Here is a 91,967-nt window from a genome sequence, read left to right on the forward strand (position 1 = left end):
GCCGCGTCGGAGGCCTGCTCCATGATCGTCGACGAGGCAGTGGTCCATGTGTTCCGCAGCGGTGGAGAGCCTGCCGTGCAGGAGTTCCTGGCAGACCTTGAGGCCCGCGCCGAGGAGTGAGGCCCCGTGCCGGCCGGGCAGACGCCACACGTGCGTTCGGGACCTTCTGAGGCACCGGCCGAGCCGGCAGGACCCCCAAAGCCGTTCCCAGCGGGTGCTAGCACGAACGGCACTGCCGCCTCCACCTATACCGGCGGCAGTGCCCTACGCCGTCGCGATGCCGCGAACTCGCCCCTCCCGGCGCAGAGCTAGAGGGCCACCAGGGTCCCGGCGCCACTGGAGAAATCGGTAGCCATAGGCACATCCGCCCGCGCCGCGGGACGGACCGTCCCGTGCCGGTGCCGAGCCCCTGGCGGCTCGGCACCGGCGCCGGTTGACGTGGTCGCTGGTCAGCGGACCTGGAGCGAGTCGCGGATCTGGGTCAGCAGCAGGACCTCCTCCGTGGGTGCCTCGGTGGCCGGCTCTGCGCCGCGGGCGCGGCGTTCGGCCAGCTTGTTCATCGGCAGCACGACCATGAAGTACACCGCGGCGGCGACGATCAGGAAGCTGATGAGCACCGTGATGAAGGCGCCGACGTGGACCCCGCCGGGGACCCAGTTGGAGAAATCCGGGGTGCCCCCGAGCTTGCCGACCAGGTCCATGATGATCGTCACGAACGCCTCGATGACCTTGCCGAAGGCGATGCCGATGACGATGGCGACGGCCAGGTCGATGACGTTGCCGCGCAAGATGAAGTCTTTGAAGCCTTTGAGCATGGTTCTCTCGTTCCTCTTGAAAGAGTGCTGAGCCTCAGCGTGAACACGCCGAGCGTTGCGTCACCGCCGAACGTCCAGGCCCCGCTTGCAGGGTGTGGGGCGGTAGCACGAAAAGGGAGAGGCCACTCGCTCCTGGTCTACTCGGCCAGCTTCGCGATCGCCTGCGCCCAGAGGAAGTGCTTGTTCGTGCCCAGGTCCCGAACCGTCTTGATGTTGAAGGCGGCCTTGAGGTGCTCCGCGTCGCCGGCGCTCACACCCTGCAACGCATCCACCGGCGCGTCAGCCAGCTCGCTGAGAGAGACGGTCTCGTAAGCCTTGTCGACCTTGGCGGCGATATCGCCCATGATCACTCCTGAGGAGTCGGTGCCCGCCGGTGCGGCGAGCGGTATCCCAAGATGTACCACCGTTAAACCCCTCCGCACCTGGTTCGCGGTCTACCGGCTCGAACCCCTGCCCAGGGGCTCTCGCAAGGCAACAAGAGGTAGTCGTCAAACGCGCCTGGCGCACGGAAGGGCCTGGCATGGCGCCGCGGCTCCCCCGAGGAGAGCCGCGGCCTAGAAACACCGGAAAGCGCACCCGTCAGCAACACCGAAAGCGAATAGGGGTCAAGACGCTGGGGATCCACATGCGGCATGTCCGGTTACGCCACGCTCGGGTCGCCTGAGCGTGTCATCCCCGTGTCGTTCCTGTATGCCTTGCACCGGCGGCATCGTCGTCCTCCAGCAAGCAAGGGGCGGAGATGGCGTCGATTCTGGGTGGCCCGGGGGAGGCGTCGCCGGCGGGCGCGAACCGCGACACGTTCCCTTCGGTCGGCGTACCGGTCCCAAGTACATCTGTGTACCCCACGCAGATCGCTTCCGCCACGTTCGCGATGCCCAGTGCTCCCGGCTTCGAGACTGCCTCGATCCGTGGCCCGTTTGTCCCTTGTCCATCCTGAGCGCCAAGGAACACACTGCGAACGTGCCCAGGCACCGCGTCTGGCACCAGGAAGGTCGCCATGTACACGCGCCACACCACGTTCCCGCTGAAGCCCGATAGCGCAAGTAAGGCCGAGCAGATCGGACGGAAGTACGGCAAGCTCTTGCATGACCTGCCGGGCCACGTCAGCACCGTCATGGTCGTCGACGACACGACCTTCACCTCGGTGTCCACCTGGGACACGAGAGAGCACGCTGAGGCCGTGAGGCAGACGCGAGATGATGCGCAGAACGAACTCGGCGACCTGCTCAGCGCAGCTCCGTCGACGGTCATCTCGGCCACCCTCGTCCACGACGTCGACTGACCCTGACTGACCTCGCCCGGTACTGGGAAGCACCGGGGCCCTGAGGTGCATGATCCGCGGTTCAGGGCCCGTCGAGTGACCTGATGGGCAGCGCTCCATGCGGACTCGGCCGGGCCACAGACCTGCGCGTCGTCCCCGGGCGCAACAGTCGTGTTGGGTTTCAGCCCTTGTGCAGCATGGCTCTGGACGGACCATCGTGCACGCGCCGCTGGAGCCGACTCACATGGCCGGCGCCGCAGACGGGAATGGGGATCCTGAGTTCGTCGTCGAGGTGATGGGCGAGGCTCCATTCGCCGGAAGAACGTCTCGAGGCGCCGAGGCGGATAGGAAACGAAGTCCGTTCGAGTGGAGTCGGTGCGTTCGGGTCGGGCGGTGGTGACCGTCGCACGATGGCGACGGGTGTTGGCGATGGTGGTGGCGGCGCTGGCATGCGAGAGGCTACAGGTATGGTTACGCGCACGTTCAGAGCTGTCATGGAGAACGGCGACGCCTACGACGACCCGTCCGAGGACGTCCTCCTGTTGCTCCTCGAGGACCTCGCCGCGGGTGAGGGCTCGTGGGTCATCGTCGAGAAAGTCGCGGACGCGTCAGGTCAGACGTACGCGCAGGCGCTCCGGCTGTCCGACGGGTCGTTCCAGGTCGAGCGGCGGCGCGGAAGCTCGGACACGCACGAGGTCGTTCCCGCGCAGTCTCTACGAGAAGCGCACGCGCTGCTGACCCGGTGGGCGTTCGCGTTGTAGACGACTGGTGGGACCTCACCGACGCTACGTGTCCCCGTCGGCCGGCTGGTCCGCTGTCGCTCGCGCCCACCGCTGCTGGTCGCGGGAGGACCGCTCGGCGGCACCTGAGGACGCTTTCGTTGGGTCTTGGCGTGGCTGCGCTTGACGGCCACGAGCTCGCGGGCACCCCGCGCGTCACATGCGATCCCATCGCGACGCTCGTCCTGGTTGCGGACGCCCCACGGCTGCGGCCGGCTCGGCGTCGAGACGTCGGCCACCCGGCCCTGGTCGGGCTGAGCTAGGCGCTGGCGGACTGATCCAGCAGCGCGTGCACTTGGGCGGCGTGGAACCGCCGGTGCCCGCCGAGCGTGCGGACCGCCTCGAGGCGACCCGCCCGAGCCCAGCGGGTGACCGTCTTCGGGTCGACCCGGAAGAGCGCAGCCACCTCAGCCGGAGTCAGCAGCACGTCCGCGGCCGCGAGTGGCGTCGTCGATGTCGTCATGTCGAACCCCAATGCAACGTAGTCCCTGACTACACCTGCAGGCGCGCGAACGTCGCGGTGTGCCCTCCACGGTAGAGCGCCACGGCTCGCGGCAGGCGGGATTGCACCGTTTCCTCAATCGTGGTCCCACTCCTGCATGGAGTAGGTATCGCTGCCTCTGAGGCGATCTCTGCTGCGTCTGCCCGTCCTAGGTCGGCAGCGCCGCGACCTCATCCACCGCCTGGTCGCCGAACCCGGCGCCTGGGTCGAACGCTCAGTTTGTCTGAACTGGGGAGCACGCCAGCATCACCTACGCGGACGCTTTGAGAGCACCTTCGAGTGCGCCCCGTCGCCTCCCACGATGTCATTCGCCATCCCGCCTGTGTCGCTGCGCGCCCGCCCCGCCGGGAGAGTGCCCCGACGCCCTGGCGTGCGCTGGGGCCGCCGGTGCTTCAGGCCGTGGCAGAGCCGGCCTGACCCACGGTCGAATGTCGCGCCCTCGGTGGGCCACGAGCAGTAGCGGCCGGCCACGCCACGGCTAGGCTCGGCATCGAGTCGTTTGCGGGCTCGGACGTTGAGGAGGTCGACCTGATGGCTACAGAGTCACCCGACGCGGAACGCCAGTGGGCAGCTGAGAAGCGCGACTTCGTTGGCGACCGACGTGACGACCTGGCTGGCGAGCGAGACCTGGCCGGGGACCTGCGGGACCTGACGGCCGACGCGCGAGAACAAGCGCTGGACAAGCGGGAACGTGAGCTGGACGCCCGGGAAGCTCAGCTCGGTCTGGCGCGTCAGGCCGAGGCAACCGCGCACCGGCTCGATGCGCTCGCCATTCGTGGGCAGGCACGGCAGACCCGTGAGCGTTCAGGCGCCGAACGCGTGGCCGCCGCCCGGGCCCGCGACGATGCGACACAGCGACGGCTGGAGGCGGCACCGATCATGGGACTCGCATCGGCGTTCGCCACCATCGCCGCGAACCTCTACGCCGCGGATTCCTACGACGCCGTCCTCCAGCGCATCGCCGAGGCCGCGGTCAGCACCGTCGCCGGGTGTGAGATGGCAAGCGTCACCCTCAGCGAGCACGGGGGCTATCGCACGGCCTCGACAACGGACGTGGCCGCATCGGCGGTCGACCAGGCCCAGTACGACGCCCGGGAGGGCCCCTGCCTCGATGCGGTCGAGACCACGCTGGTCTATGCGAAGTCGCTCCCCGACAACCGCTGGCCCACGCTCGCATCCCGTCCGGTCGATCTGGGCGCGCACTCCGTGGCCTCCTACCGCCTGGCAGCGGCGAGCGAGGGGAGCGCCGGCACGAGCGGCTCGCTCAACACCTACGGCATCAAGCCGGACGCATTCAGCGACGAGGCGCAGCAGATCGGGTTGCTCCTAGCCGCGCACGCCTCGATGGCCGCCGGGGCAGTCCGCGAACGGGACGCCCTGCAGGATGTGGCAGAGCATCTGCACCAGGCCCTGTTGACCCGAGATGTCATCGGCCAGGCCAAAGGGATCCTGATGGAACGGCTCAAGCTCACCCCGGAGGCCGCCTTCAACATCCTGCGTCACGCCTCGAACGCGTTGAACGAGAAGCTTCATGATGTGGCGCTCAATCTCGCGGAGACTGGCGACTTGGACACGCCCGCCCAGCGCCGCGCAGACAGACACTCCTGACTGACGGTCACTCGTCGGCACTACCGATCGGCGGCATATGAGGGCGTTCTCAGAAGGTGACGTCCGGCGGCGCACCTTCACCCACGGCGACCAATCTCAGGAGAGCTCCCCGGGGTCGAGGTCTGGCCTGGTGCGGTGCAGCCGCGCTGCGTGGCGCAGCACGCCCGGTGCGGCGGAGGCGTCGGCGTCGACCTCGACGACGAACGGTGCGACGACCATCACCCGACTTGGCGCAGCTGAACCCCAGGCGAAGGTGCGCTCGAACGTCTCGCCGGTCGGGTGCAGCAGGGGCGCCAGCGATCGGCCGACCGCCTTCGACAGGGCTGTTGTCGAGCCGGCGGTGACCGGGCCACCGTCGTCGTCGACGTTCCCGGGGAACGCGAGGACCAGAGAGGTGGGTGCGGCCGCGTCCCCGGTGAACCCAATCGCGAGCATGTCGAATGTCTCCGTGGCCTTGACCTTCCACCAGGCCCGTTGCTGGGGTGTGGTGGGGTAGGTGCCGCTCGCGTCCTTGATGACGAGGCCTTCGATGCCGCCGGCTGTCAGGGTGTCGAACCACTCGCGGGCGAGGCTGGGGTCGTCGGTCTGCTGGCACAGCACGATAGGGGAGGCGATCCCGGCCAGTGTCCGCTCGAGCAGGGCCCGGCGCTCTCGCAGTGGTCGGCCTCGGAGGTCCTCAGTGCCGGCGGCGAGAACGTCGAAGACGACGAACTGCGCTGGCCGGCGGGCGGCGACGGCGCGGATCCGTCGCCCGGCGGTCATGCGGGCCTGCAGGCCCTCGAAGTCCAGCCGTCCCGTGGCGGGATCCCAGGCGATGACCTCGCCGTCCAGCACTAGGTCCTTGGGCAGTCGTGCGCTCAGGACCGGGGCTACGTCGGGGAACAGCGGCGTGAGGTTGGTGCCGTTGCGCGAGTAGATGCGGCCACCACCGACGAGGGCGCGGTAGCCGTCCCACTTCGGCTCCCACACCAGATCCGCGGTCTTGGAAGGGACGAGCTCATCGACGCGCCGCGCCAAGGCGACCGGCGCCTGCAACGACACGACAGCCATGTGCTCACCATGCACCCCTGCCGGCCGGCATGCGTGTTCCAGCGTGGCGGGTCATGGACCACTGAGGCTCGTGGCGCCGGGAAGCGCCACGGTCCAAGGCTGGGAGGGCGGCTCCACGCCCGTGGAGAGCCGCTCCGGGATGAGCCAGTCCCATCCGCCGTCCTCGGTCGGCACCTCGCGGGTGGCGAGCCACCGGCCGTCGTACCAGCCGTGGTATTCACTCCAGGCCCAGGCGCGAGCTTCGGACAACTGCTGTTGCAGGGACTCGATGCGCTGGTCCTGGTCGTCGTGCGTCATGGACCTAGGTCTCCGCGGCGACGGTTCACGCGTCCGGACTGGTGCAGGATCGGTCAGGTCGACCGCCGTCGCTGCGTCTCGCCGATGAGCCCCGCTGTGGAGGCGGGTAGAGGGCGTCGATGCGGCTGGGCAGCCACCACCGGCGTCCCCGGTGGACGCCGTCCGGGCGGAGAGAGGTTTGGGCGAGGCGGCGGACCGTCTCCCGCGACACACCGAGCCGTTGCGCCAGATCCGACGTCCACAACACGTCCCCTGGCTGCTGTCGCTCGTACTGCTCCACGGCGGCGCGGTCCCACCAGAACGCCCCGCGGCCACCGTGCCGCCCGCCGGCCGGCAGGGCCCGGGTTCTGCGCCAGCCGGTGAACCTGGCTGGTGCTCACCCCGAGCCGCGCTGCCACCTCGGTAACGACCAGCGCGTCGGCGGATGGACGGTGTAGGCCCCACCCGGCGACGGTTGCCGGCCACCACCAGCTGCGTCCGCTCGTGCGCCCGTCAGGCCGGTGCTGCCCTCGCGCGATGCGCCGGGTGAGCGAGGCGGTGGTGATGCCGAGCATCGCCGCGACCTGGCCCGCGACGAGGGCGCCGTCGGGTATCCGTTCCCTCTGCTCCTCCGGGGTTGCGGCTCTCCAGAGCCGGTAGTGCGTCCAGCAACGGCCCCGAGCCCGGGCGGGCTCGACGCACTCGACACAGACACCTCGCACACGGCGCGGACTCATGCCAGGCCGGCATCGTCAGGCGCCGGCTGCGTCGCGTGCGCGCGCGGACCAGCGTTCGGCGAAGCGCGGCGCCGGTTGTAACGGCTGGCGCACGAGCGGGAGCAGAACCGGCGCTTCGATGCCCCGCACAGCGGGCAGAACTCGACGCTGCACTCCTGACAGACGACGACGATGCCGCGGCGCCGCGAGCCGCCGCGCCGGAGCCCGGCGGCTGCTGAGGCGGCGGCGCCGGCGGGGGAGAGCGGCTGCCCTGCGGCGAGCCGGGCTGCGGTCGCCTTGCGGGTGTCCCGGTTGGCCAGGAACGCCGACCTGCGGGTCAACTGGGCAGCCGAGCGCACCGCGAGCTTCTCGCGCACCGCCGAGGCCACCAGACCCTTCGAGCGACGCAAGCCGTGCTCGATCTTGTAGCTCTGTGCCTGCATCCCATGACTCTTGAAAACGTGAAGCCCGAGATGTACAAAGCGCCTGCCGCACTCGTGGCAGAGCAGCCCGTCCTCGTCCTCATCCAGGACCCCGAAGTGTCCGTGTCCGTCCGGCCGTCCGACCTGGGCAGCAGGGCCGGGGGAGACCCCGGGCTCGGTCTCCGGAGGCGGGAGGAGGTCCCCGGTGGAAGAGGTCGGAGTCGTCACGGCCACATGATGCCCGTGAGCGGGCCATCACGCCCGCCGGACGCCCTGCGGGCGAGGCGGGTCTAGCCGTCAGGGAGAGACCTCGCTAGACCTTCACGGGCTTGGCTGAACAAGTGCGGCACCACCGCGTGGGGCTCCGTGCCCACCCAGCGAGGCGCCTTGTCTCAGCGCTGGGCTGGCGTCACGAACTCCGACGGGAGCCACTGCTGGATCAGGGCATGGTCGCCCTCGAGGAAGTAGGCAACAAGCGCGAACCAGGTCGCGTCCCGCTTCTCCCAGGCGAGCACGATCCCGGCGTGCGGACCGGGTGCGTCCCCAGCCCCGCGCACCCAGCAGTGCCGCCGAGGACGCGGAGGCTCCGGGATCGGGTGCTCATGCCCCCGTCCTGAACCGCCCGCCATCTCTCCAGTGTGCCAAAGGATCGAACTGGTGTACGAATGTGGTTGGGTCGGCGAAGGGCAGCCAGGGCTCCTGTGGTGGTGCCGGCGGTGCCTCAGGCGAGGTCGAGAGGGCTGTGCTCGGACGTTGGCAGAAGACGCATGACCTCGGGGCGGTGGAGCCGTTCTGCTAGCTGAGGCGCCGCTAGCAGCAAGCCGCACAGACCACGCCGGAAGGGACGCTCTATGCCTGAAACAGGCATTTCGCAGCGGCCGGCGTGCTTGACACGTAGCCTCAGGTCACACAGGGAAGCGGGGGTCACGAGAACCTGCGGCATGCGAGGCAGCGGGCGTGCCGAGGTCGACTGGTCGCCCTCGTCCATGGGGACTGCACGGCAGCTCAATGCAGCGCCGCTGTTGATGGCAGTGCTGTCCCCGGTGAAGAGACATGCCCACGCCACATTAACCACAGAAAGATGCCGCTCTGACCGCGACCGGTCGGGACCGGTGACATAGCGCTGAGAAGACGGGCCAAGGTGCCTGCGGCAACACGAGGATCACTGAGTTCGAATGCCTGTCGAGTTCCACGCACCACAAGGATGGCCCGCGCCTCCGACCGGCTGGGTGCCGCCGCCCGGCTGGCTGCCCGACCCGGTATGGCCGCCAGCTCCGGACGGCTGGCAGTTCTGGACGACCGCGCCGGAGTCCCCGGGCGCCGTGTCCCCGGCCTCTTCATCGCTGGCGTCGCCCCCAGCCCAGCCGGCGCGCGCCTCGTACGGGAGTGCAGCACCCCTGCAGCCACCGACGCCGTGGTCTCCGCAGCACGGCGGCGCGGGTAACCGGCCGCCCGCCGCTGCGGTTTCTGCCTTCGTCGCCGACTCCGCGCCTCAGGGTGGCAGCCCCGACCGCGGCCGCATGCTCGCGGTAGCCGGTTGGGGTGGCCTGGCCGTCACCACGCTCGCGGGTCTGATCTCTGGCATCGGCGGTGCGCTGCTCTTCGCGGGGATGTTCGCCTTCTTCGTCGCCATCGTGGCCCTCATCCGCGGGCAGGTCCGGTGGGCTCACCTACCGAGCCGTGCCGCCGCTGCGGTCGCCTTGGTCGGTGCGCTGGTGGCCGTGTCGGTCGGCGGGGCGCTGTCCCCGTCGCCGGCGTCCGTCCCCACCTCGCAGACGGTTCTGCCAGCCGCACCAGCGCCCGCAACCCCGTTGCCGGCGACGGACTCCGCAACGACCGAGCCGGCCACCGCTTCCCCGACCTCGACCATCGCAACCGCTAGCCCGTCGCCGACCGACCCGGTCACCGCCGCCATCGGGCAGGCCCGACCCGGCACGGCGCTCGCGGGGTTGGGCACGTTGACGGTCAAGGGTCGCGGCCCGATGACCGGCTACACCCGCGAGGCGTTCGGTGCCGTGTGGAGCGACACCGACCGCAACGGCTGCGACCAGCGCAACGACACCCTCCGACGCGATCTTCGCTCGCTGACGCTCAAGGCGGGCACGAACGGGTGCGCCGTCATGACGGGCGCCCTGGTGGACCCGTACACCGGGGCGCGGGTGGCCTTCACCAGCGGCGCCTCCTCCAGCTCGGCTGTGCAGATCGATCATGTCGTCGCACTGGCTGACGCGTGGGTCAAGGGCGCCGCCGGGTGGCCACAGGCGAAGCGGACCGCGTTCGCCAACGACACTCTGAACCTGACGGCGGTGTCCGCGTCGGTCAACGCCTCCAAGGGCAGCGGTGACGCGGCGACCTGGCTGCCGCCCGCGATGTCGTACCGGTGCATGTACGTGGCTCGCCAGATCGCCGTCAAGGCCCGGTACGAGTTGGCCGTGACGGCCGCGGAGCGCGTCGCCGTGGCCCGCGTCCTCACGACTTGCCCGGACACGCCAGTCCCGGCGGTGTCGGTGGCCAAGCTCGGCGGCTTCCCGATCTACGCGCCGCCCGCGCCGAAGCCGACCGTCGCGCCCGCCCCGCACCCGACCGTCACGCCGGCTCCCAGGCCGGCACCGCAGCCCAGCCCCTCGCCCTCGCCGGCCGCGCCGTCGCCCCGTCAGGGGGTGCACCCTGGTGCGTTCTGCTCGCCGGCGGGCGCGCTCGGCTACACGAGCGCGGGCACGCTGATGCGCTGCTCATACAAGTCCGGCGACACCCGCGCACGCTGGCGCGCCGCCTGACCAGCCCGTCCATGGCAACCACAACATCAGACGTACCGCCGGGTGCGGTACAGGGAAGGCAGGGCCGGTAGATGGGCCTCGGTGTCAGCTTCAAGCTCGCCCCCGGGGTGCGCGTGCGCGCCTCCAGCAGGGGCGTGCGTACCAGCATCGGCCCCCGCGCCGCCCGGGTCCAGGTCGGCGCAGGAAGGACCCGCATCTCCAGCGGGGCCGGGCCCTTCACCGTCTCCACCGCCGTCGGAGGCGGCTCACGCAGCAGCCGGGCCCGCACCTCCACGCGAGCCTCGTCCGGCTCTTGGCCCCAGTCGTCGGGCGCCTCGACCCGGACGGCGGGTGCTTCGCCGCGCCCGCGGCAGCCCACCGTCGCGCAGCATCAGGCCCAAGCCCGGGCAGCCGAACGCGCCCAGGAGGTCGCGGCCGTCGCCGCGGTGGAACGCTCCCTCACTACGCTGCACCACGAGGACTTCCCCGAATCGACACGCCGCGTCGTGGCCGTCCCCGCCGCCCCGGGGCCAGCCGAGGTCAAGGCGGTCCGCCGCGAGCTGCACCGGATCGCCATCGCCGCGGTGCCCTTCTGGAAGCGGTCTGAGCGCCGGGAGGCGAAGGCCTGGGCGGCGCAGCAGGCCACCGCCGAAGCGCAGCGCCGGCACACCGGCGCGCTCGTCGAGGCGCAGCTCGAGCAGTGCCGACTCGACCAGCAGTGGCAGGCGCTGGTCGACCACGACCCGCAAACGGTGATCGAGGCCGTCGAGGACGCGTTCGCGGACAACGCCAGCGACTCCACCTGCGTCGACGCCGAGGCCGACACCGGCGTCCGGTACGTCACGGCGGTCGTCACCTATGGCGGCATCGACCTGGTCCCGGACGTTCGTCCGGACACGACCCCCGGCGGGAAGCCGACGCTGCGCAAGCGCACCAAGACCGACCGCAGCTCCCTGTACGCCACTGCTATCGCCTCGACGGTGTTGGCGACCGCCAAGGAGGCCCTGGCCGTAGCGGTCACCGCCACAGAGGTCCGCGTCCTGGTCATTCGCAGTGGGATCGGTGGCAGCACCGGTGGCGTCGAGCCGGTTTACGCGGGCATGCTGCGACGCGACCATCTCGCGCACCTGGACTGGCGAAACCTGGACCCGCTGACGGTGGCCATGTCCGCCGAGGACGCACAGATGGCGCGCAAGGGCAGCGCCCGCGAGGTCGTCGCCCTGCCCGTCGAGCCCGGCTCACCGGCACAGGAGCTGCTGGACGCCTGGTCGGCAGCGCTCGACGACCGGACCGAGGCTCAGCCCGCACCCTTCCCTCCCGCCACACCGACAACCTGAGGCATCCTCGAGCAGGACCGATCCAGGGTGTCTCCCGACGCGTGGTTACGCGTCCTTCTCCATCGCCCTGACCAGTTTCATGGAGGAGAACCAGATCTGGGCGAGCACGTCCCTCCTGGTTGTACGTCTGACGACCCCACCTGCTGCTGGTGCGGACGTCACGGTCGGCGTGGGCGGGGCAGTAGTTGCCTGCCGCCCGGGCCAGCACGTCGGGTGTCAGCTCCTCGGCGAACCACACGAAGTAGGGCTCGAACTGGGTGGGGCGGAAGTGGTCGGGCTGTGGCTCGTCAGGATCAATCTCCCAAAGGCCGTAGGTGCCCAAGCTGAGCCGCCACGGCGGTTCTTGTCTGTCGTCATGCACGATCTGCACGCCGGAGTAGCGCTTCTCCGCTCGCCTGTCACGGCCGCGCAGAGGGAGTTCCTCCTCCACAGGGAGGAGAAACGTCACCGACCTGTCCGGGGCCGGTCGCCGGGTCAGTCGCACGGTCGGCGCGACCAGTTCCACGTCAACGCCGAGCGCGTTCGCGACCTGCTGCACGCACCAGCGACGACGCGCCGCATCCGCCTCGTCCCATGCGGGACGGGAGGTCTCCACGAGCTGGTGCAGGGCCGACGAGAGGTGGCGAGCCGTTGTGGAGTGCGGGCCGTCCAGGCGCGGAGAGTTGCGCCGGTCCTCGCTGCGCGGACGCGATGTCATGGACCGCACCCTACGGGCCAACGGTGGCGCGAGCACTTCGGCCTGACGGCGGCCTTCCCGGCCCTCAGCTGAGGGCCGGGGGACGGCCTTCCGTCGTTGCGCGGCTACGAAAACCGCCACGGTTTCGCCCCGTGTCACTGGCTGGCCGTCCCAGGAGCACAGACCGCGAACCAGGGTGGATGCACTGATGCGGATTCGGAGCGAGCGGGCGGTCATCCCAGCCACGTCCCGGAAGCGGGACACCCTCAGCCAGCGCCAGGCCAACCGGTCACCGACCCCGCGGACCCCGTCGCGCAATCGGGCGCCCTCGGCCAGCCGGAATACCTCGAGCCGCCCGACCTCACTGGCCGTCGGAGTACCTCCGGTGCTGCTCCCTGAGCTCGGCGCGGACCTGGTTCAGCATCGCGGTGTCCGAGGCCAGGTCAGGGTGCTGCACCGCCCGGTCGAGCTCCACCACCTGTTCCAGCTCGCGGATCGCCTGCTCGAGTCCGCCACGACCTCGAAGGACCATGGCGACATTGAACCGCGTCACCGCCTCACCAGCGCGGTCGCCGACCTCCCGCAAGATCGGCAGGGCCTGCTCGAGGTGGCGCAGAGCGCTCTCGCCGTCGCCGCGTCCGTGGTGGACGGCGCCGATGTTCGTCAGGGTGGTGGCCGCGCCGGCGCGATCGCCAACCTCCCGCAGGATCGGCAGGGCCTGCTCGTAGTAGCGCAGCGCGGTGTCGAGATCGCTCCGGCGGAGGTGGACCAGCCCGATGTTGCTCACCGTCGCGGGCGCCAACCTCCCGCAGGATCGGCAAGGCCTGCTCGAAGTAGCGCAGGGCGATGTCACCGTCATCGCGGCTGTCGTGGACGCTGGCGATGTTGTTCAAGGTCGCGGCTTCGCCGCCGCGGTAGCCGACCTCCCGCAGGATCGGGAGGGCCTGCTCGTAGTAGCGCAGAGCAGTGTCGCCGTCGCCGCGGCGGTCGTGGACGGGGCGCCGATGTTGCTCAACGTGGCGGCCTCACCGGCGCGGTCGCCGAACTTCCGCCGAATCGACAGCGCCTGCTCGTAGTGGCGCAGGGCGGTGTCGAGGTCGACCAAGGTCGCGCTGGCCCTACCGGCGTACACCAGGGTGCGCGGACTGGTCTGGATGCGGAGCGAGCGGGCCGTCAGCCCGGCCACGTCCCGGAACCTGGACACCCCCAGCCAGCGCCCGGCCAGTCGCTCACCCACCCCGCGCACCACGTCGCCCAATCGGGCGGTTTCGGCCAGCCGGAACACCTCGAGCAGCTCCACCTCACTGGCCACCGGGGCGCCCCCTCTGCTGCTCCGTGAGCTCCGTGAGCTCGGCGAGCTCAGCGCGGACCTGGTCCAGCATCGCGGTGTCCGAGGCCAGGCCAGGGTGCTGCACCGCCCGGTCCAGCCCCACCACCTCCACCAGCTCGCGGATCGCCTGCTCGAGTCGGCCACGGTCCCGAAGAACCATGGCGATGTTGTACCGCGTCGCGGCCTCYCCGSCGCGGTCGCCGACCTCCCGCGCGATGGCTAGCGCCTGCTCGTAGTGGCGCAGGGCGGTGTCGAGATCGCCGCGGCTGTGGTGGACGCCGCCGATGTTGCTCAACGTGGTGGCCTCTCCGGCGCGGTCGCCGACCTCCCGCKSGATSGSWAGSGCCTGCTCGTAGTGGCGCAGGGCGGTGTCGAGATCGCCGCGCCGGTCGTTCACGCCGCCGATGTTGCCCATGGTGGTGGCCTCTCCGCCGCGGTCGCCGACCTCCCGCGCGATGGCTAGGCCCTGCTCGAAGTGGCGCAGGGCGGTGTCGAGATCGCCGCGGCTGCCGTGGACCAGCGCGATGTTGTTCAAGGTGGCGGCTTCGCTGGCGCGGTCGCCGACCTCCCGCGCGATGGCTAGCGCCTGTTCGTAGTGCCACAGCGCCGCGAACCCGTCCCCGCGGCGGTCGTGGACGCCGCCGATGTTGCTCAACGTGGTGGCCTCGCCGGCGCGGTCGCCGACCTCCCGCCGGATCGGCAGGGCCTGCTCGTAGTAGCGCAGGGCCGTGTCGAGATCGCCGCCGCGGTGGTGGACGCTGCCGATGTTGCTCAAGGTGGTGGCCTCGCCGGCGCGGTCGCCGACGTCTTGCTGAATCGGCAGGGCCTGCTCGTAGTGGCGCAGGGCGGTGTCGAGGTTGCCGCGCCCGTGATGGACCAACCCAATGTTGCTCAAGGTGGTGGCTTCGCCGGCGCGGTCGCCGACCTCCCGGAGGATCGGCAGGGCCTGCCCGAAGTGGCGCAGGGCGGCGTCGCCGTCACCGCGGCGGTGGTGGACCAGCCCGATGTTGTTCAAGGTGGCGGCCTCGCCGGCGCGGTAGACGACCTCCCGCTGGACCGGCAGGGCCTGCTCGAAGTAGTGCAGGGCGGTGTCGCCGTCACCGCGGCGGTCGTGGACCAGCCCGATGTTGCTCAAGGTGGCGGCTTCGCCGGCGCGGTCGCCGACCTCCCGTTGGATCGGCAGGGCCTGCTCGTAGTAGCGCAGGGCGGTGTCGCCGTCGCCGCGGCGGTGGTAGAGGCTGCCGATGTTGCTCAAGGTGGTGGCCTCACCGGCGCGGTCGCCGACCTCCCGCTGGAGCGGGAGCGCCTGCTCGAAGTGCCCCAGGGCCGCGGTCAGGTCTCCCAGGGTCGTGCTGGCCATGCCCGCCTGCACCAGGGTGCGCGCACTGGTCTGGATCCGGAGCGAGCGGGCGGTCAGCCCGGCCACGTCCCGGAACCTGGACACGGACAGCCAGCGCCCGGCCAACCGGTCACCGGCCCCGCGCACCACGTCCCCGACGCGGGCGGCCTCGGCCAGCCGGAACACCTCGAGCAGCTCCACCTCACCAGCCACCGGTGCGCCCCCGCTGCTGCTCCGCGAGCTCCGCGCGAACCCGCTCCAGCGTGGCCATGTCAGGCGCCAGGTCAGGGTGCTGCATCGCCCGGTCGAGCTCCACCACCTGCTCCAGCTCGCCGATCGCCTGCTCGAGTCGGCCACGATCATGAAGAACCATGGCGATGTTGTACCGCGTCACCGCCTCACCGGCGCGGTCGCCGACCTCCCGCAGGATCGGCAGGGCCTGCTCGTAGTAGCGCAGGGCGGTGTCGCCGTCGCCGCGGCGGTCGTGGACGCCGCCGATGTTGTTCAAGGTGGTGGCCTCGCCTGCGCGGTCGCCGACCTCCCGCTGGATGGCCAGCGCCTGCTCGTAGTGGCGCAGGGCGGTCTCGCCCTCGCCGCGACGGTCATGAACGCCGCCGATGTTGTTCAAGGTGGTGGCCTCCCCGGCGCGGTCGCCGACCTCCCGCCGGATCGGCAAGGCCTGCTCGAAGTAGCGCAAGGCGGTCTCGCCGTCATCGCGACGGTCATGAACGCCGCCGATGTTGTTCAAGGTGGTGGCCTCCCCGGCGCGGTCGCCGACCTCCCGCCGGATCGGCAGGGCCTGCTCGAAGTAGTGCAGGGCGGTGTCGGGGTCGCCGCGGCGGTGGTGGACGCTGCCGATGTTGCTCAAGGTGGTGGCCTCGCCGGCGCGGTCGCCGACCTCCCGCTGGATCGGCAGGGCCTGCTCGTAGTGGCGCAGGGCGGTGTCGGGGTCGCCGCGGCGGTGGTGGACGCTGCCGATGTTGCTCAACGTGATGCCCTCCCCGGCGCGGTCGCCGACCTCCCGCTGGATCGGCAGGGCCTGCTCGTAGTGGCGCAGGGCGGTGTCGCGGTCGCCGCGGCGGTCCTGGACGCCGCCGATGTTGTTCAAGGTGGCGGCCTCGCCGGCACGGTCGCCGACCTCCCGCGAGGTGGCGAGCGCCTGCTCGTAGTAGCGCAAGGCGGTGTCGCCGTCACCGCGGCGGTTGTGGACCAGCCCGATGTTGCTCAAGGTGGCGGCTTCGCCGGCGCGGTCGCCAACCTCCCGCTGGACCGGCAGGGCTTGCTCGAAGTAGTGCAGGGCGGTGTCGCCCTCGCCGCGGCGGTCGTGGACCAGCCCGATGTTGTTCAAGGTCGCGGCTTCGCTGGCGCGGTCGCCGGCCTCCCGCTGGATCGGCAGGGCCCGCTCGTAGTGCCGCAGCGCTGTAGCCAGGTCCCCCAGGGTCATGCTGGCCCTGCCCGCCTGATTGAGGGTCCGCGCACTGGTCTGGATTCGCAGCGAGCGGGCGGTCAGCCCGGCCACGTCCCGGAACCTGGACACGGACAGCCAGCGCCCGGCCAGCCGGTCACCGACCGCGCGGACCACGTCCCTCGTGCGGGCGGCCTCGGCGAGCCGGAACACCTCGAGCAGCTCCACCTCACTGCCCACCGGCGGGCCCCCGCTGCTGCTCGGTGAGATTGGCGAGCTTGGTGAGCTCGGCCCGGACCTTGATCAGCATCGCGGTGTCAGAGGCCAGGTCAGGGTGCTGCATCGCCCGGTCGAGCTCCACGACCTGCTCCAGCTCGCCGATCGCCTGCTCGAGTCGGCCACGATCATGAAGAACCATGGCGATGTTGTACCGCGTCACCGCCTCACCGGCGCGGTCGGCGACCTCGCGCCGGATCGACAGCGCCTTCTCGTAGAAGCGCAGGGCGGTGTCGCCGTCGCCGCGCCGGTGGTGGACGCCACCGATGTTGCTTAAGGTGGTGGCCTCGCCTGCGCGGTCGCCGACCTCCCGCTGGATCGGCAGCGCCTGCTCGAAGTAGCGCAGGGCGGTGTCCCCTTCGCCGCGGCGGTGGTGGACGCCGCCGATGTTGGTCAAGGTGGTGGCCTCGCCGGTGCGGTCGCCGACCTCCCGCCGGATCGGCAGCGCCTGCTCGTAGTAGTGCAGGGCGGTGTCGCCGTCGCCGCCGCGGTCGTGGACGAGCCCGATGTTGTTCAAGGTGGCGGCCTCGCCGGCGCGGTCGCCGACCTCCCGCCGGATCGGCAGGGCCTGCTCGAAGTGGCGCAGGGCGGTGTCGCCGTCACCGCGGATGTCGTGGGCGCCGCCGATGTTGTTCAAGGTGGCCGCCTCGCCGGCGCGGTCGCCGACCTCCCGCTGGATCGGCAGGGCCTGCTCGAAGTAGCGCAGGGCGGTGTCGAGGTCGCCGCGGCTGTGGTGGACCATGCCGATGTTGTTCAAGGTGGTGGCTTCGCCGGGGCGGTCGCCGAGCCCCTGCTGGATCGGCATGGCCCGCTCGAAGTAGTGCAGGGCGGTCTCGAGGTCGCCGCGGCTGTGGTGGACCATGCCGATGTTGCTCAAGGTGGTGGCCTCCCCGGCGCGGTCGCCGACCTCCCGCGCGATGGCTAGCGCCTGCTCGAAGTAGCGCAGGGCGGCGTCGCCGTCGCCGCGGCGGCGGTGGATGTCGCCGATGTTGTTCAACATGGCGGCCTCGCCGGCGCGGTCGCCGACCTCCCGCCGGATCGACAGCGCCTGCTCGTAGTGCCGCAGCGCCGCGGCCAGGTCCCCCAAGGTCGCGCTGGCCCTGCCCGCCTGATTGAGGGTCCGCGCACTGGTCTGGATTCGCAGCGAGCGGGCGGTCAGCCCGGCCACGTCCCGGAACCTGGACACAGACAGCCAGCGCCCAGCCAGTCGGTCACCGACCCCGCGCACCACGTCCCCCACGCGGGCGGCCTCGGCGAGCCGGAACACCTCGAGCAGCTCCACCTCACTGGCCACCGGTGTGCCCCCGCCGCTGCTGTTGCGCGAACTCGGCGCGGACCTCGTTCAGCATCGCGGTGTCAGAGGCCAGGTCAGGGTGCTGCATCGCCCGGTCGAGCTCCACCACCTGCTCCAGCTCGCCGATCGCCTGCTCGAGTCGGCCACGACCGCGAAGAACCATGGCGATGTTGAATCGTGTCACCGCCTCACCGGCGCGGTCGCTGACCTCCCGCTGGATCGGCAGCGCCTGCTCGTAGTAGTGCAGGGCGGTGTCCCCTTCGCCGCGGTGGTCGTGGACGCTGCCGATGTTGTTCAAGGTGGTGGCCTCGCCGGCGCGGTCGCCGACCTCCCCTCGGATCGGCAGCGCCTGCTCGTAGTAGTGCAGGGCGGTGTCGCCGTCGCCGCCGCGGTCGTGGACGAGCCCGATGTTGTTCAAGGTGGCGGCCTCGCCGGCGCGGTCGCCGACCTCCCGCTGGATCGGCAGCGCCTGCTCGCAGTGGCGCAGGGCGGTGTCCCCTTCGCCGCGGATGTCGTGGACGCTGCCGATGTTGTTCAAGGTGGTGGCCTCCCCGGGGCGGTCGCCGACCTCCCCTCGGATCGGCAGCGCCTGCTCGAAGTGGCGCAGGGCGGTGTCGAGGTCGCCGCGGCTGTGGTGGACGCTGCCGATACCGTTCAACGTGGCGGCTTCGCCGGCGCGGTCGCCGACCTCCCGCTGGAGCGGCAGGGCCTGCTCGTAGGAGTGCAGGGCGGTGTCGCCGTCGCCGCCGCGGTCGTGGACGAGCCCGATGTTGTTCAAGGTGGCGGCTTCGCCGGCGCGGTCGCCGACCTCCCGCTGGAGCGGCAGGGCCTGCTCGAAGCGGCGCAGCGCCGCGGACAGCTCCCCCAGGATCGTGCCGGCCCTGCCCGCCTGCACCAGCGTGAGCGCACTGGTCTGGATTCGGAGCGAGCGGCCGGTCAGCCCGGCCACGTCCCGGAACCTGGAGACGGACAGCCAGCGCCCGGCCAGCCGGTCGCCGACCCCGCGGACCACGTCCCCCACACGGGCGGCCTCGGCGAGCCGGAACACCTCGAGCATCTCGACCTCGCTGGCCATGGTCCTACGCGCTTTCGGGTTCGACCCACAGCTCGTAGAGGAACCGGGCTCCACGTTCCTGGGCCTGCAGGAGCTCGTCATCGGTGAGCCGTTCGAGCGTCTTCGCCAGCAGTGGCCGTACCAGCGGGGAGACGAGGTAACGCAGTTCGCCGGTGCTCGGGTGTAGGCCGGCCTGAAGCAGACCGACAGAGACCGCGGACTCGATCTCGGCCTTGATCGGTTCGTCGGGGCTGAGCGCGAGGATCGCATCCAGGGGGACCGCGATCTCGTACACAGCGGCCAGGGAGATGGCGTGCCGCACCTCTTCGGACTGCTCGTCGAGCAGTCGGTGCAGGAGCAGCTCTTCGCGGTACTCGACCTCTTTCGCCTCGATGGAGGTGAACAGCGCTTCCAGGCCGCCCGGGTCAGTGCTGAGCAGGCTGTCGAGTCGCTCGAGCAGCCGGGGGATGCCCGCTGCGGCTGTGATCGCCCGATCCTTGACTGCGGCTTCCAACGGACTGGTGGGTGCGAGTTGCTCGAGCGTACGCAGTTTCTTGTCGAGGTCGTTGCCTTGCAGCTGGAGGACGGGCAGCCGCATGGCCTTGACTTCGGTCGGGAGGGGGAAGTCGTATCGGCTGGTCACCACGACGCGGCTGGCGCTGCCGGTGCGAGCGATAGCTGTGGCGAAGCCGCGCAGCACCTCGAGGGCCTCGGCGCGGCAGCGGTAGGCGCCGTGCCCGTCGGACTCCAGGTTGCCGTCCTCGAAGTCGTCGAACACGAACACGCAGGGGGTGTCCGCCAGTGGCCCGTCCAGGACGTACCGCAGCCGGTCCGCCAGGGTGACGTTCTCCCGGCCGAGCAGCTCGTTGACCCGCTGGTCGATGTCGGGGTCGCCCAAGTTGAGGCGCCGCGTCAGCGACACGACCTCTTGCTCGTCGATGCGTCCGACCCAGACGGCGCTCTGGTCGTGGCTGGTCCGCATCCGCTCCAGCAGCCGTGCGGCGAGGGTGCTCTTGCCCAGCCCGCCCATACCGTGCAACAGCGCGAGCTGGGGACCCTCGGTCGGATCGTCGGGCCGAAGCTCCCTCAGCAGCTTCTGCAGCTCGCGCCGGCGGCCCACGAAGCTGGCGCGGTCGGCGACCTTGACCTGCCCTTCGGCGTCCAGGAACAGGGTGCTGCTGGCACGCGTTCGCAGGCGGACTCGTCCCTTGGTGCCGGGGGCCGTCACGAGTGACCCGAGCGGGGTGCGGTCCGCGCACAGTCGCAGCAGGTGCCAGTCCTGACTGTTGGCATCGAACAAGGCCCGTCGGGCCAGCGTCACAGCGTGGTCGATCGGGCCGCCGTCGGCGAGCCGACCGTACAGGGACGCGGCGAGATCGCTTGCGGCCGAGTCTCCCACGGGTAGGGCCCACCCTAGGACGGAGGGGGCGCCGGCGTCGACGAGCGACTCAGCCATCGAGGCCACGACGCCGTCCTTCTGCGCTGCGGCCGTGTAACAGCCAGACACGAACAGCAACCCCGGCCAGCGGCCCTCGATGGCCGCGCCGATCTGTTCCGCGCTGTGGTCGGACTGGCTGCCGTCGGCGGCCTCCATGACAAATCGGGGCCCGGCCGGGGTGATGTATCCGTGACCGCTGAGGTGGAGCACGTCGAAGTAGTCAGGACCGAACCAGGACAGCATCGCGCCAAGCCCGGCGAGGGAGCCGCTCTCCTCCACGACCACCTCGACGCGCCCGGCAGCGGCGGCCAGGATGACGCCCTCCTCCTGCTCGAAGTCCAGGACCGGCTCGACACCCACGGGGGAGGCCGCCATGAACAGGACCCGGAGGGCGCGGTTTGCTGGGTCCGGCCGGGTTGCCTGCCTAGCCGAGACGGCACGAACCGGCGCAACGGGTCGCGTCGGGTGGATCGTCAAGAAGGAGTCGTCGAACATCAGCTCCCACGGCAGTTCCCGGAGGCGTTCCTGCGCGTCAATGTGGAGCGTCATCGGTTTGTGGTCGGATAGCGCTTTTTGCAGCCACCGCTCGGTCGGTCCGTCCAGCCAGTTGTACAAGTCCGCACCGAGCTGCGTCAGCACGGGCGAGTAGGCGGAGTACTCGTTCGCGACACGATCTACGAACTCGTCGATGTCCTTGCGGGTCAGGCGCCGTTCAGCCATCTCGCCCTCGGGCGGAAACCAGCGCAGTCGCGGGTTCGTCCCCTCCGCGTCGAACAACTCGATCCGGTAGCCGTCCGTCATGGGTCACGCCTCCCCTGAACTCGGATCCCGAGGACTGCCGTCAGCGTGCAGACCTGATCCCGACATTGCACCATGCGGGCGGCAGGCGCGGGCGGGTGTTGGGTGGGTTCCTCGGGGTTCGGACCTGTGCGACGGCTGAGGGCTATGCCTGAACCTGCAGAGCCGCGCCTTTCGCTTCGGCCCTAGCCAGCCGTTCAGCAGGTGCCATCCGACGCGGTGGGTTTCGCGTTCCGCGCTCGGTGAGGTCGCGTTCTCAACTACGTCCGGTGGGGGAGCGCACTTGTCCGATGGTGGCAGGTCAGAACTAATGTCCCGACCCCCCAGAGGCCCGGGGGGTGGGGAGTTTGAATGCAACTTCCCTCGCAACTTTGGTCGGAACAACAGTGGTGTAGTACCGACCGATGCGACCCCACGCGTCAGTATGCCGCACCCGGCCAGAGCTCAGGGCGCCCCTTGAGCTGACGGCCCGGCGCGCGCGCAGCGGAGATGTCCACGGCCGAGTACCAGCCGTCGTCCTTCGAGCCGCCGAATCGAACTCGGCCGGGCCCGGTGCGACCGCCCTACGGCGGGGGCTGGGCGTCGGCGATCACGCGCAGAGCGTCGAGTTGCTCCTTGGCGTGGGCCCTCTTGCCGTTCCCTGCTTGGACCGTGAACCTGAAGTGCGAGGGCCACGAGGACCAGGGTCGCAGACCAGCGCGGAGCCTGGCGTCGTAGTCGCGCGCGGCTGGCAGAGCGTCCACGTACCAACTGTCGCTGGCGTGCGCCTCGAGGCGGTGAGGCAGCGCGGGCCCATGAGCGCCCCTGACGATCACGGCCGGCCGGCGCGACCCGTAGGGTGTCAGGGCGAACGACTCGATGGTGACGGCGGCGCGTCCGGCGTTGACCACCGCCAGGCGCACCGGCGCGCCTGACGGGAACGGGATCTCAGGGGAGCGGCTGGAAGCGCGCTCCATCCTCAGGCTCAGACGGGGCCCACCCGCCCGGAAGGCGAGGGTGGAGACGACCAAGGACAGGGCTGACATCACGAGGGCGGCGTAGGGCACCAAAGCCGGGGCGTCAGGCACTCCCCGAGGGTAGGACGCGGACCAGCCGGCGGCCTGAAGGCGCGCGCATGGGCTCACGCAACCTCAGGCGAGCCGGGCTGTTGGGGCACTCTGGTATGACTTGTCTGGGCGAGACCGGTCATAGGGGGAGGGGTGGGATGGACCCGCAGCAAGTGGTGCAGTCGATCACGATGGGGTCGCGCATCGCGGAGGACGAGCGAGACGATCTCTCGACCTACTTCGTGGAGACCGAGAACTGGCGCAAGGTGTACCAGGGCGAAGCGGACGTGATCTTCGCGCCCAAGGGCGGCGGCAAGAGCGCGATCTACTCGATGCTGATGTCGCGAGAGAGCGACTTCTTCGACCGCGGCATTCTCCTCGCGACGGCCGAGAACCCAAGCGGTGGAACCGCGTTCGCCGAGGTCGAGACGGCTCCACCGACGACAGAGGCCGAGTTCGTCGGCCTTTGGAAGATCTACTTCCTGACGATCATCGCCCAGAGCCTGGCGGAGTATGACCTCAAGGGCGACGCAGCGAACCGCCTCCTCGCGAAACTGGCTGACGCGAACCTGCTCCCCCCGAGCGCGGCACCCCGTCGCCAACTCGTGCGCCTGGCGATGGACTACGTGAAGCGACTCTTCCGCCCCGCCTCGGTCGAGGCGGCGATGACGGTCGACCCGGCAACCGGCTACCCCATGGTGGTCCCGAAGATCACGTTCGCCGAGCCCACCGCCGAGGAGCGGCAGTCCGGCGCGCTCTTCGTTGACGAACTCTTCGATCTCGCCCAGCAGGCGCTGGGCGACGCTGGCACCTCCATGTGGATCCTGCTGGACCGGCTGGACATCGCGTTCGCCGAATCTCCCGATCTCGAGGCCAACGCGCTCCGGGCGCTGTTTCGCGTCTACCGCGACTTGGAGCCACGGAACAAGGTCCACCTGAAGATCTTCCTCCGGTCGGACATCTGGGAGGCGATCACAAGGAAAGGCTTCCGCGAGGCTAGCCACATCACTCGCGACCTGGCCATCGACTGGAACGAAAACACCTTGTTGCGCCTCGCGGTGCAACGCCTCCTCCGGAGTGCCGCACTGCGGGAGCACTACGGGGTGGACGAGGCGGAGGTTCTGTCGCACATAGACCGCCAGCGGGAGTTCTTCTACCGAGTGTTTCCGCCGCAGGTCGACCGGGGCAGCAAGAAGCTCGCGACGATCGACTGGTGTCTCTCGCGGACCAAGGACGGGACCGGGCAGAACGCGCCTCGCGAACTCATCCACCTCCTGTCGGAGACGCGAAACAGCCAACTCAACCGCTTCGAAACCGGCCAGGCCGCGCCCGAGGGGGGCGCGGTGTTCGACCGACAGGCGTTCAAGGAGGCACTGCCGACGGTATCGAAGGCCCGACTGACGCAGACGCTGTATGCCGAGCACCCGACCCTGAGGCCGTACATCGAGAGGCTGGAGGGCCAGAAGACGCGGCAGAACGTTGCAAGTCTGGCGGCGGCGTGGGGCATCAATGAGGCCGAGGCCGCGAAGACCGCCGAGCAACTCGTGATCATCGGCTTCTTCGAGCCGCGACTGAGCGACTTCTGGGTCCCCTTCATGTACCGCCCAGCGCTGGAGATGATCCAAGGATCGGCGGAGGGTGTCGCGGCCGCAGACGAAGACTGATCCATCAGGCGCCGAGGCGGCACAGCGCAGTCCCTTTCCCGGGTCCGTTCGTGGCAGGCGGTCGCGGCGGCGACGAGGGAGCCGCCTCCTCGCAGAGGGGTCTACCCCGGCAAGCCGCCAGACCACCTCCAGCCGCTCTAGCGTCCACCTTGCGCCCCGCTGATCAGTCGGCCACACGACGACTGCGTCCCCCCCGCCGCTCTCCAACGTGCTCACCGGCGGGAAGGCGACAGTCCCGAAGGGCGTCCCGGTGTTGAACGCGGCCTAGCATCGGCTGGCGGCCCGACCCTGCTCGGCCCTCGCTGGCCGTGCTCGGGGCCGTCAAACGACCCGGCCCCGCGGACGCCTTTGGTCGCGGCGGTGCTCCCTGGGGCCCTGGTGCGCTGTGTTTCTGGCGGCGGCTGACAGACTGGCCGAGCACGCCCCCGCCGCATCATCTGGGGCGACCGTCGGCCCGGGATATCGGCGTCGAGGCGGCGGGCCCCTCGTCGAGGTGCGAAAGCCAGGTGTGGCGCGAGCCGTGCTATTCGGGGGCCACGTCCAGACAGGGACAGCCCCCGCAGGACCGCGAGCGGCATTTCACCTCCTTGGCTCGCGGTGGGTGGTCGTGTGACGTTGGGGAAGGTTTCGCCGCGTGTGGCGGTCGTCACCGTCTTCGAGCCGGTGGCTGGTCACCTCCTTGGTCGGCTCGGGGTCGTGTCGTCGACCGTCATGTTCACGACGGTCGTCGGTCGTTTCGCTGTGGAGTTCTCAAGGTGCGGGTCTGCCCGCTCTCTCACGGTCGGAGCCAGCTGCTTTCTCGCAGACTGGCCGTCGCTTTCGAGGCCCGGGCTGACGCACGTACCTGTGCACCGTGCGTCATCGAGCGCAATCACCTCGTCGAGCTTGGCGAGCAGGGATGTTCTCGCGCCGCGTTCCGGTGTGCGCCTGCGTGCGTTCTCGTGGCTGTGGTGGGCTGGCAGCTGCGGGGAGCCGCTCCTACCGTCGGTGGGAGGAGGCGCGCCATGGCACGACGAACGGGCGCCGCGGTCCGTGAACCGGAGGACCGTCGGGCACACGAGGACACCGCGACCCAGCGAGCATCGGTCTCAGGGCTACCTGGCGGCGAGCCACCCGACAGCGGACGGGTGAAGGCAGCCGAGCGGCGCCGGCGGAACACAGCGCCGTTGGGAGCTGCTGAGGTGGTCTTCGACGATGACCCCGGCCGGAGGGGGCGCCGTACCGGGCCTCCAAGGTCGGCACCGTCGGGCGTGTGGGATGTCGGTGGGGCCGTCGAGGCGGCGCAGGCGCGGTGGGAGGTGAGCGCCGAGTTCACTCAGCAGACGCTCGCCCGGGTCGGTGAGACGGTGCACCGGTTCGCCCGGCGGCTCACAGTTCAGGGGGTCTGCGACGTCCGGGAGATCACGGTGGAGCACTGTCGAGGGTTCGTCTTTGCGCACACCGCGGGCGGGCAGGCGCCGGAGCTCACCACCCAGCACGCGCGCCGGACCGCGCTGCGGATGCTGTTCCGCACGTGGCGCGAGCTCGGTATCGGCGATGGTGACCCCACGCTGGACCTCGTTCTGCCGACCCGGTCCAGCACTTCGGCGCGTCCGCTCACGGACGTCGAGGTCACCTTGTGCCGGGCCTCGGCGCGACTGGGGGAGGCGGGAGCCGCTTCCCTGCAGCGGGCCGTCGCATGGGCGCTCGGTGAGGCCACCGCGGTCTCATCCGAGATCTCCGCGGTCCGCCTCGCCGACCTCGATGACCCGGACCAGCCGCGTTGGGTGCACCTGCCCGGCACGCGCCGGCACGACTCGCGGTTGGGGGAGCTGACCGAGTGGGGTGCCAGCATCGTCAGCCGCCAGGTCCAGGTGCTCCGTTCGCACCACGCGCCCGCCGCCACGCCCTTGGCGTACCGCGGGGCGGCACCCGCCGGGCAGGCGAAGGCCCAAGCGGCCGTGTGCAGCGCCCTTGGCGCGGTCCTCGAGCTGGCGGGCCTGTCCACCGAGCCGGACGTGCGACCGGCGTCGCTGCGGAATTGGGCGGGGCGGACGCTCTACGACGGGGGCATGCCGATCGAGCAGGTCGCCCGGCGGATGGGCGCCCGCAAGCTGGACCAGGTCGCTGAGGACCTCGCGATCACTTGGAGGCTCCCGTGAGCGAGAAGCACGCCTCGACCCTCGCGCGGATCCGCGCGGTCACCGCCTCCCCGACGCTGTACCGGCTCGCCGCTGCCCTGGAGTACGAGCGCCTCGTCGGGCGCACGCCGACCAACCCCCTCTACGTCGTCTTGGCGTACGGCGTCCTAGCCCGGGTGCTGCGCTCGGGCATTCGCGTCCAGGTGGACCTGCAGGACCGCGCCACCTGGCTGATGATCCGGGCCCAGCTCGAGCAGGGCCTCGCCGACTCCGGGATCGACGCCCCGCCCCCCGGGCTGCGGCCACCCGTCTGGGGCCACTGGCGCTGGCTGCGCGACCAGCGTCTGGCCACCGACGAGGGCCTGGCCGTGCTGGACCGGGTCTTCCCTGAGCTGGCCGTGGACACCGCGCACCGCATCGGGCTGCTGCTGCCGGCCGGCCCCGGCAGCTTCACCCACCCCGACCCGTCCCGGTGCGCCTACGGCGACGGCACCCTCATCCGGCCGATCTACCGGCCCCCGGAAGCCGTCACGGTCACCGAGGCCGACGGCAGCACCCACATCGCCTACCCCCACCCGCGCACCAAGGAGCTGCTCGACCACCCGCCCGGACGGTTCGACCCCGACCTGCAGCTGCACCACGGCCAGCTCGGGCCCGTCCAGACCCACGGCTACGTGTGCTGGCACGCCCGAGGACCCGAGCTCTACCAGCGCGTCGTCCTCGCCGCCGCGCACATCCCCGTCCCCGGCGCCGAGGCCGCGACCGCCATCCGCGTGCTCTCCCGGGTACATGCCGCGGCCGGCGACGGGATCCAGGTCGTGGTCTACGACGGGGCCATGAACGGCGTCCACATCGACCAGGTCATGACCCGCTACGGGTACCTGCTCCTGGCCAAGCAGCCCACCAGCTCCACCGCCGGCGACACCGACTCGGCGACGCTGGTGCTCAACGACGCCGGCCGCCGCACCCGCTCCTACCCGCTCGGGACCATCCGGCATGCCCCCGTCGGGGCGGTCGAAGGGTGCGCGCACCAGATCGCGACGATCGGCGGGCGCGTCGTCGAGGTAGGCCTCGACGAGACCGGGGACCCCGTGGTCCTGGCCGAGCTCAGTCGCGGCGCCGTCAAACGCTTCCGCCGCACCAACGGCAGCTACCACTTCAACATCGGCTACCACGTCCCCTGCGCCGCTGAGCCGTTCACTGTCTGGCTCAGCCCGCACGCCGAAGCCACCGGCGACCCGCGCCGGCCCCAGAACCTGCGCGTGATCCCCGAGACCGACCCGGACTTCGACCCCCTCAGCGGCCTACGCAACGACGCCGAGAACTTCCACTCCAACCTCAAGCGCACCCTGATCTGCGACCGCGCCATGAGCCTGGGCTGGCGCCGCGGCCTCGTTGACGTCTACTGCTTCGGCCTGCTCAACAACGCCCTCACCGAAGCCAGAGCCGCCGCAGTCAGTGACGCCCGGAAACGCCGCCGCGTCGTCACCCGGAGACGCGCCAGCGATCCGCGCCCCGTCGGTGACGGCTTCGCTTCCACCAGGACCACGGAGCGTCGGCACCAAAAGGGCTGACGCCCCCGGGCCCGCGGCCCACACGTCGCAGGGGCAGCGACAAGTTCGCCTGCGCGCTCGATGCCTCGTCGGCGCTTGAACTGTGGCGGTACTTCCGTCTCCGCGGAGGCGACGACACCGGAGACCGGCCCGCAGGCAGAGCCTCAACTACGAACGTCTGCACCCGAAGGGACTCATCCCATGAACCATGCCGACCCCACCGGCCAACCCGCCTCGCGCCGTCCGGCGAGCGGTCAGCCCGCGAAGACCGAGAATGTCACCGGCGAAATACCACCCGCACAGGACCCCGCTGAGACCTGCGAGCTCCCCGGCGTCGAGGAGCTCACCCCCGACGGCCGGGGCACCTGGTTCGTCCTCTCCACCCACACCACGCACGTCCTGGACCTCGACCGGCACCGCTACCAACGCCGGCCAGGCCCCCACGGCTCCAGATTCCCCCTCGACTACACGTCCGTCGTGTACTCCGCCATCGAGGTCTACCCAAAGCGAGGGGGACACCTGCTCGTGTGGTGCGACGACCCGACGGCACCAGACCTCTGGCAGCACTTCCGCCGCTCCTCCACCATTCGGGCGATCCTCGGACTGGAAAGCAGAGGTCTGCACGGGCCGGACACGGCTGGCGGCGCGGAAGCGGCCGATCCGAGCACTGCTGCACCCACACCAGCCTTCGAGGAGTTCTACACGCACATCGGGACGAGCGGCCGCTGGCGCGTCCTGACGGAGAACAGCGAGTACCTCGTCGACTTGGATGCCCGCACCGCAACCCGCAAGCCCGCAGCAGGCTGGCCCTTGCGCGGGGACGGACGCCCCCAACAACTGCTCGAGGTGATCCACGCCGAAGTAGGTGAACCCCTGACCCTGCGCCTACACCTCGACGGCAGCCCGCACCAGACCGTCCGGTACGCGACCACGGTCGTGCGGATCGAGCGTCCCTGAACCCTCGATGAGGGCGGTCCACGGGTGGAGTGCCACTGGGTCGGTCGCCACGGTCGGTGGCCACGGGGACGGCGCGGCGGGGTCGGCCCGGCGGGTTGGCCGGACGTTTCGCGTCGTGGGTCTACCGGGTTTTGAGGAGCTAAAAATACCGATTTTTGATGATGTGCCCCGGGCGCGCTGCAAAGCAGACTGCGAGTGCGGCCTTCGAGCAGGGGTTGTCGCGACCCGATACGTCCGAACACCTGGCTACCTGGGGTCGCAGTTCCAGGCACCGGCCTCGGTCGTCCTGTCCCACCCTGCTCGGGGGCTTCCCGCCCCACCGAGCTTCTGTACGCGCCGGCTCCGCCGACGCCCCCGAACCTGAAGGACACGCACATGCCGCACGACCCTGAGACCACCCGCAACGACCGCTCCGGCGCCAGCACTGTCCCGGTGTACGAGCAGATCACCCAGGTGTTCCTGTTCGAGACCACCTACACGATGGGAGGGGTGATCCAGGCGGCCGTGGACGCTCCACTCACCTGCGGGCGCAAGTTCGGCTTCCCGGCGACGCTGCTCTGGGGCCTACTCGTTGGGCAGCGAGCAGCCGGCTCAACCCCACGGCTACTGCATGAGCTCAGGGTCAAGAGTACCTGGCGGGCCATCTGCGAGAACTACGCCGCCATGACCGGCGGCGACCAGCTGCCGCCCGAGCCCCCGAACCATGACGAGTTCGAGGATTTCATGCTGCGCATGCTGACGCCCGACCTGCTGATCGCGCTGTACGACATGTTGCGACGCTGCGCCCTCGGCCAGGCGTGGGAGTACCGCGACCTCATGCCCGGCCTGCACTGCTCCTTCCTGCTGACAGCGCAGACAAACATGGTCTACGGCGACGCCACCTGCGTCGCGTGAGCGGAGACAGTGCGCCGCCGGCCGTCGAGGACGCACACCGTCGACGCGGCGACGGCGAGGTCGACCAGTCCTGAGACCGGCAGCGGCGGCCGTGGTGGTTACGGTGCCGCTCCTCGCGACCACCCGTCGACGCGTGCACTCACCGCAGGCACGGACGGAGGCGGACCCGCTCTGTATAGTCGCCATCCGCGCGCCCATGGAAGGTGGAAGCAGTCTCCCTGTCTTGCCGATGGTCGGACGTTGCGATCCTGCCGCTGACGGTGCGTCAATCTGCCCTCAGCAGAGCCGGCACTCGGGGCGAGATGCCGCGTTCTGAGTCGGCGGCCCGGTATCCCAAACGGGGTCTGATGGAGGCTTTCATTTCACGAAGGATAGGGGCCATGGCAGCACCGAGGAAGTACTCGGAAGACCTTCACGAGCGCGCGGTCACACCGTTGACCGGCGCCGCGACCCGGCCACCAAGCAAGTGGCGCTGCGACTCGGGACCGAGGCGAGGCTAGCGGCCTTCCTTTCTCGCCGCCACCGACCTCATCAACGCTTGCGCAATGAGGAGTACGGCGAGGCCGCCCAGCAGATACCGGCCCGGGGCCGGCAACAGCAGGAAGGCCAAGACCCCGGAGAAGCACTCGGCGCCCGCGATCAACACCCAGCCTCTGAAGCCCGGATCCCTCACGCGCTTTTTAGCACTCATCTGAGAACACGCATCCAACCGAAGCAGCAAAGATTCCAGCCGAGAAGGTGAAGTTCGAGCCCGCCACGACAGCGGCTGCAACAGTGGCCGTCGCCGGTAGAGTTACAAGACTAAATACAGCGAATCCAACGAACAATGCCCCAAACCCCACAAAGAGAGCATCCGAAGCGGCGCTCTGCCCAGTGGGGTCGTTGTAGTTGATGGGGTTGTCGGCGGCGTAGGTGTAGGGGTTGGCTTGGTCGGGATCGTTGAGGCGGGTGATGGGGTCGGTGGTGGTCCAGCGGCCGGTGGTGGTGTCGTTCCACCGGGTGCCGTGTTTGGTGTAGCCGGTGGCGGGGTCGTACAGGCCGGTGGTGTGCCGGTAGGGGTTGGCGTCGACGAGGGCGCCGGTCCCGGTGGCGGCGGTGATGGTGCCGTAGGGGTCGTAGCTGTAGGTGGCTTGGGTGGTGCCCTGGCCGTCGACGATGCCGACGACGGTGCCGAGGCCGTCGAGGACGAAGTAGCCCTTCTGCCCGGTGGGCAGCTCCATCCCCAGCGGCGTGCCGTCGGGGTCGGTGTCGAGGTAGGTCTTGGCGCCGTTGACGATGATGATGTCGATCCCGGGGACACCGTGCTTGGTGTTGCGGCCGTAGACGTACTTGGTGGTGTCGCCGCCGGTGACCTTGCGGGTGACCAGCTCGTTCTGGCCGGGGCCGGCGTACTCGTAGGTGGTGTCGGTGGTGGTGTTGTGCTGGGTGGTCATCTGCCCGGGGCCGTTGTAGGTCAGGGTGCCGGCGGCGGGGGCGGTGGTGGTGTTGCCGGCCATGTCGTAACCGTATCCGGCGGTGGTGATCTGGTTGCCGGTGTTGAAGGTCAGCGACTGGGTCTGCACGCCGTCGCGGGTGACGGTCTTGCGGTTGCCGTTGGCGTCGTAGGTGTAGCCGTAGGTGTGCCCGGCGTAGTTGGTGACGCCGGTGAGCCGGTTCGCGGCGTCGTAGCTGTAGACGGAGCGGGCGGCGGTGAGGTTGTCCTGGGACCACTGGATCAGGCCCTTGGTCGGGTTCGACGTTGTGGTCGAGACCGGGCAGGGCGCCCCGGCCGCAACGGTGACGTAGCAGTAGGTGGTGTCGAACACCTTGGTGGTGTCCGAGCTGTTGCGGGAGGTCCAGGTCCCGGCGATCCGGCCCGTACTGTCGTAGTCGGTGTGGGTGTGCGCCATGAACGTGCTGTGGTCGGCGTTGGCCTTCCACCAGGTGTCGGCGCGCGGCCCGTCAGCGTTGTAGCCGAACCGGGTGGTGGCCGAGCCGGGCGGGGTCATCGAGGTCAGCTGGTTGGCGTCGTCGTAGGTGTAGGCGGTGGTGCCGCGGGTGGTGGTCTCCCCGGTGAGGTTCCCGGCCAGGTCGTAGTCCCAGCTCAGCGAGCCGCCGCCGGTGGTGGCGGAGCGGCCGATCAGGTTGTCGTGGGCGTTGTAGGTGAAGGTGACGGTGCCGTTGCCGTCGGTGCGGGTCTGGACCTGGCTGGAGTTGTTGTACGTGTAGCTGATCGACGGCGTGGTGTCGGAGTAGGCGATGGTGTCGATCTGGTCGACGCCGGTGTACGTGTACGTGGTGGTGACGCCGCGGCCGTCGGTGACGCTCTGGAGCCGGCCGTACCCGTCCCAGGCCAGGGCGGTGGCCCCGAGCCCGGACCCGGCCGGTGGGGTGATCGAGGTGATCTGGTTGGTGGCCGTGTCGATGCCGTAGCTGGTGACCTTCCCGGCGGGGTCGGTGGAGGTGGCCAGCGTCCCGGCGCCGGCGGTGCCGGCGGCCCGGTAGCTGACCTTGGCGACCGCGCCGGTGCCCGAGTTGGTGGTCGAGGTCGGGTTCCCGGCGCCGTCGTAGCCGATCACGGCGGCGTTGCCCTGGGCGTCGGTGCCGCCGGTCGGGGCGTACGGGTTGACCGACCCGGAGGTGTACGACAAGGAGGCGGTGGCCCCGGTGGGGGCGGTGACCTTGGTCAGCGACTCCCCGCTGTTCGCGCCGTAGGCGGCGCTGGTGACCGCCCCGGCCGGGGAGGTGGCCGAGGCGATGTCGGCCATCGGGGTGTAGCTGGTCTTGCGGGTCCGGCCGAGCTCGTCGACGGCCTGGGTGACCCGGTCGGTGCCGTCCAGCGTGTACGTGACGTGCGGGACCGCGGACACCGGCTGGGTCTGGTCGGTGTTCGGGCTGGCGACCTGCGTCTGGGTGCTGCTCGGGTAGCTGAACCGGGTGATCGACCGGGTCCCGGTCGCTGGGCCCTTCTCCACCGCGGTGACCCGGCGGGAGCTGTCGTAGGCGATGTTCAGGACGGTGGTTGATGGGTCGTCGATCGAGGTCAGGTTCCCCGCGGCGTCCCAGCCGAAGGTCGTCACGCCGCCGGCGGTGTCGGTGATCGAGGTCAGGTGCTGGTTGACCGTGTCGTAGCCGTAGGTCACGGTCCGGGAGCCGGCGGCGTCCGAGGCCTGCGTGATCGAGGTCAACAGCCCACCGGTGAAGGCCAGGGTTGCCTTGCGCGCGTTGCCTCCGCCGCGGGTGGCCGTGATCGAGGAGGCGGTGACCGTGGTGGCGTTGCCGCTGCGGTCGGTGACCTTGCTCAGTGCCCCGGACGCGGTGAACGTCGAGACCGCCTTCGTGGCGTGGTCGGACAGGGTCCAGCCGGTCGTGCCGGTCTTGGTCAGGGTGTTCTTGAACCCAGCCGGGGTGGTGTAGCCGCTGGTGCCGGTGATCGGGGTGTACAGGCCCTCGAGGCCGCCCGGGGCCAGGTACAGCACGGTGCCGTCGGTGTTCGCGACGAGCTTGGTGTCCTGCCCGAGCCGGGTCGCGAAGCCCTTGCCGGCCGCGCCGGCCGGCAGCGCAGACCCGGCGCCGAGCAGCAGGCTGTTGAAGTCCAGCCCGAGCTGGACGTCCTGGTCGACCCCGGGCAGGGTCAGGTCCGTGGTGGTGACCAGCAGGTTTCCGGTGCCGACGTCCACGCTGGCGCTGACCCGCTCGGCCGCCCGGAACTCCACCCGGGTCGCGTTCGGACGCGGACCGACCGGCAACGGCGCGACCCCGGCCGCCTGCGCCGGAGCAGCGACCACGGCCCCGAGCCCGGCTGCGACCAGCGCCCCGACCACCCCCGCCGCGACCAGCCGCGCCCCGCGCGGCTTCGCCCCCTGCACCTGAACCGACCTGGAAGCCTTCATCACACGCCCCTTCGCGAGAACCAGCCTCCCCCTGCGGCTCAGCTGGTCGTTCGCACCATCCTCCGCAGATGCGGAAATAGGACGAGAATCCCGATATTTCTTGACCAAACCTTTAACCTCCACCCCGACATCGCAGCCCGCCCGGGCTCCGGCACCACAGCGGAAAGACGAATACAGATGTTCGCTCATGCCGCTGTCGGTAAGTCGGGTCGTGCCGATGGGCGTCGACCGCTCACACGTCAAGCAGCGACTCGTCCCGCCAGGTATCGGTGAAGTCAGGCGCGTAGATGAACCGCGTCCCGGGAGGGAGTTCCAGCAGAGACTGCAGAGCGGGGCAGCGTTCGAGCACATGAGCCATGTGCCACGGGCGGAAGAAGTCCGCACGCCCTTGAAGCTCGCCCGTCCACAGGTACCAACCTGTGGCGTCCGCCTCTGGCGGGTGGCGCAGCCCATGTAGTGGCCACTCCCACGTGGTGGCCTCGATCACGGCTCGGGAAGCACCGAGTTTGCCGCCGGTCAGTGTCACTCCGCGATTGTGTCGGAGAACCGCCCGATCATGCCGCCGTGCGCGAGGTGCCTGTTACCGAGCGATCGCCGTGTCCGCGCCGCCGTGGGGCGGCGGCACGATCCCCGGGAGGGCTGCGCTGGTCGAGCTGCCATGGCGTATGTCAGTACCGTCGAGGCGGCGAAGTGACCGTCGCGCCGCGCCTGCCCGAAGTCGGCAGCTTGGGCGCGGCGTTCCATGCGGCGCAGGCGCTCACCGTCGAGCGGTCGTGAAGACCCAGACGGCGCCAGGAAGGTGCGTGGGTTGTCCGCTGCGCCGGCGCCCCGTTCGGGCATGATGTGCGCATGACAGGGAAGCCGCCGCCTACGTGACCGGGCGGCTCGCCGCCGCACGTTGGTGGTGTGCCCATTCCGATGCCGAGGATGCCGACTCGCTGGCTGCTCCTGCGGGTCGGCGCGGCCCTGGTGTGGGGCGGCATCTACGCGTCCCAGTTTGTCTGGCCTACGGGAGCCGCCGGCACCGATCCTGCGCTGCGGCTCTCGCACCTGGGGGTGGCCCTTGCGATCGTCATCCTCGGCGTCGTGGACGTGCGTTCGCGTGTGCTGCTCGCGGACGACGGGGTGGTGGTCGTCCGCGGCTTCTGGCACAGGCGGATCGCGTGGGCCGACATTCGCCAGGTCCGGGCCCGCAAGAACGGGTTCGGGCCGGGCTGGGTTGAGCTGTTACGCATTTCCTCACGCCGGGTGGTGAGGCTGCCCGTGGACGCCCAGCAGTATCGGCGTCTGCGGGAGCGGTAGGCCGCGGCAACCAACGCGAGCGGGCGGAGCGCGCGCTGTAGCCACCGGTAATGCGCACGGGCGTCCGCAGGCTGGGGCCCGCACCTTGCGGTGCAACGTCGTGCGCAGCCAGGCGTCGGTGCGGCAAAGTGAGGGGCGTGAGCCCGGATCTGGACGAGCGGTTGAGCGTTGCCGCGACGCTCAACCTGACCGAGCTGGTGAACCTCGGATGCGAGTTGGCCGAGGTCGGTCGGCTGCCCGATGCCGAGCAGTGCTTCCGTCAGGCCTCGGACGGCGGCTCGGGGGCCGCCGCGTTCAACCTCGGCAACTGCCTCGCCGAGCAAGAACGATGGCTCGAGGCCGTGGCCGCCTACGAGGTCGCACTCGGTCGCGGCGAGAGCGACGCGTGGCTGAACCTCGGGCTGGTCCTGCACGAGCTCGGGGACCTCGTCGGCGAGATCCGCGCGTACGAAGCCGCGGAGGCAGCCGGTGACAGCGGCGGAGCTCTCGGGCTGGCCTTCGCCCTTCGCGAGCAGGGCGACCGAGACGCGGCGATGCAGGCCGCTCAACGATCGGCCGCGGCAGGTAATGACACCGCGGCCGCCGTGGTCGCGTGCTGGCAGTGGTGCACCTCGCTCGACCCTGCGCTCGATCCGGCTCTGCGGGCCGGGGCGGACCACTTCCCGTCCGCCCGCGCAGACCTGGGGCACCTGCTCGTCGACACCGGCCGCATCGGGGAGGCCCGCGCGGTCCTCGAGCGGGGGATGAAGCTGGGTGAGGTCGAGAGCATGCTGCCGCTGGGCAACCTATACGCCGACGTCCTCGGTGACGAGCAGGCCGCCGAGACCGCCTACCGTGCCGGCGCCGCCCACGGGGACGCGCACTCGCACTACAACCTGGCCGTCCTGCTCGAAGAGCGGGGCGACCGAGCCGGCGCGGAGCAGCACTACCGGGCGGCCATCGAGGGCGGCGACACCCTTGCCGTGTCCGCGCTGAGGGAGCTTCTCGACGAGTAGGCGGGCGGGGCTCAGCGATGGCGCCGCCGCCTCGAAGCCCCTGCCTCTTCAACGCTACGTGGGCCGGTAGGGGGTGGCCTCGACCCGCCGTTTGGGCTCCCTGCTCAGGGGTGGCTGTTCGCCGGGGTGGCAGCAGCGAGCGGGTCGCGTCGGTACCGCAGGGTGGCCACACCAATCAGCACCGCCAGGCCTTCGAGCGTTGCCCCGGGAGCAGCCCGCGCCGTACCGAACAGCCCGTCAGCTGCTCTGCGAAGAGCGTTGCCGTTCGGCTTCGACGCGGGCCATCATCCAGGAGGTGACCGCGGCGATCACGGCCCCGACGAGGCCGATGCAAGGAACCGCTGCGTGGCTGAGCGCGACTGCGGCTCGCTAGCCGCGGGGTTGCCCCCCACCAGTGGGCGGCTGTGGTCGCGCATAGCAACTTCGGAGGACTGGTCGGTGCCTCGACGTTCCCCGACCCTGTCAGCCTCGACACCCCGAGACGTCCGGCCCGACGCGGGGTCGGCACCCGGACCTCGTTGCGAGCGCACCACCCACGAGGCACCGGATGAGGCGCGAGCGGCAACACGCCGAGCACGGCGGATCCACGCTAAGCGACATAGGACGCGTGTACGGCATGATCGAGCCCAGATGTGACCGCCTGTTCTGCTTTTAGTGTTGTTTTCGGGACTGAAGCGCCGGTTTTCCAAAGGCTCGACCTGGTGGTCGGGCGTGGAGAACCGGCGCTTCTTCACGCGTGGGAGGTGGGCCGTGCCGGCCCGGAAAGCGGGCGCGGACACCGCCTGCTCGAGGCCGCGCTCGAACGCAACCTCGAGGCCGAGGAGCCCCGCCTGGCCCTCAGGATGTGCGGCCACGTCACCGAGACGCGGCTACGTCTCCGCCCAGGACATGCCACCCTTGCCCTGTCCTCCGCCACGAGTGCCCCCGCCTACGACGAGCTGCGCACCTGCCTCTCGTACTTGGCTACGGTCCGCGACACCAGCCACACCTGCGCCGTGAACAGCGACCACGAGCCCGTCAGCAGGCCGAGGGTGACGACGTCCCCTTCCCCGCCCCAGAAGACGGCCCGCACCAGTCGAACGGCCATGAGGAGCGTGACACCGCCGGTGACGCAGTAGAGCACGCGGGCATGTCGCGCGACCCATCGCTGGTACGAGTTCGGCGGCTGTGATGCCTGGGTCACGACTTCCCCCTCGGTAACGGCCTCGGTGGACCTCACATCGCATGGTGCCAGAGCGCCGCCTCATGGCACGGGACAAGAGCGCACCCGACCGACACGCTGCGCAGCCGAGGGTCCCGCTCGCGACGGGAGGGCCGGACAACCCTGAGCAGGACGAAGGCTGCGGTGCCCCTTGCAAGGGACACCGCAGCCTCAAAGCGCCGGGTTATGCGCCCGCCAGCAACACTAAAAGCCGAACAGGATGTGACCGGGGGGGACCCGGGGCGAGCAGGAACGCGGCAGGGGGCCAAGACGAGGCCCAGCGCATCCTCGACGAGCGCTTCGCCCGCGGCGACATCGACGCTGAGAAGGACCGACGAAGGCGGCAGCTCCTTCAGTCCGGCCGGACCAAGCCCAGGACCGCAGTGGCCGCCGCTGGAGTCAGAGTCGCGGCCCGGTCGTCCTCCCTTGCGCGTGACGGTGTGCCGGGCAAGGTCCTTACCGCTGCGGCGGCGCGTGTGGGGAGGAGGCCGACACTTCGAGGTTTCGGGCGGGCGGTGACGGCGTGGCCCGCGGGGAGCGGACGCGGCGGGCTATAGCCTCCGTGCTCGTGAATCGTCGCCGCATCCTCGTCGTCTGCCTGTCTGTCGTCACCGCCCTGGCGGCCTGTTCGGGCCCGGGCGGCACGCCGGGTTCGTCGCGCACCGCCCATGCGACCACCACCCCGTCGAGCAGCACCACGGCCGCGAGCCCCTCGGCGTCGGCGTCGAGCACCCCGTCGTCCAGCGCGACGGGCAGCGCCGCCGCGCCGCTCGCGCGGACGGCGGCGACGCTGAAGAAGGCCGCGCTCGCGGTCGACGACCTGCCGTCGGGCTTCTCCCAGGATCCGTCCGCCGGCAGCGGCAGCGGCGGACCCACCGTCTCCTCCCGTGAGCCCCGGTGCGCCGACCTGGTGAGCATGATGAACCTGCGCAACGCTCCGGGCTCCCTGGCCAGTGCCGAGGTGGCGTTCTCCGGCGGGCAGAACGGGCCGGGCATCGACGAGAGCCTGGATGCCCTCGGCTCATCCGAGAAGGTGGCGGCGTTGCAGGGCCGCCTCAAGGCCGCCCTGGGCGGGTGCCCGACGGTGACGATGAGCCTGCCCGGACAGGGCCGGTCGGCCATGCACGTCACGGTGGTCAACCCGCCCAAGTTCGGCACCGACCCGGTCGCCGCGCGCGTCACGGCCCAAGGCGGACCTCTTGACGGGTTCGAGCTGACCCAGGTCTACACCGGGGTGGGGGACGTCGTGCTGGCGCTCACCTTCGTCGGCGCCGCGCCCGCCGACGTCGACGGGGCCACCGGGCTCGCGCACGACAAGGCCGCCACCGTGCTGGGCGTGAGCCCCGGGGCCCGGACGAGCTGAGGAGCACCCCCAGACGTAGCCCAGGCCGCTGGCGCGTGCCTGCCGCCGTATCGGGGAGCAAACTGAGCGACAGACCGGGCTGCCGCGACACACGCTCAGGCCGCTGCCCTGGTGCTTCGGACCTTCGAGGAGTTCATAGCCAGACGGCTCGCCCAGTCGACGCTCGACACGCTCGGCACGCTCGACACAGGAGTCCAAGGGCTGCCGCCCCCTTTGAGGGAGGCCTCTCACTATTGTGAGAGATTCCCACTATTGCGAGAGGGTCAGGCGCAGCGCTAGGGAGCCGCTGCCTCTGAGCCGGTTCACGGCGAGGTGCACGATGTCCGGTATGACCCCGGACGCGGCCAGTGCCGCTGGAGCCGTTGAAGCCACACCGGCCACCCCCGACGAGGAAGCCTCGGCCCGAGAGTTTCGCCGGCAGTGGGCTCCTGCGCCTGCCGACCAGGACCGGCGCAGCTGGGCCACGTTCGGCATCTCGGGGCGCCTGAGCGCCGGGTGGACCCTGACGCTGCTGGTGTTCGCGGTCGTCTCCCTGGGCATGATTCCCGGATCCATCCGCGCCCAGGGCGACGCCCGGCTGCTCCAGGCTCAGGGGCAGTCGCTCGTCAGCGACAAGGTTCAGGTGCACGTCTCGCACGTCACCAGCAAGAGCGGCGGGTACTACACGGTCGACGGGGTCCGGGCCACCTTGCCCGGGTCGAGCGACCCGGAGCTGGAGTCGGTCTTCTCCGAACCGGGCGCCACGCAGGAGATCTACGACCCAATGAAGGAGGGCTGGCAGCCCCCGAGCGCGAGGACCGGCTACCGACCCCCGCTGCGGGTCCGGGTCCGACGTGACGCGAACGGCGTGGTCACGACTGCGATGTGGCAGCCGAACTACGAGTACCTCCTCAGCGCGGACGAGCCGCTAGGGGAGTCCATCCTCGGCGTTTTCTGCCTGGTCGTGGCAGGCCTGTCGATGTGGCTGAACCGGCTGCGGCTGCGTCACCGAGCGCGCCGCCGCGGTACTGACCAACCTTCCTTGGGAGCCTGAGGCACTCGCGGAAGGTTGGACCGGTGCACCAGAGCGGCCCGTTGCCGGCAGAACTGGCGAGGCCTTGGCGCCGCTGCGGGTTGAGTTCGATGCGGCAGCGGGCTCGTGGCTCAGTCGGGGACGTTGAAGTCGCCACGCCCCGGGGCGGTGCGCCGCACGGCGGCGGGCTCGACCTTGAGGGCCTCGCACATCTGGGGCAGGGAGTGGCGCCCGGATACCTCAAGTGCGAGCTCCGTTCCGTGGGACTTCCACTCGCTCTGGATGCGCCACTGTGTCAGGCTCGAGGCGGTGGTGTCGGCGTGCCAAAGCCCGAGGTGCTTGAGCAGGTTGCTGATCACGTTCTGCGCCGAGGACGTGGCCTCCTTGCTACCGGGCAGGTTCTTGCGCGGGATGTACGTCAGCTGGGCGGTCATCGGGGGCCGGCGCTGACCCGAGAAGGCGTGGCGATTGTGGGCGCCGAGCACGCGCTTGCCGAAGCGGTCGAGGCCGAGGTAGCGCGCCACGACGTGCTCGTTGCCCGGAGCGTGGATGTACGGGACGGAGGAGTACTCGAGGTCGTCGAGCTCGTCGAGGTCGTCGATGTCGTCGATGTCGTCGAGGGTGACCTTGGTGGTCTCCCCGGGGGTCATGCCCGCGTCGACCAGCGCGTACACGCTGGCGCTCCGGTCGCCGGGGCGGTAGGTCGCGGCGACGTAGCTGCGCATGAGCAGGACCTCGACGTCGGTGAACGGGCGGCGCTCGCTGATGGTGCACGTCGTCAGGCGGGGAGCGCCCTTGACGAGCTCGTCGATGGCGGCGGTGCTGCTGCGGTAGCTGGCGGCGGCGGCGATGACCACGACGAGCACGAGGTTGCGCCAGTGGTGCACCGGCGTCGCCTCCTCGGTCACCAGGTCGTCGGTGACGTGCTTGGTGGCGACTCCGGACAGGGCGGCGATCAGCTGCTTCTGGTGGGTGACGAGCTGGCCGACGTTTTCGATGGCGGCGGTGTTGCCGGTCTTGGTGGCCACGGTGAAGCCGCCGGCGACGGTGAGGAGTGTCTGCAGGTCACCGCGCAGCTCCTCGTGGGCGGCAGGGGGGACGATGCCCCACCTGTCGTCGAGGTCCCACACCATCTCGACGGCCTCGTTCAGCATGACCGTCTGCAGGGTGGGGGTGCCGGTGGTGGTGGCAGTGGTGGCGTTCATGGGGGTTCTCCTCGGGCGTAGTGGACGCTGGTGAGGAGGAAGGTCCGGCGGGTGAACCCAGGCGCAATCGGCGCGCCCGGCCAACACCGCTCGGCACCCCCCTAGGGAGGGCCAGCCGCGGCGCGGGGTATCGCAGGCGCACACGGCCGCGGAGGCTTTGCGAGCCGGGGACGCGTGACCGCCGGTTCCCAGGGACGCGTGGCCGCCGGGTCCCCAGGGCGCGCATGGACTGCGGAGGCGACCGAGTGACCGTGCGACGGCAGTACTGCGGGTGGGGAGAACCGCGAGGGGGGAGGGCCAGGTTCGTCGTGTGCCCGCCGTCACACAGACGTCATCCGCGGGTGCACCGCACCAGGCGCAGACGGCTTCTCGGATGTCTGGGAGGGGCGGGGCCCACCGGTTTTTGAGGACGCCTACCGGAAATTGATGAGGCGGAAATACCGATTTTTGATGATGTGCGCGGTCGGGGTGCCGAAGCAGACTTGCAGTGCGGCCTTCGAACAGCGGCTGTCGGCGACACAGGTGCGCCTGAACAGCTCGCTGTCCCGGATGCCGCAGTTCCTGGGGCGCCGGGCCTGTCGGCCCCGCCCTGACCACCCCTGCTCAGGGCTACCCGGCCCTGAGCTGCTGCTGTGCGCGTCGGCGCTGTCGGCGCGTCCCAACAAACCAAGGAGACCCACGTGCCCTACGCACCGGAGACCAAGCGCGTCAACCGTTCCGGCACCAGCGCGATCGCTGTGCACGAGCAGATCACGGACGTGTTCCTGTTCAAGACCACCTACATGATGGGAGAGGTGATCCAGACCGCCATGGACGCGGCGCGCACCCGCGGACGCAAGTCCGCGTTCCCGGCAGCGCTGTTCTGGGGGCTGATCGTGGCGGAGCGGGCCGCCGGCTCGGCCCCTCGGCTCCTGCGCGCGCTCGAGGTCAAGAGCACCTGGCAGACCATCAGCGAGAACTACGCCGCCATGACCGGCGGTGACCGGCTGCCCCTGCGGCCGCCGAACCGCGACCAGCTCGACCACTTCAAGCAGCGCCTGATCGACAAGCGGCGCCTGCTCGACCTTGACCTGCTGCCCGCGCTGCAGGAGATGTTCCGCCGGTGTGCCCTGGGCCAGGCCTGGGACCACGGGAACCTGCTGCCCGGCAAGGAGTGCTCCTTCACCCGTCCCGCGGAGGAGCACATGATCTACGGCGATGGCACCGACATCGCTCCGTACAGCAAGGTCCGGACCATGGCCGACCCCTGGGATCCCACCGGCGACAGGATCCCCCTCGGCAGCCGCTGCAAAACCGGGAAGCCCAGGATCCAGAGCTTCTACTCGGACATGAGCGAGGACGGCAAGATCGCCCGGGGCGTCAACATGGTCAGCGTCCACACCTGGACCGCGTGGGGTCGGATCGTGCTCGGCACCGCGACCGCGATGCGCGCCGAGCTGTGGCCGGCCTTGGAGATCATCGACGCCGTCGCGGCCCGGGCGAAGGACGGGGTGCACTCGGTGGTGTGGGACCGGGCGGTGACCGGCTGGGCCGTCGACTACCTGATGGCTCGCCACCGCATCCAGGTCTTCGGCAAGGCCGTCGCACGCGGTGAGGAGAAGATCTCCGACGGGGCCAATGCGAAGGAGGAGCCGGCCGACTCCCCGGACGGGCGGTCCCGGTTCACCTTGCGCAAGAGCATGCAGGAAGAACGAGCCCGACGGCTGGCGGTCGAGCTGGGCGCGAACCGCTCGGCGGACACCATCCGGCTGCTGCGCTACGACCGCCTGGCCAAGATCCACGCCGGCACCGATCCGGCGCCCGTCGGGACCAACGTGTACGCGAGCCCCAACGGGAGCCTGCGCGCCTCCTACGGAAAGACCTACTACCTCACGCCGGTCACGCACCTGACCGACGACGGCCTCTGCCGCCACGAGCTCGTCGTCGACGACGGCAGCCTCTACACCGTCGGCAGCCACCCGACCGAGGAGTACCCCGTCAAGGAGGCCCACCTGCCGTGCCAGTCCAGCACTGCCTTCAAGACGGCCCACGGGCGCTGGGGTCGCCGCAATGAGTACGTCATTCCCTGCGACCACGGGGCGATGCCCTTCACCCACACCTGGGAGCCGCGCGCCGATCGCGGCGCCCCGGACACCCCGTCACCGGAACGTGTCGACCCGGCCGGAAGCGAGCTGCGGCCCCTGGCGCGCCGCGACGCGGAGTTCACCCCGTTCTACTCCCGCCGCAACGACGCCGAGTCCTACAACGCCTGGTTCAAGACGACCCTGCCGATCCACGGCCGCGCCGCCTCCGACAGCCTTCGAGGGCAGGAGCTCGACTGGCTGGCCGCAGCCGTGCTGAACAACTCCAACACCATGTCCCGCCGAAGCCGGGGGTGACACCGCCTCCCTCCACGCCCGGCCTCGCCAACCCGAGATCACCAACCCAACCCACCTACAAGAGACGGACCCCGCCAGCGGCAGTTGGCGGGGTCCGCGCTTGTGCTCAGCGCAGGAGGCACCCGACCGGTGCCCGGTCAGACCGGGCATCCGTATGGCCGCCGGAGCGCGTCTCGACCCCGCACCGGGAACGCCCGACGGCGCTGCACCGCAAGGCGCGCGCATCTGCCCCACCTCGCAGCCAGTACAGAGGACGGCGGTTCGGCGCCCGTCTGCGAGTGCACTCCGCGGGGACCTCCTTGGGGGTCGGAAACGCACCAGAAGAGCGAGCCCCCGGGGACGTGGTGTGAGTGTGCCGGTCGACCACCCCATCGCCGGGTCGACGAGTCGAGCACTCGGAGGGAAGGAATCGGGCGATCTTTCCCTCGACGGCGGTGAACGTGCTTATGTATGCAGGTTGCGTCAGGGTTCCCCTTGGACCCGTTCGAGGGCGCGTTGACCGTCAGGGGACGACGAAGTTGGCCAAGCCGAAGTGGTGGCGCAGACGCCGGTTCTGGGCGGCGATGTGCCTGGTGGAAGTGCTGGGCGCTGGTTCCAACCGTGACTGGGGTCCGGTCCTGGTCTTCGGGCTGCTCGGACTGTTCTTGGCCCTGCCGCCGGGCACGATCCCGTGGCCGGTGTCACGGCGCCCCCGGACCGGCACGGACTCCTCTCAGCCGCTGGCGCCGGCGCCGTTGGCGGCCCGGATGCCACCTGTGGGTCAGCCCGTGACCGGGTTCGCGCCGCAGCCGTCATTCCCTGCCCCGCCGGTGGCGATCCCACCCCAGACGGGGACTGCGACGCCGACGTCGCCCCCGGGCGCGCGATCCGGGGAGCATGCGCCCGCGTCCCCGGTCGGGGCGGCGGTGGAAGCGTGGGCGGTCAGCACGCGGCCATGCGAGGTTGCGGGGGAGTGGTTCCATCAGGACGCCTTCCGCGCCCTGTACAAGCGCCGCGGGGCAACGATCACCGAGTACGGGCAGGAGCTGCGGGACCTTGCGGCTGAGCTGGCGATCGACCCGTCCAACCCGCACGACCCGAACGCGGTCGGGGTGTGGGTGAGCGGTCAGATGCTCGGCTTCCTGCCCCGCCTCACGGCCGCCGAGTACACCGCCGCCTTGGCGGACCTGGCGGAGGAGGGCGCGCATCTGTCGGTCCCGGCGCGGGTCTGGGCGCGCGCCGACGACGACGGCCAGATCGCAGCGAGTGCGACGGTGTGGCTGCCGCCGGTGCACGGTGTGCAGCCGTTCAATGCCTTCCCGGAGGCTCCCTTCCAGGTGCTGCCGGCGGGCCGGGCGGTGCAGGTCACGGGCGAAGACGAACACATGGACGTGTTGCGCCCCTTCGTCAGCGACCGCGAGCGGTACCTCGTGGTGACCCTGCACCTGGTGCAGGAGGCCCGGACCCCGCGTTCCACCCCGTTCGAGGCCATCGAGGTTCGCCTCGGCGGTCGACGGGTCGGCACTCTGACCAAGGCGATGTCGGGTCAGCTGCGTGATCTCGTCGCCCACGTCGACGGGCTGGGCAGGCTCCCCGCCTGCCGGGCCCGGCTGCGGGGGTCCCCGCTGCGTGCCGAGCTCACCTTGTACGTGGCGCGCTCGGCCGACGTCACCAGCCGGTGGCTCGACTCGATCGCCACTGCCTGAGGAACTCGAGCGCCTCGGGAACGGCGCGGCCGCTCGGGGCTGGATCCGACGGGTGCGATGGAACGTCACGCGCTTGCATCCCAGCGACGACCGTGGGTCTGGCCGTTGCGCCGGCGGGGATTGCGCGCGCCCGCGGGCGCGGAACGGTGGTCAGCACCCCCGGTACGCGCGCCGTTTCGCGGCGAAGGTCCCGGTGGGGTGGCCACTTGAAACGTGAACAGATGATCAGACCGCACTGCGGCAACCACAGCGCAGACCCGTTGCGCGGTGGTGTGCGCGGCGGTCCCGAGCGCGGTGGGCCACGAAAGGAGGTGATGAGCCGGCCCATCCGCGCTGGAGCCGCTCCGTTTGCCACGACCCCGACGCGTACAGCGGAAGGAGGAGCCCCAGAACCCTGCCGGATGCGCCACCGCCACACGCGATGCGCTCTGGCGGGGTCACGGCCTGCGGAAGGCGTGGTGCCCGCCACTGCCCCCGCTGGGGAGCGGCGGGTGCACGGGCCGCGCCGCCCGTCCGCGATCAGGCTGGCACCGTCCGGGGCATCGGCCATGATGTTGGGATGGCCAGTTCGGGAAGGACCCGGGCCCACGCGGTCGCGCTCGTGAGGGCGTTTCCGTGGGCGAGCCGGCTCGAGCCCGGCGAGTTGATCGACTTCGCCACCGAGCTGGAGACCGACAACAAGGACTGGTCGGCAGCGGCAGTCCAACAGCACGCGAGTCTCGTCGTCTCCTACTGGCAGCAGCGCGCCGAGTCCCCTCGCAGGCTCGTCGATGACCGGCTAGGTGACCTGACCTGAAGAACGCCGTGCGCGGCACCCACGACAGTCGTGCCGACATGCAGGTTCCGGGCTCGGGTGGCGCTGGAAAGGACCAGCACGGTGTGGCCCGCCTTGCGGTGTAACAGTCCCAGCTCGACGTCCCCAGATCTGGCCGGGCTTCTCCGAGCCCCGCACGCCCCCAGCTCGAAGGGCGCTGCTTGCAGGCCCCGGCCCGCCCGGGGCGCGCCCGTCGTAGCGGGGAGTCGGGCCCTCGCGAACCTGCGCCCCGCCTGGCCGGCAGCCATCGGCTGGCGGCACCTGGTCGAGGAACGCCACTGCTGACCAGAACGTGGAGGAGGAAGCAGGCCGAGTAGGGGTGGGGGATTGCCGGGACGGGGCTGCGGGGAGCACGGTAGGCGGGTGGAGGGGGAGACGCGCCGGGCGGCGGTGCATCAGCAGATGCGCATGAGCTCGGTCGAGCTGCGCCGCTGGGCGAGCGACCTCAGGCAGGCGCCGCCACCCCCGGGGAAATGGAGCGGTGCCCCGTGGGCTACCGCTCTGGCCGAGCAGGCCGACCTCGCAGAGGCACTGGCCCCCCTTCGTGACGAGCTCGATGACGAGCAGTGGGCCGACCTCGGCCGCCGACTCGAGCGCGGCGATGACCTAGATGCCGCCTCCTCCGCAGTCCGCCGTCCCCGAGGGTGAACGCCACCGCGAGGGTGCTGTCGCCCTTCCCGTAGAGCCTGTTTCTCCCGGCATTGCAACTGATCCACAGTCAGAGGCGCTCGACGAGCAGGAAAAGTCCAGTCGGGTTCAGATGCCTCCGCTGATCACGATCTCGCGCCGCTCGAGAATGCCGAAGCACCCCGCACGCCGGTACTTGATCCGCAGGCCGTGCATGTTGGGGACAACCGCTTGAAGCGTGTCCCCTGGAGGGATCGTCACCCCTTTCCAGCTGCGGTGGTGTACGTACAGAAGGGTCTCCAGGGTGCTGTCGTCAAACGAGAGCGATGCACCGTCTGCCCGGTCCCCAGCCAAGGGCAGCTCGATCTCTCGCTGCTGCTCCGTCGCATGGTTGAACGTAGAGAGGCCGGTGACCCGAACGGAGCGGATGCGGATCGGCAGGGCCGAGTCGTTCCGCAAATTCCACGTGCTGCCCACCGGCTCCCCGTGGTGGTTGTGCGATCGGACTGCTCGGGTGAGAACGACTCCGCGTGGCAGTAGCGCCCACAACCCCAGACTCGCGGCGATGGACACCGCTGTATTCACGAGCAGATCGATCATGCCGGGGAGTGTAGGTGCCCGGTACGTCTGGACTGGCGTGCCTGCTGCGGCCTCTAGCTCGTGGCCGAGGTGACCGAACCACACGTTCGGCGAGCAACCGGCCTCCGCGCACAGCCGCAACTAGCCAAACCGCGGTGGAGGCCGAAAAGACCGCTCGATGGGCTCTGGCTTCACCACAGCCACGGCCAGATCACACAGCTCTCTTTCAGAGAACACCTACAGGCGGCGCTTGTCTGAGCGGTAACTGGCAGTTCGGCAATGTCTTACCCAAGAAGATGGCGCTTTGGGTGCTTTGACCGACATGCTCCGTCCGGCGTCCTTTGAGGGAACGCACATGGTCGGCCGATGGCCGAGACAGGGGCAGTGCTGTGTGGTTCTCAGGGCGTTGGGCTCGGCTGTGCGCATCGACGGTTGCGGTCGCGGCGGTGTTGGTTGTTGATGCTTCCGCGGTGGATGCTTCGGCGATCCCGGTAAGTGCGGCTGCTGTGCTGCCGCATGCGGCTCCTGCCAAGGCGCGCGTGACGCAGGCGGCTGACCTGGTGTCGGCGCGGGTCGCGGCGCGGGCGCAAGGGGTCCGGGTGGAGGCGCTGTCGGAGCGGACCGACACGACGACGACGTGGGTCAACCCGGACGGGTCGCGCACGAGCGAGGTCTCTGCGGCGCCGGTCCGGTTCAAGGACGCCTCCGGGCACTGGCAGCCGATCGACCTGGACCTGAAGGCCGCCGGCGCCGACGTGGTGCCGGCCGCCGGAGGCCCCGGGGTGCACCTGTCGGCCGGTGGGGCGGCAGGCACCGATGTCACGTCCCTCGACCACGGCGCGGGCCGGTCGGTGTCGTGGGCGCTCGGTGGTGGCTTCGGGAAGGTGAAGCTGCCGGCGCCGGTACTGGCCGGCCGGACCGCGACGTACCCGAACGTGCTGCCCGGGGTGGATGTGCGGGTGAGCGTGCGCCCGTCCGGGTTCGAGCAGGACTTCGTCATCAAGGACCGCGCCGCCGCGGACCAGCTCGCCGCGGCCGCATCGGCGGGCGGCGCCGGCGGCTCGTTCTCGATCCCGCTCAAGATCAAGGGCCTGACCGCGAAAGCCACCGCCGATGGCGGGATCGCGTTCATGGACGGCAAGGGCAAGCAGGTCTCGACGATCCCGCCAGCTACGGCGTGGGACGCGCAGGTCGACCCGCACTCGGGCGACCCGGCGAGCGTATCCCCGGTGAAGCTCTCCGCGGCCCAGACGAACCCGGGTCACGCGATGCTGACGGTGACCCCGGACCTGGCGTGGCTCGCGGACCCGGCCCGGAAGTTCCCGGTGACGATCGACCCGACGTACGCGTCGATGACGGTGACGCCCTCGTTCGACACGTGGGTGGAGAACACGTACAGCACCGACCAGTCGACCTCGACCGAGCTGAAGGTCGGCACCTTCGACGGCGGCTCCTCGGTCGCCCGGTCCTACATCAACTTCCCGATTACGGGGTTCCACAACCTGAAGGTGGAGTCGGCGCAGCTGTCGGTCTACGAGACGTGGTCCTATTCGTGCACGGCGGCGGGGATGAACGTCTTCAACGCGTCGCCGGCGACCACGAGTACCCGGTGGACGGCCCAACCGGGTTCCGGTACAACGGTGTGGGGCTCGGTGAACGTGGCGAAGGGCTTCTCCTCGGGCTGTGGTGCGGGGTGGGTGAATGTGCCGATGACGTCGTTGTTCCAGGCGCTGTCGACGAACACGGCGGTGACCTCGACGGCGGTGCTGCTCAAGGCCGCGTCGGAGACCGACAGCAACGGGTGGAAGAAGTTCTCCTCGATGGAGGGCGCGAACCCGCCGAAGTTCACGCTGACGTATGACCGCAAGCCCAACGTTGCCGGTGCTCCCGTTCTCGGCGGGGCGGGGCAGAGCTCATCAGGTGTGTGGTATGCCGCGACGCTGACGCCGACGTTCACCTCGACCGCGACGGACCCGGACGGCAACAACGTCACGATGACGACTGAGGTCCACACGAACAACACCGACGGCACCGCCACGGCGGGCGTCGCCTCCTGTGCTGCCGCGTCCACGGCATCCGGGCGGAGCGCGTCGTGCACCCTGTCCAGCCCGCTGGGTGACAACGCGACGTACTACGCCCGCACGAAGGTCCAGGATGACCAGGGCCTGTGGAACGGGGCGTGGTCGCCGTGGACGCAGTTCAAGACCGCGGCCACCAAGCCCGCGCCGTCTACCGCGATCTGCACCGGGTATCCGGACGGGCAGTGGCAGACGAAGCCTGCCGGCCCCAACGCGTCATGCACCCTCACGGCTACGGACACCGGCACCCCGTCCGCACCGGCCACCGTGTACGCGATCATCGACGGCAAGAACCTCAACACCCCCCTGACCGGTGCATCCCCGCTGGCGGTATCGGTGGCCACGACCAACGGCCGGCACACGATCGAGCACTGGAGCATGTCGAGGGCCGGGCTTGAGTCGGCACACACCACGTACAGCTTCGGTGTCGGTGCCGCCGCCATGACTTACCCGGCCCCGAACACTGCGACTCCCGCGACCGGGCCGATCAAGATCACCGTCACCGGGCCACCGGCGTCCACCACGAGCGTCGCGACCACCGTGACCGCCGCGCTGAAGTGGCGCGTTTCCGGCTCGTCTCAAGGCGCGACCGGCACCGACTGGCACTCCGACCCCACCCCGATGCCGGTGACGCAGGCCGCCGATGGCAGTGAACTGGTCAACGGTGTGTGGGACGTCTCCAAGGTCGACCCGGCCACCGGCGGCCAGGCAACCCAGACAACCAGCCGGGCACCCATCAAGCTCGACGTGCAGGTGTGCCTGTCCTACGACACGACCGTCCAATGCACGTACGACACCGCGCCCGCGAGCGTGCTCCGAGTCCCGCACGCGTTCGGCAACGGCTTCCCGACCCAGACCGCCGGCCCCGGCCAGGTGGCACTGTTCACCGGCGAGTTCAACACCAGCGCGACCGACGTGAGCATCCCCGGATACACCGGCACGCTGTCCCTGTCCCGGTCGCACTCGACCTACGCCAACCTGCCCAGCGCATACGTGCCGCCGGCGGCGTCGGTGTTCGGGCCCGGCTGGAGCGCCTCCATCGGCGGCTCCGACGCCGGACTTGGCCGCCTCGTCCCCTATGACGGAACCCGCGACGACGGCACCCTGCAGTTCATCGACGAGGACGGCACCGCGCTGGTCTACCAGGCCACGAGCGCCGGGCTGCGCCGCACCAGCGACAACTTCACCACCGGCACCTGGATCCCCTCCAACGACGACACCCGCCTGAGCGGCACCACCTTGTCCGTCTCAGGCTTGTTCGCCGACACCCAACTGAAGCTCACCGAAGCCGACGGCACCGTCACGACCTTCAGGCCGTCGACGCCTTCGAGCTACCCCAAGAGCGGCAGCCCAGGTCTGTTCACGGCCAACAGCGTCGCCGAGGCCGGTGGCGCCACCACCACCATGACCATCGACCAGGCCACGGGCCGGGTCACCCGGATCCTCGCGCCGCTGCCGGACGGCATGACCGCCACCGACTGCCCCGACACGGGCACGGTCAAGGCCGGCTGCCGCGCGCTGCGTCTGGTCTACGGGAGCACCGGGCAGCTCACGCAGGTCAACCTCGAGGCCTGGGCGCCCGAGAAACTGACGGTCACGGACTGCGCCGGGGGCACGACCTCGGTTGCCGCCGGCACGATGGCGTCCATCCCCGTGGCCTGCTACAGCTACAACGCCAGCTCACAGCTCGCGAAGATCACCGACCCCCGCTCCAACCTCGCCACTAGCTACACGTACGGCTCCACCAACGAGATCACCGGCGTCACCCCGCCGGGCCTGGCCCCGTTCACGATCAGCTACGCCGCGCCGTCCGGCACGAGCCAGCTCAAGGTCACCGCCGTCACCCGCGCCAACCCATCCGGCAGCGGCTCCACCAGCCTGGCCCGATTCGTCTACGGCGCCGCCCCGAGCAACAGCAACGCCGCCGCCGGCACCACCGTCCCCGACCTGAGCGCCGGCACGGTCGCCAAGTGGGGCCAAGACGCTGCCCCGACGTACGCGGCCGCGGTGTTCGGACCCGACTACACCGGTCCCGTCCCGGACGCGCTCACCGGCGCCGGGACTGGCATCGACTGGACCTACGCAGACCTGTCGTACACCGACGCCCAGGGCTACACCACAAACACCGCCACGTTCGGCGCCGACAAGTGGCTGTACGGCTACACCGACTACGACCAGCTCGGCAACGTCGTCTTCACCCTCGACACCCACGCCACCGCCACGATCCTCGCCGACGCCGCGGCCGGTACGCGCGACAATGTTGCCCCGCTCGGAACCACGACGATCTACAACAGCGACTCCACCACCAGTGCCCCGCTGCCCGGGCAGCCGGCCCACACCCCGGCCGGCGCGGTTGTCACCGACGTCTACGCCCCGAGGCGGACCGTCACGCTAACCGAAGGCCCCAAGGCCGGCACGCGGCTGCCGATCCGGCCCCGGACGCACACCGACTACGACCAGGCCGCCCCCAACAGCGGGCTCAACCCCGCCACGGCGACGGCCGCCGCGGACCAGAGGGGCTACGCCCTGCCCACTACGGTCACCACATACGCCGCCGACTCGACCGAGAACACGCCGCCCGCCAGCACGACCGCACCGGTCATCTCCCGCACCCTGACCGGATACGCCTCAAAGTCCGGCGCTCTCACCGACCCGGACTCCGGCTGGACCCTCGGCCGGCCCACCAAGACCGTCACCGACATGGACCTGTCCGGCACCGAGAACACCGGCGACCTCGTCGCCGTCACCTACTACGACGCGCACGGCCGCACCATTGAGGCCCGCCAGCCATCCGAGTCCACCAGCCCCAACGGGCTGCCCGCAGCCGGCGCCGGAACCACCCTGACCGACTACTACACGTACACGACCGGCAAGGACGACCCCTCCACGTGCCAGTCGGGCGCCTGGGCCGGCCTCGTCTGCCACACCCGCAAGGCCGCGCAGCCCGCCGGGTCCACCCTCCCGGACAGCGTTGTGAAGGCCTATTCCTACCTGCTGGCACCCTCGACCACACTCGAGACCTCCGGCGCGGTCGTGCGCACCACCAACGCGACGTACCTGCTCGACGGGCGCCCGGACACTACGGAGACGGCCGTTACTGGGCTGGCGTCCTCGAGTCCGCTGCCCGGGACGAAGACCAACTACGACGCGAAGACGGGGATCGCCACCGGCACCACCCCCGTCGACGCCAACGGCAACCCCACCGGGGCCGCGTCCAGCAGCATCGTCGACAGCTGGGGCCGCACCACCTCGACCACCTCCAGCCAAGGCGACACCACGACCACCAGCTACGACCCAGCTGGTCACGTCGCGGCGGTCACCGACCCGAAGAACATGGGCATCACTCGGTACACCTACGACGGCACCGACGCCAACCACGCACTCGAGCGCCGCGGTCTGGTCACCAAGGTCACCGTCACCCGGAAGGACACCACCGACACGGCCAGCACCAACCTGCTGACCTACACCGGCGCCTACGACGACACCGGCGCCCTGGCGGCCGAGACCATGCCAGGTGGGCTCACCCAAAACTGGCAGCACGACGAGGCCGGCCAGGCGACCGAGGTCAACTACACCGGCCAGGTCACCAACTACACCACGGACACCAGCACCGACCCGCCTACCTACACCCCGACCACGGTGGACCCACACGGGACGTGGCTGGCCTGGACCCAGGACCGCGACGAGACCGGCAAGGTCGTCGCCGAGTACAACGGCCCGTCCGCCGCGTTCGACGGCAACCCCGGCGTCACCGACCCCGCCAACATCCAGGCCCCCACCGGCGTCGGCGATGCCCGCGCCGCGGACCGCGCCTACAGCTACGACCGCGCCGGACGCCTGACCCGCGTCACCGACCGCATCGCCGCCGCCCGCGGCGCCGAGGCCGACCCCACCACCACCGCCTCCGAGGCCCTGCCGTGCACCGTCCGCAACTACGGCTTCGACGCCAACCCCAACGCCAACAACAACAGCAATGGCAACCGCACCAGCCTCACGGTCGACACGCACAACGACGGCAACTGCACCGGCACCGTCGACACTCACACCGCCACCACGTACGCGTACGACACCGCGGACCGCCCGATCAGTGGCGGGAATACCGGCACGAACACCCCCGGCGCGTACAGCTACGACCCGCTCGGACGCCAGACCACCATCCCGGCCGCTGACGCCCCCGACCCGAGCAAGGGCGACATCACCCTCGGCTACTACGACACCGACCTAGCGCACACCATCACCCAAGGCGCTTCTGGTTCCTCCACGACGACGACCTACACCCTCGACGAGCAGCAGCGCCGCACCACCTCCGTCACCGGACCCACCGGCGCAGCAGCCGGCGCGGCCAACACGACCACCACGGTGCGCCACTACACCGACAACTCCGACAACCCCGCCTGGACCGACGTCACCACCGTCGACGCCACCGGAACCGCACAGCCCGCCGTCACCACCCGCTACACCGAGAGCCTCGACGGCAACCTCGGCGCCCAGATCAACGCCGATTCCACCAACCAGGCCACCTACGGCAGCGCCACCCTCACCCTGGGCAACCCCCACGGCGACGCTGTCACCACCGTCACCATCCCCGCCGGCACCGACGAGTCCACCCCTGCCGTGTGCATCAACGGCTGGGCCGACTACACCGAGTACGGCGCACCCACCTCCACCACCAGCACCTCCGCAGAGGCAGGCGTGGCGGGGACCATCGGCTACGGCTGGCTCGGCCTCAAGCAACGCGCCACCCCCACAGAAGCCGCCGGGCTGACCCTCATGGGCGTGCGCCTCTACAACCCCACCCGCGGCCTCTTCACCTCGCTCGACCCCGTCGACGCAGGAAACACGACTGAATATGCCTATCCTCAGGACCCTGTTAGTGCTAACGATGTAACTGGAAAGTACAGGAATTACAGCTATACTTGGCACTATTATGGGGGTCGGCGCCACTATACGTATAACTACAATTATTCTGCTCGCCGAGCGCATTACGGCTCGAACTACGCCAGGCGTCAGTATCGAAAGACAAGCAGATACAGCAGGCCCAACCGTAGATCCCAATACGTTTCAGTCGGGTATCGCGCCCAGCCAGCGGAGTTCAGTGGTCCCTGCCTAATGGGAGATGCTCTGTCATTGCTTTCCGCAATCGGTATGATCGTGGCGGGGCCAGAGGTGGGGCTCCCACTAACGGCGTATGGTTATGGGACGTACTTCGGTGGAGTATATGCCGGAAGTGAGTGTAAAGGTCCGCCAGCAGATCCACTGACCGTTTCCCTCGCCAATCTCAACGTGTGGATGAACGTCTAAGTCCTCCATGTTGTCAAAGAAGTTCAGGAGTCTTTGAAGTGAAGATGGGTGCTCCAAGCCGGGAAGTTCTTGTTGCGGCGCTGTTTGCGCTAGTTACAGTGCTCGCGGGAGCAGCGGCGGCGCTCGGCCTTGGTTGGAAGATGTGGGTCGTATGCATCGGATATGTTGTGTTGACCGCCATGTTTGTCAGACGAGCCGTGAAGGTTAGGCGCGGTTCCTCGTCCTGAATCCACAATAAACCGACGAGAAGACCCGACGCGTCCCCGGCGGTGGGCTACGCGACCCGTGGACTGGTTGCAGAATCGGTGTCCGGCCAGGTTCGGTCCGGGTGCTCGACCTGACGCTCTCTTCATCGGCTGCCCACTCGTGTCATTGGTGTGGCTCTCTCATGGGATGCGTTCTCGTCGAGCACCGCGCGAGGAGTGGCTCGAAAGGGGATTGTCGTGCTCGAAGTAGCAATGCCCTCCTTGTTGTCACTCGACCGCAAGATCAAAGCGGCGGAGAAGGAACTGACCGCGCTCGGCCTCGAGCGTGGCTCGACCCTGTTGGAGCTGACCGGGATCAGCCCAATCGGCGCTGCGCGGCTGCTGGCCGACGTCCGGGACCTCCACCGCTTTCGCGACAAGGGCCGCTTCGCCTGGTGGAATGGCACCGCGCCGCTAGATGCTTTCTCCGGGGCAACCGACACCACCGGCTCTCTCGTGCCGGCCACCGCCAGGTCAACCGCACGCTGCACATCATGGCTGACGTGCAGATGCGTAACCGCACCCCGGGGCGGGAGTTCTGATATGTAGTGGCTTCCTGTCAAGAGGCAGGGTGAGGCGCCGTTAGGACCAAGAGTCCTGACGGCGCCTCTGCTTCGTCGTGGCAGTGGGCTGGCGAGCGTGTCGTTGGCGACGCGCGGTCAGACTGATATGCGCGGGTTGGCTACCGCAGGACGGTGGTTCGGCAGGAACGGGACCGCGTGTCTAGCATCGAGCGTCGCTGCACCTCAAGGGGATTCGCTGCTCATAGAACCCTCGCGGGTCGCTCCTCGCGCTGCCACCAGCCCCTTGCCTCGTCGAAGCGGTTCCGGGGTGGTCAGTCGTCCATGACGGCCAACGACCAGCACCAGCCGGCCAGCTCGCGGGCGATCGCGACGTTGGCAACGGTGTGCCGTTTGCGCCGCTCACTGAACACGACCCACCGGTGGTGCAACCGCCGGTTGCCCTCATCACCGCGAACCCGGGCAGCCGGCGAGGCGAGCTCCCACCGGTCGCGCATCGTCTTGCCCGGGACATAGCGGGCGCGGTGGTGCCAGGCGGCCTCGATCAGCAGCCGCCGGACGTGGCCGTTTCCGGTCTTGGTCACCGACCCCTGCATGCGGGACGCGCCGGAAGAGTGTTCGCTGGGCACCAATCCGACGAACGAGCCGATCGTGTTGCCGGTGAACCGGTGCCAGTCGCCGATCTCGACGGCGAGGGCGAACGCCGTCAACGTGGACACTCCGCGCAGGCACCCGAGCCGGCGGACGACCGGGGTGAACTCGCTGTCCGCGGCCATCACCGTGATCGCGGCGTCGAGCCGGTCCCGGCGCGCCTGCACCGTCAGGACCGCGTCGTAGCCGGACTCGAATGCGATCCGGGTTGCTGGCGCGTCGAGGCGTTGCCGCCGCAGCCACGCGTCGTGCGCCCCGGTCCATGCCTGACCGCCGGAGTACACGATGCCTTGGCGCAGCAGCAGCTTCGACAGGCGGTGCCGCGCCCGCATCAGGTCCCCGCGACAGTCCTCCCGAGCCCTGACCAGATCCCGCGCGGCCTCGACCGTGGCGGTCGGAACCGTCACCGCGGTGACCTCGTCCAGGCGCAGCAGCCGAGCCAGGTGGACCGCATCCCGGGCGTCGGTTTTGACCCGGTCACCCGCTGGGCGCTGCAGCTTCGACGGGGCCGCGACCACGCACCGCACCCCGGCCGCGTCCAACGCCCGCGCGAGGCCGAACCCCGTCGGCCCCGCCTCGTAGGTCACCGCGACCGGGCCCGGCAGGCCGGCCAACCAGGACTGGATGTGTTCGTGTGACGGGGTCAATCGCGCCTGGAACAACTCGCCCGTGACGCCATCGATCGCCGCTGCCGCGACCGATCGTGCGTGCACATCGAGCCCCACGCTCGTACGCTCGGTAAACACCGGGGCCTCCCACAACTGTCGGATAGGCCGAGCAGGCAGCCCCTACTCGGTAACCCACGAACATGTGTGAGCGAGGCCCCGGCCCGCAACCCCTCAGCCATCCCGAGCGGTCACTCCATACCGTCTAGTACGACCGCAGGGTCGGTGGGACGCCATCGCTGATGGCGATCCGGTCCCTGAAACGATGCCTGTCGAACGTCGTGTACGCCCGGATGGTCGCTGACCAAAACAGACGCGAGCGCGCGCTCCGCATCGGGGAGATGAGGGTCCGGGAGGGCAACGGGGCAACGTCTCTGACTCCAGCGTGACCGGCTCACGGTCTCTTGCCATCCCTTCGGATCAGCCACCTCCAGAACCCGACGCCACCCGGCGTAGAACGCCGCCGGCCCTGGCTCGGTCTTGACCTAAGGGGTGCCCGGACAGGACGGGTGCTTCCTTCCGTCGCAGCGCAGCTCGGTAGCCCGCGCCGGTCAGAGGATCCGCTGGGCTCGGCAGATCTGAGCGAGGTCGCGGAAGCCGCGGAAGGCTCCTTGACGCCGGGCGCACCCAAAGGACGGTCGCTACACGCACGTTCCGGCTGAGCCGCGAAGCATTCCGAGCTCAACGCGCGCCGTTCCCCTGGACGTGAGCAGCTAGACAGGGTTTGTCCGATGGCCGCAGGTCGGAATGCTTGTCCTGACCCCCCAGAGGCCCGGGGGAAAGTCACGTCAGAACGACAGGGATGTGGTTCCGGCGAGACGTCACCCGGGCCCAGTATGCCGTAGGCGGACTGCTCGTCCGGCATCGACGTCGGTCACCCGCAGGCGACCGACGTCGATGCCGGAGGAGGCGGCGTCCGGGCCGGGGCCCGGACGCCGCGATCGTCACCGGGCGCTCAGCGCGGTCCGCAGCAGGGCGTGGCTGGACCCCGAAGCGGATGCTCCAGACGCCGCTGCCGACGGGTCGGGCTGGGGCACGGGGTCGCACTGGACGTCAGAGCGCCGACCGGGTCGGCGGTCGGGCAGCGAACCCGTGGCGAGGTAGGCGGCGATCTTGTTGTCCGTGCAGGCCACGCCCGAGAGCGAGCCCGCATGCGTCGTCCCGCCGACGCCCTCGATGAGGACCGACTTGGGGAAGAGGGACCGCACCTCGAGGCTGCCCTCATAGGGGGTGGCTGCGTCGTGGGTCTCGTCGATGAGCAGGATCGGCGGTGCGTTCCGTCCGGAGACCTTGACGGGCTCGTCGGCCACCTTGCCCGTCCAGGTGCGGCACGGTGCGTTGAACCAGGCGTTGCCCCACGTCTCGAAGGGCGCCTTGTCGTAGACCCGCCAGTTGTCCCGCTGCCAGACCGACCAGCTCTTGGGCCAGGGCGCGTCGGTGCACGAGGTCGCGAGGTAGATCGCGTACCCGTTGTCGGCGCCCGGTCCCTGGGGGTTGGCGCCGTCCCAGAGCGACTTGATCTTGCTGTAGTCGCCGTGGTTCACCGCTGCCGAGAAGGCGTCGGCGATGTCGGTCCAGCCGTAGACGTAGTAGCCGGCATAGAGGAACACGTCGGTCCACTCGTCCGGTCCGATCGTCCCGCCTGCCTGCGGGTGCGCCCGGAGCTGGTTGAGGATGCGGTAGTAGGTGCGTTCGACAGCCTGGCCGTCGTTGCCCAGGCCGTAGACGTCGTCGTGCTTGGCGACCCAGTCGAAGTAGATGCCCATGTTGGTGTCGAAGGCGTAGTCCTGGTCGAGGTTGGCCTGGTACCAGACCCGCCGCGGGTCGACGTTGCTGTCGAGGACGAAGCGCCGCACCCGGTCGGGGTGCAAGGTCGCGTAGACCTGGCCGAGGTAGGTACCGTAGGAGAAGCCGTAGAAGTTGATCTGCTTCTGGCCCAAGGCGATCCGGATGCTCTCCATGTCTGCCACGTTGTCCGTGGTCTTCAGGTGGTCGAGCAGCCGACCGCCGGCGGCCGTGCACGCCTTCGCGTAGTTCTTCGTCTTGGTCAGCCAGGCGTTCTCGATTCCGCGGTTCACGGGCACGTAGTACGGCCGGTCATACCCGAAGTAGTTGCCGTCGCAGGACAGCGCCGGGACGCTCGACCCGACCCCGCGCGGGTCGAAGCCGATCCAGTCGTAGGACTTGCCCGCGTTGTTAGGGACGAACCCTTGGTAGATGGAGAGCACCAGGCCCGAGCCTCCCGGGCCGCCGGGGTTGACGAGCATGACGCCCTGGTATTGCGACTGCGGGGTCGTGTGCTTCACCCGGGAGACCGCCAGGTGGATGAGGGTGCCGTGCGGGTGCGCGTAGTCCAGAGGGACCGTGAGCATGCCGCACTGGGCGCCGTAGTGGACCAGCGTCGGATCCGAACAGGCTCCCCAGGTGATCGGCGGCGGCACATACGGCGTCGACGCACTGTCAGCGGCTGTCGCGACACCGCCGGAGGCGGCTTGCGCCGGGGCGGAGAAGACGGCGGCGCTGACGGTCAGCGCCGCGGCCGCGACGACGGTGATGAGTCGTTTCATGATGGTTCCCCTATGAGCGACCTGTGGCGGCGGACGTCGCCACCCACCAATGTGGCACCGTCGGGAGCGCGATGGGCGGGCTTCACGCGGCTGTTTCGGGACATCTCCGGGTCTGAGTCCGGCATGTCACGACAAAGGCGGTGCCCGGGTCCGGTCGAGGGGCTAGCCTCTGCTCACTCCACTGCCGGTCACCGTCGATCGGCACGACAGAACGGAAGAGGCCGAATGTCGTACGCCATCGATCTCAGTGGGCGCGTCGCCCTCGTCACCGGGGGAACCAGCGGCATCGGACTCGCGACCGCGAGCAAGCTGGCGACCGCTGGGGCGCGCGTCGTCATCTGCGGGCGTGACCCGGAACGAGGCGCAGCCGCAGCAGCGGAGGTCGGCGAACACGGTCCCGTCAGTTTCCTGCGGGCCGACGTCTCGGACGACGAGCAGGTCCAGGCCCTCATCAGGGCCATCATGGAGGAGCACGGCCGCCTCGACATCGCGGTGAACAACGCCGGCAATGCCGAGTCGGTCGACCGGTCTGCGACAACCAGCCTGGACGTGAGCCCGTCACACTTCGATGCCACCTTCCGCACGTTGATGACGAGCGCGTGGTCGTGCATGCGCCACCAGATCCCGGCCATGCTCGCCGGGGGCGTCGCAGCCGAGGGTGGCGCGTCCCGTCTGCCCGGGGCCGCCATCGTCAACGTCTCCTCGATGGATGCCGCCCTGCTTGCTGCGGGTAGCGGCAGCTACTCCGCGGCCAAGCTCGGGCTGGAGGCGCTCACCGTGAGCACGGCCAAGGAGTTCGCGGCCAAAGGGGTGCGCATCAACGCCGTTCGCCCCGGCGCGATCCTGACGCCCATGCTCGAGCGCAACCTTGCGGGCAGCAGCCCCGACGAGCGAGCCCGGAACGTGTCGGCATACGAGTCGCTGATCTCCATGCGGCGGCTCGGGCAACCGCAGGAGGTGGCCTCCGTCATCACGTGGCTGTGCTCGGACGACGCGTCGTACGTGACAGGGCAGGTCCTCAACGTGGACGGAGCGATCTCGATGTAGCGAAGTGCCGGCGGCGTGCCCGGTCAGCCGCGCGGGCTGTCCGCGTCAGGTGTCTCACGACGACGCAACGGGGACAGGAAGGTCCACAGCATGGTCGTGGTGGCGCCTGCCGCAGCAATCCACAGGGCCGTGTGGAGCCCGAGGGTGGTGCCGAGGACGCCGCCCGCGAGCGCCCCCAGGGGCTTGACCCCTTGCGTCAGGAAGCCGTTGCAGGCGCTCACGCGACCGAGCAGCTCCGGTGCCACCGCCCTGAAGGTCAGCCCGGCGGCGGTCACGTCGAAGACCATCACCGCGAAACCACCGACGAGCTCGCCGCCGCCGATGACACCCAGCTCGACCCAGCGAGGGCCGGCGGCGAGTGGCAGCGCGAACAGGGCGAAGGAGAAGACCACCGTCGCGGCGACGATGGCGCGACCCGCGCCGATCTTGGCAGCGATCCGAGGAGCCGCGAGGGCGCCGGCAAGGGCGCCGACGCCGCCGGTCATCATCACCGCACCGATCATCCCGGCCGACAGGCCGAGCGTGCGCGTCGCGTACGCCACGAACAGCGCCATCACCAGCATCCCGAAGAGGTTGAGGTTCGCGGCAGAGCCGGCGATGGCCCGCAGCGAGGGGTTGCGCAGCACGGTCGAGAGTCCCTCGCCCAGCTCGGCACCCATCGAGCGGTTCGGGGTGGTCGGCGTGGTGCTGCGCTCGGGCGACCGGAGCGATCGGATGCAGGCTGCGGAGACGAGGAAGGATGCCGCGTCGAGCAGGATGGCCACCGGCGCTGACACCGCCTGCACGAGGAGGCCGCCGAACCCGGGGCCCACCAGCATGGCCCCGGAGTCTGAGGTCCGGAGGTGCCCGCTCGCCGTCGTGAGGTGGTCGCGCTCGACGACCTGGGGCAGGTGTGACTGGTAGGCCGGACGGAAGATCACGCGGGCGCACCCGACGCCGAGCTCGACGACCACGAGCTGGGTGACGGTCAGAGCGCCCAGCCACCAGGCGATGGGGATGCTCAGCAGCGCGGCGGCCGAGGCGAGATCGGTGGCCACGAGGACCGGCCTGCGCCGGGGCAGGCGGTCGACCCAGACCCCGGCAACGAGGCCGATCGCCAGGTTCGGCAGCGTGGCGGCCGCTGTGAGCAGGCCCATCTGGAACGCCGAGGCGCCGAGCAGGACCGCGGCAGTGAGTGGCAGGGCGAGGACGGTGATCTCGCTGCCGAACGCCGAGATCGAGTAGCCGAGCCAGAGTCTGCGGAAGTCACGCTGCCGCGCGGGTCCGGCAACGCGGGGCGCCTGTGCTGAGGTCATCGTCGTCATAGACGTGAAAGTAGTCTTTCACGTCTCAGTTGTAAAGGGTTTCCTTCGGATATGATCAGGGCATGGCTGACCCTTCCTTGACCGAGCAAAGCCCCGTCGTCATCACCGACCCACGAGCGCTTCGGGCGCTGGCTCACGCGGGGCGGGCGAAGATCCTGGAACGCCTCACCATCTACGGCCCGGCCACCGCGACCGAGTGTGCGGAGGAGGTCGGTCTTTCGGCGAGTGCGTGCAGCTATCACCTGCGACTGCTCCAGCGGTACGGGTTCGTCGACGAGGCGCACGACGAGGAGCGCACTGACGGCAGGGAGCGGTTGTGGAAGGCCGTCGTGACCTCGTGGCGGGTCGAAGGGCTCGACGACACCGACCCGCAGACGATGCAGAGCATCGACATGGCCTTGGCCCGGGTGCTGCTCGCCGGCTCCGACGAGCGCGTCCTCGCTTGGGTCGACCAGTCGGCACAGGACGGGCCGGAGTGGCACGACGCTTCGCTGATCTCCAACAACACCCTCGCCGCGACCGTCGAGGAGGTGAAGCGGCTCCAGGACCAGATCCACGCCCTGCTGCGGCCCTACCAGCTGGGGAACCGTCGACCCCAGGACCTCCCCGAGGGCACGCGCCTGGTCCACGCCGCCGTGCGACTGACTCCGACCACGGGGCCAGCGACCGCATCCGACCGCGACGACTCGACACGCAGGTAGACGTCCGACTCGATGCGTGGTGCCCGGCGACCGGACGGCGGCAGTCGGTCAGGTCCGACGCCCGACGACCCAGTCCTCGAGCGTCCCGTCGACGCGGTCGCGCATGACGAGGGCCCAGACGAGGACCGACGCGGCGAAATCGCCCATCGGGGCCGCCGCGGCCACTCCGTCACGCACCGCGGCGAAGCTCGGACCGTCGGTGGGTCGGCGGAAGCGCAGCCGGGGGGAGTCGAGCACCACCGCGCGCGCAGCGACGGGGAGGTTCTCGACGGTCGCCGGTCGTGCTGCGGCGACTGACTGGCGCCGGCGGGTCGCGCGCCAACGGAGGAGACCGCCAGTGGTCACGCCGACTGCGGCAGCCGCCAGCACGACCGCCGTGCCCAGGGCGAGCTCGGACCCGGAGACCGGCCAGAGCCTTGTCACCGCAGCCGCCCCCACGGCCAGAGCGAGCGCCGTGGCGAAGGGCCACCCGAGTCGCCACCACGTTGCCTCACGCTTCAGCCGTTCCTGCTCGTAGAACCGGGCCGTCCACTCCCGGACGGCGAAGACCGGGAAGTCGGAGCCGACCTCCACCCGAGGCCCGGACCTCGGCAGCCCCCGCAGCACCGGGTGGGTGCGGCGCGCTGGTCGTTCCTCGCGCATCGAGTGGCCCCTGTCTGGTTTGTCACGTTCTGCGGCCCCAGACTAGCGACGTTCCCCGGACTGGGAGGGGTCGGAGCCGCTCGCGGGCCCCAAGGCGGACCGCAGGCTGCCCCGAGCGGAGTCGACCACGGCTCGCCGCGCCCTGAACTGGTCAGGTCCGCCGTCGGCGGGCGCCGCGAGGTCGGCTCCCACCGCCTCCACCAGGGCGCGCAGCAGCTCGCGGACATCCGTGGCGCGGCTGGCACGAGCTGGGTCCGGTGCAGTCGACGTCAGGGTGTGGAAGGTCGCGTCGGTCTCGAGCAGTCGAGGTTGCGCGGCCGCCCAGATCGACTGGGCCTCAGTGGTGCTCGTCCGGGACAGCACCTGTGGGGTGAGCGAGTCCTCGACCCACGACGCCTCCTGCTCCGCAGTGGTGAGCTGCTCGTCCCAGGCGCGGACCTCGGCCTGCGCACGGCGACGCTGGAGCAGGAACCACGCCAAGGCGCCGAGCACGAAGATCGCGAGCAGCACCCACGGCCACCAGGTCGTGCCGCCGGTGGACGCTGCGGTCGGAGCGGCCTCGGGCGTCGGCGTCGGGGTCTCGGGCGTGGACGGGGTGGCTGTGGCTGTGGCGGTCGCGGTCTGGGTCACGGTCGCCGTCGCCGTCCGGGTCTCAGTCCGGGTCTCAGTCCGGGTCTCCGTCTGCGTCTGGGTCTGCGTCTGGTTCTGCGTCTGGGTCGCCGTCTGGGTCTGGGTCGCTGTCTGCGTCACGGTCTCCGCAGACCGTGTGGGACCGGCGACCGTCGGGAGCGCGAGCGTCGGCGCGGTGCGGGACGGCGCCGTCACCGACGGCAAGGCCGCGCTCGACAGCGTGACGCTGGGCTGTGGCGTCGGCAGCGAGACGGACCCGCTCCCGGAGCAGGCCGCCAGGACTGCAAGCACGAGGAGGGTGGTGACCAAGGCAGCCGCACGTCTCATGCACGATTCTCCGCGCCGAACATCCTTCTAGGGCGTCACCCGCCGAGGATGAAGTGGGTGGAGGAGACGGCAGCAACGGGCAGCGCTGCGAGCCGGAACGGCATACGCAATCGATGGGTATGGTGCAAGCACCAACGGCTTCGCAGGAGGACCGCATGAGCCTCGACCGACCGGTCGCCCCCAACCCCTACGACCTGCTGCCGCAGGTGGCGTCGTTTCGCGTGACCAGCGCCGACGTCACCGACGGGGCCCCGCTCAAGGACGACCAGGTGGCCGACGGGGGCAACACCTCGCCGCAGCTGTCGTGGAGTGGCGCCCCTGAGGGCACTCAGAGCTACGTCGTCACGTGCTTCGACCCCGACGCGCCGACACCGTCGGGCTTCTGGCACTGGGTGCTCGTCGACCTGCCTGCCGATGTCACGTCACTCGACACTGGAGCCGCCGCAGACGCCTTGCCCGGCAAGGCTTTCCACGTGCGCAACGACGGAGGCCAGCAGGGGTTCATGGGGGCTGCGCCGCCGAAGGGCGACATGCCGCATCGCTACTTCTTCGTCGTCCACGCCGTGTCCGAGCCGAGCCTCGGCGTCGACGACTCCGCGTCGCCTGCCGTGGTGTCCTTCAACCTGGCGTTCAAGACGTTGGCTCGCGCCGTCATGCACGGCACCTACCAGTACTGAGGCCGTCCACAGCAGGACGTATGCCGGGTCGTAACCAGGCGGCCCGGCCGGGGTCACGCGAAGGTGAAGTGGCCGGAGGTCGGGGCCCATCCGTCGGGAGGGTCCTCGCCGACGCGACCGTCGAGGGCTTCGCGCAGCAGGTCGGCGTGGCCTGTGTGACGGGCGTACTCCTCGACGAAGTCGGAGACGAGCCGCCGCAGGTTTGCGTGCCGACCGTCGGGCATCGAGGCGTGGACGGCCTGGTCGAGACCGTGGTCGACGAGAGCCGCGGCCAGCCGTTCGCGTGATCGCTGGACGGCGCCGTCGTAGAGGTCGTACAGCTCCTCGGGTGAGTCCTGCTCGGCCGACGCGAACTCCCAGTCGTTGCTGCCGTCCCATCCCGTCCCGTCCCACGGTGGCCCGATGGGTTCGCCGCGCATCTGCTGCGTGAACGTGTAGTCCTCGCAGGACGCAAGATGTTTGGGGAGGCCTCCGAGTGTCAGGCTGGAGGCGCCGACGCGCGCTCGCAGGCCTTCGGCGTCGAGGCCGTCTGCCTTCCAGCGGAAGATGGCTCGCATCCGTTCGAGGGACCCCACGAGCTGCTCGACGTCGCTGCCGGCGATCGGCGGCTCCCACGGGGTCGGGTTGGTCGTCGTCTGCGGTGTGCTCATGGGGCCACGCTAGAAGGGGTTGCGGACGTTCCACGACCGGTTCTCGGTGCGGAGCGTGAGCCCGCAGAGCCCGCACCGCCGTCGTCTGCGGTGCGGGCTCGTGGTCACCCGAGGGTGAGGGGTGGCAGATCCTCAGGCGCTCAACAGCTCCGCGGACTCGAGGTGTTCACGCAGCTCGGCGAGCACGCGCCGCAGCAGCCGGCTGACCTGCATGGCGCTCAGGCCCATCGTCTGCGCGATCTCCGCCTGGGTCATGTCGTGGGCGAAGCGCAGCTCGAGGACCTGCTGGTCGCGAGTGGGGAGTCGCTGGAGGACCGTCCGCACGAGGATGCCGTCGTCGAGCCCGGGGTCCGTCTGGTGCTCGGCGCGTGCGTCGACGAGGTCGAGCACCGGTCGGCCGCCCTCCGTGGTCACCGCGTCCAGGGACGCCGGGCGGAGGTTGGTCGAGGCCACCTGCGCCTCCCTGACCTGCTCCAGGGTGAGGTCGAGGGCTGCGGCGAGGTCTGCCTGGGTCGGCTCGTGGCCGAGTGTCTGCTCGAGGTGCGTGCGGGCGTCCGTGACCTGCTGGCGGCGCTCCTGCAAGCCGCGCGGGGGCCGGACGAGCCAGCCATGGTCACGGAAGTGACGGCGCAGCTCGCCCGTGATGGTGGGCGTGGCGTAGGCACCGAACTCCGTCGGCTGCTCGAGGTCGAAGCGACGGATCGCCTTGAGCAGGGCGAGAAAGGCGACCTGCTCGAGGTCGTCCCTGTCGAGCCCCTTGCCGGCGTAGCGGTGGGCGAGGGAGCGGGCGAGCGGCATGTGCAGCCTGGTCACCGTCTCCAGGGCCGTCGACCTCTCGGTCTCGGAGGTCGAGGTGCGGTGCGTGGTGATGAGCTCGCGGGTCAGAGCGTCCTTGCGGGGTCCGCGGAAGGGGTCGGTCATGGCGTCTCCATCAGAGGGTCGTGACGGCGCTTGCTTGACCGACGTCCTGAACCTTAGACAAAGTCTCAACATTGCACAAGCCCTCGACAATTGGGCGCGCGCGTCCTCACCGACTCCAACTGGCCAGCGAGACCGGCCGGTCGCGCGTCGCGACGCCAGCATCCCCCGGCCTCCCTGCGTCGGAGCTAGCCTGCTGGGATGAGCGAGAGCGACCATCGCGCCCCGAGGCGGCCGGCCTTCTTCAGTGAGGCGGCGCTCGAGGCGCATGGTCCCGCCTACGACCCCACCGAGCAGATCCACGTCGCCCACGAGACCGCGCTCGCGCTTGTCCATGCCGGGCGCGCCTCCTCGGACCCGGCGGTGACCCGGAAGCTCGTGGCGCTCGTCGACGACATTGGACTCTCGACGCTGGCCGAGCTGTGGTCGCAGCGCCCGGCCCGGTCGCTTCCCGGGGCACTGTGGCGCCTCTACGTGCTGCGTGAATGGGTCCAGCGCGCCCCCGCAGACGCAAGCCGGGAGTATGCAGCCGGCATCCGTTTCACCGGTCCCAACCACGTCGTGGCCGGGGCTGCCGAGCCTCCGGGGCCGCAGGAGATGGGGCGGGTCATCGACGAGGTGCTGCGTGGTGTCTTCGAGGGTGACCTGGCCGTGGCCCTCGAGCGCGCGTCGGCCTTCTGCCGTGTCGTGTCGGCGGGGCGCGCCGACATCTCGTCGGGTGACGAGGCTGCCGAGCAGGCCGCCAGCGTTCTCGGCATGGCCGAGGACCTCACCGTCTGCGCGCGGTTGTGGCGTGCGGACGCGCTCGAGTGAACCCATCCCCGTGCCGGGCTGACGGCGGGTGCCAAATCCGGCGTCGCGGGATCTTTGGTGATCCGTTCGGACGCCTTTATCCTTGAGGGCGCGTCGGGTCGCGGTAGCCCCGGGTCCCAAATCAAGCCGCTACGAGCGGCCCTGTGCCGAGAGGCGCTCCCGGCCCGACGCAACCTCGGCACGACGGCATACGACACGTACAGCGCGCTCACATCGTTCGGGGCTTCGCCGCACGGATGACCATCTGGACGCCTAGATTGGACTCATGATGCCCGGCGATGAGCGGTCAGGTGACCTGCTCGATGTCGCCCTCGCCGACGAGATCGAGCTGGTGAGCGACCTCGTCGTTGCCGCCTCGTCGAGCCCCCGTCACTTCACACCGGATGAGGTGGACGCGCTGCTCGGCATCTCGGGTGAGCCGGCCTCCACGGCCCGTTCCTTCCACGGTGCGAGTAGGGCCCGGCCTGACTCGGGGGAGTAGCAGCGGGCGAGCTCCCTCGTCGTCACGAGTGGGGTGAACGCCGGATTGATGCTCGGTTGCGTGGGAGTGACCGCGACGCCGTAGCATCGTCCCCGGACCAGCCCTCGATCGACCGGAGCAGCCCCGTGGGTTTTCGCCTCACACCCCAGGACACCAGTTTTTTCGTTCTCTTCACCTCCTCGGCCGAACTCCTTGTCGAGGCGACCCGCGAGCTGACCCGCTTCCTCGAGGTCGAGCCCTCGCAGCGGCAGTCGGTGGCCGACCGGCTCAAGGACCTCGAGCACGCTGCGGACGACGCGACGCACGAGCTCCTCAACAAGGTCAACAGCTCGTTCATCACCCCGTTCGACCGCGAGGACATCCACCACCTGGCTGCCTCCCTCGACGACTGCATGGACTACATCGAGGAGACCGCCGACCTCATCGTGCTCTACCGGATGGGTGAGATCCCCGAGGGCCTCGCCGAGCAGTTCGAGATCCTCGCCCGGATGGCCGAGGTGACCGCCGAGGCCATGCCGCGCCTGCGCTCGATGAAGGACCTCAAGAGCTACTGGATCGAGATCAACCGTCTTGAGAACCAGGCCGACTCGCTCCACCGCAAGATGGTGGCGGCCCTCTTCAACAACGCGCCCGACCCGGTCGACCTGATCAAGGTCAAGGCCATCGTCGACGGCTTCGAGAACGCCGCCGACGCGTTCGAGAAGGTTGCCCACGTCGTCGAGGGCATCGCGGTCAAGGAGTCCTGAGCCGCTGATGGACACGACCATCCCCGTGCTCGGGGTCGTTGCGGTCATCGCACTGGCCATGGGCTTCAACTACACCAACGGTTTCCACGACGCAGCCAACGCGATCGCAACCTCGGTCTCGACGCGGGCCCTGACGCCCCGGGTCGCGCTCGCCATGGCTGCGGTCGCCAACCTCTTCGGTGCCTTCTTCGGCACGAAGGTGGCCCAGACCATCGGGTCCGGCATCATCGAGCAGCCCCAGGGCGTCAACGGCCTGTGGCTCGTCGCCGCAGCCCTCGTCGGCGCCACCGGCTGGAACCTGCTCACGTGGTGGTTCGGCCTGCCGTCGTCCTCCTCCCATGCGCTGATCGGCGGTCTGGCTGGCGCTGCCCTGGTTGCCGGCGTGGCGGTGCAGTGGAGCGTCATCTGGGAGAAGGTCGTCATCCCGATGATCGTCTCTCCGGTCATCGGGCTGGTCGGGGGCTATCTCGTCATGACCGCGATCTTCTGGCTCTTCCGCCGCGCCAACCCGGGCCGCGTCACGCGTGGCTTCCGGCTGGCCCAGACCGCATCTGCTGCGTCGATGGCCTTCGGCCACGGCCTGCAGGATGCAGGCAAGACCGCCGGCGTCGTCCTGCTCGCCCTCAACATCTCGGGCCTTCACGACAGCAACACCGTCCCGATCTGGGTCCTGCTGCTCTCGGCAGTCGTCATCTCCCTCGGCACGTATGCCGGTGGGTGGCGGATCATGCGCACGCTCGGGCGCCGGATCATCCACCTCACGCCGCCGCAGGGCTTCGCAGCCGAGACGACGGCCGCGTCCATCCTCTACGTGGCCGGCCTGGTCTTCGGTGCACCGATCTCGACGACGCACACCATCACGGCATCCATCATGGGAGTCGGTGCGACCAAGCGTCTCTCGGCGGTTCGCTGGGGTGTCGCCGGCAACATCGTCGGAGCCTGGATCCTCACCTTCCCCGGCGCGGGCATCGTCGCCATCGTCGCCTGGTACGCCACGTCGATCTTCCGCTGACCCTCGAGGCAACCCCCCCACCAATCGAAAGAGCAGTCCGTCCGGTTCCGCGTGAGGATGCCTCACGCGAGACAGGGACGGACTGCTCTTTCGATTGCTTCTTCGGGGCGGGCCCGGTCAGCCGAAACGGCCGGAGATGTAGTCCTCGGTGGCCCGCTCGGAGGGGTTGTTGAAGATGCGCGTCGTGTCGCCGATCTCCACGAGACGTCCCGGCTCGCCGGTCGCCTTGAGGTTGAAGAAGGCGGTGCGGTCCGAGACCCGCGCTGCCTGCTGCATGTTGTGCGTGACGATGACGATCGTGAACTCGCTCTTGAGCTCGTTGACGAGGTCCTCGATGGCCAGCGTCGAGATCGGGTCGAGGGCCGAGCACGGCTCGTCCATGAGGAGCACCTGCGGCTGCACGGCGATGGCGCGTGCGATGCACAGGCGCTGCTGCTGACCGCCGGAGAGACCCGCACCCGGCTTGTTCAGGCGGTCCTTGACCTCGTTCCAGAGGTTTGCGCCGTGCAACGACTGCTCGACGATGCCGTCGAGCGTCTTCTTGTTCTTCACGCCGTTGAGGCGCAGGCCCGCTGCGACGTTGTCGTAGATCGACATGGTCGGGAACGGGTTGGGCCGCTGGAAGACCATGCCGACGGTGCGGCGCACGGTGACGGGGTCCATCGAGCTGTCGTAGAGGTCCTGGTCGTCGAGCATGACCTTGCCCTCGACGCGTCCGCCGGGGATCACCTCGTGCATGCGGTTGAGGGTGCGCAGGAAGGTCGACTTGCCGCAGCCGGAAGGGCCGATGAAGGCCGTGACGGAACGGGGCTCGACGGTCATCGAGACACCCTCGACGGCCTTGAAGGAGCCGTAGTAGACGTTGAGGTCGGTGACGTCGATTCGCTTTGCCATCGTGAAGTTCGCTTTCTCTTACTTCTTGATCGAGCCGAAGTGCGCGATGACTCGGCCGATGAGGTTGAGCAGCAGGACGAGGAGGATCAGGGTGAGGGCAGCGCCCCACATGCGCTCGGCGGCGGTGGCCAGGGCGTAGTCGCCGCGGTCCTGGTTGATCATCATGGGCAGTGTCGGGAAGTTGCCGTTGAAGAGGTCGCGCTGGAAGTTCTTCGTGTAGGGCGCGAGGATCAGCAGCGGCGCCGTCTCACCCATGACTCGGGCGACGCCGAGCAGCACCCCGGTGATGATGCCGGAGAAGGCGGTGCGCAGCACGATCTTGACGACCGTGACCCACTTGGCCACACCGAGGGCGTATGCCGCCTCGCGCAGCTCGTTCGGCACGAGCTTGAGCATCTCCTCGGTCGAGCGCACGATGACCGGGATCATGAGCAGCACGAGCGCGAGCGACGCGGCGAAGCCGGACCGGCTGATGCCGAAGGTCGTCACCCAGACCGCGTAGATGAACAGGGCCGCGACGATCGACGGGATGCCGGAGAGGATGTCGACGGTGAAGCTGATGACCCGCGCGAGGGCGCCGCGACCGTACTCGACGAGGTAGACCGCGGTCAGGATGCCGATGGGCACCGCGATGAGGGCGGTGACGCCGACCATCTGGAGCGTGCCCTCGATGGCGTGCCGGGCACCGCCACCGGCGTCGTCGGAGTTGATGTTGCGCTGGTTGCCCGTCCACCACGTCGACGAGGCGAGCATGTGGGCGCCCTTGGCGATCACGGTCCAGAGGATCCACACGAGGGGGACGACGGCGATGACGAAGGCGCCCCACATGACGATCCGGGCGACGACGTCCTTGACCGCGCGGGCCCGGTGGGGGTGGCGCATCTGGGCCAGTGCATCCCGCCCGGGGCGGCCGCCCGGGGGCGAGGCTGCGTCGTCGACGGTGGCGTCGTCGGGGACGCGGCGGTCCGTGGCGGTGCTCATTCGGTGAAGGCCTTCCTGCGCTCGATGACGACGCGGGCGATGCTGTTGACGATGAACGTCAGCACGAAGAGCACGAGCCCGGCCGCGATGTAGGCCCCGGTCTTGTTCGGGTTGCTGAACTCGGCTGCGTTGTTCGCGATCTTCGAGGCGAACGTCTCGCCGCCGTTGAAGAGCGACCACGTCCAGCTGGTGCCGTCGGCGAGCGCGGAGACGAGGAAGGTCACAGCGATCGTCTCGCCGAGCGCGCGGCCGAGGGCCAGCATCGCGGCGGAGATGACGCCGGGGCGGCCGAAGGGCAGCACTGCCGTGCGGATCATCTCCCACTGCGTGGCACCGAGGGCGAGGGCGCCCTCCTTGTGGGCCGTCGGGGTCTGGGCGAAGACCTCGCGCGAGAGAGCCGTGACGATGGGCAGGACCATGATCGACAGCACGATGCCGATGAAGAAGATCGTGCCGCCGGAGATGCCCGTGGGGGCGAAGAGCGGGAACCAGCCGAGCGCACCCTCGATCCCGTCCTGCACCGGCTTCCACACCGGGAAGAAGACGACGAGGCCCCAGAGGCCGTAGACGATCGAGGGCACCGCGGCGAGGAGGTCGACGAGCGTGGCGGCCGGCCCGCGCAACCAGGTCGGGGCGTACTGCGTCAGGAACAGCGCCACGCCGACGCCGACGGGCACTGCGAGGAGCATCGCGACCGTCGAGGCGGCGACGGTCGTCCAGAGGAACTCGAGGATGCCGAAGGCGGGCTGATCGCCTCCGGGGGACCAGACCCGGCTCGTGAAGAAGTTCACCGAGTTGTCCATCAGGGCCGGGACGGCCTGGACCACGAGGAAGGCCCCGATGAGGGTGACGATGCCGATGACGATGACCCCGGACACCGTCGCCGCGCCCCCGAAGATGCGGTCGCCGAGGCGACCCGTGGAGGCCCGGTCGCCCTGCAGCGGCCTTTGCCCGTCCGGCCCGGGAGTCTGGTCCGCGGCTGACACGCCCGTCACTGTGGACACGTGGAGGCCCCTTCCTTCGGTTGCGTGGTACTGGCGCAGGGGCGGCCGCCGAGAGTGGCGCCCGCCCCTGCGTTGTCGACCTGGCCTGATCGCTCCGACCGGGTCATGGGGAGCTTCAGGAGATCGCGTCGACCGCGGTCTGGACCTTGGTGGCGACCTCGGCCGGCAGCGGAGCGTAGCCCTTGGACTCGAGGCCCTTCTGGACCTGGTCCGAGGCGAAGGTCTTGAGGAAGCTCTTGACCTTCTTGCCCGTCGCGGCGTCGGCGTACTTCGAGCACACGACCTCGTACGTCACGAGGACGATCGGGTAGGCCCCGGCCTCCTTGGTGGCGTAGTCGATCTTGAGCGCGAGGTCGTTGCCCATGCCGGTCTGCTTGGCCGTGGCGATGGTCTTGCCGGCCGACTCGGCGGTCAGTGCGACGGGGCCGGAGCCGGTGTCAATCTGAGCCATGGGCAGCTGGTTCTGCTGGGCGTAGGAGAGCTCGACGTAGGTGATGCCGCCGTCCTGACCCTTCGTGGCGGTGGCGACACCGGCCGACTTCTCCTTGCCCTCGCCCTTGCCGGTCCACTTCTTGCCGGTCTCGTAGGACCAGGCGTCGGGCGCCGCGGCCTTGAGGTACTTCGTGAAGTTCTCCGTCGTGCCCGACTCGTCGGAGCGGAAGAAGACCTTGATCGGCGTGGCGGGAAGCGTGACGCCCTTGTTGAGGGCGGCGATGGCGGGGTCGTTCCAGGTGGTGATCTTGCCGTCGAAGATCTTGGCCGCGACCTCGGCGTTGAGCACGAGCTTGTCGACGCCCTTGACGTTGTAGGCGATCGCGATGGGACCCGTGACCATGGGCAGGTTCCAAGCCTCGGAGCCGCAGGCTGCCTTGGCGTCCTCGGCCTCGACCTTGCCGTCCTTGGGCGTGGTCTTGAGCGACGAGTCGGAGCCGGCGAAGTCGACCTGCTTGGCGATGAACTGCTTGATGCCGGCGCCCGAGCCCGTGGGCTGGTAGTCGATGTTGGCGTCGGCGCACTTCGACTGGTACGCCTTGATCGCCTCGTCGATGGCGTTCTTCTGGGCCGAGGAGCCCTCGGCCTTGAGGTCACCGCTGAAGCAGTCGCCGCTGGCCGTCGAGCCGGCGGCGGTGGAGCCCGCGCCGGGAGTGGCGCCGTTGTTCTCGGACGCGCAGGCCGACAGCGCCAGAGCGCCGGACAGGGCGATGGCGCCGAAAGCGCTGATACGCGAAACAGACACGAGTGTGATCCCTCTCGATGGGGTGTTCTTGGGTTTGTGGGACGGGTCCGGGCAGCGCTGCACGGACGTGGATCCACCGCGAACATAGGCGCGCAGGATGACCGTTCATCCAACTGCGGTTAACGCCGGGTGAACGGAGGACGACGTCTTGGGGCGAGGCGCATCCTCGAGGTGCGCGATGCCGCCCGCAGGCCCACGATGAAGGGTTTCGGACGACACCCCGGAAGGTGCTCAGGACCGTCCGGACGTCAGGTGTCGATGCGCTCGACGTCGACGACGCGCGCGTCCTCGCCCCGCCCGACGAGGTGGCAGACGAGCACCTCGCCCTTGGCCATCGACTCGTCCGCGGCTGCGCGCAGGTGCTCGGCCACGATCCCGCCGCGCTCGGGGGAGTGCGCGACGCGGGTGTGCAGGACCCGGAGGAGGGTCGGGAGCACCGGGCCGTGGCTGCACACGGCGGCGGGGTCGCCGCGCTCGAGCAGGCGCCGCACCTGGGCGACGGCCCCCTCCTGGCTCTCGGCGAAGCCCTCCTCCGAGAGCGCGTCGCGGGTGCGCAGGCGCAGTCCGCGCGCGGCGGCATACGGCTCGACGGTGGCCACGCAGCGGGTCGACGACGAGGAGACGAGGCGCTTCACGCCGTAGGCGCCGAGCACCGCCGAGACGGTGGTCGACTGGGCCCGGCCGAAGGCATCCAGCGGTCGCCGCCGGTCGTCGCCGCTCCACTTGCCGCGCGGGATCGCCTTGGCGTGGCGGACGAACGCGATGGGCCACGTGCGCAGCTCGTCGCTGCGGTCGGCCCGGACGAGCGCGAGCAGCTGCTCACGGTCCCGGGCGTAGTCGAGGCGGTCGTGTGCCGTGCGGACGTCCACCCAGGCGACCTCGTCGATCTCGTGCTCGAGCGTCCCGGTGCCGCCGGTCACGCGGGCCGACCAGTAGTGCACCTGCTTGGTGGCCGGACCTCCGGTCGCGTCGAGCACGGGATACTCCGCCGACGGGAGCGGCACCCCGAGGCGCACGACGAGCCCGGTCTCCTCGAGGGTCTCGCGCGCCGCGGCCACGCAGGCGTGCTCGCCGGGGTCGAGCTTGCCCTTGGCCCACGACCAGTCGTCGTACTTCGGCCGGTGCACGAGGGCGACCTCCAGGCGTCCGTCGCGACGGCGCCAGGGCAGCGTGCCGGCGGCTGGGATCACTGAGGCCACGCGTGCCAGTCTGCCCGATGCGGGCCTTCCCGGCGCAGTGACCGTCGCAACCCGGCCGTATGCCGACCTGCCGTCAGCGCCGCCGCGCCTTGCGGCGCCGTCTGTCGTGGCGCTCGATGAGCTTCTCCTGCAGGTCGTCCAGCGGTTCGCCGGAGTCGGACAGGTGGTGGCGCACCCAGCGGCCGTCCGAGCCGAGGTCCCAGCGCGACGTGGTCTCCGCGAAGGCGAGGTCGATGAGGTCCGCGAGCTCGACGAGGTGGCTGGGCTCGGCGATGCTCACGAGCGCCTCGACCCGACGGTCGAGGTTGCGGTGCATCATGTCGGCGCTGCCGATGTAGACCTGCGGTTCGCCCCCGTGGTCGAACCAGAACACCCGGGAGTGCTCGAGGAAGCGTCCGAGGATGGAGCGGACCCGGATGTTCTCGGAGAGGCCGTCGACGCCGGGTCGGAGCGCGCAGATGCCGCGCACCCAGATGTCGACGCGGACGCCGGCGATGCTGGCCCGGTAGAGCGCGTCGATGAGCGCCTCGTCGACGATCGAGTTGGCCTTGATGACGATGCGTCCGGACGGAGCCCCCTCGCGGCGCGAGGCGTGGAGGTCGATCTCCTCGTCGATGAGGTCGATCAGGCCCGACCGCACGGAACGCGGTGCGACGAGGAGCCGCTTGAACTTGCTGCGCGGCGCGAATCCCGAGAGGAGGTTGAAGAGCCGCGACAGGTCCTCGCCGACCTGCGGGTCGGTCGTGAAGAGGCCGAAGTCCTCGTAGACGCGGGCCGTCTTCGGGTTGTAGTTGCCGGTGCCGATGTGGCAGTAGCGCACGAGGCCCTCGGACTCCTGGCGCACGACGAGGCACAGCTTGGCGTGGGTCTTGAGGCCGACGACGCCGTAGACGACGTGGACGCCCGCCTCCTCCAGCTGTCGGGCCCACGAGATGTTGTTGACCTCGTCGAAGCGCGCCTTGATCTCGACGACGGCGAGCACCTGCTTGCCCGCCTCGGCGGCGTCGATGAGGGCGTCGATGATCGGCGAGTCGCCCGAGGTCCGGTAGAGCGTCTGCTTGATCGCGAGAACCTTCGGGTCGGTGGCTGCCTGCTCGATGAAGGCCTGCACCGACGTCGAGAACGAGTTGTACGGGTGCTGGACGAGGACGTCCTTCTGACGCACTGCCGTGAGCAGGTCGATGGCCTTGGCGCTCTCGGTCGGGGCGAAGTCCGGGTGGGTGCGCGGGAAGAACTTCGGGAACTCGAGGTCGCTGCGGTCGACGTCGGCGACGGTGAAGAGGCCACGCAGGTCGAGCGGGGTGGGCAGCCGGTAGATCTCGCGGTCGCTGATCTGCAGCTCGCGGGCCAGCATGTCGAGCACCTTGGGGTCGATGTCCTCCTCGACCTCGAGCCGGATCGGCGGGCCGAAACGGCGCCGGGTCAGCTCCTTCTCCAGGGCGGTGAGGAGGTTCTCGGCGTCGTCCTCCTCGACCTCGAGGTCCTCGTTGCGCGTGACGCGGAAGGAGAAGTGCTCCTGCACGAGCATCCCGGGGAAGAGCTGGTCGAGGTGGCTCGCGATGACGTCCTCGAGCGGGACGAAGCGCTTGCGCTCGACCTCGGCGTCGACGTCCTCCTCGACGAGGATGAAGCGGGGGAGGCTGGGCGGGACCTTGACCCGGGCGAAGTGCTCGGTGCCCGTCTTCGGGTTCTGCAGCAGCACGGCGAGGTTGAGCGACAGGCCGGAGATGTAGGGGAAGGGGTGGGCGGGGTCGACCGCGAGCGGGGTGAGCACCGGGAAGACACGGTCGGCGAAGAAGTAGTGGAGCGGGTCCCGGTCGTCCTCGTCGAGGTCGTCCCAGCGCACGAGGCTGATGCCCTCGTCCTCGAGCGTCGGACGCACGTCGTGCTGGAAGACGCTGGCGTGCTGCTGCATCAGCTCGTGCGCGAGGCGGGCGATGCGCTCGATCAGCTCGCGAGGCTCCAGCCCGGCCGCGGTGCGGACCGCCAGGCCGGTTGCGATGCGCCGTTTGAGCCCGGCAACGCGGACCATGAAGTACTCGTCGAGGTTGTTGGCGAAGATGGCGAGGAAGCGGGTGCGCTCGAGGAGCGGCACGGCCGGATCCATCGCGAGCTGGAGCACCCGCTCGTTGAACTGCAGCCACGACAGCTCGCGCTCGAGGTAGCGGTCAGCGGGGAGCTCGTCCTCGTCCTCCTGCCCACCGGCGCCGACGAAGCGCCCGTTGGGCGCCCGCGCGGGCGTGCGCCGGGTCGGGACGGTGCTGGTGAACGAGCTGACCTCTGCCGCCTCGCTCGTCGGCTCCTCGGCTGCGGCGTCACGGGCTTCCGCCGCCTGGGTGTTCTGCTGGTCGAGGTCGGGGGTGGTGAGGCTGCCGGTGCTCATGCGTCCATCGTGGCACCGAACGGTGATCCGAGGGTGAACTCGTCTCAGCCGGGGGCGGGCGAAGCGGTGCGGTCGACCGCTTCCGCCCGGGCGTACTGCCGGTGCACCTCGATGTCGACGAACCCGAGGGCGGCATAGGTGCGCACGGCGGCGACGTTGTCCTCGTCCACGTAGAGCACGACCCGGTGGAGACCCAGGGCGCGTAGGTGGTCGAGGCCCAGCACGGTGACGGCCCGGCCGAGGCCCTGCCCCTGCCGGTCGGGAGAGACCGCGACGACGTAGACCTCGCCGACGTCCCCACCCGGGGGGTCGACCTTGGTCCAGTGCGAGGCTGCGAGCACGTCGGGCGCGTCCGCCTCGACGACGAGGATGAGTCCGGCCGGGTCCCACCACGGCTCGGCCATGCGCTGGACGAGGTCGGCCCGGCGCAGCGACCCCTGCTCCGGGTGGTGCGCGAACGCCGCGGCGTTGAGTGCCAGCCACGCGTCCTCGTCACGTCCGCGCTCGAAGGAGCGGACGGCATACCTCCCATCGAGCGAAGCGGGCGGCCACGCGAGCCCGTCCTGCAGGGCGCGACCCATGACGTGCAGGGAGCGCACGGCCACGAGGCCGTTGGCGCTGGCGAAGGCGGCAGCCGCGTCCGCTGCCCCACCCGTCGCGTGGCTCCAGACGCGTATGCCGTCAGGCAGGCTCGCGAGCAGCGCGGTGCCCACGCCGGACCGCCGGGCCGCGGGCGCCACGACGAGCTCCCCGGAGGGCGGTCCGTCGCCGGTGCGCGACTGCGCGTAGCCGACGAGCAGACCCTCGGCGTCCGTCGCGAGCAGGTGGTCGACGCCCGCGTGCTGGCGGGACTGCACGGAGAGCCGGAACTGCTCCGACAGCGCCTGCGAGCCGTCGACCGACGCGGCCTCCTCGGCGAGGGCGAGCACGGCAGCGGACTCGTCGGCGGTGAGCTGGTTCGTCGCGTCGCGCAGGGCGACCGTCGGGCGCGGCATACCGCGATTCCACCACAGCGACGCCCGGGGGTCTCCCGCCTGTCGCCCTTCCCGGCTAAGGTCCGGTCAGGGCTCGGGGGCCCTGCACCGCAACTCACAACATCGCTACTCGGCAAGCCCCTCCGGCGACCCTCCGGGCACTAGCCTCCGTGGGTGCCGATGGGCACGCGACTCACACCGCTGAACAAGGGGAGACACATGTCCCGTACCACCCGCCGCATCACGGGCGTCGCCGTCGCAGGGATCTGCGCCGCGGCCCTCGCGGCACCGGCCCTCGCGGCACCCACCGCCGGGCCCGACACCGGCAAGGCGCCCGGCAAGACGCAGTTCCCGATCCAGATCCTGTCGTTCAACGACTTCCACGGGAACCTCGAGCCCCCGTCGGGTTCGAGCGGCCGCACCCTGACGAAGGCCGGCAACGTCGACACCGGCGGCGTCGAGTACCTCGCGACGCACCTCAAGCAGGCCCGCGCGGGCCACCCCAACACCGTGACGGTGGCCGCGGGTGACATGGTCGGGGCCTCCCCGCTGCTGTCCGCGGCCTTCCACGACGAGCCGACGGTAGAGGCGCTCAACAACCTCGGGCTCGAGGCCACGTCCGTCGGCAACCACGAGTTCGACGAGGGCTACAAGGAGCTCCAGCGCCTCCAGACCGGCGGCTGCATCGACGACGGCGCCGGCGCCAACAACCAGAACTCCTGCCCCGAGGGCACCTTCACCGGCGCCAAGTTCCAGTACCTCGCGGCCAACGTCGTCGAGAAGGCCACGGGCAAGACGATCCTGCCGCCTTACTGGGTCAAGAACTTCAATGGCGCCAAGATCGGCTTCATCGGCATGACGCTCAAGGACACGCCGTCCATCGTGACGGCATCCGGCGTTGCCGGCCTCCAGTTCAACGACGAGGTCAAGACCGCCAACGCACTCGTGCCGGTCCTCAAGGCCCAAGGCGTCAACGCCGTCGTCGTGCTCATCCACCAGGGCGGCACCCCGCCGGCCGGCACGCCGTACGACTACGCCTGCAAGGGCGGCGGCTCGCTGTCGGCCGACTCGCCGATCATCCCGATCGTCAAGAACCTCGACCCGGCGATCGACATGGTCATCTCAGGCCACACCCACCAGCCGTACGTCTGCGCGATCCCCGACTCCAACGGCGTCCCGCGCCTGGTCACGTCCGCCTCCTCGTTCGGGCGGCTCTACAACGACACCGAGGTGACCTACGACCGTCGCACGTCCGACATCGTCCGACCCACCGAGGCCGACTCCGTCAACAACCTCGTGACGCGCACCGTGGCCGCGGACAAGACCGAGACGGACCTCATCATGAAGTACAAGGGGCTCGTCGAGGCGATCGCCAGCAAGGTCATCGGCACCATCTCGGCTGACATCGTCAGGACGCAGAGTGGCGCGGGTGAGTCCCCGCTCGGTGACCTCATCGCGGACGCACAACTGGCCGACCCGTCGGTCGTCACGGGTGGACAGACCCCGGTCGCGGCGTTCATGAACCCCGGCGGCATTCGGGCCGACCTTACCTACTCGAGCTCGAAGTACGGCGAGGCGCCGGGGGCCGTCACCTACGAGGAGGCGTTCAACGTCCAGCCGTTCAACAACTACCTCGTGTCGATGAATCTCACGGGTCAGCAGATCTACGACGTCCTCAACCAGCAGCGGACGGGAGCCAACGCCGGTTCGCAGGCCAAGACGCTCCAGGTGAACAAGGGCTTCACCTACACCTGGAGCACGGCGACGCAGAAGGTCGTCGACGGCACCGTCGCGATCAACGGCAAGCCGGTCGACAAGGCCGCGTCGTACCGCATCGTCACGAACAACTTCCTCTCCGACGGCGGCGACAACTTCCCTGCTTTCCAGGGTGGCACCGGGAAGTACTTCGGTGGGCTCGACATCGACGCCTTCGCGAACTACCTCGCCAAGCCGGCGAACGCCAACTACTCGCCCGCACCGCTCGACCGCATCAGCGTGCAGTGACCTTGTCGCGATGACGAAGCGGCCCGGCTCCCCACGGAGCCGGGCCGCTCTCGCGTGAGCCCCTACCGCGCCGCCGCCCTTGCCGGAGTCAGGCGTCGGCGGTCTCGGGAGTCGGGGTTCCGGGAGCCGGGGTCTCGGCGCGGTCGGGCACCAGGCGGTAGCCGACGTTGCGGACCGTGCCGATGAGCGTCTCGTGGTCGGGACCGAGCTTGGCCCGCAGCCGCCGCACGTGGACGTCGACGGTGCGGGTGCCTCCGTAGTAGTCGTAACCCCAGACCTCCTGGAGCAGCTGGGCGCGGGTGAAGACCCGGCCCGGGTGCTGCGCGAGGTACTTGATGAGCTCGAACTCCTTGTAGGTCAGGTCGAGCGGGTGGCCCCGGAACTTCGCGGAGTAGGAGGCTTCGTCGATGACGAGCTCGCCAGAAGTGATCGGCAGGTCGAGGCCGGCGTCGTCGTCCTGTCCCTTGGTCATCGCCAGCCGCAGCCGGGCGTCGACCTCGGCGGGCCCGGCGGTGTCCAGCAGCACGTCGTCGAGCCCCCACTCGGACGTGAGGCCAGCGAGGCCGCCCTCGGTGAGGACGGCCAGCAGGGGAGTGCCGATCCCGGTCGTGCGCAACACCCGGCACAGGGAGCGCGCGCTCGCCAGCTCCCGTCGCGCATCGACGACGACGACGTCGCAGTCGGGCGAGTCGACAAGGGCCGTCGCCTCCGCGGGCAAGACACGCACCGTGTGGCTCAGCAGCCCGAGGGCAGGCAGCACCTCGGCGCTCGGGGCGAGCGCGTTGGTGAGCAGCAGCAGGCGGGCCATCTCATGCAGGATAGGCGAGACTGGTCACCTGCGAACCAGACCGCATCAACGATGAGACGGAGTGTGAGATGGCCCCGAGTGCACCCGCGCCGCGTACGGGCCCGTCGGCCGCACCGGCGCTCGCCGCTGCCGCGGACACCGCCGCTCCAGCCACGCCCACCGCGACCGTCACGGTGCGCTACTGGGCCGCGGCCCGGGCGGCGGCGGGCACCGACAGCGAGACGCGGACGGGTGCCAGCGTGGGTGAGGTCGTCGACGCGGCGGTCGCCGCGCACCCGGAGCTCGCGCGCGTCGCCGCGGTGGCGAGCTTCCTGCTCGACGGGCGCGCCGTGGGACGCGAGGAGCCGGTGCCCGACGGTGGCACGGTCGAGGTGCTGCCGCCCTTCGCCGGAGGCTGATGCACAATGGCCACCGTGCCTGAGGACAACGCGGCCCTGCGCGAGCCCGGCCCCGACCGCTCCCACGCCTCCGGTGCACCCGGGGCCGCCGGGCCGCTCCGGGAACCGCTCTCGCCCTTGGGCGCCGCACGCATCCGCTGGGGCAGCATCGTCGCGACTCTCGTGGCCGCGGTGGTCCTCCTCGTCGCGCAGGACTCCGGGTATGCCGCGACGCTGGGTGTGACGCTCGTGCTCGCCCTCGCGTTCGTCTGGGGGTGGCCTCGGCTCACCGGCTCGTGGACGCCGGTGGCGACGAGCGTCGTGCTCGGTGTCGCCTCCGTGGCCATCGTGCTGAGCGCCCTGCGCGAGGACCTGCTGTGGGTGCCTGCCGCCGTGGCGTTCGGCATCGTCCTCGCGTTCGTCGGGCAGCTCGTCCGGCGGACGGGCCGCGAGGGCCTCGTCCTCACGCTGCTCTCGTCGTTCGGCGGGCTCGTCGTCATCGCCTCGGGCACGACGGCGGTCGTCGCCGCCGACACCCACCGCGGTCAGGCCGTTGCCGTCGTGGCCATGGCCGCGGTCGCGGCTGCCGTCGTCGCGGACCTCCTCTCCGAAGTCCGGGTCGCCGCGCCCCTCCTGGGCTTCGTCGCGCTCGTGGTCGGCATGCTCGCCGCGGTCGTCGCGTCACGCTTCGCCGCGGTGGGCACGCTCGAGGCGCTCGGCATCGGTGCCGCGGTCGGCACGGTGTCGTGGTCGTTCCGGCGGGTCCTCGCGCTGGAGCCGGCCGTGCTCACGGTCCGCGGACAGGTCAGCGCCGGTGTCGGTTCGGTGCTCGTCGTCGGTGCCGTCGTGCACCTCTTCTCCGTCCTCACCTGACCACCCTCGAGCCCGACCCGCCCCACCCCACCCCACCCGGCGCTCCAACCGTCGAGAGGCCACGTCTGGCCGCCTGCCGCCCGTCGAGAGGCCACGCGTTGTCGCCTGCCGCCGGTTGAGAGGCCACGGCTTTGGGAATGCTCAGTAGACGAGGGCCTGCGCGCCCTCGGCCATGACCTCCTCGACGAAGACCGCGGCCCCCTTGATGGCCGCACCGTCGACGAGGTGGTCCTCGGTCAGGTCCCGCCGTGCCGCGCACTGCGTGCAGACGGTGAGCCGGCCACCCGCGAGCACCGCGTCACGCAGCGGGGCGAGCGGGGCGGCATACGGCAGCTCGAACTCCTCAGCCCGTCCCGGAACGGCCATCCACGTCGACTCACCTGTCAGCCAGAGCGACACGGCGACGCCGCTGGCGACGGCCGTCGCGGCGACCGTGAAGGCCTGCGAGAGGCGCTCAGGGGCCTCGGTGCCGGCGGTGACCTTGACGACGAGCGAGCGTGCGGGGGCGTCCATGACATCAGGCTACGATCGGGCGCATGTTCAACCTCGACCAGGACATCCCCGAGCCGCTGCGACCCCTCGCCTGGCTCATCGGACGCTGGGAGGGTGCCGGGGTCGTGGGCTATCCCACGATCGAGTCCGCGCATTTCGGCCAGGAGGTCGAGGTCACCCACGACGGACGCGGCTTCCTCAAGTGGGAGAGCCGAGCCTGGATCCTCGACTCCGAGAACGGGGCCAAGGTGCGCCCGGCCGCGGTCGAGTCGGGGTTCTGGCGTCCGCTGGAGAACGGCGAGGTCGAGCTGCTGCTCGCGCACCCGACCGGCATCCTCGAGCTCTACTACGGCAAGATCGAGCCGGCAAAGATCCAGCTCAAGACCGACGGCGTCCTGCGCGCCCCGGGGGCGAAGGAGTACAACGCCGCGACCCGGATGTACGGCCTCGTCGACTCCAACCTGCTGTGGGTCATGGACATGGCCGCCGTCGGCCAGGAGCTCCAGAGCCACGTGTCGGCCACGCTCAAGCGCGTGGAATGAGGCGTATGCCGTGAGCGTTCCACCGGGCATGAGCGACGTGGAGCTGCCGACCCCTTCGACGACGAGGAGCCCCCTGCTGTCCTGGCCGGGGGCTGTGGCGGGCGAGGGCCTCGAAGCAGGCGTCGCGCTGCACTACGGCGACCCGATGCGCGAGCAGCGCCTCCTCGAGGAGGGCCTCGCGGTCGTCGACCTCTCGCACCGCGACGTCGTCACGGTCACCGGACCCGACCGGCTCAGCTGGCTCCACTCGCTGACGACCCAGCACCTCCTCGGCCTCGAGCCGCGGCAGTCGCGGGAGGCCCTGATCCTGACTCCCAAGGGCCATGTCGAGCACTCGCTGCACCTCGTCGACGACGGCGACACGACGTGGATCACCACGGAACCGGGTGCCGGGCAGGCCCTGACCGACTGGCTCGACAAGATGCGCTTCATGCTGCGGGTCGAGGTCGCTCTCGTCACCGACGACTGGGCGGTACTCGGCGAGCCGCACGCCAGCGAGTCCGTCGAGGGTGAACCCCTGGCCTGGCGCGACCCATGGCCCGGCCTCGTCGGCGACAGTGCGGCATACGGCCCCGTCGACGAGCACCCCGGCACCGAGCGGGCTTGGCGCGAGGTGATCGTGCCACGCGCCGATCTTGTTGCGGCAGTGGGCGATCGGCCGCTCGCCGGACTCTGGGCAGCCGAGGCGCTGCGTATTGCTGCGTGGCGTCCGCGCCTGGGCCTCGAGACCGACCACCGCACGATCGTCCAGGAGGTCGACTGGCTGCGCACGGCCGTGCACCTGCACAAGGGCTGCTACCGCGGTCAGGAGACCGTCGCCCGGGTGCACAACCTCGGCCGCCCGCCGCGGCGTCTCGTCTTCCTCCACCTCGACGGGTCGGGCCACGTCCTGCCGGCGCAGGGGAGCGAGGTCCGGGCCGGTGACCGCGTCGTCGGGCACGTGACCTCGGTCGCGCGCCACCACGTCGACGGCCCCATCGCCCTCGCGGTCATCAAGCGCAACACCGACCCGACCCTCGAGCTCCTCGTCGACGACCTCTCGGCCGCGCAGACAGTCATCGTCGCGCCCTGAGCGGACGCGGTCGCCGGCGCTGGCAGGATGAGCGCCATGAGCGCCATGAGCACGGCACGCAGCGTCGCGAGCACCCTGATCACCGTCGCGCCGACCGGTGCCGAGACCGCCAAGTCGGACGTCCCGGCGTTGCCGACGACGCCGGAGGAGCTCGTCGAGACCGCCGTCGCGTGCGAGCGGGCGGGCGCCGCCCTCATCCACATCCACGTGCGCGACCGCGAGCACCAGCCGACGCTGGAGCCCGCCTTCCTCAAGGAGGCCGTCGACGGGGTGCGCGAGGCCACCGATCTCGTCGTCCAGCTCTCGACCGGCGGGGCCGTCACCGACCCGCTCGACAAGCGCCTCACCGTCCTCGACGCGGACCCCGACTCATGCTCTCTCACGTGCGGCACGACGAACTTCGGCGACGGCGTCTTCCTCAACCCGTGGGGCTTCATGGTCGATCTCTATCGCCAGGCGCAGGAGCGCGAGGTCGTGCCGGAGTTCGAGCTGTTCGAGCTCGGACACGTGCACGCCCTGCGCCGGCTCATCGACGAGTGCGGCCTGCCCTACGGGGGCAAGGTCCACGTCGACTTCGTCACCGGGGTGCCGGGCGCCATGCCGGGCACGCCTCAGGCCCTCCTCGCCGGGGTCGCGATGTTGCCGCCCGAGGTGACGAGCTGGTCGGCCACCGGCATCGGCCGCGCGCACCTGCCCATCGTCGCGGCGGCCCTCTCGGCCGGCGGTCACCTGCGCGTCGGCATGGAGGACAATCTGATGTATGCCAGGGGCCGGCCGGTCGAGCACAACCGCGAGCTCGTGGCCCGGGCCGCCGACCTCGCGACGGTGATGCAGCGGCCGCCGATGTCGACCACCGAGGCCCGCGAGGCGCTCGCGATCAAGGACCGCCGCACCCGCTGAACCGCTCGAGCGGGGTATCCACGTGGGGAAGTGAGCACTCGACAGGACCCCACCGGTCGAGTGCTCACCTTCTACGCGCCGGACCCACCCCGTCGAGTGCTCACTTTCCTGCACCCTGGAGGCGGTGTGGGACGTCTCACGCTGCCCAGAGTTTGCATTCTGCTTGCTCTAGTTAGCACAATGGAGGCATGAGCAAGCTTCCGCTTCCCGACCTCGGGGCCTACTTGCGCGAACAGCGCGAGAGCGCCCAGCTGTCGCTGCGTCAGCTCGCTGAGATGGCCGGTGTCTCCAACCCCTACCTGTCGCAGATCGAGCGTGGCCTCAAGCGGCCCAGCGCCGAGATCCTGCAGCAGATCGCCAAGGGCTTGCAGGTGTCGGCCGAGTCGCTCTACGTCCGGGCCGGCATCCTCGACGAGCGGGTCACCGACAGTGACCCTGCCGCCGCCCCCGACGTCCTCTCCGCCATCGCCGCCGACCCGGTCCTCAGCGACCGGCAGCGCGCGGTGCTCGTCGACATCTACCTGTCGTTCGTCGGCACCGACGGGACGGCAGCCGCCACGGCACCGCGCACTCCACGTCCCCCGCGCTCCACGCATACGCCCGCTGGTGCACCGCGCCGGCGCCCGTCGCGCAGCACGACCGCTGCTGCGGCCCCCGAGCTCAACGAGAAGGAGAACTGAGATGGCACTCACCAAGAAGATCACCCAGGCCGTCAAGGACGCCCAGAAGCAGGCCGAGGCCGCCGTCGCCGACGTGCGCGGCCAGCTCGTCCAGGTCGAGGGCCGCATGCCCGACGTCCAGGTCGACCCGACGCCGTTCTACGCCGTCGTCGGCGCCGCGAACATCGCGATCGACACGGTCCGCACCGCCGGCGAGCAGCTCGAGGTCGCCCGCCGACAGGCCAAGGGCGCCGACCTGCGCAAGGGTGCCAAGAAGGAGGCGAACCAGCTGCAGAACGACCTCCAGAAGCGCATCGCCGACCTCCAAAACCGCACCGCCGAGCTCCAGAAGCTCGCGACGACGTATGCCGAGCGCTTCGTCACGCAGGCTCAGGACCTCCCGGCCCGAGTCCTCAACGAGGGCCTCGTCATCGCGAGCAACGCCAAGGACCAGTACGACGCCGCCGCTGCCCGCGGCGAGAAGGTCGTCACCGATCTGCGCGCCCAGGGCGAGCGCACCGCGTTCGACCTCAGCGAGCGCGGCACTGCCACGGTGACCCGTGGTCGTCGCGTCGCCGAGACCGCCGTCACTGAGGGCGAGAAGGTGGCCAAGACCCTCATGGACGTCGTCGCCAAGGATGCCTCGAAGGTCGGCTCGCAGGTCGGGTCCTCGGTCGACGCCGTCGAGTCCGCGGCCGCTCCGGTCCCCGCCGTGCGCACCGCCGCGCACCAGCAGGCGATCCGTAGCTCGGCAGCGCAGAAGGCCGCCGCCACGCGCAAGGACAACGAGGTCGAGGCCAGGACGACCCGCAAGGTCGCCGCTCGCAGCTCGGCCACGACGGACGACCCCAACGCCACGGTCGCCCGCAAGGCCGCGCCGGCCAAGAGGGCCGTGAGGAAGACGGCCTCGAAGACGGCCGCCAAGACGACGGCTGCCACCAAGAGCGCTGCCAAGACCGCTGCCAAGAAGTCCGCGCCGGCGAAGAGGGCCGCGAAGAAGAGCTCGACGAGCACGACCAGCACGACGACCGCGATGAGCTGAGCCTCGCGCCGGCACTCAGCTGGACCGCAGGGCCGTCACCCCACCCGGGGTGGCGGCCCTGCCGCGCCGCTCCGGCATACTGCGGGTCGTGTCCGATCACCGCGCCCCGTCACCCGTCACCGCGTCCACGTCAGTCAGCGCGGCGCTCGCCGCCGCCCCGATCGTCGCGCACGTGGTGCGCGCCGGTTTCGTCGAGTCGGTCCACCACGGCACCGCCGTCGTCACCGCTCCCGACGGCTCGGTCGAGCTCGAGATCGGCGACTCGAGCGGACCCGTCTTCCCCCGCAGCTCGAGCAAGCCGCTGCAGGCGCTCGCGATGGTGCGCAGCGGCCTGGCCACTGACGGGCGCCTCCTGTCGCTCGCATGCGCGAGCCACTCGGGCGAGGACTTCCACGTCGAGGCGGCTCGCGAGATCCTCGCCGGCGCGGGCCTGACCGAGACCGACCTGCAGAACACCCCCGACTACCCCTACGACGACGCGGCGCGGATCGGGTGGATCGCGAGCGGTCGGCCCAAGCAGTCCATCGTGCAGAACTGCTCCGGCAAGCACGCCTCGATGCTCGCCACGTGCGTCGTCAACGGGTGGGACCTCGCGACCTACCGCGACCCGGCCCACCCGCTCCAGGTGGCCATCGCCGACACCGTGCGTGAGCTCACCGGCGCCGAGCCGAGCGCTGTCGCCGTCGACGGCTGCGGCGCCCCGATCCATGCCGTGCCGCTACGCGCGCTGGCCCTCTCGTTCGGCCGTCTGGCCGCCGCCACGGACGGGCCCGAGGCCAAGATCGCGACGGCCATCCGCGCCTTCCCCGAGTATCTCGGCGGCACGCACCGCGACGTCACCGCGCTGATCCGGGGCGTCGACGGGCTCGTCGCCAAGGACGGCGCCGAGGCTGTCTACGCCGTGGGCCTGCCCGATGGTCGTGGCGTCGCGGTCAAGGTCGCCGACGGCACCTCGCGTGCGCGCAGCGTCCTGCTCGCCGCCATGCTGCGCCGCATCGGCGTGGGCGGCGACGACATCCTCGAGGTCCTCGAGCACCAGCCGGTCCTCGGTCACGGACAGCCCGTCGGCTCCGTCGTCGCCGTCGGCGTCTGAGCCACGCGTGAGGGCGGTGCTGCAGCGCGTCACGAGCGCTCGGGTCGAAGTCGAGGGTGAGGTCGTCGGCGCCATCGACCGCCCCGGCCTGCTCGCGCTGGTGGGGGTCACGCACGACGACGGCCCGGACCAGGTGGAGCGGATGGCGCGCAAGATCGCCGAGCTGCGGATCCTGCGCGACGAGCAGAGCCTGACCGACGCCGGGGCGCCCGTCCTCGTCGTCAGCCAGTTCACGCTCTACGCCGACACCCGCAAGGGGCGTCGACCTTCCTGGAGCGCGGCCGCTCCGGGCCCGGTGGCCGAGCCGCTCGTCACGGACCTCGTGGCCGCGCTCCGGGCGCGGGGGATCGAGGTCGAGCAGGGCCGGTTCGGCGCGATGATGCAGGTCTCGCTCGTCAACGACGGCCCGGTCACGCTCGTCGTCGACGCCTGAACCCGTCGAGTCCGGTCGCCGGTTGGAGGCGGTTCTGACCGCGCGCCGGGTTACGCTGCTCGCATGCAGCTCTACGCGGGATACCAGAGCCTCGTCACCCTCGTCATCGGGGTGGTGGCCCTCGGCTGCGAGATCTTTGCCTTCGTCGACGCCGTGCGTCACCCGGAGAACGCCTACGTGGCCGCCAGCAAGCGCACCAAGCGGTTCTGGCTCCTGATCACCGGGGCGGCGCTGGTCCTCGGCTCCATCTCGGTCTTCAACCCGATCGGGCTGCTCGGTCTGGCCAGCTTCATGGGTGCCGCCGTCTACCTCGCCGACGTCCGCCCCGCGCTGCGCCAGGTTCGAGGCCTCGGGGGCCGGGGCCGCTCGAACAGCGGCTGGTAGGACCCACCGGACACCGCCTGGCGCACCATCGTGGCCGGATGCGGCACACTGGGCTCTCACCGACGATGGGGGACCCCATGACCGACCAGCACCGCGCTGGTGCCACCGTTTCGGCCGTGGCGCCGGGCCAGGGGCCCGCGCACTCGCCTGACGACTACGAGGTCAGCGACCGCAACCCTGCCCAGGACATCTTCGTGGCGGAGCGCCCCTGGGGGCAGTTCCAGCAGTTCGTCTCCAACGAGCAGGTCACCGTCAAGATCATCACCGTGCAGCCCGGCCACCGGCTCTCGCTGCAGCGCCACGACCACCGCGGCGAGATGTGGCAGGTCCTCGACGTGCCGATCGACGTCACGGTGGGCGACCGCACGTGGAGCGCCCAGCCGGGCGAGACGGTCTGGGTGCCGCGCAACTCGATCCACCGCATGGGCAACTCCGGGAGCCGCCCGGGGCGCCTGCTCGAGGTCGGCTTCGGCCACTTCGACGAGGCCGACATCGAGCGCCTCGAGGACGACTACACCCGCTGACAGCGGGGACCAGCGCCTTTCGCACCACGCACGAACGCAGGTATGCCGCCCGCCCCGCCGGGCGGCATACCTGCGTTCAGCGCTGGAGGGGAGCCACGGCCGACCAGTCGACGGTGAGCTCGCCGAGTCGCCACCGGGACGGTCCGTCGAGCAGCGGCCAGCGCTCCCGGAGCTCGGAGAGGGCGGCCAGGAAGCGCTGGCGAGCACCCCATGACGACTGCGGTGCGTGTCGAGCCCATGCCCGGTCGAGGTCGGCGAGGAAGGCGTGGATCGGCTCGCCCGGGACGTTGCGGTGGATGAGCACCTTCGGGAGCCGCTCGGCCACGTCGGAGGGCCGATCGAGGCCGCCCATCCGCAGCGAGATCGTCAGGCTGACCGGCCCGCGGGCGTCGACCGCGACCCACGCCGCGCGGCGACCGATCTCGTCGCAGGTCCCGTCGACGAGCAGGCCGTCGGGGGCCAGTCGCTCCTGCACGAGGGCCCAGGCGGCCGGCACCTCGTCCTCGGCGTACTGGCGCAGCACGTTGAACGCGCGCACGACCATGGGCCGGGCACCCGCCTCCAGCGGGATCTCGAAGCCGCCGAGCCGGAAGCTGAGGCCGTCGCGCTCCAGTGGCTTGCCGGCCGCGACCCGCGCCGGGTCGATCTCGATGCCGACGACCCGGACGTCGGGCCGCACCCGCCGCAGCCGGTCGTGCAGCTCGACGGCGGTGGTGGGCGACGCGCCGTAACCGAGGTCGACGACGACGGGCGAGGCGGTGCTGCGTCGGAGCCGCCACGCCTGCGGGCCCGCGATCCACCGGTCGCACCGGCGCAGCCGGTTCGGGTTCGTCGTCCCCCGAGTGACCGTGCCGACGGGTCGCTGATGGGGAGGCACGTCCGCAGGCTACGCGTGGCGCCCCGTTCGAGGTATTCCACGGTCACCGGCGACGGCGGAATACCTCGAACGGGGGGTGTGGTTGAGACAAGGAACGAGCAGGCCGAGCAGGTCTTGCAGGACGAAGGGATGCCGATGGCGGTCGAGCCGCGACGAGTCGCGATGATCAGCGTCCACACCTCGCCCCTGGAGCAGCCCGGCACCGGTGACGCGGGCGGGCTCAACGTCTACGTCGCCGAGACGGCGAAGGAGCTCGCCGCGCGCGGCGTCGAGGTCGACATCTTCACCCGTCGCACGACGGGTGAGACGCCCGTCGAGGCGGACCTCGTCCCCGGAGTTCGGGTGCGGCACGTGACCGCGGGCCCGTACGAGGGGTTGGCCAAGGAGGAGCTCCCGGGCCAGCTCTGTGCCTTCTCGGCCGGCATCATGCAAGCCGGGCTCTCGGTCCCCGAGGACCACTACGACCTCGTCCACTCGCACTACTGGCTCTCGGGTCAGGTCGGCTGGCTCGCCGCCGACCGGTGGCGCGTCGCGCTCGTGCACACGATGCACACCATGGCCCGCGTCAAGAACCTCCACCTCGCCGAGGGCGACCCGCCCGAGCCGCGGGGCCGCGAGATCGGCGAGGTCCAGGTCGTCGACGCCGCCGACCGGCTCATCGCCAACACCGACGACGAGGCCCGCGAGCTCATCGAGCTGTATGCCGCCCCGCCGGCCAAGGTGTCCGTCGTCCCTCCGGGGGTCGACCTGTCGACGTTCACGCCCGGTGACCGGGCGGAGGCGCGTCGGTCCCTCGGTCTGCCCGTCGAGGGCGAGCTGCTCCTCTTCGTCGGTCGGATCCAGCCGCTCAAGGCCCCCGACGTCCTGCTCCGGGTCGCCGGTGAGCTGCTGCAGCGCGACCCGGGACGACGCCGGCGCCTGACGGTCGCCGTCCTCGGCGGACCGAGCGGCAGCGGGCTCACGCGGCCCCACGAGCTCGAGGAGCTGGCGCGCTTCCTCGGCATCGACGACGTCGTCCGTTTCGTGCCACCGGTCGACCGTCCGGTCCTCGCGCAGTGGTACCGCGCCGCGGACCTCGTCGTCGTACCGAGCCACTCGGAGTCCTTCGGCCTCGTCGCCATCGAGGCGCAGGCATGCGGCACCCCCGTCGTGGCCGCCCGCGTCGGGGGCCTGCCCACTGCGGTCGGTGACGCGGGCGTCCTCGTCGACGGGCACGCCAGCCCCGACTGGACGGACGCCGTCGAGTCGCTGCTGCGAGATACCCCGCGTCGGCTGGCGCTGGGCTCGGCGGCCGTCGCCCACGCCGCGCAGTTCGGTTGGGGCGCGACCACGGACCGGCTCCTCGAGGTCTACCGTCAGGCCATGCGAGAGCGCGCCCACGGCACCAACGAGTCGCCGATCGACGAGGGCCAGAGCCTCGTCGGCGTCCCCACCGCGGTGATCCCGTGACCGCCGAGCTGCAGGACACCACGCCGGCCGACGACTCACCGCGCGCGCAGGCGGAGGCCCGCCTCACGGCATACCTCGGCTCGGTCGGTCTCGACTGGGAGCTCGGCGGACGCGTGGGGGAGTACGTCGTGACCCTGCCGGGGGAGAAGAAGCTCAAGACCGTCGTCTCGGTGCTCGTGCGTGACCGGACGACAAGCCTCAGCGCGTTCGTCATCCGCAACCCGGACGAGAACCACGAGGCCTTCTACCGCACCCTGCTGCGCAAGAACCTGCGGCTGCAGGGGCTCGCCTACGCCATCGACACCGACGGCGACGTCTACCTCCGCGGCGAGATCCCGACCGTCGCGGTGGATGCCGACCACCTGGATCAGGTCTTCGGCATCGTGCTGTCCGCGAGCGACGACGTCTTCAACGAGCTGCTCGCGCTCGGCTTCCTCGGGTCGATGCGGAAGGAGTGGGCCTGGCGGATCTCGCGCGGGGAGTCCACGCGCAACCTCGACGCCTTCCGACACCTGCTGGACGACGGGTCGGACGCCTGATCGGCCGTCGCTAGGCTGGCGCCATGACCTACACGCTCGTCCTCGTCCGTCACGGCGAAAGCGACTGGAACGCCAAGAACCTCTTCACCGGCTGGGTCGACGTCGACCTCACCGACAAGGGCCGCGCCGAGGGCGTGAGCGCCGGCGAGCAGCTCAAGGAGGCCGGGATCCTTCCCGACATCGTGCACACGTCCCTGCTGCGCCGGGCCATCACGACCGCGAACCTCTCGCTCGACGCGGCTGACCGGCACTGGATCCCGGTCAAGCGCGACTGGCGCCTCAACGAGCGCCACTACGGTGCGCTGCAGGGCAAGGACAAGAAGCAGACCCTCGAGCAGTTCGGGGAGGAGCAGTTCATGCTGTGGCGCCGCTCCTACGACGTGCCGCCGCCGCCCATCGACGCGGACGACGAGTTCTCGCAGCACGGTGACCCCCGCTACCGCGGGCTCGGCGCCGCGATGCCGGCCACCGAGTGCCTCAAGGACGTCGTCGCGCGCCTCATGCCCTACTGGGAGAACGAGATCCAGACCGACCTCGCCGACGGCCTGACCGTCATGGTCGCCGCCCACGGCAACTCGCTCCGCGCCCTGGTCAAGACGCTCGACGGCATCTCCGACGAGGACATCGCCGGCCTCAACATCCCGACGGGTATGCCGCTCGTCTACGAGCTGGACGATGAGTTCCGTCCCGTGACCCCGGGCGGGCGCTACCTCGACCCCGAGGCCGCCCGCGCCGCGGCCGAGGCCGTCGCGAACCAGGGCCGCTGACCCGCCCGCGGTTCCCGTCGGCTCCCCACCCGTCGAAAGGCCACGTGTGGCCGCTTGACCACAGTCGAAAGGCCACTCCTCACGG

General features: G+C 70.2%; 78 protein-coding genes and 1 pseudogene. 42 read left to right on the plus strand and 37 right to left on the minus strand.

The features are described from left to right. Window positions 1-449 precede the first annotated feature (449 nt). Window positions 450-815, minus strand: coding sequence for a large conductance mechanosensitive channel protein MscL (gene mscL, locus AB4030_RS17070; RefSeq protein WP_442280402.1), 366 nt, complete (start codon window positions 813-815; stop codon window positions 450-452). 137 nt (window positions 816-952) lie between these two features. After that, complete coding sequence (locus AB4030_RS17075) at window positions 953-1,159, minus strand: hypothetical protein (RefSeq protein ID WP_442280403.1); 207 nt, start codon at window positions 1,157-1,159, stop codon at window positions 953-955. Window positions 1,160-1,812: 653 nt separating this feature from the next. Between AB4030_RS17075 and AB4030_RS17080 the strand changes: the two genes are divergently transcribed. Beyond that, complete coding sequence (locus tag AB4030_RS17080) at window positions 1,813-2,097, plus strand: antibiotic biosynthesis monooxygenase family protein (RefSeq protein ID WP_442280404.1); 285 nt, start codon at window positions 1,813-1,815, stop codon at window positions 2,095-2,097. Window positions 2,098-2,543: 446 nt separating this feature from the next. Beyond that, window positions 2,544-2,837, plus strand: a complete 294-nt coding sequence (locus AB4030_RS17085) for a hypothetical protein (protein WP_442280405.1) — start codon at window positions 2,544-2,546, stop codon at window positions 2,835-2,837. 277 nt (window positions 2,838-3,114) lie between these two features. Here AB4030_RS17085 and AB4030_RS17090 read toward each other — a convergent pair whose 3' ends face one another. Beyond that, complete coding sequence (locus AB4030_RS17090) at window positions 3,115-3,318, minus strand: BldC family transcriptional regulator (protein ID WP_442280406.1); 204 nt, start codon at window positions 3,316-3,318, stop codon at window positions 3,115-3,117. A gap of 570 nt (window positions 3,319-3,888) precedes the next feature. On the opposite strand from AB4030_RS17090, the gene AB4030_RS17095 reads away from it, so the two are divergent. Further along, the gene (locus AB4030_RS17095; RefSeq protein ID WP_442280407.1) at window positions 3,889-4,965 is read left to right on the plus strand and encodes an ANTAR domain-containing protein; all 1,077 of its coding nucleotides are present in this window, start codon (window positions 3,889-3,891) and stop codon (window positions 4,963-4,965) included. 96 nt (window positions 4,966-5,061) lie between these two features. On the opposite strand, the gene AB4030_RS17100 is transcribed toward AB4030_RS17095, so the two are convergent. The 4 genes from AB4030_RS17100 to AB4030_RS17115 form a co-directional block, all read right to left on the minus strand. Beyond that, the gene (locus AB4030_RS17100) at window positions 5,062-6,030 is read right to left on the minus strand and encodes an ATP-dependent DNA ligase (protein WP_442280408.1); all 969 of its coding nucleotides are present in this window, start codon (window positions 6,028-6,030) and stop codon (window positions 5,062-5,064) included. Between the two features lie 36 nt (window positions 6,031-6,066). After that, window positions 6,067-6,312: a hypothetical protein gene (locus AB4030_RS17105; protein ID WP_442280409.1), complete on the minus strand. Its 246-nt coding sequence runs from the start codon at window positions 6,310-6,312 to the stop codon at window positions 6,067-6,069. Window positions 6,313-7,024: 712 nt separating this feature from the next. Next, window positions 7,025-7,663, minus strand: coding sequence for a MucR family transcriptional regulator (locus AB4030_RS17110; RefSeq protein ID WP_442280410.1), 639 nt, complete (start codon window positions 7,661-7,663; stop codon window positions 7,025-7,027). A gap of 158 nt (window positions 7,664-7,821) precedes the next feature. After that, complete coding sequence (locus AB4030_RS17115) at window positions 7,822-7,944, minus strand: hypothetical protein (protein ID WP_442280411.1); 123 nt, start codon at window positions 7,942-7,944, stop codon at window positions 7,822-7,824. Window positions 7,945-8,949: 1,005 nt separating this feature from the next. Here AB4030_RS17115 and AB4030_RS17120 point away from each other — a divergent pair. Continuing rightward, window positions 8,950-10,206, plus strand: coding sequence for an HNH endonuclease family protein (locus AB4030_RS17120; protein ID WP_442280412.1), 1,257 nt, complete (start codon window positions 8,950-8,952; stop codon window positions 10,204-10,206). A 71-nt stretch (window positions 10,207-10,277) separates the two neighbouring features. After that, complete coding sequence (locus tag AB4030_RS17125) at window positions 10,278-11,522, plus strand: DUF4236 domain-containing protein (protein ID WP_442280413.1); 1,245 nt, start codon at window positions 10,278-10,280, stop codon at window positions 11,520-11,522. Between the two features lie 1,037 nt (window positions 11,523-12,559). Here AB4030_RS17125 and AB4030_RS17130 read toward each other — a convergent pair. From AB4030_RS17130 to AB4030_RS17165, 8 genes and pseudogenes are all read right to left on the minus strand, one after another. Next, the gene (locus AB4030_RS17130; protein ID WP_442280414.1) at window positions 12,560-12,985 is read right to left on the minus strand and encodes a tetratricopeptide repeat protein; all 426 of its coding nucleotides are present in this window, start codon (window positions 12,983-12,985) and stop codon (window positions 12,560-12,562) included. Window positions 12,986-13,046: 61 nt separating this feature from the next. Beyond that, window positions 13,047-13,160: pseudogene (locus tag AB4030_RS17135) on the minus strand (hypothetical protein); the annotation flags it as partial. A gap of 339 nt (window positions 13,161-13,499) precedes the next feature. Then, entirely contained in the window at window positions 13,500-15,080 is a 1,581-nt protein-coding gene (locus tag AB4030_RS17140; RefSeq protein WP_442280415.1) for a tetratricopeptide repeat protein, read from the minus strand. Then, window positions 15,070-16,512, minus strand: coding sequence for a tetratricopeptide repeat protein (locus AB4030_RS17145; protein ID WP_442280416.1), 1,443 nt, complete (start codon window positions 16,510-16,512; stop codon window positions 15,070-15,072). The genes AB4030_RS17140 and AB4030_RS17145 overlap by 11 nt, the downstream gene beginning before the upstream one ends. Beyond that, complete coding sequence (locus AB4030_RS17150; RefSeq protein WP_442280417.1) at window positions 16,502-17,842, minus strand: tetratricopeptide repeat protein; 1,341 nt, start codon at window positions 17,840-17,842, stop codon at window positions 16,502-16,504. Before AB4030_RS17150 ends, AB4030_RS17145 begins: the two co-directional genes overlap by 11 nt. Beyond that, window positions 17,832-18,917 carry a tetratricopeptide repeat protein gene (locus tag AB4030_RS17155; protein WP_442280418.1) on the minus strand — a complete coding sequence of 362 codons (1,086 nt, stop codon included), beginning with the start codon at window positions 18,915-18,917 and terminating at the stop codon, window positions 17,832-17,834. Before AB4030_RS17155 ends, AB4030_RS17150 begins: the two co-directional genes overlap by 11 nt. Before the next feature lie 4 nt (window positions 18,918-18,921). Beyond that, entirely contained in the window at window positions 18,922-21,135 is a 2,214-nt protein-coding gene (locus AB4030_RS17160) for a CHAT domain-containing protein (RefSeq protein ID WP_442280419.1), read from the minus strand. A gap of 560 nt (window positions 21,136-21,695) precedes the next feature. Continuing rightward, a complete protein-coding gene (locus AB4030_RS17165) occupies window positions 21,696-22,199 on the minus strand; it encodes a hypothetical protein (protein WP_442280420.1) in 504 nt (167 codons plus the stop codon). Window positions 22,200-22,336: 137 nt separating this feature from the next. Here AB4030_RS17165 and AB4030_RS17170 point away from each other — a divergent pair, with 137 nt between their 5' ends. The 5 genes from AB4030_RS17170 to AB4030_RS17190 all read left to right on the plus strand — a co-directional run bounded on the left by AB4030_RS17170 (window position 22,337) and on the right by AB4030_RS17190 (window position 29,366). After that, window positions 22,337-23,842: a P-loop ATPase, Sll1717 family gene (locus AB4030_RS17170; RefSeq protein ID WP_442280421.1), complete on the plus strand. Its 1,506-nt coding sequence runs from the start codon at window positions 22,337-22,339 to the stop codon at window positions 23,840-23,842. 1,250 nt (window positions 23,843-25,092) lie between these two features. After that, window positions 25,093-25,983: a hypothetical protein gene (locus AB4030_RS17175; RefSeq protein ID WP_442280422.1), complete on the plus strand. Its 891-nt coding sequence runs from the start codon at window positions 25,093-25,095 to the stop codon at window positions 25,981-25,983. Beyond that, complete coding sequence (locus AB4030_RS17180) at window positions 25,980-27,536, plus strand: hypothetical protein (RefSeq protein WP_442280423.1); 1,557 nt, start codon at window positions 25,980-25,982, stop codon at window positions 27,534-27,536. Before AB4030_RS17175 ends, AB4030_RS17180 begins: the two co-directional genes overlap by 4 nt. 180 nt (window positions 27,537-27,716) lie before the next feature. Then, complete coding sequence (locus AB4030_RS17185; RefSeq protein WP_442280424.1) at window positions 27,717-28,472, plus strand: hypothetical protein; 756 nt, start codon at window positions 27,717-27,719, stop codon at window positions 28,470-28,472. A 375-nt stretch (window positions 28,473-28,847) separates the two neighbouring features. Then, window positions 28,848-29,366, plus strand: a complete 519-nt coding sequence (locus tag AB4030_RS17190; RefSeq protein ID WP_442280425.1) for a hypothetical protein — start codon at window positions 28,848-28,850, stop codon at window positions 29,364-29,366. A 680-nt stretch (window positions 29,367-30,046) separates the two neighbouring features. On the opposite strand, the gene AB4030_RS17195 is transcribed toward AB4030_RS17190, so the two are convergent. Together AB4030_RS17195 and AB4030_RS17200 are read right to left on the minus strand one after the other, a co-directional pair. Beyond that, entirely contained in the window at window positions 30,047-33,238 is a 3,192-nt protein-coding gene (locus AB4030_RS17195; protein WP_442280426.1) for an RHS repeat domain-containing protein, read from the minus strand. Between the two features lie 232 nt (window positions 33,239-33,470). Next, window positions 33,471-33,764 (minus strand): immunity protein Imm33 domain-containing protein, encoded by a 294-nt coding sequence (locus tag AB4030_RS17200; protein WP_442280427.1) that lies wholly within the window; start codon window positions 33,762-33,764, stop codon window positions 33,471-33,473. 401 nt (window positions 33,765-34,165) lie between these two features. Here AB4030_RS17200 and AB4030_RS17205 point away from each other — a divergent pair, with 401 nt between their 5' ends. Together AB4030_RS17205 and AB4030_RS17210 are read left to right on the plus strand one after the other, a co-directional pair. Beyond that, the gene (locus tag AB4030_RS17205) at window positions 34,166-34,540 is read left to right on the plus strand and encodes a hypothetical protein (RefSeq protein ID WP_442280428.1); all 375 of its coding nucleotides are present in this window, start codon (window positions 34,166-34,168) and stop codon (window positions 34,538-34,540) included. A gap of 137 nt (window positions 34,541-34,677) precedes the next feature. Continuing rightward, complete coding sequence (locus AB4030_RS17210) at window positions 34,678-35,535, plus strand: tetratricopeptide repeat protein (RefSeq protein ID WP_442280429.1); 858 nt, start codon at window positions 34,678-34,680, stop codon at window positions 35,533-35,535. A 928-nt stretch (window positions 35,536-36,463) separates the two neighbouring features. Here the strand turns inward: AB4030_RS17210 and AB4030_RS17215 are convergent. Further along, a complete protein-coding gene (locus AB4030_RS17215) occupies window positions 36,464-36,718 on the minus strand; it encodes a hypothetical protein (RefSeq protein WP_442280430.1) in 255 nt (84 codons plus the stop codon). Between the two features lie 586 nt (window positions 36,719-37,304). On the opposite strand from AB4030_RS17215, the gene AB4030_RS17220 reads away from it, so the two are divergent. Next, window positions 37,305-38,099, plus strand: a complete 795-nt coding sequence (locus tag AB4030_RS17220; protein ID WP_442280431.1) for a hypothetical protein — start codon at window positions 37,305-37,307, stop codon at window positions 38,097-38,099. 328 nt (window positions 38,100-38,427) lie between these two features. Beyond that, window positions 38,428-39,132, plus strand: a complete 705-nt coding sequence (locus AB4030_RS17225; RefSeq protein ID WP_442280432.1) for a hypothetical protein — start codon at window positions 38,428-38,430, stop codon at window positions 39,130-39,132. Between the two features lie 110 nt (window positions 39,133-39,242). On the opposite strand, the gene AB4030_RS17230 is transcribed toward AB4030_RS17225, so the two are convergent. Continuing rightward, complete coding sequence (locus tag AB4030_RS17230; protein ID WP_442280433.1) at window positions 39,243-40,316, minus strand: hypothetical protein; 1,074 nt, start codon at window positions 40,314-40,316, stop codon at window positions 39,243-39,245. 680 nt (window positions 40,317-40,996) lie between these two features. Between AB4030_RS17230 and AB4030_RS17235 the strand changes: the two genes are divergently transcribed. The 4 genes from AB4030_RS17235 (at window position 40,997) to AB4030_RS17250 (ending at window position 45,841) form a co-directional block, all read left to right on the plus strand. Further along, window positions 40,997-42,694, plus strand: a complete 1,698-nt coding sequence (locus AB4030_RS17235) for a hypothetical protein (protein WP_442280434.1) — start codon at window positions 40,997-40,999, stop codon at window positions 42,692-42,694. A gap of 905 nt (window positions 42,695-43,599) precedes the next feature. Then, window positions 43,600-44,379: a hypothetical protein gene (locus tag AB4030_RS17240; RefSeq protein ID WP_442280435.1), complete on the plus strand. Its 780-nt coding sequence runs from the start codon at window positions 43,600-43,602 to the stop codon at window positions 44,377-44,379. A 559-nt stretch (window positions 44,380-44,938) separates the two neighbouring features. Further along, complete coding sequence (locus AB4030_RS17245; RefSeq protein WP_442280436.1) at window positions 44,939-45,175, plus strand: hypothetical protein; 237 nt, start codon at window positions 44,939-44,941, stop codon at window positions 45,173-45,175. A 426-nt stretch (window positions 45,176-45,601) separates the two neighbouring features. Beyond that, window positions 45,602-45,841 (plus strand): hypothetical protein, encoded by a 240-nt coding sequence (locus tag AB4030_RS17250; protein WP_442280437.1) that lies wholly within the window; start codon window positions 45,602-45,604, stop codon window positions 45,839-45,841. 108 nt (window positions 45,842-45,949) lie between these two features. Here the strand turns inward: AB4030_RS17250 and AB4030_RS17255 are convergent, their stop codons facing one another. Then, window positions 45,950-46,420, minus strand: coding sequence for a hypothetical protein (locus AB4030_RS17255; RefSeq protein WP_442280438.1), 471 nt, complete (start codon window positions 46,418-46,420; stop codon window positions 45,950-45,952). A 518-nt stretch (window positions 46,421-46,938) separates the two neighbouring features. On the opposite strand from AB4030_RS17255, the gene AB4030_RS17260 reads away from it, so the two are divergent. Both AB4030_RS17260 and AB4030_RS17265 read left to right on the plus strand, forming a co-directional pair. Continuing rightward, the gene (locus AB4030_RS17260) at window positions 46,939-53,778 is read left to right on the plus strand and encodes a hypothetical protein (protein WP_442280439.1); all 6,840 of its coding nucleotides are present in this window, start codon (window positions 46,939-46,941) and stop codon (window positions 53,776-53,778) included. A gap of 443 nt (window positions 53,779-54,221) precedes the next feature. After that, window positions 54,222-54,572, plus strand: a complete 351-nt coding sequence (locus tag AB4030_RS17265) for a transposase (RefSeq protein ID WP_442280440.1) — start codon at window positions 54,222-54,224, stop codon at window positions 54,570-54,572. Between the two features lie 286 nt (window positions 54,573-54,858). On the opposite strand, the gene AB4030_RS17270 is transcribed toward AB4030_RS17265, so the two are convergent. Together AB4030_RS17270 and AB4030_RS17275 are read right to left on the minus strand one after the other, a co-directional pair. Further along, on the minus strand, window positions 54,859-55,941 hold the full coding sequence (locus tag AB4030_RS17270; RefSeq protein WP_442280477.1) for an IS110 family transposase: 1,083 nt from the start codon (window positions 55,939-55,941) through the stop codon (window positions 54,859-54,861). 863 nt (window positions 55,942-56,804) lie between these two features. Further along, window positions 56,805-58,427, minus strand: coding sequence for an alpha/beta hydrolase (locus tag AB4030_RS17275; RefSeq protein ID WP_442280441.1), 1,623 nt, complete (start codon window positions 58,425-58,427; stop codon window positions 56,805-56,807). 225 nt (window positions 58,428-58,652) lie between these two features. On the opposite strand from AB4030_RS17275, the gene AB4030_RS17280 reads away from it, so the two are divergent. Further along, window positions 58,653-59,474 (plus strand): SDR family NAD(P)-dependent oxidoreductase, encoded by an 822-nt coding sequence (locus AB4030_RS17280; protein ID WP_442280442.1) that lies wholly within the window; start codon window positions 58,653-58,655, stop codon window positions 59,472-59,474. A 23-nt stretch (window positions 59,475-59,497) separates the two neighbouring features. Here AB4030_RS17280 and AB4030_RS17285 read toward each other — a convergent pair whose 3' ends face one another. Next, window positions 59,498-60,778: an MFS transporter gene (locus tag AB4030_RS17285; protein WP_442280443.1), complete on the minus strand. Its 1,281-nt coding sequence runs from the start codon at window positions 60,776-60,778 to the stop codon at window positions 59,498-59,500. A 62-nt stretch (window positions 60,779-60,840) separates the two neighbouring features. On the opposite strand from AB4030_RS17285, the gene AB4030_RS17290 reads away from it, so the two are divergent. Then, on the plus strand, window positions 60,841-61,479 hold the full coding sequence (locus AB4030_RS17290; RefSeq protein ID WP_442280444.1) for an ArsR/SmtB family transcription factor: 639 nt from the start codon (window positions 60,841-60,843) through the stop codon (window positions 61,477-61,479). 48 nt (window positions 61,480-61,527) lie between these two features. Here the strand turns inward: AB4030_RS17290 and AB4030_RS17295 are convergent, their stop codons facing one another. Together AB4030_RS17295 and AB4030_RS17300 are read right to left on the minus strand one after the other, a co-directional pair. Then, window positions 61,528-62,121, minus strand: a complete 594-nt coding sequence (locus tag AB4030_RS17295; protein WP_442280445.1) for a hypothetical protein — start codon at window positions 62,119-62,121, stop codon at window positions 61,528-61,530. A gap of 42 nt (window positions 62,122-62,163) precedes the next feature. Next, window positions 62,164-63,078 (minus strand): hypothetical protein, encoded by a 915-nt coding sequence (locus tag AB4030_RS17300; protein WP_442280446.1) that lies wholly within the window; start codon window positions 63,076-63,078, stop codon window positions 62,164-62,166. Between the two features lie 155 nt (window positions 63,079-63,233). Here AB4030_RS17300 and AB4030_RS17305 point away from each other — a divergent pair, with 155 nt between their 5' ends. Beyond that, window positions 63,234-63,755, plus strand: coding sequence for a YbhB/YbcL family Raf kinase inhibitor-like protein (locus tag AB4030_RS17305; RefSeq protein WP_442280447.1), 522 nt, complete (start codon window positions 63,234-63,236; stop codon window positions 63,753-63,755). A 53-nt stretch (window positions 63,756-63,808) separates the two neighbouring features. On the opposite strand, the gene AB4030_RS17310 is transcribed toward AB4030_RS17305, so the two are convergent. Further along, window positions 63,809-64,405, minus strand: coding sequence for a mycothiol transferase (locus AB4030_RS17310; RefSeq protein WP_442280448.1), 597 nt, complete (start codon window positions 64,403-64,405; stop codon window positions 63,809-63,811). Between the two features lie 132 nt (window positions 64,406-64,537). Further along, on the minus strand, window positions 64,538-65,326 hold the full coding sequence (locus AB4030_RS17315; protein ID WP_442280449.1) for a sigma-70 family RNA polymerase sigma factor: 789 nt from the start codon (window positions 65,324-65,326) through the stop codon (window positions 64,538-64,540). Between the two features lie 198 nt (window positions 65,327-65,524). Between AB4030_RS17315 and AB4030_RS17320 the strand changes: the two genes are divergently transcribed. From AB4030_RS17320 to AB4030_RS17335, 4 genes are all read left to right on the plus strand, one after another. Beyond that, entirely contained in the window at window positions 65,525-66,136 is a 612-nt protein-coding gene (locus AB4030_RS17320; protein ID WP_442280450.1) for a hypothetical protein, read from the plus strand. Window positions 66,137-66,401: 265 nt separating this feature from the next. Beyond that, on the plus strand, window positions 66,402-66,617 hold the full coding sequence (locus AB4030_RS17325; protein ID WP_442280451.1) for a hypothetical protein: 216 nt from the start codon (window positions 66,402-66,404) through the stop codon (window positions 66,615-66,617). Between the two features lie 125 nt (window positions 66,618-66,742). Then, window positions 66,743-67,363: a DUF47 domain-containing protein gene (locus tag AB4030_RS17330; RefSeq protein WP_442280452.1), complete on the plus strand. Its 621-nt coding sequence runs from the start codon at window positions 66,743-66,745 to the stop codon at window positions 67,361-67,363. Window positions 67,364-67,370: 7 nt separating this feature from the next. Beyond that, window positions 67,371-68,375, plus strand: coding sequence for an anion permease (locus AB4030_RS17335; RefSeq protein ID WP_442280453.1), 1,005 nt, complete (start codon window positions 67,371-67,373; stop codon window positions 68,373-68,375). Between the two features lie 117 nt (window positions 68,376-68,492). On the opposite strand, the gene pstB is transcribed toward AB4030_RS17335, so the two are convergent. The 7 genes from pstB to mshD form a co-directional block, all read right to left on the minus strand. Further along, window positions 68,493-69,269 (minus strand): phosphate ABC transporter ATP-binding protein PstB, encoded by a 777-nt coding sequence (pstB, locus tag AB4030_RS17340; RefSeq protein ID WP_442280454.1) that lies wholly within the window; start codon window positions 69,267-69,269, stop codon window positions 68,493-68,495. A gap of 18 nt (window positions 69,270-69,287) precedes the next feature. Continuing rightward, on the minus strand, window positions 69,288-70,250 hold the full coding sequence (gene pstA, locus AB4030_RS17345) for a phosphate ABC transporter permease PstA (RefSeq protein WP_442280455.1): 963 nt from the start codon (window positions 70,248-70,250) through the stop codon (window positions 69,288-69,290). Continuing rightward, window positions 70,247-71,254, minus strand: a complete 1,008-nt coding sequence (gene pstC / locus AB4030_RS17350; protein ID WP_442280456.1) for a phosphate ABC transporter permease subunit PstC — start codon at window positions 71,252-71,254, stop codon at window positions 70,247-70,249. The genes pstA and pstC overlap by 4 nt, the downstream gene beginning before the upstream one ends. Window positions 71,255-71,369: 115 nt before the next feature. After that, window positions 71,370-72,491, minus strand: a complete 1,122-nt coding sequence (gene pstS, locus AB4030_RS17355; protein ID WP_442280457.1) for a phosphate ABC transporter substrate-binding protein PstS — start codon at window positions 72,489-72,491, stop codon at window positions 71,370-71,372. Window positions 72,492-72,739: 248 nt separating this feature from the next. Continuing rightward, window positions 72,740-73,690, minus strand: a complete 951-nt coding sequence (locus AB4030_RS17360; RefSeq protein ID WP_442280458.1) for an NUDIX hydrolase — start codon at window positions 73,688-73,690, stop codon at window positions 72,740-72,742. 73 nt (window positions 73,691-73,763) lie between these two features. Next, complete coding sequence (locus AB4030_RS17365; protein ID WP_442280459.1) at window positions 73,764-76,073, minus strand: RNA degradosome polyphosphate kinase; 2,310 nt, start codon at window positions 76,071-76,073, stop codon at window positions 73,764-73,766. 44 nt (window positions 76,074-76,117) lie between these two features. After that, window positions 76,118-77,068 (minus strand): mycothiol synthase, encoded by a 951-nt coding sequence (gene mshD, locus AB4030_RS17370; protein ID WP_442280460.1) that lies wholly within the window; start codon window positions 77,066-77,068, stop codon window positions 76,118-76,120. A 198-nt stretch (window positions 77,069-77,266) separates the two neighbouring features. Between mshD and AB4030_RS17375 the strand changes: the two genes are divergently transcribed. After that, on the plus strand, window positions 77,267-79,051 hold the full coding sequence (locus AB4030_RS17375; RefSeq protein WP_442280461.1) for a bifunctional metallophosphatase/5'-nucleotidase: 1,785 nt from the start codon (window positions 77,267-77,269) through the stop codon (window positions 79,049-79,051). Window positions 79,052-79,139: 88 nt separating this feature from the next. On the opposite strand, the gene AB4030_RS17380 is transcribed toward AB4030_RS17375, so the two are convergent. Beyond that, the gene (locus tag AB4030_RS17380) at window positions 79,140-79,859 is read right to left on the minus strand and encodes a response regulator transcription factor (protein ID WP_442280462.1); all 720 of its coding nucleotides are present in this window, start codon (window positions 79,857-79,859) and stop codon (window positions 79,140-79,142) included. A gap of 68 nt (window positions 79,860-79,927) precedes the next feature. On the opposite strand from AB4030_RS17380, the gene AB4030_RS17385 reads away from it, so the two are divergent. Together AB4030_RS17385 and AB4030_RS17390 are read left to right on the plus strand one after the other, a co-directional pair. Beyond that, entirely contained in the window at window positions 79,928-80,257 is a 330-nt protein-coding gene (locus AB4030_RS17385; protein ID WP_442280463.1) for a MoaD/ThiS family protein, read from the plus strand. Window positions 80,258-80,263: 6 nt separating this feature from the next. Next, window positions 80,264-81,109, plus strand: a complete 846-nt coding sequence (locus AB4030_RS17390; protein WP_442280464.1) for a hypothetical protein — start codon at window positions 80,264-80,266, stop codon at window positions 81,107-81,109. A 141-nt stretch (window positions 81,110-81,250) separates the two neighbouring features. Here the strand turns inward: AB4030_RS17390 and AB4030_RS17395 are convergent, their stop codons facing one another. Then, window positions 81,251-81,622 (minus strand): DsrE family protein, encoded by a 372-nt coding sequence (locus AB4030_RS17395; protein ID WP_442280465.1) that lies wholly within the window; start codon window positions 81,620-81,622, stop codon window positions 81,251-81,253. 23 nt (window positions 81,623-81,645) lie between these two features. On the opposite strand from AB4030_RS17395, the gene AB4030_RS17400 reads away from it, so the two are divergent. The 9 genes from AB4030_RS17400 to AB4030_RS17440 all read left to right on the plus strand — a co-directional run bounded on the left by AB4030_RS17400 (window position 81,646) and on the right by AB4030_RS17440 (window position 88,250). After that, window positions 81,646-82,143, plus strand: coding sequence for an FABP family protein (locus tag AB4030_RS17400; RefSeq protein WP_442280466.1), 498 nt, complete (start codon window positions 81,646-81,648; stop codon window positions 82,141-82,143). Window positions 82,144-82,171: 28 nt separating this feature from the next. Beyond that, window positions 82,172-83,215 carry a CAF17-like 4Fe-4S cluster assembly/insertion protein YgfZ gene (gene ygfZ / locus AB4030_RS17405; protein WP_442280478.1) on the plus strand — a complete coding sequence of 348 codons (1,044 nt, stop codon included), beginning with the start codon at window positions 82,172-82,174 and terminating at the stop codon, window positions 83,213-83,215. Window positions 83,216-83,251: 36 nt separating this feature from the next. Continuing rightward, window positions 83,252-84,115, plus strand: a complete 864-nt coding sequence (locus AB4030_RS17410; RefSeq protein WP_442280467.1) for a 3-keto-5-aminohexanoate cleavage protein — start codon at window positions 83,252-83,254, stop codon at window positions 84,113-84,115. A 188-nt stretch (window positions 84,116-84,303) separates the two neighbouring features. Beyond that, window positions 84,304-84,795, plus strand: coding sequence for a helix-turn-helix domain-containing protein (locus tag AB4030_RS17415; RefSeq protein WP_442280468.1), 492 nt, complete (start codon window positions 84,304-84,306; stop codon window positions 84,793-84,795). A 1-nt stretch (window position 84,796) separates the two neighbouring features. Continuing rightward, complete coding sequence (locus tag AB4030_RS17420) at window positions 84,797-85,816, plus strand: hypothetical protein (protein WP_442280469.1); 1,020 nt, start codon at window positions 84,797-84,799, stop codon at window positions 85,814-85,816. Window positions 85,817-85,904: 88 nt separating this feature from the next. Continuing rightward, window positions 85,905-86,909, plus strand: a complete 1,005-nt coding sequence (locus AB4030_RS17425) for an asparaginase (RefSeq protein ID WP_442280470.1) — start codon at window positions 85,905-85,907, stop codon at window positions 86,907-86,909. 7 nt (window positions 86,910-86,916) lie between these two features. Next, window positions 86,917-87,342 (plus strand): D-aminoacyl-tRNA deacylase, encoded by a 426-nt coding sequence (dtd, locus tag AB4030_RS17430; RefSeq protein ID WP_442280471.1) that lies wholly within the window; start codon window positions 86,917-86,919, stop codon window positions 87,340-87,342. 63 nt (window positions 87,343-87,405) lie between these two features. After that, on the plus strand, window positions 87,406-87,726 hold the full coding sequence (locus AB4030_RS17435) for a DUF2516 family protein (protein WP_442280472.1): 321 nt from the start codon (window positions 87,406-87,408) through the stop codon (window positions 87,724-87,726). A gap of 77 nt (window positions 87,727-87,803) precedes the next feature. Continuing rightward, entirely contained in the window at window positions 87,804-88,250 is a 447-nt protein-coding gene (locus AB4030_RS17440) for a phosphomannose isomerase type II C-terminal cupin domain (protein ID WP_442280473.1), read from the plus strand. A 76-nt stretch (window positions 88,251-88,326) separates the two neighbouring features. Here the strand turns inward: AB4030_RS17440 and AB4030_RS17445 are convergent, their stop codons facing one another. Then, the gene (locus tag AB4030_RS17445; RefSeq protein WP_442280474.1) at window positions 88,327-89,127 is read right to left on the minus strand and encodes a class I SAM-dependent methyltransferase; all 801 of its coding nucleotides are present in this window, start codon (window positions 89,125-89,127) and stop codon (window positions 88,327-88,329) included. Between the two features lie 129 nt (window positions 89,128-89,256). On the opposite strand from AB4030_RS17445, the gene mshA reads away from it, so the two are divergent. Genes mshA through AB4030_RS17460 form a run of 3 tightly spaced genes read left to right on the plus strand, consistent with a single transcriptional unit; the run spans window position 89,257 to window position 91,882 of the window. Then, on the plus strand, window positions 89,257-90,576 hold the full coding sequence (gene mshA, locus AB4030_RS17450) for a D-inositol-3-phosphate glycosyltransferase (protein ID WP_442280479.1): 1,320 nt from the start codon (window positions 89,257-89,259) through the stop codon (window positions 90,574-90,576). Continuing rightward, window positions 90,573-91,115 carry a YbjN domain-containing protein gene (locus AB4030_RS17455; RefSeq protein WP_442280475.1) on the plus strand — a complete coding sequence of 181 codons (543 nt, stop codon included), beginning with the start codon at window positions 90,573-90,575 and terminating at the stop codon, window positions 91,113-91,115. Before mshA ends, AB4030_RS17455 begins: the two co-directional genes overlap by 4 nt. Before the next feature lie 23 nt (window positions 91,116-91,138). After that, window positions 91,139-91,882: a phosphoglyceromutase gene (locus AB4030_RS17460; protein WP_442280476.1), complete on the plus strand. Its 744-nt coding sequence runs from the start codon at window positions 91,139-91,141 to the stop codon at window positions 91,880-91,882. The last annotated feature ends 85 nt before the right edge of the window (window positions 91,883-91,967 follow it).

Origin of the sequence: Terrabacter sp. 2YAF2 (assembly GCF_052114705.1) — a bacterium.
Taxonomy (GTDB): domain Bacteria; phylum Actinomycetota; class Actinomycetes; order Actinomycetales; family Dermatophilaceae; genus Terrabacter.

Excerpts from the sequence above, each read along its gene's own strand:
- AB4030_RS17125 (WP_442280413.1), top strand. The coding sequence starts at position 10,278 with ATGGGCCTCGGTGTCAGCTTCAAGCTCGCCCCCGGGGTGCGCGTGCGC.
- AB4030_RS17300 (WP_442280446.1), bottom strand. The coding sequence starts at position 63,078 with ATGAGACGTGCGGCTGCCTTGGTCACCACCCTCCTCGTGCTTGCAGTC.
- mshA (WP_442280479.1), top strand. The coding sequence starts at position 89,257 with ATGCCGATGGCGGTCGAGCCGCGACGAGTCGCGATGATCAGCGTCCAC.
- AB4030_RS17325 (WP_442280451.1), top strand. The coding sequence starts at position 66,402 with ATGATGCCCGGCGATGAGCGGTCAGGTGACCTGCTCGATGTCGCCCTC.
- AB4030_RS17285 (WP_442280443.1), bottom strand. The coding sequence starts at position 60,778 with ATGACGACGATGACCTCAGCACAGGCGCCCCGCGTTGCCGGACCCGCG.
- mscL (WP_442280402.1), bottom strand. The coding sequence starts at position 815 with ATGCTCAAAGGCTTCAAAGACTTCATCTTGCGCGGCAACGTCATCGAC.
- AB4030_RS17155 (WP_442280418.1), bottom strand. The coding sequence starts at position 18,917 with ATGGCCAGCGAGGTCGAGATGCTCGAGGTGTTCCGGCTCGCCGAGGCC.
- AB4030_RS17190 (WP_442280425.1), top strand. The coding sequence starts at position 28,848 with ATGCCGCACGACCCTGAGACCACCCGCAACGACCGCTCCGGCGCCAGC.
- AB4030_RS17395 (WP_442280465.1), bottom strand. The coding sequence starts at position 81,622 with ATGGACGCCCCCGCACGCTCGCTCGTCGTCAAGGTCACCGCCGGCACC.
- AB4030_RS17080 (WP_442280404.1), top strand. The coding sequence starts at position 1,813 with ATGTACACGCGCCACACCACGTTCCCGCTGAAGCCCGATAGCGCAAGT.
- AB4030_RS17415 (WP_442280468.1), top strand. The coding sequence starts at position 84,304 with ATGAGCAAGCTTCCGCTTCCCGACCTCGGGGCCTACTTGCGCGAACAG.
- AB4030_RS17075 (WP_442280403.1), bottom strand. The coding sequence starts at position 1,159 with ATGGGCGATATCGCCGCCAAGGTCGACAAGGCTTACGAGACCGTCTCT.
- AB4030_RS17375 (WP_442280461.1), top strand. The coding sequence starts at position 77,267 with ATGTCCCGTACCACCCGCCGCATCACGGGCGTCGCCGTCGCAGGGATC.
- AB4030_RS17170 (WP_442280421.1), top strand. The coding sequence starts at position 22,337 with ATGGACCCGCAGCAAGTGGTGCAGTCGATCACGATGGGGTCGCGCATC.
- AB4030_RS17275 (WP_442280441.1), bottom strand. The coding sequence starts at position 58,427 with ATGAAACGACTCATCACCGTCGTCGCGGCCGCGGCGCTGACCGTCAGC.
- AB4030_RS17290 (WP_442280444.1), top strand. The coding sequence starts at position 60,841 with ATGGCTGACCCTTCCTTGACCGAGCAAAGCCCCGTCGTCATCACCGAC.
- AB4030_RS17205 (WP_442280428.1), top strand. The coding sequence starts at position 34,166 with ATGCCGACTCGCTGGCTGCTCCTGCGGGTCGGCGCGGCCCTGGTGTGG.
- AB4030_RS17280 (WP_442280442.1), top strand. The coding sequence starts at position 58,653 with ATGTCGTACGCCATCGATCTCAGTGGGCGCGTCGCCCTCGTCACCGGG.
- AB4030_RS17400 (WP_442280466.1), top strand. The coding sequence starts at position 81,646 with ATGTTCAACCTCGACCAGGACATCCCCGAGCCGCTGCGACCCCTCGCC.
- AB4030_RS17385 (WP_442280463.1), top strand. The coding sequence starts at position 79,928 with ATGGCCCCGAGTGCACCCGCGCCGCGTACGGGCCCGTCGGCCGCACCG.
- AB4030_RS17160 (WP_442280419.1), bottom strand. The coding sequence starts at position 21,135 with ATGACGGACGGCTACCGGATCGAGTTGTTCGACGCGGAGGGGACGAAC.
- AB4030_RS17390 (WP_442280464.1), top strand. The coding sequence starts at position 80,264 with ATGGCCACCGTGCCTGAGGACAACGCGGCCCTGCGCGAGCCCGGCCCC.
- AB4030_RS17095 (WP_442280407.1), top strand. The coding sequence starts at position 3,889 with ATGGCTACAGAGTCACCCGACGCGGAACGCCAGTGGGCAGCTGAGAAG.
- AB4030_RS17085 (WP_442280405.1), top strand. The coding sequence starts at position 2,544 with ATGGTTACGCGCACGTTCAGAGCTGTCATGGAGAACGGCGACGCCTAC.
- AB4030_RS17230 (WP_442280433.1), bottom strand. The coding sequence starts at position 40,316 with ATGAACGCCACCACTGCCACCACCACCGGCACCCCCACCCTGCAGACG.
- AB4030_RS17420 (WP_442280469.1), top strand. The coding sequence starts at position 84,797 with ATGGCACTCACCAAGAAGATCACCCAGGCCGTCAAGGACGCCCAGAAG.
- AB4030_RS17435 (WP_442280472.1), top strand. The coding sequence starts at position 87,406 with ATGCAGCTCTACGCGGGATACCAGAGCCTCGTCACCCTCGTCATCGGG.
- AB4030_RS17380 (WP_442280462.1), bottom strand. The coding sequence starts at position 79,859 with ATGGCCCGCCTGCTGCTGCTCACCAACGCGCTCGCCCCGAGCGCCGAG.
- AB4030_RS17105 (WP_442280409.1), bottom strand. The coding sequence starts at position 6,312 with ATGACGCACGACGACCAGGACCAGCGCATCGAGTCCCTGCAACAGCAG.
- AB4030_RS17310 (WP_442280448.1), bottom strand. The coding sequence starts at position 64,405 with ATGAGCACACCGCAGACGACGACCAACCCGACCCCGTGGGAGCCGCCG.
- AB4030_RS17460 (WP_442280476.1), top strand. The coding sequence starts at position 91,139 with ATGACCTACACGCTCGTCCTCGTCCGTCACGGCGAAAGCGACTGGAAC.
- AB4030_RS17315 (WP_442280449.1), bottom strand. The coding sequence starts at position 65,326 with ATGACCGACCCCTTCCGCGGACCCCGCAAGGACGCTCTGACCCGCGAG.
- pstB (WP_442280454.1), bottom strand. The coding sequence starts at position 69,269 with ATGGCAAAGCGAATCGACGTCACCGACCTCAACGTCTACTACGGCTCC.
- AB4030_RS17335 (WP_442280453.1), top strand. The coding sequence starts at position 67,371 with ATGGACACGACCATCCCCGTGCTCGGGGTCGTTGCGGTCATCGCACTG.
- AB4030_RS17185 (WP_442280424.1), top strand. The coding sequence starts at position 27,717 with ATGAACCATGCCGACCCCACCGGCCAACCCGCCTCGCGCCGTCCGGCG.
- AB4030_RS17090 (WP_442280406.1), bottom strand. The coding sequence starts at position 3,318 with ATGACGACATCGACGACGCCACTCGCGGCCGCGGACGTGCTGCTGACT.
- AB4030_RS17295 (WP_442280445.1), bottom strand. The coding sequence starts at position 62,121 with ATGCGCGAGGAACGACCAGCGCGCCGCACCCACCCGGTGCTGCGGGGG.
- AB4030_RS17245 (WP_442280436.1), top strand. The coding sequence starts at position 44,939 with ATGGCCAGTTCGGGAAGGACCCGGGCCCACGCGGTCGCGCTCGTGAGG.
- AB4030_RS17255 (WP_442280438.1), bottom strand. The coding sequence starts at position 46,420 with ATGATCGATCTGCTCGTGAATACAGCGGTGTCCATCGCCGCGAGTCTG.
- AB4030_RS17440 (WP_442280473.1), top strand. The coding sequence starts at position 87,804 with ATGACCGACCAGCACCGCGCTGGTGCCACCGTTTCGGCCGTGGCGCCG.
- AB4030_RS17320 (WP_442280450.1), top strand. The coding sequence starts at position 65,525 with ATGAGCGAGAGCGACCATCGCGCCCCGAGGCGGCCGGCCTTCTTCAGT.
- mshD (WP_442280460.1), bottom strand. The coding sequence starts at position 77,068 with ATGCCGCGCCCGACGGTCGCCCTGCGCGACGCGACGAACCAGCTCACC.
- ygfZ (WP_442280478.1), top strand. The coding sequence starts at position 82,172 with ATGAGCGACGTGGAGCTGCCGACCCCTTCGACGACGAGGAGCCCCCTG.
- AB4030_RS17250 (WP_442280437.1), top strand. The coding sequence starts at position 45,602 with ATGAGCTCGGTCGAGCTGCGCCGCTGGGCGAGCGACCTCAGGCAGGCG.
- pstA (WP_442280455.1), bottom strand. The coding sequence starts at position 70,250 with ATGAGCACCGCCACGGACCGCCGCGTCCCCGACGACGCCACCGTCGAC.
- AB4030_RS17365 (WP_442280459.1), bottom strand. The coding sequence starts at position 76,073 with ATGAGCACCGGCAGCCTCACCACCCCCGACCTCGACCAGCAGAACACC.
- AB4030_RS17225 (WP_442280432.1), top strand. The coding sequence starts at position 38,428 with ATGACCCCGGACGCGGCCAGTGCCGCTGGAGCCGTTGAAGCCACACCG.
- AB4030_RS17195 (WP_442280426.1), bottom strand. The coding sequence starts at position 33,238 with ATGAAGGCTTCCAGGTCGGTTCAGGTGCAGGGGGCGAAGCCGCGCGGG.
- AB4030_RS17120 (WP_442280412.1), top strand. The coding sequence starts at position 8,950 with ATGCTCGCGGTAGCCGGTTGGGGTGGCCTGGCCGTCACCACGCTCGCG.
- AB4030_RS17305 (WP_442280447.1), top strand. The coding sequence starts at position 63,234 with ATGAGCCTCGACCGACCGGTCGCCCCCAACCCCTACGACCTGCTGCCG.
- AB4030_RS17410 (WP_442280467.1), top strand. The coding sequence starts at position 83,252 with ATGAGCGCCATGAGCACGGCACGCAGCGTCGCGAGCACCCTGATCACC.